90 protein-coding genes and 2 tRNA genes (2 of these 92 running past the window's edge) are annotated in these 115,343 nt (G+C 60.7%); 59 read left to right on the plus strand and 33 right to left on the minus strand.

Features of this window, described 5'->3' with window-relative positions; all coding sequences use genetic code 11:
• The 3 genes in view from cmoA to J2887_RS07410 are tightly spaced (at most 28 nt apart) and all read right to left on the minus strand, a layout consistent with a single transcriptional unit that may run on beyond the window.
• Window positions 1-162: the 5' portion of a carboxy-S-adenosyl-L-methionine synthase CmoA gene (gene cmoA / locus J2887_RS07400; RefSeq protein WP_227175343.1), read on the minus strand. Its footprint begins 594 nt before the window's first position; 162 of the gene's 756 nt are visible here — the first part of the coding sequence; its start codon is at window positions 160-162; its stop codon lies off the left edge, out of view.
• Window positions 155-517, minus strand: a complete 363-nt coding sequence (locus tag J2887_RS07405; RefSeq protein WP_227175344.1) for a kinase — start codon at window positions 515-517, stop codon at window positions 155-157. The genes cmoA and J2887_RS07405 overlap by 8 nt, the downstream gene beginning before the upstream one ends.
• Window positions 518-545: 28 nt before the next feature.
• The gene (locus J2887_RS07410) at window positions 546-1,547 is read right to left on the minus strand and encodes a serine/threonine protein kinase (RefSeq protein ID WP_227175345.1); all 1,002 of its coding nucleotides are present in this window, start codon (window positions 1,545-1,547) and stop codon (window positions 546-548) included.
• A gap of 194 nt (window positions 1,548-1,741) precedes the next feature.
• Here J2887_RS07410 and J2887_RS07415 point away from each other — a divergent pair, with 194 nt between their 5' ends.
• Window positions 1,742-2,887 carry an NAD(P)/FAD-dependent oxidoreductase gene (locus tag J2887_RS07415; protein ID WP_416381897.1) on the plus strand — a complete coding sequence of 382 codons (1,146 nt, stop codon included), beginning with the start codon at window positions 1,742-1,744 and terminating at the stop codon, window positions 2,885-2,887.
• A 44-nt stretch (window positions 2,888-2,931) separates the two neighbouring features.
• Here the strand turns inward: J2887_RS07415 and J2887_RS07420 are convergent, their stop codons facing one another.
• On the minus strand, window positions 2,932-3,669 hold the full coding sequence (locus J2887_RS07420) for a ComF family protein (RefSeq protein WP_227175347.1): 738 nt from the start codon (window positions 3,667-3,669) through the stop codon (window positions 2,932-2,934).
• 50 nt (window positions 3,670-3,719) lie between these two features.
• On the opposite strand from J2887_RS07420, the gene bioB reads away from it, so the two are divergent.
• The 12 genes from bioB (at window position 3,720) to J2887_RS07480 (ending at window position 18,422) form a co-directional block, all read left to right on the plus strand.
• Window positions 3,720-4,778: a biotin synthase BioB gene (gene bioB / locus J2887_RS07425; protein ID WP_227175348.1), complete on the plus strand. Its 1,059-nt coding sequence runs from the start codon at window positions 3,720-3,722 to the stop codon at window positions 4,776-4,778.
• Between the two features lie 10 nt (window positions 4,779-4,788).
• Window positions 4,789-5,949, plus strand: a complete 1,161-nt coding sequence (gene bioF / locus J2887_RS07430) for an 8-amino-7-oxononanoate synthase (RefSeq protein WP_227175349.1) — start codon at window positions 4,789-4,791, stop codon at window positions 5,947-5,949.
• A 1-nt stretch (window position 5,950) separates the two neighbouring features.
• The gene (locus J2887_RS07435; RefSeq protein WP_227175350.1) at window positions 5,951-6,706 is read left to right on the plus strand and encodes an alpha/beta fold hydrolase; all 756 of its coding nucleotides are present in this window, start codon (window positions 5,951-5,953) and stop codon (window positions 6,704-6,706) included.
• Entirely contained in the window at window positions 6,703-7,506 is an 804-nt protein-coding gene (gene bioC / locus J2887_RS07440) for a malonyl-ACP O-methyltransferase BioC (protein ID WP_227175351.1), read from the plus strand. The genes J2887_RS07435 and bioC overlap by 4 nt, the downstream gene beginning before the upstream one ends.
• A gap of 96 nt (window positions 7,507-7,602) precedes the next feature.
• On the plus strand, window positions 7,603-8,313 hold the full coding sequence (gene bioD / locus J2887_RS07445; protein WP_227175352.1) for a dethiobiotin synthase: 711 nt from the start codon (window positions 7,603-7,605) through the stop codon (window positions 8,311-8,313).
• A gap of 61 nt (window positions 8,314-8,374) precedes the next feature.
• Window positions 8,375-8,620 carry a flagellar basal body rod C-terminal domain-containing protein gene (locus J2887_RS07450; RefSeq protein ID WP_227175353.1) on the plus strand — a complete coding sequence of 82 codons (246 nt, stop codon included), beginning with the start codon at window positions 8,375-8,377 and terminating at the stop codon, window positions 8,618-8,620.
• A gap of 103 nt (window positions 8,621-8,723) precedes the next feature.
• Window positions 8,724-9,278, plus strand: a complete 555-nt coding sequence (locus J2887_RS07455; protein ID WP_324197256.1) for a putative metalloprotease CJM1_0395 family protein — start codon at window positions 8,724-8,726, stop codon at window positions 9,276-9,278.
• Window positions 9,279-9,508: 230 nt separating this feature from the next.
• The gene (locus J2887_RS07460) at window positions 9,509-11,308 is read left to right on the plus strand and encodes an acyl-CoA dehydrogenase C-terminal domain-containing protein (protein WP_227175354.1); all 1,800 of its coding nucleotides are present in this window, start codon (window positions 9,509-9,511) and stop codon (window positions 11,306-11,308) included.
• A 203-nt stretch (window positions 11,309-11,511) separates the two neighbouring features.
• Complete coding sequence (locus tag J2887_RS07465) at window positions 11,512-13,302, plus strand: acyl-CoA dehydrogenase C-terminal domain-containing protein (RefSeq protein WP_227175355.1); 1,791 nt, start codon at window positions 11,512-11,514, stop codon at window positions 13,300-13,302.
• A 142-nt stretch (window positions 13,303-13,444) separates the two neighbouring features.
• Window positions 13,445-14,914, plus strand: a complete 1,470-nt coding sequence (locus J2887_RS07470) for an IS1182 family transposase (protein ID WP_227175356.1) — start codon at window positions 13,445-13,447, stop codon at window positions 14,912-14,914.
• A gap of 328 nt (window positions 14,915-15,242) precedes the next feature.
• Window positions 15,243-16,874 (plus strand): methyl-accepting chemotaxis protein, encoded by a 1,632-nt coding sequence (locus J2887_RS07475; RefSeq protein WP_227175357.1) that lies wholly within the window; start codon window positions 15,243-15,245, stop codon window positions 16,872-16,874.
• Between the two features lie 294 nt (window positions 16,875-17,168).
• Window positions 17,169-18,422, plus strand: coding sequence for an ABC transporter substrate-binding protein (locus J2887_RS07480; RefSeq protein WP_227175358.1), 1,254 nt, complete (start codon window positions 17,169-17,171; stop codon window positions 18,420-18,422).
• 69 nt (window positions 18,423-18,491) lie between these two features.
• On the opposite strand, the gene J2887_RS07485 is transcribed toward J2887_RS07480, so the two are convergent.
• The 3 genes from J2887_RS07485 to J2887_RS07495 all read right to left on the minus strand — a co-directional run bounded on the left by J2887_RS07485 (window position 18,492) and on the right by J2887_RS07495 (window position 21,253).
• Window positions 18,492-19,475, minus strand: coding sequence for a c-type cytochrome (locus J2887_RS07485; protein WP_227175359.1), 984 nt, complete (start codon window positions 19,473-19,475; stop codon window positions 18,492-18,494).
• Window positions 19,472-20,143: a c-type cytochrome gene (locus J2887_RS07490; protein WP_227175360.1), complete on the minus strand. Its 672-nt coding sequence runs from the start codon at window positions 20,141-20,143 to the stop codon at window positions 19,472-19,474. Before J2887_RS07490 ends, J2887_RS07485 begins: the two co-directional genes overlap by 4 nt.
• Window positions 20,144-20,341: 198 nt before the next feature.
• Entirely contained in the window at window positions 20,342-21,253 is a 912-nt protein-coding gene (locus J2887_RS07495) for a helix-turn-helix domain-containing protein (protein WP_227175361.1), read from the minus strand.
• A 325-nt stretch (window positions 21,254-21,578) separates the two neighbouring features.
• Between J2887_RS07495 and J2887_RS07500 the strand changes: the two genes are divergently transcribed.
• Genes J2887_RS07500 through eat form a run of 3 tightly spaced genes read left to right on the plus strand, consistent with a single transcriptional unit; the run spans window position 21,579 to window position 25,273 of the window.
• A complete protein-coding gene (locus tag J2887_RS07500) occupies window positions 21,579-22,991 on the plus strand; it encodes an ethanolamine ammonia-lyase subunit EutB (protein ID WP_227175362.1) in 1,413 nt (470 codons plus the stop codon).
• Entirely contained in the window at window positions 22,984-23,820 is an 837-nt protein-coding gene (gene eutC / locus J2887_RS07505) for an ethanolamine ammonia-lyase subunit EutC (RefSeq protein ID WP_227175363.1), read from the plus strand. Before J2887_RS07500 ends, eutC begins: the two co-directional genes overlap by 8 nt.
• A gap of 19 nt (window positions 23,821-23,839) precedes the next feature.
• Complete coding sequence (eat, locus tag J2887_RS07510) at window positions 23,840-25,273, plus strand: ethanolamine permease (RefSeq protein WP_227175364.1); 1,434 nt, start codon at window positions 23,840-23,842, stop codon at window positions 25,271-25,273.
• Between the two features lie 71 nt (window positions 25,274-25,344).
• On the opposite strand, the gene J2887_RS07515 is transcribed toward eat, so the two are convergent.
• From J2887_RS07515 to J2887_RS07535, 5 genes are all read right to left on the minus strand, one after another.
• Window positions 25,345-27,885 (minus strand): ankyrin repeat domain-containing protein, encoded by a 2,541-nt coding sequence (locus J2887_RS07515; RefSeq protein ID WP_227175365.1) that lies wholly within the window; start codon window positions 27,883-27,885, stop codon window positions 25,345-25,347.
• Between the two features lie 159 nt (window positions 27,886-28,044).
• Window positions 28,045-29,850, minus strand: coding sequence for a class I poly(R)-hydroxyalkanoic acid synthase (gene phaC / locus J2887_RS07520; RefSeq protein ID WP_227175366.1), 1,806 nt, complete (start codon window positions 29,848-29,850; stop codon window positions 28,045-28,047).
• Window positions 29,851-29,954: 104 nt separating this feature from the next.
• Entirely contained in the window at window positions 29,955-30,347 is a 393-nt protein-coding gene (locus tag J2887_RS07525; protein WP_227175367.1) for a phasin family protein, read from the minus strand.
• 81 nt (window positions 30,348-30,428) lie between these two features.
• Window positions 30,429-31,187, minus strand: a complete 759-nt coding sequence (gene phbB / locus J2887_RS07530) for an acetoacetyl-CoA reductase (RefSeq protein WP_227175368.1) — start codon at window positions 31,185-31,187, stop codon at window positions 30,429-30,431.
• A 63-nt stretch (window positions 31,188-31,250) separates the two neighbouring features.
• Window positions 31,251-32,579 carry an acetyl-CoA hydrolase/transferase family protein gene (locus tag J2887_RS07535; protein ID WP_227175369.1) on the minus strand — a complete coding sequence of 443 codons (1,329 nt, stop codon included), beginning with the start codon at window positions 32,577-32,579 and terminating at the stop codon, window positions 31,251-31,253.
• A 283-nt stretch (window positions 32,580-32,862) separates the two neighbouring features.
• On the opposite strand from J2887_RS07535, the gene J2887_RS07540 reads away from it, so the two are divergent.
• Window positions 32,863-34,257: an SLC13 family permease gene (locus tag J2887_RS07540; RefSeq protein WP_227175370.1), complete on the plus strand. Its 1,395-nt coding sequence runs from the start codon at window positions 32,863-32,865 to the stop codon at window positions 34,255-34,257.
• Between the two features lie 17 nt (window positions 34,258-34,274).
• Window positions 34,275-35,150 carry a LysR family transcriptional regulator gene (locus J2887_RS07545; RefSeq protein WP_227175371.1) on the plus strand — a complete coding sequence of 292 codons (876 nt, stop codon included), beginning with the start codon at window positions 34,275-34,277 and terminating at the stop codon, window positions 35,148-35,150.
• Between the two features lie 43 nt (window positions 35,151-35,193).
• Here the strand turns inward: J2887_RS07545 and J2887_RS07550 are convergent, their stop codons facing one another.
• Window positions 35,194-36,159: an AraC family transcriptional regulator gene (locus J2887_RS07550; RefSeq protein WP_227175372.1), complete on the minus strand. Its 966-nt coding sequence runs from the start codon at window positions 36,157-36,159 to the stop codon at window positions 35,194-35,196.
• A gap of 298 nt (window positions 36,160-36,457) precedes the next feature.
• Between J2887_RS07550 and J2887_RS07555 the strand changes: the two genes are divergently transcribed.
• The 5 genes from J2887_RS07555 to J2887_RS07575 are packed head-to-tail and all read left to right on the plus strand — an operon-like array spanning window position 36,458 to window position 44,316.
• Complete coding sequence (locus tag J2887_RS07555; protein ID WP_227175373.1) at window positions 36,458-39,232, plus strand: class I SAM-dependent DNA methyltransferase; 2,775 nt, start codon at window positions 36,458-36,460, stop codon at window positions 39,230-39,232.
• On the plus strand, window positions 39,229-40,020 hold the full coding sequence (locus J2887_RS07560; RefSeq protein ID WP_222534591.1) for a hypothetical protein: 792 nt from the start codon (window positions 39,229-39,231) through the stop codon (window positions 40,018-40,020). Before J2887_RS07555 ends, J2887_RS07560 begins: the two co-directional genes overlap by 4 nt.
• Complete coding sequence (locus J2887_RS07565) at window positions 40,017-41,033, plus strand: virulence RhuM family protein (RefSeq protein ID WP_227175374.1); 1,017 nt, start codon at window positions 40,017-40,019, stop codon at window positions 41,031-41,033. The genes J2887_RS07560 and J2887_RS07565 overlap by 4 nt, the downstream gene beginning before the upstream one ends.
• A gap of 30 nt (window positions 41,034-41,063) precedes the next feature.
• Entirely contained in the window at window positions 41,064-43,154 is a 2,091-nt protein-coding gene (locus tag J2887_RS07570; RefSeq protein WP_227175375.1) for a DEAD/DEAH box helicase, read from the plus strand.
• Window positions 43,144-44,316 carry a GIY-YIG nuclease family protein gene (locus J2887_RS07575; protein ID WP_227175376.1) on the plus strand — a complete coding sequence of 391 codons (1,173 nt, stop codon included), beginning with the start codon at window positions 43,144-43,146 and terminating at the stop codon, window positions 44,314-44,316. The genes J2887_RS07570 and J2887_RS07575 overlap by 11 nt, the downstream gene beginning before the upstream one ends.
• Window positions 44,317-44,526: 210 nt before the next feature.
• Here J2887_RS07575 and J2887_RS07580 read toward each other — a convergent pair.
• Window positions 44,527-44,603 (minus strand) — tRNA-Pro (locus tag J2887_RS07580).
• A 648-nt stretch (window positions 44,604-45,251) separates the two neighbouring features.
• Here J2887_RS07580 and J2887_RS07585 point away from each other — a divergent pair.
• The 3 genes from J2887_RS07585 (at window position 45,252) to J2887_RS07595 (ending at window position 47,646) form a co-directional block, all read left to right on the plus strand.
• Window positions 45,252-46,841, plus strand: a complete 1,590-nt coding sequence (locus J2887_RS07585) for a BCCT family transporter (RefSeq protein ID WP_227175377.1) — start codon at window positions 45,252-45,254, stop codon at window positions 46,839-46,841.
• 177 nt (window positions 46,842-47,018) lie between these two features.
• Window positions 47,019-47,390, plus strand: a complete 372-nt coding sequence (locus tag J2887_RS07590) for a hypothetical protein (protein WP_227175378.1) — start codon at window positions 47,019-47,021, stop codon at window positions 47,388-47,390.
• Window positions 47,383-47,646, plus strand: a complete 264-nt coding sequence (locus J2887_RS07595; RefSeq protein WP_227175379.1) for a hypothetical protein — start codon at window positions 47,383-47,385, stop codon at window positions 47,644-47,646. Before J2887_RS07590 ends, J2887_RS07595 begins: the two co-directional genes overlap by 8 nt.
• Before the next feature lie 28 nt (window positions 47,647-47,674).
• On the opposite strand, the gene J2887_RS07600 is transcribed toward J2887_RS07595, so the two are convergent.
• The 4 genes from J2887_RS07600 to J2887_RS07615 all read right to left on the minus strand — a co-directional run bounded on the left by J2887_RS07600 (window position 47,675) and on the right by J2887_RS07615 (window position 51,508).
• Window positions 47,675-48,634, minus strand: coding sequence for an alpha-L-glutamate ligase-like protein (locus tag J2887_RS07600; RefSeq protein ID WP_227175380.1), 960 nt, complete (start codon window positions 48,632-48,634; stop codon window positions 47,675-47,677).
• Entirely contained in the window at window positions 48,631-50,145 is a 1,515-nt protein-coding gene (locus J2887_RS07605; protein WP_227175381.1) for an inactive transglutaminase family protein, read from the minus strand. The genes J2887_RS07600 and J2887_RS07605 overlap by 4 nt, the downstream gene beginning before the upstream one ends.
• The gene (locus J2887_RS07610; RefSeq protein ID WP_227175382.1) at window positions 50,142-50,948 is read right to left on the minus strand and encodes an ATP-dependent zinc protease; all 807 of its coding nucleotides are present in this window, start codon (window positions 50,946-50,948) and stop codon (window positions 50,142-50,144) included. Before J2887_RS07610 ends, J2887_RS07605 begins: the two co-directional genes overlap by 4 nt.
• Window positions 50,949-51,151: 203 nt before the next feature.
• Complete coding sequence (locus J2887_RS07615) at window positions 51,152-51,508, minus strand: hypothetical protein (RefSeq protein ID WP_227175383.1); 357 nt, start codon at window positions 51,506-51,508, stop codon at window positions 51,152-51,154.
• Between the two features lie 299 nt (window positions 51,509-51,807).
• Between J2887_RS07615 and rmuC the strand changes: the two genes are divergently transcribed.
• Both rmuC and J2887_RS07625 read left to right on the plus strand, forming a co-directional pair.
• Entirely contained in the window at window positions 51,808-53,421 is a 1,614-nt protein-coding gene (gene rmuC, locus J2887_RS07620; RefSeq protein WP_416381898.1) for a DNA recombination protein RmuC, read from the plus strand.
• Between the two features lie 27 nt (window positions 53,422-53,448).
• The gene (locus tag J2887_RS07625; RefSeq protein WP_227175384.1) at window positions 53,449-54,315 is read left to right on the plus strand and encodes a hypothetical protein; all 867 of its coding nucleotides are present in this window, start codon (window positions 53,449-53,451) and stop codon (window positions 54,313-54,315) included.
• Here the strand turns inward: J2887_RS07625 and J2887_RS07630 are convergent.
• Window positions 54,290-55,327: an AraC family transcriptional regulator gene (locus J2887_RS07630; RefSeq protein WP_227175385.1), complete on the minus strand. Its 1,038-nt coding sequence runs from the start codon at window positions 55,325-55,327 to the stop codon at window positions 54,290-54,292. The genes J2887_RS07625 and J2887_RS07630 overlap by 26 nt on opposite strands.
• Before the next feature lie 225 nt (window positions 55,328-55,552).
• Here J2887_RS07630 and J2887_RS07635 point away from each other — a divergent pair, with 225 nt between their 5' ends.
• Both J2887_RS07635 and J2887_RS07640 read left to right on the plus strand, forming a co-directional pair.
• Entirely contained in the window at window positions 55,553-56,704 is a 1,152-nt protein-coding gene (locus tag J2887_RS07635; RefSeq protein WP_227175386.1) for a CaiB/BaiF CoA transferase family protein, read from the plus strand.
• 130 nt (window positions 56,705-56,834) lie between these two features.
• Entirely contained in the window at window positions 56,835-59,468 is a 2,634-nt protein-coding gene (locus J2887_RS07640) for a penicillin acylase family protein (RefSeq protein WP_227175387.1), read from the plus strand.
• Between the two features lie 281 nt (window positions 59,469-59,749).
• On the opposite strand, the gene J2887_RS07645 is transcribed toward J2887_RS07640, so the two are convergent.
• Together J2887_RS07645 and J2887_RS07650 are read right to left on the minus strand one after the other, a co-directional pair.
• The gene (locus tag J2887_RS07645; protein ID WP_227175388.1) at window positions 59,750-62,584 is read right to left on the minus strand and encodes a hypothetical protein; all 2,835 of its coding nucleotides are present in this window, start codon (window positions 62,582-62,584) and stop codon (window positions 59,750-59,752) included.
• 311 nt (window positions 62,585-62,895) lie between these two features.
• Window positions 62,896-63,669 (minus strand): enoyl-CoA hydratase, encoded by a 774-nt coding sequence (locus tag J2887_RS07650; protein ID WP_227175389.1) that lies wholly within the window; start codon window positions 63,667-63,669, stop codon window positions 62,896-62,898.
• Between the two features lie 299 nt (window positions 63,670-63,968).
• On the opposite strand from J2887_RS07650, the gene J2887_RS07655 reads away from it, so the two are divergent.
• Window positions 63,969-65,483, plus strand: coding sequence for a fumarate hydratase (locus J2887_RS07655; protein ID WP_227175390.1), 1,515 nt, complete (start codon window positions 63,969-63,971; stop codon window positions 65,481-65,483).
• 196 nt (window positions 65,484-65,679) lie between these two features.
• The gene (locus J2887_RS07660) at window positions 65,680-67,239 is read left to right on the plus strand and encodes a methyl-accepting chemotaxis protein (protein WP_227176072.1); all 1,560 of its coding nucleotides are present in this window, start codon (window positions 65,680-65,682) and stop codon (window positions 67,237-67,239) included.
• A 17-nt stretch (window positions 67,240-67,256) separates the two neighbouring features.
• Here J2887_RS07660 and J2887_RS07665 read toward each other — a convergent pair whose 3' ends face one another.
• Window positions 67,257-68,711 carry a protein adenylyltransferase SelO gene (locus J2887_RS07665; protein ID WP_227175391.1) on the minus strand — a complete coding sequence of 485 codons (1,455 nt, stop codon included), beginning with the start codon at window positions 68,709-68,711 and terminating at the stop codon, window positions 67,257-67,259.
• 243 nt (window positions 68,712-68,954) lie between these two features.
• On the opposite strand from J2887_RS07665, the gene J2887_RS07670 reads away from it, so the two are divergent.
• From J2887_RS07670 to J2887_RS07705, 8 genes are all read left to right on the plus strand, one after another.
• Window positions 68,955-69,758, plus strand: coding sequence for an HAD-IIB family hydrolase (locus J2887_RS07670; protein ID WP_227175392.1), 804 nt, complete (start codon window positions 68,955-68,957; stop codon window positions 69,756-69,758).
• Window positions 69,759-69,809: 51 nt separating this feature from the next.
• Window positions 69,810-71,051: a glycosyl transferase gene (locus J2887_RS07675; protein WP_227175393.1), complete on the plus strand. Its 1,242-nt coding sequence runs from the start codon at window positions 69,810-69,812 to the stop codon at window positions 71,049-71,051.
• Window positions 71,052-71,076: 25 nt separating this feature from the next.
• Complete coding sequence (locus tag J2887_RS07680; protein WP_227175394.1) at window positions 71,077-72,810, plus strand: alpha-amylase family glycosyl hydrolase; 1,734 nt, start codon at window positions 71,077-71,079, stop codon at window positions 72,808-72,810.
• 14 nt (window positions 72,811-72,824) lie between these two features.
• Window positions 72,825-74,000, plus strand: a complete 1,176-nt coding sequence (locus J2887_RS07685) for a tRNA-queuosine alpha-mannosyltransferase domain-containing protein (protein ID WP_227175395.1) — start codon at window positions 72,825-72,827, stop codon at window positions 73,998-74,000.
• An 85-nt stretch (window positions 74,001-74,085) separates the two neighbouring features.
• Window positions 74,086-74,526 carry a lactoylglutathione lyase gene (gene gloA / locus J2887_RS07690; protein WP_227175396.1) on the plus strand — a complete coding sequence of 147 codons (441 nt, stop codon included), beginning with the start codon at window positions 74,086-74,088 and terminating at the stop codon, window positions 74,524-74,526.
• 89 nt (window positions 74,527-74,615) lie between these two features.
• Entirely contained in the window at window positions 74,616-76,019 is a 1,404-nt protein-coding gene (locus tag J2887_RS07695) for a mannose-1-phosphate guanylyltransferase/mannose-6-phosphate isomerase (RefSeq protein ID WP_227175397.1), read from the plus strand.
• An 80-nt stretch (window positions 76,020-76,099) separates the two neighbouring features.
• Complete coding sequence (locus tag J2887_RS07700) at window positions 76,100-77,545, plus strand: hypothetical protein (protein WP_227175398.1); 1,446 nt, start codon at window positions 76,100-76,102, stop codon at window positions 77,543-77,545.
• 11 nt (window positions 77,546-77,556) lie between these two features.
• Entirely contained in the window at window positions 77,557-77,934 is a 378-nt protein-coding gene (locus J2887_RS07705) for a hypothetical protein (RefSeq protein WP_227175399.1), read from the plus strand.
• A 49-nt stretch (window positions 77,935-77,983) separates the two neighbouring features.
• Here J2887_RS07705 and J2887_RS21760 read toward each other — a convergent pair whose 3' ends face one another.
• Window positions 77,984-78,547: a cold-shock protein gene (locus tag J2887_RS21760; RefSeq protein WP_282450525.1), complete on the minus strand. Its 564-nt coding sequence runs from the start codon at window positions 78,545-78,547 to the stop codon at window positions 77,984-77,986.
• Window positions 78,548-78,752: 205 nt separating this feature from the next.
• On the opposite strand from J2887_RS21760, the gene J2887_RS07715 reads away from it, so the two are divergent.
• Complete coding sequence (locus J2887_RS07715; RefSeq protein WP_227175400.1) at window positions 78,753-78,971, plus strand: SlyX family protein; 219 nt, start codon at window positions 78,753-78,755, stop codon at window positions 78,969-78,971.
• 33 nt (window positions 78,972-79,004) lie between these two features.
• Here the strand turns inward: J2887_RS07715 and dapE are convergent, their stop codons facing one another.
• The 6 genes from dapE to map all read right to left on the minus strand — a co-directional run bounded on the left by dapE (window position 79,005) and on the right by map (window position 86,350).
• Window positions 79,005-80,135 (minus strand): succinyl-diaminopimelate desuccinylase, encoded by a 1,131-nt coding sequence (gene dapE / locus J2887_RS07720; RefSeq protein ID WP_227175401.1) that lies wholly within the window; start codon window positions 80,133-80,135, stop codon window positions 79,005-79,007.
• A gap of 80 nt (window positions 80,136-80,215) precedes the next feature.
• Window positions 80,216-81,244, minus strand: a complete 1,029-nt coding sequence (gene dapD / locus J2887_RS07725) for a 2,3,4,5-tetrahydropyridine-2,6-dicarboxylate N-succinyltransferase (RefSeq protein ID WP_227175402.1) — start codon at window positions 81,242-81,244, stop codon at window positions 80,216-80,218.
• Between the two features lie 78 nt (window positions 81,245-81,322).
• Entirely contained in the window at window positions 81,323-81,667 is a 345-nt protein-coding gene (locus J2887_RS07730; protein WP_227175403.1) for an ArsC family reductase, read from the minus strand.
• A 67-nt stretch (window positions 81,668-81,734) separates the two neighbouring features.
• The gene (gene dapC / locus J2887_RS07735; protein ID WP_227175404.1) at window positions 81,735-82,934 is read right to left on the minus strand and encodes a succinyldiaminopimelate transaminase; all 1,200 of its coding nucleotides are present in this window, start codon (window positions 82,932-82,934) and stop codon (window positions 81,735-81,737) included.
• The gene (locus J2887_RS07740; RefSeq protein ID WP_227175405.1) at window positions 82,931-85,579 is read right to left on the minus strand and encodes a [protein-PII] uridylyltransferase; all 2,649 of its coding nucleotides are present in this window, start codon (window positions 85,577-85,579) and stop codon (window positions 82,931-82,933) included. Before J2887_RS07740 ends, dapC begins: the two co-directional genes overlap by 4 nt.
• The gene (map, locus tag J2887_RS07745; RefSeq protein WP_227175406.1) at window positions 85,580-86,350 is read right to left on the minus strand and encodes a type I methionyl aminopeptidase; all 771 of its coding nucleotides are present in this window, start codon (window positions 86,348-86,350) and stop codon (window positions 85,580-85,582) included.
• A 265-nt stretch (window positions 86,351-86,615) separates the two neighbouring features.
• On the opposite strand from map, the gene rpsB reads away from it, so the two are divergent.
• The 18 genes from rpsB to J2887_RS07835 all read left to right on the plus strand — a co-directional run bounded on the left by rpsB (window position 86,616) and on the right by J2887_RS07835 (window position 108,877).
• A complete protein-coding gene (gene rpsB, locus J2887_RS07750) occupies window positions 86,616-87,365 on the plus strand; it encodes a 30S ribosomal protein S2 (RefSeq protein ID WP_227175407.1) in 750 nt (249 codons plus the stop codon).
• Between the two features lie 230 nt (window positions 87,366-87,595).
• On the plus strand, window positions 87,596-88,465 hold the full coding sequence (tsf, locus tag J2887_RS07755) for a translation elongation factor Ts (protein WP_227175408.1): 870 nt from the start codon (window positions 87,596-87,598) through the stop codon (window positions 88,463-88,465).
• Window positions 88,466-88,697: 232 nt separating this feature from the next.
• On the plus strand, window positions 88,698-89,426 hold the full coding sequence (pyrH, locus tag J2887_RS07760; RefSeq protein WP_227175409.1) for a UMP kinase: 729 nt from the start codon (window positions 88,698-88,700) through the stop codon (window positions 89,424-89,426).
• 51 nt (window positions 89,427-89,477) lie between these two features.
• Complete coding sequence (gene frr, locus J2887_RS07765) at window positions 89,478-90,035, plus strand: ribosome recycling factor (RefSeq protein WP_228752845.1); 558 nt, start codon at window positions 89,478-89,480, stop codon at window positions 90,033-90,035.
• Window positions 90,036-90,105: 70 nt separating this feature from the next.
• The gene (gene uppS, locus J2887_RS07770) at window positions 90,106-90,888 is read left to right on the plus strand and encodes a polyprenyl diphosphate synthase (protein WP_227175410.1); all 783 of its coding nucleotides are present in this window, start codon (window positions 90,106-90,108) and stop codon (window positions 90,886-90,888) included.
• 12 nt (window positions 90,889-90,900) lie between these two features.
• Window positions 90,901-91,737, plus strand: coding sequence for a phosphatidate cytidylyltransferase (locus tag J2887_RS07775; protein ID WP_227175411.1), 837 nt, complete (start codon window positions 90,901-90,903; stop codon window positions 91,735-91,737).
• Window positions 91,737-92,900, plus strand: coding sequence for a 1-deoxy-D-xylulose-5-phosphate reductoisomerase (gene ispC / locus J2887_RS07780; RefSeq protein WP_227176075.1), 1,164 nt, complete (start codon window positions 91,737-91,739; stop codon window positions 92,898-92,900). The genes J2887_RS07775 and ispC overlap by 1 nt, the downstream gene beginning before the upstream one ends.
• A gap of 39 nt (window positions 92,901-92,939) precedes the next feature.
• On the plus strand, window positions 92,940-94,289 hold the full coding sequence (gene rseP / locus J2887_RS07785) for an RIP metalloprotease RseP (protein WP_227176076.1): 1,350 nt from the start codon (window positions 92,940-92,942) through the stop codon (window positions 94,287-94,289).
• A 43-nt stretch (window positions 94,290-94,332) separates the two neighbouring features.
• Window positions 94,333-96,651, plus strand: coding sequence for an outer membrane protein assembly factor BamA (bamA, locus tag J2887_RS07790; RefSeq protein ID WP_227175412.1), 2,319 nt, complete (start codon window positions 94,333-94,335; stop codon window positions 96,649-96,651).
• 51 nt (window positions 96,652-96,702) lie between these two features.
• Window positions 96,703-97,200 (plus strand): OmpH family outer membrane protein, encoded by a 498-nt coding sequence (locus J2887_RS07795; RefSeq protein WP_227175413.1) that lies wholly within the window; start codon window positions 96,703-96,705, stop codon window positions 97,198-97,200.
• A 68-nt stretch (window positions 97,201-97,268) separates the two neighbouring features.
• Window positions 97,269-98,294 (plus strand): UDP-3-O-(3-hydroxymyristoyl)glucosamine N-acyltransferase, encoded by a 1,026-nt coding sequence (gene lpxD / locus J2887_RS07800; protein WP_227175414.1) that lies wholly within the window; start codon window positions 97,269-97,271, stop codon window positions 98,292-98,294.
• An 11-nt stretch (window positions 98,295-98,305) separates the two neighbouring features.
• A complete protein-coding gene (gene fabZ / locus J2887_RS07805; RefSeq protein ID WP_227175415.1) occupies window positions 98,306-98,743 on the plus strand; it encodes a 3-hydroxyacyl-ACP dehydratase FabZ in 438 nt (145 codons plus the stop codon).
• A complete protein-coding gene (lpxA, locus tag J2887_RS07810; protein ID WP_227175416.1) occupies window positions 98,743-99,534 on the plus strand; it encodes an acyl-ACP--UDP-N-acetylglucosamine O-acyltransferase in 792 nt (263 codons plus the stop codon). The genes fabZ and lpxA overlap by 1 nt, the downstream gene beginning before the upstream one ends.
• An 11-nt stretch (window positions 99,535-99,545) precedes the next feature.
• Window positions 99,546-100,724: a lipid-A-disaccharide synthase gene (lpxB, locus tag J2887_RS07815; protein ID WP_227175417.1), complete on the plus strand. Its 1,179-nt coding sequence runs from the start codon at window positions 99,546-99,548 to the stop codon at window positions 100,722-100,724.
• On the plus strand, window positions 100,724-101,419 hold the full coding sequence (gene rnhB / locus J2887_RS07820) for a ribonuclease HII (RefSeq protein ID WP_227175418.1): 696 nt from the start codon (window positions 100,724-100,726) through the stop codon (window positions 101,417-101,419). The genes lpxB and rnhB overlap by 1 nt, the downstream gene beginning before the upstream one ends.
• Before the next feature lie 68 nt (window positions 101,420-101,487).
• Window positions 101,488-101,564: transfer RNA gene (locus J2887_RS07825), tRNA-Met, on the plus strand.
• Between the two features lie 105 nt (window positions 101,565-101,669).
• On the plus strand, window positions 101,670-103,139 hold the full coding sequence (locus J2887_RS07830; RefSeq protein WP_227175419.1) for an IS1182 family transposase: 1,470 nt from the start codon (window positions 101,670-101,672) through the stop codon (window positions 103,137-103,139).
• Between the two features lie 470 nt (window positions 103,140-103,609).
• A complete protein-coding gene (locus J2887_RS07835; RefSeq protein ID WP_227175420.1) occupies window positions 103,610-108,877 on the plus strand; it encodes a DUF4011 domain-containing protein in 5,268 nt (1,755 codons plus the stop codon).
• Window positions 108,878-108,923: 46 nt separating this feature from the next.
• On the opposite strand, the gene J2887_RS07840 is transcribed toward J2887_RS07835, so the two are convergent.
• The 4 genes in view from J2887_RS07840 to J2887_RS07855 are tightly spaced (at most 6 nt apart) and all read right to left on the minus strand, a layout consistent with a single transcriptional unit that may run on beyond the window.
• Window positions 108,924-110,066, minus strand: a complete 1,143-nt coding sequence (locus J2887_RS07840) for a Wadjet anti-phage system protein JetD domain-containing protein (RefSeq protein ID WP_227175421.1) — start codon at window positions 110,064-110,066, stop codon at window positions 108,924-108,926.
• Complete coding sequence (locus tag J2887_RS07845; RefSeq protein ID WP_227175422.1) at window positions 110,050-113,373, minus strand: ATP-binding protein; 3,324 nt, start codon at window positions 113,371-113,373, stop codon at window positions 110,050-110,052. The genes J2887_RS07840 and J2887_RS07845 overlap by 17 nt, the downstream gene beginning before the upstream one ends.
• Window positions 113,370-114,107: a DUF4194 domain-containing protein gene (locus J2887_RS07850; RefSeq protein ID WP_227175423.1), complete on the minus strand. Its 738-nt coding sequence runs from the start codon at window positions 114,105-114,107 to the stop codon at window positions 113,370-113,372. Before J2887_RS07850 ends, J2887_RS07845 begins: the two co-directional genes overlap by 4 nt.
• Window positions 114,108-114,113: 6 nt before the next feature.
• Window positions 114,114-115,343: the 3' portion of a DUF3375 domain-containing protein gene (locus J2887_RS07855; protein WP_227175424.1), read on the minus strand. The gene runs 267 nt beyond the window's last position; only the last 1,230 of its 1,497 coding nucleotides appear in the window; its start codon lies off the right edge, out of view; the stop codon is at window positions 114,114-114,116.

The following is a 115,343-nucleotide window of genomic DNA, read 5'->3' on the forward strand; positions in this document are numbered from 1 at the left end:
CACCTCAATCATCGGAATGATCGTGGTGTAGCCGGGCACCGAGCGGCGAATCATGTCGGGAAATACCCGCGCCACCGAGGCATCAAAACGGAAATCGCTGCGGGGTTGGGCCTGGGCAAACAGCCGGTCGGTTTCCTGCATTGGCGGTGTGGTCTTACTCATGATTGGGGGCGGCCTCCGGTGTGGTCGGGGCAATCTGGGTATGGATGGCGCCGCAGCGCACGCCCCGGTTCTTGTAGTCCACCAGTATGGCGCGGAATGACGGGTCGACATCCGAGGCGATGGCCAGGTAATCCTGAATGCACACTGCATGCAGTTCCGATGGCTTGTAGGACATGCGGTAGTCGTTGTCCGGAGCCAGGTGGATCGCCTTGAATTCGCCCACCGGGGCATCGCCCTTATTCTCGGAGTGGGCGATTCGCCCGGTCGACTCCAGGGCGACCACGGTGCCGATAATGGTGATGACAAAAACAGCGATCAGACTGCGAACGGAATAGCGGGCCTCGTTCTGGCTCATGGTGTCTCCTGGTTGAGCAATGGAAGTATCAGTACTGACCGGGCAGGCTCAATGGCGGCCCCTGGAGGGCTGCGAGCTGCTCCCGGAGGGCAAGGATCTGGTCAGACCAGTAGCGGGGCTGCTGGAACCAGGGGAAGAAACGGGGAAACGCCGGGTCGTCCCAGCGCTTGGCAAGCCAGGCGCTGTGGGCAATCTGGCGATAGCAGCGCAGTGGTTCAATCAGCAGTCGCTCACGGCGATTGAAGTCGCGGAACATCTCGTAGCCTTCCAGCAGCTCGGCAAACTGGTTGCCACGCTCGTGGTCCTCGCCGTTGAGCAGCAGCCACAGATCCTGGATTGCCGGGCCGGTGCGGCAGTCATCCAGATCCACCAGCAGGATCTGCTCGTCCCGCACCAGCAGGTTGCCGGCATGGCAGTCACCGTGCAGTCGCAGTGTCGCCACCTCCCCGGCGTCGTCGATCAGGCGGGCGCACTGATCGATCAGGTCGGGAATCAGACTGTCCCAGGCCGGGCGCAGGTCCCGGGGTATCCAGTCGCCGTCGGCGAGAAAGCGGCTGTATTCGCTGATGCCGGCCAGCAGATCAAGACGCTGGCGATATTCAAATGGCCGCTGGGCGCCCACATTGTGGAGCCGGCCCAGCCATTGGCCCAATCGGTAGAGGGTGTCGGGGGTGCTGGTATCCGGCGCCTGACCGCCCCGCTGCGGGAACAGGGCGAAGCGGAAATCGCCGTGGCGTGCCAGGGTGTGGCCGCCGGGCATGGTCAAAGGGGCGACCAGGGGAATGTCCGCGGCCACCAGTTCTGCACTGAACTGATGTTCCTCCAGAATCTGCGCTTCACTCCAGCGACCGGGGCGGTAGAACTTGGCGATCAGTGACGGGCCATCTTCAATCCCGATCTGGTAGACCCGGTTCTCGTAGCTGTTGAGGGCAAAAAGCCGACCGTTGACCACAAATCCTTCTGCTTCCACCGCGTCGAGGATCTGGTCGGGGGTCAGGTCATCGTAGGGATGGGGGCTGTTGTTGGTCATGGCACTTCCTGGGCTGACGGATGGACTTGGCCGCCGCTACTGCTGCGTTGGCAGCCTTGCTGAGGCTGACAGTCGCACCGGGGCAAAGTTCATCCGAGGTTCGGTCGGGCGCCAGTATAGCGGGTTCCGGCTGTGCAGACGATGCCGGTGTGGTGCTCTTCCGGGTGTCGGCGGCCTCTGCAATACTGCAGGTCATGGTAAGTGGTGTTGAGTCAGAGGAGCAGCGGGTGGCAGAAACAGAACAGCTGGTGGTGGATACGGTGGTGATCGGCGCCGGTGTGGTTGGCCTGGCGGTCGCCCGGTCATTGGCCCTGAGAGGGCAGTCGGTGTGGTTGTTGGAGGCGGGCGCGCACTTTGGTGAGGGCATTTCATCCCGCAACAGCGAGGTGATTCACGCCGGCATCTACTATCCCACCGGATCACTCAAGGCGCAGTTGTGTGTCCGAGGTCGAGAGCAGTTGTACGCCTATTGCCGCCAGCGCTCGGTGTCCCATCTGCGTTGTGGCAAGTGGATTGTGGCGGTGTCGGACGGTCAGGCTGATCAGCTTGAGGGCATCCAGCGTCAGGCTGCGAATAACGGCGTGCCGCTTACCTGGCGGGACGGTGCCGACCTTGCGGATTCGCTTCCGGACGTTGCCGCCGCTGCCGCACTGTTTTCACCGGAAACCGGCATTGTCGACTGCCACCAGTTGATGCTGGCGCTGCTTGGGGATCTGGAGGCGGCTGGCGGTACGCTGGTGTATCGCACCCCGGTATTGTCGGCGCAAAGCGGTCCTGAGGGCCATCGGTTACAGCTCGGTGGCGAACTGCCGTGTCAGTTGGTGACCAAGCGGGTGGTGAATGCGGCGGGGCTGTCGGCGATCCCGCTGGCGCGGCAATGGGCGGGCTTCCCGTCGCACTGCTGCCCGCAGGCCCATTACGCTCGCGGTGTCTATTTCAGCTACAGCGGCCGTCATCGCTTCGAGCAGTTGATTTATCCGGTGCCGGAGCCTGGCGGCCTGGGCGTACACCTGACGCTGGATCTGGCCGGGCAGGCCCGCTTTGGGCCGGATGTGGAATGGATCAACGAGCCTGATTACATCGTTGATCCGGCCCGGGCTGCGGCCTTTGCCGAGGGCATCCGTCAGTGGTGGCCGGGGCTGGATGCCAGTCGCCTGCAGCCTGCCTACGCCGGGGTCCGGCCAAAACTGCGAGGCCCGGGGGAGGGCAACGCTGACTTTCTGATCCAGGATCAGCGCGAGCATGGTGTGCCAGGCCTGGTGCACCTGTTCGGGATCGAATCACCGGGACTGACCGCCTGCCTTGCCATTGCTGATGAGGTGGCAGAACGGCTGGTTTGATCCGAGTAGGTTCAATCAGAGCCTGTTAATCTGGAATTCGACGCTCAGCCCAGCGGCGTCCGGGCCAATGCCCAGACCTGAATATCGCTGGCTCCGGCGCGACTCAGTGCCCTGGCCATGGCACGGGCGGTGGCGCCGGTGGTCATGACGTCGTCAACAATCGCCACCCGGTCAGGCACGGGCCCGAGGACCTGGAAAGCGGTACCAAGGTTGCGCAGTCGCTGTCGACGTTGCAGGCCGGCCTGGGGCTGTTGCGGGCCCACGCGACGCACGGTGCTGGCAGACCAGGGCAGGTCCAGGTGACGGCCCAGCTGCTCGGCAATGTCCTCCGCCTGGTTGAACCCTCTTCGCCGCTGTCGCCAGGGGCGCATGGGCGTCGGGATCAGCAGTTGAGGCAGCTCACCGGATGGCATCAGACTGACACGAAACTGCGCCAGCCAGGCCTGAACAAGTGGGTGTCCCAGGCTGGGCTGGCGGCGGTACTTGTAGCCGCTGATCAGCTGGTCAACCGGAAAGCCGTAAAGCCAGGGAGCGATGGTGTGCCGGAAGTGGGGCGGCCGGGCCTGGCAGTCACCGCACAGGGCGGCTGCCGGAGTGCTGGCTGGCAGGGGCAGGGCGCAGCAACGACAGGGCGTGCGGTTAACCGGCAGGGCGTCGAAACAGGCCTGACACAGACCGGTTGGTGCCGGGGCCAGACAGGCAACACAGAGGTTGCCGGCATCCAATACCCGGTTAACCAATGGTGGAAAGTGGGTTGACAGCGCTCTAAGTCCCTTTATCATTTGTGGTCTCCGTCAACCATGGAATCCAACAAAGTTAACAGGACCTGACCATGACCGCCACAGCCCTCCGTCACGACTGGACCATCAAGGAAGCCCGCGCCCTGCTGGAGCTGCCGTTCAACGATCTGATGTTCCGTGCCCAGGCGGTCCATCGCCAGTATTTTGATCCCAACGAAGTGCAGGTCAGTACCCTGCTGTCGATCAAGACCGGGGCCTGTCCCGAAGATTGCAAATACTGCCCCCAGAGCGGCCACTACAACACCGGTCTGGAAAAGGAAAAGCTGCTGGAGATCGAGCGGGTGGTGGCTGAGGCCAAGGCCGCGAAAGACAAGGGCGCTTCCCGTTTCTGTATGGGCGCAGCCTGGCGCAGCCCGGCCAAGAAGGACATGCCCTACGTGCTGGACATGGTGCGTCAGGTCAAATCCCTTGGTCTGGAAACCTGCATGACCCTGGGGATGTTGCGGGAAGACCAGGCCCTTGAACTGGCCGATGCCGGTCTTGACTACTACAACCACAACCTCGACACCTCCGAGAAGTACTACAACCACATCATCACCACCCGTACCTACCAGGATCGCCTCGATACCCTGGACAACGTTCGCCGCGCCGGAATGAAAGTCTGCTGCGGTGGCATCATGGGGATGGGGGAAGATCTGGACGATCGCGCCGGTCTATTGGTGCAGTTGGCCAACCTGCCGCATCATCCGGAAAGTGTGCCGGTGAACATGCTGGTGAAAGTCGAGGGGACCCCTCTGGACAACGTTGACGACCTCGATCCGTTCGATTTCGTCCGCACCATCGCCGTGGCCCGCATCATGATGCCGGAATCCCACGTGCGGCTGTCTGCGGGCCGGGAGAATATGAATGACCAGATGCAGGCCCTGTGCTTCCTGGCAGGCGCCAACTCCATCTTCTATGGCGAGAAGCTGCTGACCACCAACAACCCGGAAGCGGACCACGACCGTGAGCTGTTCCAGCGCCTTGGCATCCGGCCGGAACAGCGGGAACAGGCCCACACTGAGGAAGAGCAGGTTGAGGCGCTCAGCGAGGCAGTAGAGTACGAGCGTACCCGTCACATGTTCTACGACGCCACCCGGGAATCTGCCTGAGGCTGGTCCATTGCGGGATTTCGCAGCAGAACTGAACGCCCGGCATGAAGCCGGGCTCAACCGGACCCGGCGCCTGGTTCGTGGTCCGCAACAGCCTTCGCTGACAGCCGATGACACGTCGCTGCTGGCATTCTGCAGCAATGACTACCTTGGTCTTGCCAGCCACCCCGAGGTTTGCGCGGCGCTGACTACGGCAGTGTCGGACGCTGGCGTTGGTGGCGCGGCGTCTCACCTGATCTGTGGTCATCACGACTACCACCACCAACTGGAGCAGCGCCTGGCCGACCTGACCGGGCGAAGTGCTGCGCTGTTCTTCTCCACCGGCTATATGGCCAATCTGGGTGTGATTTCTGCCCTGGTGGGCCGGGGCGACACGGTGTTCTCGGACCGCCTCAATCACGCCTCCATTATCGATGGCTGCCTGCTGAGCCGGGCGCGAATCCAGCGCTATCCCCACAACGACATGGATCACCTGGCGGACCGACTTGCGGCCACCTCCGGCCACAAACTGGTGGTGACCGACGGGGTCTTCAGCATGGATGGAGACATGGCGCCCCTGCGGGAACTGGCGGCCCTGTGCCGCGAACACGACGCCCTGCTGCTGGTGGATGACGCCCATGGCCTCGGTGTGCTGGGGGAGCGAGGCGCCGGGTCGCTGGAACACCTGGGTCTGTCTGAACAGGAAGTGCCTTTGCTGATCGGCACGCTGGGCAAGGCAGTAGGCACCAGCGGGGCTTTCGTCGCCGGCTCCCAGCTGCTGATCGATTACCTGGTGCAGAAAGCCCGCACCTACATTTACACCACCGCCATGCCGCCGGCAGTGGCAAAAGCCACCTGTGCCGCCCTGGATCTGGTGGAGCAGGGCCTGGCCCGTCGCCGGCACCTGGTGCACCTGATTCGCCGATTCCGCGAAGAAACCCAGGCTCTCGGCTACCAGCTGATGCCTTCCGCAACGCCAATCCAGCCGATCATGGTGGGCGACAACTGGACCGCGCTGGAACTCAGCCGGCAGTTGGAGGATCGGGGACTGCTGGTGACCGCCATTCGTCCGCCCACGGTGCCGGAAGGCCAGGCACGGTTACGGGTCACCCTGAGCGCTGCCCACACCGATGCCGATCTCGACCGCCTGCTGACGGCACTGGCGGACTGCCGGCCAGTGCCGGAGGCCTGACATGGCAGGGCACGGTAATCTGCCAATTCGGGTGATCGGAGGCTGGGGCGTGGATGCTGCCATGCTGGCGACACTGATCCATGACTGGCCGGGCCCGGTGACCCAACTAGACCTCGCTGGTGATCTATTGGCCAACCTGTCTCCTGATGCCAGCGGCGTTGAGTCCGCTGCCCGGCGGCTGTTGGCACGTTATCCTGAACCATCCCTCTGGCTGGGCTGGTCCCTGGGCGGGCAGATTGCCATGGCCGCCGCAGGCCAGGCCCCGGACACGGTGTGTGGCGTCGTTACCCTGGGGGGCTTTCCCCGCTTCGTGCAATCCGGGCACTGCTCGCCGGGGATGGCGGCAGCGACCTTCGAGGCGTTTTTGCGTCAGTTTGACGACGACAGCCACCGTTGCTGGCAACGGTTTCTGGCGCTGATGGCGAGTGATGGCCAGGGGCGTTCGGATCGACGGGCATTGCGGCGCTGGCTGCAGGCCGGTCCACCCCAGAGCGATGACGACCTGGCCCTGACCCTGGGCTGGCTCGCCGACAGTGATCAAACTCTGTTGTGGCAGAACCTGACCACGCCCGCGCTTCACCTGTGGGGAACACAGGATCAGGTGGTATCCGCCACCATGGCCGACCAGCTGTTGGCTGCGAACAGCCGTGCTCTGCTCATTGAGGGCATGGATCATTGGCCTCGGGACGAGGCGGGGCAGGTCTGCCGGCAACACCTCCTTACGTTCGCTCACTCCCTTCAGGAGACTGTGCAATGACACTGATTGACCGCCACCGTCCGGAAATCGCCAGCAAGCACGTCGTGGCGCGGGATTTCGGGGCTGCCTCCGACTCCTATGACTGCGCTGCCAGACTGCAACGGCACATGGGCGAGCGTCTGCTGGCGCAACTGCCGCGGACGCTGTCGGCCAGCAAGGTGCTGGACCTTGGCTGTGGCACCGGACAGTTTGTGCCGGCTCTGAGCGAGCGCTACCCCCAGGCGCGGGTCACCGGCGTTGATCTGTCGGCGGCCATGGTGGCCCATGCCCGTCGCCAGCGGGCGGGGGGCTATCAGTGGCTGGTGGCCGATGCCGAGCGGCTGCCCCTGGCCTCCGGCAGTGTCGATGCGGTGTTTTCCAACCTGATGATCCAGTGGTGCACCGATCCCCGGCCGGTACTGGCGGAATGCCTGCGGGTGCTGCGTCCCGGTGGCGTACTGGTCTGCTCCACGCTGGTGCAGGGTACCCTGAGGGAACTGGCGGCCGCCTGGCAACAGGTGGACCCGGGAGTGGACCACGTCAATCGCTTTGAAGCCTGGCCGGCGTTGCTGGAACAGGTGATGGCGGTCGCCCCGCAGGCGGCGGTGGAGCAGGAGACCGTGACATTGCCCTACGAATCCCCCATGCAGTTGCTGGCGGAGCTCAAATCCCTGGGAGCCCAGTACAAAGGGGATGCCCGCCGCAAGACCGTGACCGCTCCGGGGCGGTTGCGGCGTCTGGCACAGCAGTATCCCCGTCGCGATGGGGAGGTGCTGGCGAGCTATGAGGCCGCCTATATTACTTACCGGCGGCCGGACTGACGGCAGCGATCAGCCCGATTCGGTGCAGCTCTTTCTTCACTGATCAGGACCCCTTTCCACTGACCAGGATTACAGTCTACTGAACAGGAAACCACCATGGCCAAACAGACTTTCTTCGTGACCGGGACCGATACCGGTGTTGGTAAAACCCTGGTGTCAGCAGCGATTCTCCATGCTGCTCGTAACCTCGGTCTGCGTACCCTGGCGATGAAGCCCATCGCGTCCGGCTGTGAGCAGACGCCGGATGGGCTGCGCAACGAAGACGCGCTGATGTTGATGGACGCCATGACCGAAACCCTCAGCTACGATCAGGTCAATCCTCTGGCCATGGAGCCGGCCATTGCGCCTCACGTGGCAGCGGCGATGGCGCAGCGCCGGCTCAGCGCCGAGCGTCTGGTGGGGTTCTGCCGGGGACTGCAGATGCAGCCTGCGGACCTGATGCTGATCGAGGGGGCTGGTGGCTGGCGGGTTCCGCTGAACGAGCGGGAAACCTACGCCCGGGTTCCGCAGCTGCTGGAGCTACCGGTTATCCTGGTGGTGCCGTTGCAGCTGGGGTGCATCAACCATGCCCTGCTGAGCGCCGAAGCGATTCGTGCCGATGGTTTGCCGCTGGCGGGCTGGGTGGCGAACCGGCCGCAGGAGACTCCGATGAGCTGTGAGCAGGATACCCTGGAGTACCTGCAGGCCCAGCTGCCGGCACCCTGCCTGGGTGTACTGCCCTGGCAACCGCAGCCGGACCCGGTAGTGCTGGCAGAGTCTTTGGGATTGCAGGCAATCCTGGGGCGGGGTGAACGATCATTTGATTGAAAATTGAACAGGGGTGTGGCTTAATGAAAACAATCTGAAGGTCAATCAGGTGGTCGTCGATATGATCAACAACACGCTAGCGATCGGTATCCAGGGTGTCCAGGAAGGTATTCAGGGCATGGACAACGCCGCCCGCAGGATTGCCCGCGGCGGCACCGATGGTCCTCAGGGCAGTGCGTCCGGCAACGGCGACCTGCTCGAGCCTATCGTTGATCTCAAGCTCTATCAGCGCAGCGTTGAAGCCTCCGCGCAGGTGGTCAAGACCGCTGACGAAACTCTGGGCACCTTGCTGGACATCAACGCCTGAGCGTTGATCGCGGTTCACATCCATGATTTCAGGTGCCTTGCCTTCCTCTCCCGTCGTCAGTCCCTTTCAGGGGACCAGTGCTCCCCCGCGCCCTCAGGCCGAGATGGGAGAGCGTGGTGAGGCACGGCCTACCGAACGATCCGAGCAGGCCAGCCGTAGCGCTCAGGCTGACACCCAGCTGACCGAAGCCGAACTCAAGGAACTCACCAAGCTCAAGGCCCGGGACCGCGAGGTGCGTGCCCACGAGACTGCCCACCAGTCCGTTGGCGGGCAATACGCCGGCGCACCCAGCTACACCTACCAGCGTGGGCCCGATGGCGCCCAGTACGCCGTGGGTGGGGAAGTCTCCATTGATATCGCCCCGGTAGAGGGCGACCCCCAGGCCACCATCGACAAGATGCGTATTGTCCGCGCCGCTGCCCTGGCGCCAGCGGAGCCGTCCAGTCAGGATCGGACGGTGGCGGCGGAGGCGACCCAGATTCTGCTGCAGGCCCAGGTCGAGCAGTCCCGCGAATCCCGGGAGTCATCCGATGATGAAGCGGCGAACGAAGTCGCGGACCGTCAGGGCGATGCTGCTGCCGACACCTACCGTTCCATTTCTCGCTCCACCGCTGCCGATCAACCGACCGATCTCGCTGGTTTTCAGGCAACTGCCTGATATTCCGAATAATAATTTTCAGTATTGGATGAGTCCGAGCGGGCCTGTTGCTGCCTGCGCGGGATAAATTTGCGATCACACGCTTGACAATTCCGCACCTACAAACGTATGTTTCAAACACTTGTTTAATTGATGCCTGAGTCCGGTTGGCGAAGGTGTCCGAGCAATCCTGATGGCAGTGTGCTGCGTCGAGAACCTGCGCAGCAAGAACCGATAACGAGGTGGATTCCATGCCTGAATACAAAGCGCCCCTGCGTGAGATCAAGTTCATCATGAATGAGCTGCTGGACAGCGAGCAGCATTACGCCAGTCTGGAGGGAGGCGAAGACGCGACTCCGGATATGGTCGACGCCATCATCCAGGAAGGCGCGAAGTTCGCAGAGCAGGTTCTGTCTCCGCTGAATGCGGTTGGCGACCAGGAAGGCTGTAAGCTGGCTGACGATGTCGTCAAGACGCCGACCGGCTTCAAAGAAGCTTACCAGCAGTACGTCGAAGGTGGCTGGCCGTCCATGACCGCCGATCCCACCTATGGCGGCCAGGGCCTGCCGCACTCCATCGGGCTGGTCATCAGCGAGATGGTTGGTACCTCCAACTGGTCCTGGGGCATGTACCCGGGGCTGAGCCACGGCGCCACCAACACCGTTGAAGCCCACGGCACCGAAGAGCAGAAGCAGACTTACCTCACCAAACTGATCAGCGGTGAGTGGACAGGTACCATGTGTCTGACCGAGCCACACTGTGGTTCTGACCTGGGTATCCTGCGCTCCAAGGCCGAGCCGAATGCGGATGGCTCTTACAACATCTCCGGCACCAAGATCTTTATCTCTGCCGGTGAGCACGACATGGCCGAGAACATCGTCCACATCGTTCTGGCACGCCTGCCGGGCGCACCGGAAGGCACCAAGGGCATTTCCCTGTTCATCGTGCCCAAGTTCCTGCCTAACGAAGACGGCTCCGTTGGCGAGCGCAACGCGGTTTCCTGTGGCTCTCTGGAGCACAAGATGGGTATCCACGGCAACGCCACCTGCGTTATGAACTTCGATGGTGCCAAAGGCTGGCTGATTGGTCCTGAGAACCGCGGTCTGAACTGCATGTTCACCTTTATGAACACCGCCCGTATCGGTACTGCCATCCAGGGTCTGGGTGCCGCCGAGCTTGGTTTCCAGGGCTCACTGGCTTACGCCAAAGACCGTCTGGCCATGCGTTCCCTGAGCGGTCCGAAGAACCCGGAAGGTCCGGCCGACCCGATCATCGTTCACCCGGACGTGCGTCGCATGCTGATGACCCAGAAAGTGGTCGCAGAAGGCGCCCGCGCCTTGATCTATCTGACTGGCCAGCAGGTCGACAAGACCCACAGTGCCAAGTCCGAAGAAGAGCGTAAGGCTGCCGACGAAGCCCTGAGCTTCCTGACGCCGATCGCCAAGGCGTTCCTGACCGAGATTGGTTACGAGTCCGCCAACCTGGGCATGCAGGTCTTCGGTGGTCACGGCTTCATCTCCGAGTGGGGCATGGAACAGAACGTTCGTGACGCCCGCATTGGCATGATCTACGAAGGCACTACCGGCATCCAGGCGCTCGACCTGCTGGGTCGTAAGGTGCTGATGAGCCAGGGTGAGTCGCTGAAGTCCTTCACCAAGCAGGTGCATATCTTCTGCAAGGAAAACGCTGACAACGAGCAGCTGAAGGAATTCCTCGAGCCGCTGGCTGCGATCAACAAGGAATGGGGCGAGTTGACCATGAAGGTTGGTATGACCGCCATGAAAAACCGTGACGAAGTAGGTGCGGCGTCAGTCGACTACCTGATGTACTCCGGCTACGCCGTCTTCGCCTACCTGTGGGCGCGCATGGCCAAGGTGGCGCTGGACGCCATGGCCGAAGGCACCACCGAAGAAGCGTTCTACAACGCCAAGGTGCTGAGTGCACGCTTCTACTTCAAGCGTCTGCTGCCGCGGACCAAAGGCCACGCTGAAATGATGCTGGCCGGTGCCGACAGCCTGATGGATATGCCGGAAGAATCCTTCGCCTTCTAAGGCGCGGGTGATTCGACACCGGAAAAGCCCGCTTCGTGCAAGCGGGCTTTTTTATGGGTCCCGACAGCAGTTGTGAGACCGGGCCCAAAATTGGGTAGAATAGCTCCCTACAAAAACATCAACAGTAACGGGCACACACCTGCCGGTGCATTTTTACCCTTCGCACCGTTTACCTTTAGTGTTTGAATTCTGGAGAGAAATAGATGGCTGACTATCAGGCGCCCCTGCGTGACATGCGATTCGTCCTCAACGAGGTTTTCGAGGCTCCGGCCCTTTGGAGTTCGCTGCCCAAGCTGGCGGAGAACGTTGATCCCGACACCGCCGATGCAATCCTGGAAGAAGCCGGCAAGATCACCAGCGGCGTATTGGCACCGCTCAACCGCGAAGCCGATGAGCAGGGCTGTAAATGGAACGAAGGGGAAGTAACCTCCCCGGAAGGCTTCAAGGAAGCCTACCAGACCATCGTGGAAGGTGGCTGGAACGGCCTCGGCGGCAACCCGGAGTTCGGTGGCATGGGCATGCCCAAGATGCTGGTGGCCCAGTTCGAGGAAATGATGCAGGGTGCCAACATGTCCTTCGGACTGGCGCCGATGCTGACGGCGGGCGCCTGCCTGGCGCTGAATGCCCACGGCAGCCAGGAACTGAAAGAGAAGTACCTGCCTAACATGTACTCCGGCGTCTGGTCCGGCGCCATGGACCTGACCGAGCCTCATGCCGGTACCGACCTGGGGATTATCCGCTCCAAGGCCGAGCCCAACAGCGATGGCTCCTACAATGTAACCGGCACCAAGATCTTCATCACTTGGGGCGAGCACGACATGGCGGAGAACATCATCCACCTGGTGCTGGCGAAGCTGCCGGACGCGCCGGCCGGTCCCAAGGGCATCTCCCTGTTCCTGGTGCCGAAGTTCCTGGTCAACGACGACGGTTCCCTGGGCGAGCGCAACAGCTTCAGCTGTGGCTCCATTGAGAAGAAGATGGGCATCAAGGCCTCGGCCACCTGCGTGATGAACTTTGACGGTGCCAAGGGCTGGCTGGTTGGCGAGCCTAACAAGGGCCTGGCGGCGATGTTCACCATGATGAACTACGAGCGGCTGGGTGTTGGCATCCAGGGCATCGGCGCTGCCGAGGCGTCCCTGCAGAGTGCCCGTGAGTACGCTCTGGACCGCATTCAGAGCCGGGCTCCTACCGGTGCCCAGGAAAAGGACAAGGCTGCCGACCCGATCATCGTGCATCCCGACGTGCGCCGTATGCTGATGACCATGAAAGGCTACGTCGAAGGCGGACGTGCCTTCTCCACCTACGTGGCCCAGTGGCTCGACATTGCCAAGTACGCTGAAGACGACGACCAGCGCAAGCATGCCGAAGGCATGGTGGCGTTGCTGACGCCGGTGGCCAAGGCGTTCCTGACCGACCGTGGTCTGGACACCTGTATCCTTGGTCAGCAGGTCTTCGGTGGTCACGGCTTCATCCGTGAGTGGGGCCAGGAGCAACTGGTGCGGGACTGCCGTATCACCCAGATCTACGAAGGCACCAACGGCATCCAGGCCCTCGACCTGATGGGCCGTAAGGTCGTGGGCAGCCAGGGCAAACTGTTTGAGCTGTTTGCGGCTGACGTCGCCAAGTTCGTTCAAAACAACAACGATGATGCCGCCCTGCGGCCTTACCTGGAGTCCCTGTCGGCGGCGCTGGAGCGGCTCTCGGACGTCACCGAGGCGGTGATCGCCCAGGCGGCAGAGAACCCCAACGCCATCGGTGCGGCCTCTGTGGACTACCTGGACCTGTTCGGTCTCACCGCGGTGGCTTACATGTGGGCGAAGATGGTGAAAGTCGCAGCGCCGAAGGCTGAGGGCGACACTTCCGGTTTCTACACCGGTAAGCTGAAGTCCGCGCGGTTCTACTTTGACCGCCTGCTGCCGAAGACTGTGTCACTGGCCGAAGGCATTCGCAGTGGCAGCGACTCCATGATGGCACCGACCGCAGACGAGATCTGATCGCGGTCAGCTCAGGCTGACACCATCGTGTGGTACACAAAAGGCGGGTGACGACAGTCCCCGCCTCAGACTGCTGACAAACCCTCGCCATGGTAGCGGGGGGTTGTTGTAATTGGGCCAGCGACTTTCCAGAGGCTGCCCCATGCTCAAAGAGCCCTCCCCACAACAACACGAACTCGAGATGGTCTGTCTCGAGTCCCTGGTTCCTGAAACCCATCTGCTTCGCTCAATCGATCACGCCATTGATTTCGAGTTCATTCGTGAGCGTGTACGGCACCTGTATTGCGCAAACAACGGCCGCCCGGCCCTTGATCCGGTGGTGTTGTTCAAGATGCTGTTTCTGGGCTACCTGTTCGGTATCCGCAGTGAGCGGCAGCTGGTGCGGGAGATTCAGGTCAATGTGGCCTACCGCTGGTTCCTGCGTTTCAACCTGACCGACAAGGTGCCAGATGCCTCCACGCTGAGCCAGAACCGCCGTCGTCGCTTTCATGACAGCCACATCTATCAGGAGATCTTCGATGAGATCGTGCTTCAGGCCATGAGGTACGGCCTGGTTGGTGGCGAAGTGCTCTACACCGACAGCACCCACCTCAAGGCCAACGCCAACAAGAACAAGTACGACCTGGCACAGGCGGAAGTGAAGGTGGTGGATTACCTGGAGAGTTTGGAGCAGGCGATCGAGAGCGACCGCAAGGCTCATGGCAAGCAGCCGCTGAAAACGAAGCTGTCCGAGCAGCCGCCCAAAATGAAGGACACCAAGGTGAGTCGTACCGACTCGGACAGCGGTTACATGGTGCGGGAAGGGAAACCCAAGGGCTTCTTCTATCTGGACCACCGGACGGTGGATGGGCGTCATGCCATCATCACAGACAGTTACGCGACCCCGGCCAATCTCCATGACAGCCGGCCTTACCTCGATCGGTTGGACCGCCAGCGAGAACGCTTCGGTTTTGACGTCTGGGGTGTGGGGTTGGATGCGGGGTACTACACGGCGGGTCTCTGCAAGGGCCTGGAAGACCGGGGCATCTATGGCGTGATGGGCTACCGACGCCCCAACAAGCCCAAGGGCTATCTCCCCAAGCGCGCCTTCACCTATGACCCGGAAACCAATACCTATCGCTGCCCCGAGGGACAGTTGCTGATCTACGCCACCACCAACCGGCAGGGCTACCGGGAGTACAAGTCCAACCCGGTTCACTGCAAAGACTGCCCGCTACTTGGTCAGTGCACGCGCAGCGCTAACCACGTCAAGGTGCTCACCCGCCACGTTTGGCAGGACAGCAAAGAACGAGTCGACCAAAACCGGTTAACGCCTTGGGGCAAGGCGCTATACAAACGACGGCAAGAGACGGTGGAGCGCTCGTTCGCGGATGCCAAGCAGTTGCATGGCCATCGCTATGCTCGATTGCGAGGGCTGTCAAAGGTCCGCGAGCAATGTCTGTTGGCTGCGACTGCCCAGAATATGAAGAAGATCGCGCAGCTCCTGGCGCGTATTTTGGGGCTGAAATCGCTTGCAGCACTGGTCTTACAGGCGTCTATCCTGGCATGGACTCAAAAACGGGTTGATAGGAAGTATCGACGAGGAAGGCTGACTCAAGCGACCGTCGGCTGAAAACAGAACCACCAAATGCAACAAACCCCGGAAAACCGGGGTTTGTCAGCAGTCTGAGGCGGGTGACGACAGTCCCCGCCTTTTTCTTTGCGTTACTTCCCCTTCCTGTTTCAGACCTTTTTGGCTCGGCCGCGCAAGGTTTTGCAATATCTGACATTTGCCTGCCCTTGACCTGATCTATATCAGGTTGAAAATTGACGCATATCTATAAAGTTTTTCGTCATAACGCCGTCTATGTTTAGTAGGTCGCCCAAAAAAACGATGAGAGGCGAGCTCTTACAATAATCACCACGCCGCCCGGAACCGGCGGACAGGCTAATGGGTCACCATGAAAAAACACTATTCCATCCGTTTTCTCCTGCTTGCCGCCCTGGCGGTGGCGTTCTCCCTGGTACTGGTCTTCACGGTGCTGTACAGCGCCCAGGCCCAGCGTGCCCACCTGGAGGATTACACCCATCGCTACGTCGACGGCCTGGCCAAGTCCTACTTTGATGCCCTCAACACCATGATGGTGACCGGCACCATTGGTAACCGGGCAATGTTGCGGGAGAAGGCCATGGCCTCGGAGGACGTGCTGGACGTGCGGGTGATCCGCAGTGATCAGCTTAACGCCATGTACGGGGCCGGCACCAAGGCTGAGCAACAGCGCGGAGAGCTGGGCGAACGGGCGCTGGCCGGAGAGCGGGTGGAAGAGTACTCCAGCAACGATCAGGGCCGGATCTACACCCTGATCGAACCGGTGATCGCCCGGGAGAACTACCAGGGTGTGAACTGCCTGGGCTGCCACCAGGCCCAGGACGGCGATGTCCTGGGGGCGATCCGGGTGGACTACTCGCTGGCCGAAAGTGATGCCCGACTGAACCAGCAACTGCTCACCAGTGGCAGCATTCAGGTGTTGATTTTCGTGGGCGCCTTCGCCCTGACCACGCTGGTGCTGGGGCGTTTGGTGTTCTCCCGGTTGCGTCGGTTGCGGGACCGGATGGACGAGATTTCCTCCAACTCCGATCTCACCATCGAACTGGACGTTACCCGCAACGATGAGATTGGCCTGGTGTCACAGTCCTTCAACCGCATGATGACCCGCATTCGTGACAGTATGCACACGGTGCTGGACAACGCCCGTCAGGTGGAAGAAGCGGCCCGCAGTATTGCGGAGAAATCCGACACCACCGAGCGGGAGGTGCTGGCGCAGAAAGACAACACCGACCAGGTTGCCAGTGCCACCACCGAGATGGCGGCGTCCGCGGTACAGGTGCGGGAAAATGCCATCAACACCGCCCGCAAGTCGTCAGACACCGCTGAATCTGCCAACACTGGCGAACGTCTGGCCCGTACCGCGGTGGAAGGCATACAGGCTCTGAACGGCGAAGTGCAGGCCGGCGCCCAGCGTATTGAGGAGCTGGATGAGCGCACCAGCCGCATGAACGATATGTTGGAAGTGATATCCACCATTGCCGACCAGACCAACCTGCTGGCCCTCAACGCCGCTATTGAGGCCGCCCGGGCCGGTGAACAGGGCCGTGGCTTCTCGGTGGTGGCGGAAGAGGTGCGGGCCCTGGCGTCTCGGACCCAGGACTCCACCGGCGACATTCGCGCCACCATCGACAGCCTCAAGGGCGAAGTGGTCGACTGCGTTGCCACCATGCGTCACGCCTCGGAGATGGCAGGACATCAGGTCGATGCAATTCTCAAGGTGGAAGCGGAGCTGCAGAGTATTGCTGCGGCGGTGCGGGAGATCACCGATCTCAACCAGGAGATGGAGAGTGCCGCCAATGAGCAAAGTGAGGTGTCGGAGTCCATCAACCACAATGTGATCGAAATCAGCCGTTCTGCCGAGCAGACCTCGTACGACGCCCAGCAAACTGCGCAGATTGCCGGAAACCTGTTAACCATGGCGGAAACCCTGCGTCAGACCATTGCCCAGTTCCGGCTTAGCCAATCCACTGACCAGTCGGATTGACCTTAACAGACACGCACAAAGGCCCAAATTCACCAGCCTTTGTGCGTTTGTTAGCCTTCTTACATATGGTAACAATAATTACCATGCCTACCTTGTTGGTTTGATTGATTATATGTGCCCTCAAGGAGCCTAGGCTCCTTAAACTGAGACTATTCGGTCCCACAACAAATCCAAGAAATGGTACCGGTCTCCAACAGGCTCTCTGGACGATGTCAGGGGTGCAGGAGCGCCCACCGCGTCAGGAAGGTTCTAGCGGCACAAGACCGGTACAGGCTAATAAGGAGAATTCAGCCTATGAACCGGACACGCCTGTTGTTCCTGGGAGCTGTGCTGTTGCTCAGCAGCTTCCAGTTGATGGCGGACAGTATCAAGTTAGGCCTCAACTACCCCCAAACCGGCCGCTATAAAGATCAGGGATTGCAGCAGCGGTTGGGCGCTTTCCTGGCGGTTGAGGAGATCAACAACACCGGCGGCATCATGGGCCGTCCTGTCGAACTGATTATTCGCAACACCACCGGTGACCCCGAGCGGGGCGCAGCCAATACCGCCGAACTGATTGACGACGAAGGCGTCGACATGGTGTTTGGTGGCTCCTCCAGCGCGGTGACCATCGCATCCGGTAAGGTGGCCCGTGATCGCGGTCGACTCTACTTCGGTGCCCAGACCTCCTCCAATGCCACCACCGGAAGCGAAGGGCATACTCACATGTTCCGGGAGTATCCCAACGCCTGGATGACCGCCAGCGCCCTTGGCAAGTACCTGAAGGCCAACTTCGCCAACGACGAGTACTTCTACCTCACCGCAGACTACATCTGGGGCTGGTCCACCGAAGAGTCCGTGCGCCGGTTCACGAATACGGAGAACGTTCAGGATCATGGCCGCGCACTGACGCCTTTCCCCGATGCCTTCATCAGTGACTTCAGCGCGGCACTTGAGCAGGCGGCAGCCAGTGATGCCACGGTGCTGGTGCTGGTGCTGTTTGGCGACGACATGGTTCGGGCACTGCGCCTGGTTCATGAAATGGGATTGAAGGAGCGGATGCAGATTGTGGTCCCCAACATCACCCTGGGGATGGCAAAGAAAGTGGGAGCCACCATCATGGAAGGCGTCATTGCCACCACGCCGTGGGAGTGGATGATTCCTTACCAGTTCGACTTTGCCCGCGGCCAGGCCTTCGTCGAATCCTTCAGCAATCAGTTCGACCTGCGTCCGTCGTCAACCGCAGCGACCGCCTACAGCATTGTCTATCAGTACAAGGATGCGGTGGAACGTGCCGGTACCACCCGCACCGACGCCCTGATCCGGGAACTGGAGGGGCACAGCTACAGCCTGCTCAAGGATACCCAGCAGTGGCGTGACTTTGATCACCAGAACCTGCAGACCGTTTACGTGGTGCGCAGCAAACCCCGGGAACAGGTGGTGGTTGATGACATGCGCAGCGACTTCTTCGAAGTGGTGGACTCGATCGGCGGGCTGGAAGCGGCGCAGACACTGGAACAGTGGCAGCAGGAGCGCCGCGCCGCCAACAAGCCGCTGACCCTGCAATAGGCCCGGCGGCTCATGGCTCAACTGCGGTAAAAAACCGGTGACTGCCCCGATTGGGGCAGTCCGGCGGTCTCACTCGAAAGTACGTGGCCGCAGGTTGTCGGGTTTCAGGAAGGGTTTGTGGCCGGTGTTGTAATGGTCTCCCAGTAACTGGCCATTCACCTCGGTGCCATAGTTGGTGTGTTGGTGGAAGTTGTAGAACTGCTCCCGGGTTTCACGGACATCGCCGGTATAGCGTGGGTCCTGTGGGCGTTCCTGGGAGTTGATGTAGTTGGCCACCTGCCAGGCGTCGTCGTCTGACAGTGAGCCGGGCTTGCCCAGTGGCATGTTGTTCTTGATGAACGACGCCGCAGTGAAGATACGGGTCATCCCCGCGCCCCAGTTGTAGGAATCGTCTCCCCACAGTGGTGGAAACACCACCTGGCCATCCTTGTGCTGGCCCTGGCCATCGTCGCCATGACACACCGCGCACTGTTGTTCATACACCTCACGGCCACGCCCATAGTCCAGTTCCGGACGTTCCCGACCCAGATGGCTGAACCCCCGGCCGGCAATGTTGCGTTCGTACACCGGTGCGGAGCGGGCAAGCCATTGGTGATAGGCCACCATGGCCAGCATGTCGTCGCTGCCATAGGCTGGCGGCTGGCCGTTCATGGAATAGGCGAAGCAGCCAGCGATGCGTTCCTCCACCGAGTTGACGTGCCGGTTCTTGCCACGGAAGTCCGGCAGGGTGGTGACCGCCGGCCAGACCGGTCCGGACCAGTTCATTCGGCCCTCGCCCATGTGGCAGGACTTGCAGGTCATGTCGTTGAAGACGTACTCGCCGCGGAACTGCTGGGTGTTGAGGAACATGTCCCGGCCCTTGAGGATCACCTCCCGCAGCTCCGGATGCAGACTCTCATCGGCCATCAGGTCTTCGACGGTGGGAGCCTGGTGGACGTACTTGCCTTCCTCGTAGGTGGGCAGGTTGACCGGAACCTCGGTCTGTGCGGCCAGTGGCGTTGTCAAACTCAGCACCATGGCGGTGACAGCGCTGGTGTAGCGCAGACTGTTCATGGTTTGATCTCCCCGTCGTCGCTGGCGTTGAGGCGACCTAGGTACGCCGCCACCGCTTCGATCTGCTGATCGTTCAGTCGGGTAGCGACGGCCGCCATCAACTGGTTGGGGTCGTTATGGCGCTGACCGCTCTGCAAGGCTTTCAGTTGCTGACTGAGATAGTTGGGGCTCTGCCCCGCCAGCGCCGGGAAGCTGGCGCCGACGCCGCGATTGCCGGGGCCATGGCAGGTGGCGCAGGGGGGAATGTAGCTGTCCCAGTCACCGTTGTTGGCAAGCGTCTCACCCAGTGCCAGCAGCTCGTCACTGACGGTACCGGTGACGGTAACCGAGCGACTGGGCAGGCCGGCGTAGTAGGCTGCGAGGTCGCGGATCTGTGCTTCGCTGAAGCTGTCCACATTGGGTTGCATGATCGGGCTGACGCGGGCACCGGAACGGTAGTCCAGCATCTGTTTGGTCAGGTAGTCGGCGTCCAGACCCGCCAGGCGGGGGAAACCGCCGGCGTCGTTGCCCTCGCCATTGGCACCGTGGCAGGCCAGGCAGGGGGCGCCGCTGCCGTCGCCCTGGCTGGCCCATTGCTGGCCCCTGGCTGCATCTCCATGGGCCAGGGCCGGGCTGCAAGCCAGCGCCGACAGGGCACCTGCCAACAGCAGGTGTGTCGAATATCGCATGGTGGTCCTCTCTATCCGTTTTCTGTTTTTGTAACTTGCAGGAATAACTATATTCCTTGTTGTGATGGTTGCAATGGACGCTTGAGGTCCTCAATCACTTTGCAGTGAGGCGGCCTTTGGTACGGGTAAAACCGGGCCGGGGAGCGGTGCAGAGGATAGGTGCGGGGAGAGCAGCGGGGGCGCGGTGCCCCCGATGCGTCAGGCGGGGATCGCGCGGTTGCGAAGGGTGGTTGACGGAGTCTCGCCGAACAGCTGCTTGTAGTCGGCGGCGAACTGGCTCAGGTGATAGAAGCCCTGGCTGGCAGCGGCGTCGGAGACGGTGGTGGTATCCGGGGCGGTTAACCGCCGCTTTACCCGGTTCAGCCGGGTGACCCGCAGGAACTGCACCGGGCTGATGCCGAGAATGCTCTCAAAACTGTATTGCAGGGTACGACGGCTGACGCAGGCGACCTTGCACAGTTCGGTAACCGTCAGTGGCCCTTCGTCATGGCTGTCCATATAGGCCTTGATGGTGTCCACCACGGTACGGCGATGACGATAGCTGGGCGCCACCGACGGTGTTGGCGTGTCCTGGGCCAGAACCTCCAGCAGCGCGGTCAGCAGCAGATCCCGGTGGATACGGCCACTGAATTGACTGGTGTCGGCGCAGGACAGGCGACGAATCAGATAGCTCAGCTGCTGCCGGGTGTTGTGGGGCAGGGTCAGCCGGGGCTGGTGCTCGAGGATGGCCGGCGATAGCGCGATGCCCTGGGCTTCGGCCACGGCCTGGAGCGCCTGCCTCGGTACCACCAGCCCGAGGATTTCCTGTTCGGGCGGTGTTACCAGCTCAAACAGGGTGTCTCCTGGGCGGCAGAACAGATCGTTCCGGCCCAGAGCCTGGCCATTGATGCGGCATTCCGCGTGTTGGCTGGGGATACCGATCCACAGACTGTCGGACCAGACCTGGCATTGCTGGCGCAGTGCCTGGCTGGTGCTTTCCCGATACACCTGGAGGTCGCCCAGGTGCAGTTCGTCAATCCGGCCGTGAAAGTGGCCGGGGCTGATCTGGTCGTATTCCTGATGCCATCGACTGAGGTACCTGGCCTGTCTGTGGGCATCCTGGCTTAACATTGTGCACCGCCTTGGTGCGCACTGGTTGTTGTTGTAGTGCACCGCTGGCTCCCTGTGGTTGGAGATCTCTACCAGCTTGGATGCGGATGGTGTTTTTCGCCACTCTTTGCCTGGACCCTCGCTGACAACCGCGTCGTCTGGCCCCGTGCCTGAATCTGCGGCTGGAGCGGCGCCCAGGCACGAGTCCATTGATGAAGCCATGCGGCCGGCCATTGCCCTCGGGTTTGCCAAAATTCGATAACTCCTGCGTGCTGTCGTCATTACAGTGAATTGACTGAGCAAGATCCATTCCCGCTGCGGCGGGCGCGATGTCACAGGAGTTCCGATGAGCAGTCGCTATGTCTACACGCTGGGGCCCCGAACCTGGCGTTTTCGCAACCTGGCGGAGTTGATGGCCAAGGCGACGCCGGCGCGGTCCGGAGATCGCCTGGCCGGTGTGATTGCCGATTCCGCCGAAGAGCGCGTGGTCGCTCAGATGTGTCTGGCGGAGGTACCGCTGAAGCGGTTCCTGTCTGAAGCGCTGATTCCCTACGAAGACGATGAAGTCACCCGGTTGATCCTCGATCGCCACGACCCCCTGGCGTTCCAGGCCGTCGAACACCTGACCGTGGGTGACTTCCGCAACTGGCTGTTGAGTGACCTAGCCTCCAGCGAGGCGCTGACCCGTCTGCGACCGGGGTTGACCCCGGAGATGGTGGCGGCCGTCAGCAAACTGATGCGCAACCAGGACCTGATCCTGGTCGCCCGCAAGTGCCGGGTTGAAACCGCCTTCCGTAATACCATCGGTCGCCCCGGTCATCTCTCGACCCGGCTCCAGCCCAACCATCCCACCGACGATGAAACCGGCATCGCCGCCAGCATTCTCGACGGTCTGCTGTATGGCAATGGCGATGCGGTCATCGGCATCAACCCGGCCACCGACAACGTGGCTCAGGCGATCAAGCTGATGCGGCTGATGGACGAGGTGATCCAGCAATACGACATCCCCACCCAGTCCTGCGTACTGACCCATGTCACCAACACCCTGGAAGCGGTGGAGCAGGGCGCACCGGTGGATCTGGTGTTTCAGTCCATTGGCGGTACCCAGGCCACTAACGAAAGTTTCGGCTTCAGCCTGGCCACCCTGAAAGAGGCCCAGGACGCGGCCCTGTCCCTGGGGCGGGGGACCGTCGGCGAGAACGTGATGTATTTCGAAACCGGGCAGGGCAGCTCGCTGTCCGCCAATGCCCACCATGGTCTGGATCAGCAGACCTGCGAGACCCGGGCCTACGCGGTGGCGCGGGAGTTCAGCCCACTGCTGGTGAACACCGTGGTGGGCTTCATCGGGCCGGAGTACCTGTTTGATGGCAAGGAGATTATCCGGGCCGGGCTGGAGGACCACTTCTGCGCCAAGCTGCTGGGCGTACCCATGGGCTGCGACATCTGTTACACCAACCACGCCGAGGCGGACCAGAACGATATGGACAACCTGCTGACGCTGCTGGGCGTGGCCGGGTGTACCTTCATCATGGGCATTCCGGGCTCGGACGACATCATGCTCAATTATCAGACCACCTCTTTCCACGATGCCCTCTACGCCCGCCGGGCCCTGGATCTGCGTCCGGCGCCGGAGTTTGAACACTGGCTCGAGCGCATGGGGATATTCGAGGATGTCCGGCGCCATGAGCCCAGTGCGGCGATACCACCGATGTTCGGCCGCCGCCTCGCGGCGCTGGACGGGGAGGTGCGCCGTGGCTGATCAACATCCCTCCCCGGTGGTCACCAATCCCTGGCATCACCTGCGCCGTTACACCGACGCCCGCATCGGCCTGGGCCGCGCCGGGATCAGCCTGCCAACCCAGCAACTGCTGGAGTTCCAGCTGGCCCACGCACGGGCCCGGGACGCCGTCCACCTGCCACTGGACATTGACCGCCTGACCGGCGACCTGGCGTCGCTGCCCGGCCTGACCGAACCCGGCGAACCGGTGCTGCTGCACAGCCAGGCTGCGGACCGATTCCAGTACCTGCAGCGGCCAGATCTGGGACGGCGTCTGGATGATGCATCGCGGGAGCGGCTGGCGGAGCAGGTCAGCGGCAACGGAGCCGACCTGGCGCTGGTGGTGGTGGACGGGCTGTCCTCGTCCGCGATCCAGGCCAATGTGGCGCCATTCCTTGCCTGCTTTCTCGATGCTTTGGGCCAGACCGAACCGGACTGGCGCTTGGCGCCGCTGACGGTGGTGCAGCAGGGACGGGTTGCCATTGGCGACGACATCGGCCAGTTGCTGTCGGCGCGGGCGGTGGTGGTGCTGATCGGCGAACGCCCCGGCCTGAGCTCCCCGGACAGCGTCGGGATCTACCTGACCTGGAATCCGAAACCCGGGCTGACGGACGCCAGCCGCAATTGCATCTCCAATGTGCGGCCGGCGGGGCTCAGCTTCGACCAGGCCAGCGAACGACTGATCTACCTGCTGCGGGAAGCCCATCGTCTGGGCCTGTCCGGCGTCGGCCTCAAGGATCGTACCGGCGAGGTTGTGATCGACTCTTCCACCAACAACAAGAACTTCCTGACCAACGACGGCCAATCATAACGACTTGTGGAGTGACTGCATGACAAACACGGTTGATAACGACTACCTGGCCAAGCGCCAGCTCAAGAAGGGCACCGCCGGCTGGATACTGCTGGCTGGTCTGGGGGTGTCCTATGTGATTTCCGGCGACTTTGCCGGCTGGAACTTCGGTATTGGCGAGGCCGGCTGGGGCGGTTTTGCCGTTGCCATGGCGTTGATGGCAACGATGTATTTTGCCCTGGTGTTGGCGCTGGCTGAGATGTCGGCGGCGATTCCGGCCGCTGGCGGGGGCTACAGCTTTGCCCGCCACGCCATGGGACCGGCCGGGGGTTACCTCACCGGACTGGCGGTGCTCATCGAGTATGCTCTGGCGCCCGCCGCCATCGTGATCTTCATTGGCGCAGCGGTGGAAGAATTGCTTGGCATCAACGGCCCCTGGGTCTACGCCCTGTTCTACGCCGTCTTTGTCGGCATTCACCTGGCGGGCGTGGGCGAGGCGCTCAAGGTCATGATGGTGATCAGCGGGCTGGCGGTGTTTGCCATCCTGGCCACCGCGGTGGCGTTGGTGGGAGATTTCGACTCCGCCAACCTGTTCGACATTGCGCCATCGGCCGCGGCCGGTGCCAGTGAAATCCTGCCATTCGGCTGGTACGGGGTCTGGGCGGCGCTGCCCTTCGCCATGTGGTTGTTCCTGGCGGTGGAAGGTGTGCCACTGGCGGCGGAGGAAGCCAAGGACCCGGCGCGGGATATGCCCCGGGGCATCATCGGCGCCATGGTGTTCCTGCTGGGCACCGCACTGCTGGTGGTGATCCTGCTGGCCGGCGCGGCCGGTGCTGAAATGATTGGTGCCAGTGGGGTGCCCCTGGTGGATGCCCTCAAGGCCACGGGTAGCGGCTCTCTGGCCACGGTGATCAATGTGCTGGGGCTGGCCGGTCTGATCGCGTCGTTCTTCTCCATCATCTACGGTTACAGCCGACTGGTGTTCGCGCTGTCCCGGGCGGGCTACCTGCCACGCCTCCTGTCCCTGACCAGTGAGCGCAAGGCTCCGGTGTGGGCGTTGGTGGTTCCGGGGATCTTCGGGTTCCTGGTGTCGCTGAGCGGTGAGGGGGATCTGATCCTGGGTATGGCGGTGGTGGGGGCGACCCTGTCCTACGCGCTGATGGCGCTCAGCCACATCCTGCTGCGGTTGCGGCAGCCGGACCTGGCGCGGCCGTACCGGACACCGGGTGGAGTCTTCACCTCCGGTCTGGCCCTGGTGCTGTCGCTGGTGGCGATGACCGGGGTCTACGCCTTTGACCCCCGGGCCTTCAACTACACCCTGGTGCTGTTTGTGGTTGGCGCGCTGTACTACGCCCTTTACGGTCGTCACCAGCGGGTGGCCGGCACTGCCGAAGAGGAGCTGGCGCTGGTGCTCGATGCTGAGCACAGCCTTGATGACGACATCCTTGCCGATGCGCGAACCGCAGGCGCCTAGCGCCGACCGCGCTTAACGTCTGACGGTTCTGCCAAGCCGCCCCACGGGGCGGCTTTGTCGTTTGTCACCGGCTACCGTTGGGCGACGGGTTGCTGCTCCCGAAGCAGTGCCAGACAGTCCTCGGCACCCACCCGCACCGCTTCGTTAGCGGCGGTGCTGCCGGCATTGTTGGTGATGCCGGTGTTGGCTCCCTGTTCGAGCAGGGCGGCGACCAGTTTGGGGCGGGTGTTGCGGACGGCGAGGATAAGCGCGGTATTGCCATCGACATTGCGACTGTCGGGATCGGCGCCGGCAGCCACCAGGTTTCTGATCAGGTCCGGGTCCTTTTGATGTTCGCGGTACCATTCCAGAGCCACCCTGGCAATCAGATGGAGGCTGGTATCACCGGTCGCGGTGACCTTCGCGTCGGGGTCCGCGTCGTGATCCAGCAATATGGCGGCGGGTTCATGGCGGCCATTGAGAACCGCGTAGAGCAGCGGGGTCCAGCCGGCCCTGGTGGGAATGTTGGGGTCGGCACCGGCTGCCAGCAGGGTCCGGGTCGCACCGGCATGGTGGGTGGCCAGAAAGAGCGGGGTTTTGCCTTCATGGTCCTGGGCATCGATATCGAGGCCCGCGTCGATCAACGGTTGTATGAGGTCGGCGTGGTGGGTGAAGGCAGCAATGTGGAGCGCGGTTCGGCCACTGCTCTCGTCGGGGGCCAGATTGACCCCGGCCGCCAGCAGTTTCTGGACGGATTCGCGTTTGCCGCGAGACGTTGCCCGTCCCAGCAGCGAGCCGACGTCAATCATAGTCGCGTTGGGGTTGGCATCCGCTTCAAGCAGCTGATCGCGTACCTCTGGAAAGTCATTCATCACCGCCATGAACAGGGGGGACAAGCCGTTGTCCGCCGGCAGGTTGGGATCGGCCCCGGCCTCGATCAGCAATCGTGTGATGCGTGCTGGTGCCGACCTGTCGTCAGGTTCCTTGTTGGTGACGGCTTGCTGGAGAACGCTGCGGCCAAGGTCGTCTCGCTGGTTGGCATCGGCGCCCACGGCCAGCAGTTTCTCCACTGAGGTCACCTGGCCGTAGTAGGCGGCAAGGCCCAGTGGTGCCCAGCCATTATTGTCGCCAACGCCGGGATCGGCCCCGGCGGCCAGCAGGACGTCGCGCAGACTCGCCCGCTCATTGATGATCGCCAGGGCCAGTGGCGTGAAGCCATCGCTGTTGCGCGGGTTCAGGTTGGCACCTGCCTGAATCAGTTGTTGCGCCAACAGACGGTCGTACTTCCGATTGCCGTGCTCCAGGGTGTTGGTGGTGTAGTGCAACGGTGTCCAGCCGTTCTCGAATGTGGTCTCGAGGTTTGCCCCGGCCTCAATCAGGGCGATGGCGGCAGCCTCCCGGCCCCAGAACACCGCCTCATGGAGGGGCGTCCAGTTATCGTGCGTGCCGATGTCCGGATTGGCCCCCGCGGCGAGTAACTGCTCTCTCACGTGTGGCCGGTCATTGGCAATCGACCAGTACAGCGGGGTGGTGCCTTTGTGGTTGCGGATGTCCAGGCTAGCGCCTGCAGCAATCAGCCGTCGGGCCAGTTCGGGGTCATTTTCAAGGCCGCTCAGGCAGCTGGTATCGGCGGTCAGGTGAAGTGCCGTTGCGCCGTCATCGGTCTGCAGGTCCGGAGTGCTGCCGGCGGCCAGTAGTGCCTGTGTCGTGGCCAGGTCCCCCCTGTCGACTGCCGTCATTAGCGGTGTCCAGAGCCGGTCAGTTGCGATGTCGGGATTGGCGCCGGCCGCCAGTAGCTGGTCCCGCAAGTGTGGCCGGTCGAGCCGGATGGCATTGTGCAACGGAGTTCGGCCCTGGTCATCGCGGAGGTCCGGGTTAGCGCCGGCGGTCAGAAGCGCGTCGACAACCCGGGGGCGATCGTTGAGCACTGCGAGCTGCAGGGGGGTGATGCCGGAGGGGGCATTGGCATCGAGCTTGGCGCCGGCCTGAACCAGCAGCTGGATCAGCGCTAGGTCGGAAGCGCGCTGACCGCTCGATTCCGGGCTCGCTGTCAGGTGCAGGGGGGTAAGCCCTTTGGCGCTTGCGTCGTTGACGCCGACACCACCTGCAATCAGCAACCGGGCATTGGCGAGGCTGCCGAAACGAATCGCCTGCATCAGCGGAGTCAACTTGTCATCGCCGAAGCGGGTCTGCGGACTGGCACCATGAGCCAGCAGCACCTGAAGGTGGTCCTGGAAACCATAGCCGGCGGCCAGGCTGCTGAGCAGGGTGTGGCCCTGTTCATCGATGGGAACGTCGATGTAGAAGCGCTGCTGCGCCAGGTACTGGTCCAGTTCACCGGCCTTCAGCTGTCGCTGGCTGATCTGGCGGAGCAGGGCGATTGCGGTGGTTGAACTCTCCGCCAGCAGGCGCTCTGCCAGTGCCCGGGCATCGCTTCCCGGTGGTGACTGCAGACCCCGAACCAGCGGGGTACGGCCGTTGTCTGTGACCTGGTAGGGGGTGGTTTCCAGGGCAGCAACCAGGTCGGGCACGGGCTCGATTGTTGGCGTGGCAGCGGGGGTTGGCGGTTGCTGGGCGCAACCGACCAGAGTCGCCAGGGTGACGGCGAGGGTCAGGGGCCGGTAGGCAATCACTGTGAAAATCCTTTTCCAGTGTGGGTGGTTTGATCGCTGGCATGCTACCGCAAGTTGCAGCCAGGGCCCAGAGGGGCGTCCGGCCGGCCCATGGCCTCAATCTATGAGCTATCTATGAGCTATTTATGAGGTCAGGGAGGTCATGGGCCGGCGTCTGGATCAGACCAGTCGCTTCTGGACGTAGTGCCCGGGGGCGTCCTCAACGACCTCCAGTTCCCTGTCACCGGGCAGCCGCGGTGCCACGTCCTCGCCCTGGAAGCGGCTGACCCAGGATTGCCAGTGGGGCCACCAGGAGCCCTGGTGATGCTCGCTGCCTTCGAACCAGTCCTCGGCGGTTTCGGCCTCGTCGCCGTTTTCATCGTTGTTGACGTTGTTGATGTTGTTGACATAGTAACCGTACTTGCCCGGTTCCGGCGGGTTGATGATGCCGGCAATGTGGCCGGACTGTCCCAGTACGAAGTGTTTCTCGCCGCTGAACAGGCGGTAACCGGCGTAAGTGGATTTCCACAGGGCGATGTGGTCCTGCTGGGCGGACACGAACATCGACGGGGTGTCGACGCTGGCCAGGTCGATGGGGGTGCCGGCGATGGTGAGGGCATTGGGCTCACGCAGGCGGTTGTTGATGTACATTTCCCGCAGGTAGTACTTGTACATGGTGGCCGGCAGGTTGGTGGAGTCCGAGTTCCAGTACAGCAGATCAAACGGCAGCGGTGGCTCGCCCTTGAGGTAGTTGTTGACGAAGTAGGACCAGATCAGGTTGTTCTCCTTCAGCGAGGAGAAGCTCAGGGCAATGAAGCGGCCGTCGTAGTAGCCGATCTTGTCGATGTAATTCTCCAGGGCCTGCACTACCCGCTGGTTGAGGTAGACCCCGATCTCGCCCGGATCACTGAAATCCAGCAGGGTGGCGAAGAACGTGGAGGATTTCACCCGGTCGTCACCGGCTTTCTTCAGATGGGCGAGCGTCGTGGCCAGCAGGGTGCCGCCAACGCAGTAGCCGATGGTGTTGAGCTGACGCTCACCGGTGGCTTTCTCCACCGCGTCCATGGCTTCCAGCACGCCTTCCTGAACATAGTCCTCAAAACTGGTGTCGCGGTAGGACTCGTCCGGGTTCACCCAGGAAATCATGAACACCGTGTGGCCCTGGGCCACCAGCCAGCGCACCAGCGAGTTCTTCTGCGCCAGGTCCATGATGTAGTACTTGTTGATGAACGGTGGCACCACCAGCAACGGCGTCTTGTGAACGGTGTCGGTGCTTGGCTGGTACTGGATCAACTGGAACAGGCGGTTCTGGTACACCACTTTGCCCGGCGTGGTGGCAATGTTTTCGCCGACCCTGAAGGCGCTCTCGTCGGTCATTGAAACGTTGAGCAACTGACGGCTGCGGATGATGTCGCGGTAAAAGTTCTCCAGCCCCTGTACCACACTCAGACCCCAGGTCTGGCGGCATTTGCGTACCGCTTCCGGGTTGGTGATGAAGAAGTTGGTGGGGGCGAGGGCGTTGACGAACTGACGCACCAGGAAGGTGAGCTGGCGGCGGTTGGCGTCGCTGAGACCGTCGAGATCGTCCGTCAGCTTGTCGAGGTACTCGGCGTTGATCAGATAGCTCTGGGCGATGGCGTAATAGAAGGGATTGCGCTGCCAGGCCTCGTCATCGAAGCGGTGGTCGCTGCGCTGGGGCGCAACCACCGGGTCTGTGGGCTGGCGCAGTGCGGTCAGCGCCACGTTCTGGGTGAGCTGCCAGTATTTCATCGCCAGATCGGCGTTGTCCTGCATGAGTTTTGACGGATCGATGATGGCCTCGCGAAAGGCGGAGGAGAGGCTGCTGCTGACATCCTGAACAAAGGAGCTGTCCGGGGTGGAGAGTTTGGCCGGGTTGAGGGTACGGGCGACCGTATCCTGGGACAGTTTCAGCAGGGCGGAGGCATGACGAACGTAGTCTTTCGCGAACTTGGTCAGGGATTCCATCGGGGACCTCTGGGGCAGGAGCGTAGAAATGCCACCGGAGAAACCCGGTGGCGGTTGGCCGTATTGCGGACCGACTCGTTGCGGACCGACTCGTTGCGGACCGACTAGCTGGCAGGCGTTGCCGCTTTCTTCTGGGCAGTCTTGGCGGGCGCCTCCGGCTTGGCCTCGGCGCTGTCGTCGGCGTTGCTGGCGGCGGATTCCTGGAACAGCTGGCTGGCTTCGTTGCGGAAATCCTCGGCCACTTTGCTGAATTGCTGGAAGTCCTCGGACACCCGGTTGACCAGCTGGTTGAAACGCTCGGGCTGGCTCTCAACGAAGCCTTTGACGCCATCGACGTCACGAATCGAGGCCGCCGCCCGGGTCTGCTCCTCAATCAGCCCCAGGTAGCCCTTCAGGCTTGCCATCTGGGCTTCAACAACGCCTTCGCAGGTGTCCATCATCAGCTTGTTGACGCGGGTCATCGGTTCGGAGGAAAACTTGAATGAGTCAGTGAACATCGCTTGCTACCTTTTCGGTTGGGTTCGTCATGCATGCGCCTGTACACAGCAACAGGCTCGGTCGTTACCGGCGGTGTCTGCTCAGTGCATGAACATGCCGCCGTTGATGGAAAGATCGGCTCCGGTGATGAAAGACGATTGCTCGTCCGCCAGGAACGTCACCAGCCGGGCAATTTCCTCCGGTTGACCGAAGCGGCCAACGGGGATCTGCGCTTTGATCTGCTCGCGGATCTTCTCGTCGATGGCCCGCACCATGTCGGTTTCCACATAGCCGGGGGACACCGTGTTCACGGTAATGCCCTTGCGTGCGGTCTCCTGGGCCAGCGCCTTGGTGAAACCGTGGATGCCCGCTTTGGCGGCGGAATAGTTGACCTGGCCAAACTGCCCCTTCTGGGCATTGATGGAGGAAATGTTGATGATGCGGCCATAGCCCTGGGCAAGCAGGGTGTCGAGGAAACAGCGGGTGACCTGGAAGACACCGTCCAGGTTGGTGTGGATGACGTCGTGCCAGCTCTCCAGCGGCATCTTCTTCATCACCGCATCGCGGGTGATACCGGCGTTGTTCACCAGCACATCGAGGCGACCGTAGCGTTCCAGCAGTTCGCTGGCCGCGTGCTCGCAACTGTCGGCGTCGGCGATGTCCATTTTCACCAGGTCGATCTCCAGACCGTCACCCGCCATGCGTGCCTGCCAGTCGCGGGCGTCCGGTTCCCGCTCCTCGTTGCGATAGGTGGTCACCACCTGATAACCATCGGTCGCCAGCGCGCGGCAGATGGCCTCGCCAATGCCCCGGGTGCCACCGGTGACCAATGCAATGCGTGAGTTGTTGTGTGTTGTCATTGCTGTACCCCCTGTGTGTACAAGAATTGAACTAGAAACCGGCTGGTTGTTTTTTGTCCTGGATCAAAGCAGGCCCATTGAGATGGCCTCGTTTTCCAGGCTTTGCCGAAATTCCGGTGCCGCCAGGTTGATCAGTGCCCGGGCCCGCTGGGGAATCGACAGTCCCTTTAAATTGATGCAGCCGTGTTCGGTCACCACAAAATGCACGTCGTTGCGTGGATCGGTCACAGTGCCCCCGCGCAAACGCGGCACCACCCGGCTGAGCCGGCCGGACTGGGCGGTCGAACGCAGAGCGACAAAGGAGCGGCCGTTGCGGGCGGAGTAGGCGCCGCGCACAAAGTCCAGCTGGCCGCCGGCGCCGGAGAAGGGGCGATCACCGAGCTGTTCGGAATTGATCTGGCCGGTGAGGTCGATCTCCAGCGCGGAGTTGATGGAGACCATGTTGTCGTTGAGGCGGATGATGTCCGGGTTATTCACCCAGGATGCCGGATAACCGACGATGGCGGGGTTGTCGTCGAGGAAGTCGTAAAGCGCCCGGTCTCCCAGGGCAAAGGTGAACACGTGCTTGTGTTGCATCCAGGTCTTGCGGCGACCGTTCATGACGCCGGACTGGATCAACGGCATCATCGCCGGTGAGAACAGTTCGCTGTGCAGGCCCAGATCGCGGTGATTGGCCAGCTTGGCGAGCACCGCGTTGGGGACACCGCCAACCCCGATCTGGAGGGTGTCGCCATCGTCAATACGCTCGACGATCCGGTCGGCGATGCGCAGGTCCACGTCGGTCGGCGGGTTCGGGGTGGCCTCCACCAGCGGATGGTCGTGCTCCACAATATGGTCGATCTCGGAGATGTGGACCGAGCATTCTCCGAACGTCCGTGGCATCTGGCGATTCACCTCCACCACCACCTTGCGGGCCTTGCGGATGACCGACGCGCCGTAATCGGCGTTGGTGCCAAGGCTGAAGTAACCATGGCGGTCCATTGGCGACACCGTCACGAAGAAGCAGTCCGGTTCGATGTGCTCGGTCAGCAGTCGCCCAACCTGATGCAGCATGGCGGGAACGAATTCCACCCAGTTGGGGGAGGCGGACTGGGCCATGGCGTCCCGGTCTGCCGGGCTCAGGAACAGCGGTCTTGGGGTGAGCCGGTCAGCGAGCTCCGGTATCAGCAGGCTGCGGCGCAAGGCGTCGGTTCCGTGCAGGTAATAGAGCGCGAGGGGCCCGATCAGCCGATCCTTGAGGGCATCGGCGGCAGCCGCCATCAGGGCGGGCGGTTGGGCCGCGCTCATGCCCAGAATCAGGTTGCGACAGTCTGCAATCTGCAGCACGGCGTCGGCTGGCGTCAGCAGCCGTTGGTGGTAGAGCGCCTTTAACTCCGGGTTCCAAACATCCATTTGCCACCGGTTCCTTAAGGGTCCAAGTCTGGCCTAATCTGCCTGAGGGTTATGACCGTGTGGTGACCAATTTATGACCAGTGGTGTCTTGGATATCAGCCATTGGTCGAGTACTGACCGCCGATTGCCGCCGCCCTCACGAACCCTGATACCAGACCTCAGATCTTACGATTGGACCGTTTCAGCACGGTTTGCCATTGTCGTTCTCCAATGACTCAGGCGGGAGATCGGCGCATCTCCCGGGTGTATTGATAGCCGGTATGGTCCGGTTTGGGAGAGTGCGATGGTGGGGGTGTTAACGAAGTACTGGCCGGGGCAGCATGGCCAGGTGATGCTGATAATCCTGACGGCGGTGGTCCTGTGGGGCCTGGGCCATCAGTACCTGGCCTGGGATGTGGCCGTGGTGGCAGGCCTGACGGTGTTCTGCATCGGCAGCTGGGCCACCGGTGCGATACCCGACTATTGGGCCGCGTTGGTGTTCATGCTGCTGGCGGTGCTGACCCAGGTGGCGCCAACGGAGGCGGTGTTTGCCGGTTTCCGCTCGTCCACGTTCTGGCTGCTGTTCAGTGGCATGGTGATCGGCGCCGCGCTGAACTACACCGGCCTGGGCAAACGCCTGGCGTCGCTGCTCGCCCGCTGTATGGGGCAGAGCTATGGATCGGTGCTGGCGGCGACGCTGGGGTTCGGCATCGCGCTGTGCTTCGTGATGCCGTCGTCGATGGGACGGATGGTGCTGTTGATGCCGCTGGTGCTGGCGCTGGCGGACCACCTGGGGTACGAGCCAGGTAGCAATGGCCATACCGGGATGTCGCTGGCGGCGCTGGTGGCGGTGTTCTTTCCCGGCTTTACGATCCTGCCGGCCAATGTCCCCAACATGATTCTTTCCGGCATGTCGGAAACCCTCTACGGCGCCGAACTTGCCTACCTGGACTACCTGGTGTTGCACCTGCCGGTGCTGGGCCTGCTGAAAGCACTGGCGGCCCTGTTGCTGATCCTGTGGTGGTTCCCGGCCGATCCTCCGCGGCAGCGGGCCGACTCGATGGTGACGGAGCCCCTGAGCCGGCAGGGGCGGCACATGGCCGTGGTGATGGTGGTCTGCCTGGCGCTGTGGATGAGTGATGGCTGGCACCACATTGCGCCTGGCTGGATTGGCTTGGGAGTGGCACTGTACTGCCTGTTTCCGGGCGTCGGGCTGGTCGGCAAGGATACCCTGAACCAGAAAGTGCAGTACGGCGCGCTGTTCTTCGTGGCGGCGATCATCGGGCTGGGCGCGGTGATGGCAGAAGTGGGTGTCGGGCAACTGGTGATGGATGCCATCGCCGACCATGTGCCACTGAACAGCGATCAGCCGGTGGCCAACGTGGCGCTGCTGGCCCTGGTATCCTCCCTGGTTGGCATGGTCACCAATCTGCCGGGCATTCCGCTGATACTGACGCCGATCAGCCAGGAACTGGCCAGCACCAGCGGGCTGGCGCTGGCGACCGTACTGATGACCCAGGTGTTGGCCTTCTCCAGTGTGCTGCTGCCTTATCAGGCGCCACCATTGCTGGCCGCGGTGCAGATGGGGTATGTATCTCTGGCGGTGCTGAGTCGGTTGTGTCTGGCGCTGTTTGCGATCACCGTGGTGATTCTGCTGCCGCTGGATCTGGTTTGGTGGTATCTATTGGGCAGGCTCTGAACGGCGAGGCATGACACTTGGAAATACATCAATTGCGAACCCTGGTGGTGGTGGCCAGGGAGGGAAGCATCACCCGGGCGTCGGAGCAGCTGTTTCTCAGCCAGCCGGCCGTCAGTGCTCACATCAAGGCGATTGAGGACAGCCTCGGCGTGCCCATCTTCGCCCGGACACCCCGCGGTATGGAAATCACCCCGGCCGGCGAGCGTCTGTTGCAGCGGGCCCATGAAGTGATGGCGGCCCACCAGACGTTGATGTCCGAGGCCAGCCGGATTCGGGGCCAGTTGATCGGGCAGCTGCGCCTCGGGGCCAGTGGTGACACCAACACCAGCCGGGTTGGCGAGCTGGTAAAAAGCGTGACGGAGCACTTTCCGGAGCTCGACGTTTCCCTGAGGTACTCCACCCAGGTTCAGCAGGACATTCGCCATGGCCTGTTGGATGCGGGCTTCTACAATGAGACCGGCAACCGGGAGCCCGGGTTCTCCGCCCTGGAGGTGGAAGACTTTTCCATCTATCTGGTGGCATCGTCGGGGCTGCTTGAGAAGCCGGAGGTGCTGGACTGGAAAGCACTGGAAGCCTTCACCTGGGTGCTGCCGGACGCCAGAACCTGCTGCGGCCGAACAGCCGAGGCGTTGTTTGAAGCGCACGGCATCCGGCCCAGAAAGATCATCAGTGTGGATCGTGAACGCCACACCCGTGCCCTGATCGCCAGCGGAGTGGGGATTGGCCTGCTCCACGGCGAGTCCACCCGGCTGGGTCAGCAGGCCGGCGAACTGGATCTGCTTTGTCCCGCCACCGAGTCCGCAAAGGTCCTGTTCACCTGGCTGGCCAGTCGTGATCAGGACCCGTTGGTCGCAGCCGTGGTGAGTCTGCTGCGGTCGCAGTTATTGGCGTAGGCTCATCAGTGTCCGGTTCGGTCGGCCAGACGGAGCACTGGTGCTAGTCGGCACCGGTAGTTGCTCGCCGTAGGGTTCTGGCCGGGGTCTCACCAAAGCGGGCGCGGTAGGCGCGGGAAAAATTACTGACGTGGTTGTAGCCGACCATGCCCGCAACGTCTTTCACGGCCAGCTCGCCACTTGCCAGCCAACGGTTGGCGGCCACCATCCTCTCGTTGCGAACATACTCGGCACAGCTTTGCTGGAATTTCTGGCGAAAGAGTTGATCCAGGCGGTTTTCGGACATGCCGGCCCGGTCTGCCAGGCTGGCAATGGATAGCGGGCTGTCCAGATGGCTTTCGATGTGCGTGATGACATCCGCCAGGGCCTGGGCTTCCCAGACGATGATGCGGTCGTCTGTACTCACCTCGTCGCAGAAAAGCTCAATGATCTCCGCCAGAAAAAGATTGGCAATGCCCTCCAGTTTTAACAGTCGGGCGCTGCCCCGTGCATGCTGGTCGAAGAGGTTGCCCCCCAGTTGTCGCAGGCGCTTGCTGGGTGAGAACGATTGGCCGAGCTGAAAATCACCAAAGTCTTTGTCACCGAACAGGGCGAGCCGTTCAGGCAGCTCGCCGCCAAACCGGGTCTTCAGGGGCGTCTGTGTCGATGCCACGCCGACATGGCGGATGAGCTGACCCTTGAAAAGGTTAAAAAGGCTGCCGGACGGGTCCACACGCATCAGCAGGGCGGAATCGGGTGTCAGGGTAAATGTCTTGCCGTTAGGGTAGGACAGCTCCGAGTGTCCCTGCAGGTGCATGGCCGACCCCAGCCAGGGTTCACTGAAGCTGTTCTGGACCTGCACCGAGCAATCCTCCAGGGCCTCGTACTCCATGCGGTAGAGCACCAGACCGCTGGCAAACTCCAGACGCTCCATGCGACCGCGAATTCCGGGCAGATCAATCGCCTGCCCCCCATTCATGTCAGCCCGAACCGTGGGCGTGTCCTTACCGTTCTTAGAATTGTTTTTCATGGTGCAATGTTACCTGAATTGCTCGGCTTGATCGGGTGTTGGTGAAAAGGATCAGACTCTGAAAGAGGAAATAGGTGCCCTGATTTTTCACCTGATGCGTCCGATCTCCAAGCTTGACTGATGAGTGACAGGGCTCTCTGATATGGAGAAAGGGCGGTTTCAAAGTCTAAGCGCAACATTGAGGGGGGTACTGAGTTGTCGCTGGCTCGGCATGCAAGGCAGCCAGCTGATAGAATTGGCCCGCTCAGTAATCTTCGCAACCCTTAGAATCAAATGACACCAAAGCAGTGTGGTTTCCATGAACGCAGTAGAAATCGAAGAAGCAATATCTGAACTCGCCCTTGAAGCTTTCGATAGGGAAGAATTCCCCTTCGCCTTTCTGCGCGCCTTTGGTAACAAAGAAACCACCATCAAGCGGCTGAGGGCTGGTACTACCAACAAGTCCGACCTTGGCGGAGTCTTGCAGACTAACAACGTCCACATCGCAGTTGCTGAAAACGGGCAGGTCACTCAAAAGCTGGTAGAGCTCAGGGAGAGCCCCGCGACTGCCCGGGCTAAAGCGCGATTTATCCTCTCTACGGATGGCGTTGATTTTGAAGCTGAAGATCTGGAAACGGGTGAAACGGTTGCCTGTGAGTACCAGCAGTTCCCTGATCATTTCGGGTTTTTCCTGCCGCTGGCGGGCATTTCTACTGTTAAGCAGCTACGGGACAGCTCGTTTGATATACGGGCCACCAGCCGCCTGAACCGCCTTTATGTTGAACTGCTGAAAGATAACCCGGATTGGGGCGGCAGTGAGCAGCGCCATGAAATGAACCACTTTATGGCCAGGTTGATTTTCTGCTTCTTTGCTGAAGACACCGATATTTTTGCTGGTGAAAGCCTGTTTACTGACACCGTAGAGCAGATGAGCGCCCGGGATTCCTCCAACACTCATGAGGTGATCAGCCAGGTCTTCCGGGCGATGAACACCCGGGCGGCTGATCGGGAGACTGAAAAGCTGCCACGATGGACAGGGCGTTTTCCCTATGTGAACGGCGGCTTGTTTTCCGGCAGTGTTCAAGTACCAAAATTCAGTAAGATCGCCCGCTCCTACCTTCTACATATTGGTAACCTGGATTGGACTCAGATAAATCCGGACATCTTCGGCTCAATGATTCAGGCTGTTGCCGATGATGAGGAGAGGGGCTCGCTGGGGATGCATTACACCAGCGTCCCCAACATCCTTAAAGTTCTAAACCCGCTGTTCCTGGATGATCTTCGGGAGAAGTTGGATGAGGCTGGTGATAGCCCTCGCAAGCTGCTTAATCTCCGCAACCGAATGGCTCGGATTCGGGTGTTTGATCCGGCCTGCGGCTCAGGGAATTTCTTGGTAATTGCCTATAAGCAGATGCGAGAGATCGAAAATGAGATCAATGAGCGGCGGGGTGAACCTGGGCGGAAGAGCGATATTCCGCTTACGAATTTTCGAGGCATCGAGCTCCGAGATTTCTCCGCAGAGATCGCGAGGCTTGCACTGATTATTGCAGAGTACCAGTGCAATGTCGTGTATCGAGGGCAAAAGGAAGCTCTTCAAGAGTTTTTGCCACTCGATGCTGAAAACTGGATCACTTGCGGCAATGCACTGAGGTTGGACTGGCTAACAATTTGTCCTCCTACAGGTACTGGCGTGAGGTTTAATGCGGATGATTTGTTTGGGACTCCTTTGGATCAATCTGAAATTGATTTTCAGAACGAGGGTGGAGAGACCTATATATGCGGAAACCCTCCATATCTAGGCTCGACTTGGCAAAGTAAGAGTCAAAAGCAGGAAATAAAGGAGATCGTTAACGGAAGAGTAGGCTCTACAGGATTTCTTGATTATGTTGCCGGTTGGTTTTTAAAAGCTGCGGATTGGATGTCACTATGTGGAGGAAAAGCAGCATTTGTATCAACTAATTCTATATGTCAGGGACAAATGGTTCCTCTTCTCTGGCCGCCGATTTTTGAAAAAGGCTTGGAGATAGACTTTGCTCATACTTCATTCCAATGGTCGAACTTAGCTAGTCGAAATGCAGGTGTGACTGTAGTCATTGTTGGCATCTCTCCAGTTTCCAATCGGTCCAAGGCATTGTTTGAAAGCTCGCGCGATGGAGCGGTCTCTGTGCGTTTTGGAGACGCTATCTCGCCATATTTGACGCTTGGTTCGGTGACCATTGTTAATAAAACTCGCACACCAATTTCTGATGTTGCGCCCATGGAGTTTGGTAATAAGCCGAGTGATGGCGGCAACTTACTCTTGGATGAATATGAACTTAAAAAGCTCGAATTCGATGAGTTCACCAAGGCCAAATTTATACGGAAGATCTACGGGTCTTCAGATTTCATAAACGGTAGACACAGATATTGCGTTTGGATTGAGGACCGGCATCTTGAAGAGGCAATGTCAATCCCCGAACTGGCTGAACGAATAGAAAGGGTGCGTGCCCTTAGACTTGCAAGTCGGGATAAGGGAGCCAACGCTCTTGCCAAAAGGGCCCACCAGCTAAAGCTAATGAGGATTGGTGGGAGGCATACGATTGTGGTCCCCTCGGTTTCTTCAGAGAGGCGGCCTTACCTGCCAGTAGGCGTAATCGATAATAAGGCTACTCTGACAAACCTTGCATTTGGGCTCTACGACGCTCCTCTTTGGAATATGGCTTTGATCGCCTCGCGCATGCATTTGGTCTGGATCGGTTCGGTGTGTGGAAAAATGAAAACAGATTTCAGATATTCCAATACCATGGGGTGGAATACTTTTCCAATCCCCAGGCTCACGGAGAAGAACAAGTCTGACTTAACTCAATGTGCAGAGAATATTTTGCTTGCTCGGGAGGGGCATTTTCCGGCAGCTATTGCGGATCTTTACCGCCCGGAAGCAATGCCTGCGGACTTGAGGCAAGCCCACGAACAGAATGATGAGGTTCTAGAGCGCATTTACATCGGCCGGCGCTTTAAAAACGATACCGAGCGACTGGAAAAGCTGTTCGAGCTCTACACAAAAATGACAGCCTTTTCTTCCTCGAAGAACAAGACAAAGCAGAGAGCATCATGACGGGAAGATACTCGCTTTTTCAAATGTGGGAACCTTTCCGGCGGTCGCTAATTGCCAATCATCGTTTCTACGTCGAACAGTCCAGAAAGCGCTTGCTATCACAGTTCTCTGATATTGAGGCCGAGGCGAACCAAGCGGCTGAGAAATGGCTTGAGGACAACGATCATCGTTTCAATCCAGATTTTCATTTGCCTGGAGACTTTGAAGAGCAGGCATTTGATGCTGGCCTGGAGTTCTATGAGTTGTTGAAAGGTATGGAGACTCGCACTCGACTGAGTGTAGTTGCGGGTATGTACCATGAGTGGGATAAGCAGCTTCACCAGTGGATGGTGGACCAGATGAGGGGATGGTGCTCGGGGACGAAATTCGAAAAAGCTGTATGGAAAGCAACGCTTACCAATTTTGCTGAGTTGGTCGAGCCTCTAGGCTGGGATATCCGAAGCAAGCCCTACTATATCCACCTGGATGCCTGTCGGCTGGTTGTTAATGTCTATAAGCATGGAAATGGTGACTCCTTAACACAGCTCAAGCAGAAGTATCCTGAATACCTACTTGACTCTATTTGTGGCAGGACCGCCCCACTATTTTTTGACGGCCTAAGCCATAAAGATCTTTCGGTCAGTGATGATCAGTTTCAAGCGTTCTCAGATGCAATTGAATCATTCTGGCGGGATGTTCCGGCAGACCTTTGGGATCATGATCATGCCGTCATGCCAGCCTGGCTCAGTAAGGCTCTCGGGCTCAACGGCAATGCCCCCAGAAAGAAACAAGGAAGCTCCAGTCCATGAGTGAACTAATTCTTTACACTTCAGACGACGGCCAAACCCAACTCCACCTGCGAGCAGAGAATGGCAGCGTCTGGCTTACCCAGCTCGAAACAGCGGAGCTCTTCCAAACCACAAAGCAAAATGTGTCACTTCATGCCAAGAACATCTTCGAAGACGGTGAATTAACTCCGGAGGCAACTGTCAAGGAATCCTTGACAGTTCGAACCGAGGGGAGCCGTCAGGTTCAACGCAAAATAGCTCATTACAACCTGGATCTGATCCTAGCTATTGGCTACCGCGTGCGCTCTCCGAGAGGCGTTCAGTTCCGCCAGTGGGCAAGTACCCATCTGAAAGAATTCTTGCTGAAAGGCTTCGTAATGGACGACGAACGCCTGAAGAACCCAGGCGGCTGGGATTACTTCGATGAACTGCTCGAACGTATCCGCGAGATTCGGGCATCGGAGAAGCGCTTCTACCAGAAGGTGCGTGATCTCTTTGCGCTCAGTTCGGATTACCGGGTTCGGGAGCGGGAAACCTCGATTTTCTTTGCCGAGGTTCAGAACAAGCTGATTTACGCCGTAACCGGTTACACAGCTGCTGAGCTGGTGTTGAAGCGTTCAGACCCGGATCAGCCGAACATGGCGCTGACCAGCTGGACAGGTTCCCGGGTGCGCAAGAAGGATGTGCTCACGGCGAAAAACTACCTGACCGCCGATGAAATGGACAGCCTCAATCGGCTGGTGGTGATCTTCCTTGAGCAGGCGGAGCTGCGGGTGAAAAATCAGAAAGAGCTCACGTTGGATTTCTGGCGGAACAACGTAGACCGAATGTTGGCGTTCAACGATCACCCGATTCTGCAAGGGGCGGGCTCTGTAAGTCACGACAGGATGGAGAAGATCGCTCACCAGCGTTATGACGAGTTCGACCAGAAGCGTAAGGCCAACGAAGCAAGGTTGGCTGACGAGGAAGACCTCAAGGAGCTTGAGCAGCTCGAGGATCAGGTAAAGCGCCAGACCCACACGCCAGATAAATAACCAGACTGGGATTAAAACAGGAAGTACCCAATGACTAAAACCGTTCCGTCCGTATCAGTCTCTTATGCCCGCAACGGTAGCTCTACCAAATCCAATGAGCTGGGTATGCGGCCAATGCAAGAGCGTGCCTTTGAGCGGCGCGGAGAGCAGTATCTGCTGATTAAATCGCCACCTGCATCCGGCAAGAGCCGAGCATTAATGTTCATAGCTCTGGATAAGCTGCACAACCAGAGTCTGAAGCAAGCGATCATCGTAGTACCGGAGAAATCCATCGGTTCCAGCTTTGCCGATGAACCCTTGAGTGATTTTGGCTTTTGGGCAGACTGGCATGTGGAGCCGAAGTGGAACCTGTGCAATGCACCGGGCTCTGATAATGGTGGCAAGGTGAAGTCGGTAGGTGCCTTTTTGGCCAGTGACGATAGGGTGCTGGTGTGTACCCATGCCACATTCCGTTTTGCGGTGGATCAATTGGGTATCGAGGCGTTTGATGATCGACTGATTGCCGTGGATGAATTCCACCACGTTTCCGCTAATCCAGATAACAGGCTGGGGTCGCAGCTGGGGCAGTTCATAGCCAGGGATAAAGTCCACATTGTTGCCATGACAGGCTCGTACTTCCGGGGTGACGCGGAGGCAGTTCTGGCTCCCACCGATGAATCCCGCTTTGATACGGTGACCTACACCTACTATGAACAGTTGAACGGTTACGAGTATCTGAAACAGCTTGATATTGGCTATTTCTTTTATTCTGGCTCCTATGCGGACAGCATTCTGGAGGTCTTGGACCCGAACGAGAAGACGATCGTCCACATACCGAATGTAAACTCCCGTGAGAGCACCAAAGACAAGATCCGGGAAGTTGAGCACATAATTGAGGAACTGGGCGACTGGCAGGGTACTGATCCTGAAACCGGGTTTCAGTTAGTCAAAACCTCGAGTGGCAAAGTGCTGCGTATAGCGGACCTGGTCGATGACGATGCCTCCAAGCGTGACCGAGTATCTGCTGCGCTGAAAGATTCTGCCCAGAAGAATAACCGTGATCATGTAGACATCATCATTGCTCTGGGTATGGCCAAAGAAGGCTTTGACTGGATTTGGTGTGAGCACGCTTTAACCGTGGGTTACCGCTCGAGCCTGACTGAGATTGTGCAAATCATTGGCCGTTCTACCCGGGATGCACCAGGCAAAACCCGCGCACGTTTTACAAATCTCATTGCAGAGCCGGACGCCTCAGAGCAGGCAGTAACGGAGGCGGTAAACGACACGCTTAAGGCCATAGCGGCCAGTTTGCTGATGGAGCAGGTACTGGCTCCTCGCTTCGAGTTCAAGCCTAAAGCAACGGCCATCGGTCCGGTTGAGGGCTATGACTACGGTGAGGACGGCTACGATCCCAATAAGTGCAACGTAGGGATCAACGAAGAGTCTGGTCAGTTCCAGATAGAGATAAAGGGCTTGGCCGAGCCAAAGAGCGAAGAGGCGTCCCGAATCTGCACGGAAGACTTGAACGAGGTGATCGCAAGTTTCGTTCAGGACAAGAGCACGATTGAGCGGGGTTTGTTCGATGAGGAGATGATCCCGGAAGAGCTTACCCAGGTCAGCATGGGCAAGATCATTAAAGACCGGTATCCGGAACTCGATGAACACGATCAAGAGGCTGTGCGACAGCATGCTATTGCTGCGTTGAATATGACCCAGCAAGCCAAGCAGGCGCTACTTGAAACCGTTGGTGGCAACGAAGGTGAAGGAGCAGGGGGCGGTGGTGAGTCGAGCACCAAGCCGAATACCGCACTGATAGCGGGTGTACGGAAGTTCGCTATGGACGTGACCGAGTTGGATATCGACCTGATCGACCGGATTAACCCATTCAGTGAAGCCTATGCCATTCTGGCCAAGACCATGAGTGAGGACAGTCTTAAACAGATTGCTTCTATCATCTCGGCCAAACGCACAACCCTGTCTCCGGACGAGGCAAAAGAGCTGGCGATCCGCGCGGTGAAATTTAAGCGAGAGCGAGGCCGCCCGCCCTCCAATACCTCTCAGGATGCTTGGGAGAGGCGAATGGCCGAGGGTGCTGCTGCGTTCATGAGATATCGAGAAGAGGGCCGTTACGATGGATCTTGATGAGCTCAGTGCAGAGTTACAGGACTTTGCCCAACCAAAGAAAGAAAAAAGCCGCAGTGCCCGGGAAGAGCGGATCATCGCAGGCTTTGAAGAGATCCAGCGATTTGTCGAAGAGCATGGTCGCATTCCACGGCATGGCGAAGATAATGACATCTTCGAACGCCTGTACGCCGTGCGGCTCGACCGGATTCGTTCGCTGGAGGAGTGTCGTGATCTAGTGGCTGACCTCGATTATCAGAGGCTGTTGGACGGTAAGGCAGCTGTTCAGAATGAGATTGCCGAAGAAATGGATGATGAGGAACTGCTGGCAGAGCTTAGCGATATGGCGCCAGCCGGCGAACTTACCGAGTTGCGCCACGTTCGTTCTACCGCAGAGAAACGGGCGGTAGAAGATATTGCCAATCGTACTAAGTGCGAGGACTTTGACCTGTTCAGGCCTTTGTTCCAACAGGTGGAGGCAGAACTTAAAGCCGGGATTCGTGAAACCCGTCGATTCGGACAAGATGCCAGTATCGAACAGGGCAATTTCTTCATCCTAAACGGCCAAATGGTTTACGTTGCAGAAGTGGGTGAGGTGTTCAAGGCGCCTAATGGTGACAACGATGCCAGGTTGCGGGTGATTTACTCGAATGAAACAGAAAGCGACATCCTGCTCCGGTCCTTGCAGCGCGCCCTATACAAAGATGAAACCGGTCGCCGGATTACCGAGCATGATGCAGGGCCCTTGTTCCGGGATACTTGGGATGACGATGATGTAGAAAGCGGGACCATCTACGTGCTTCGGAGCAAGTCACAGAATCCCTTCGTAGCCGAGCACCGGGAGCTGATCCATAAGATCGGAGTAACCGGTGGGAAGGTGGAAGCACGCATCGCCAACGCCGAGCATGATGCCACCTATCTGTTGGCAGAGGTGGAAATCGTGGCCACATACAAACTGGCCGGAATTAACCGAACCAAACTGGAAGCGTTGCTTCATCGCATCTTTGCGCCTGCCCAGTTGGATCTGGAGATTAAAGACCGATTTGGTCACCCTGTTAAGCCCAGGGAATGGTTCCTGGTACCGCTGACGGTGGTTGATGAAGCGGTTAACAGAATTCGAGACGGATCTATTACTCGGGTGGATTATGATCCGGAGTCCGCCAGACTTGTTGAGAATAATTGATGTCAGAGGCGCCTAATGATCTGTAAGGGCCTTGGCCAGTAACCTCTTCCCCCGATGATGCGCGGCACGTCGCTCCGCTGTCTCATCGGGGGAGAGAGGCGATCAGGCCAGGGGGCGGGGCAGGGTTTTGCATAAGTTTTGCTTTTATTTTGTTTGGCCCAAAAACGAAAAAGGCAGTCACCCGTAAGTGACTGCCTTTCTTGAGGTATTTGGTCGGGACGGCAGGATTTGAACCTGCGACCACCTGCACCCCATACAGGTGCGCTACCAGGCTGCGCTACGCCCCGAGACGCTTCCAGACTCTGAGCAGAAAGCCAAGCTTTCTGTGAGCTGGTGCCAGGAAGTTTTTGACAACTCCCAATGGCTTAGCGGGAGCGAATACTACACTAGCCATTTTGAAAAAGAAACAGGTTTTGTAGCAATTGATGCGGCAATCGGCCGATGGCCGGCCTGGTGGTTAACATGTCGCCAGAAAGACCCGCCAAAAAACGGGGTTAATCATTAGTGGTGTAATCAGTCTGCCATGGGTGAGCGCCTACTCTGGCTCTCCCTGGAGTCCTTTTCTGGTTCGATTGCCGTTTTTCTCTGTTCAATATTCGATCGTTTTGTCCCCGTTGAGTAAGGGTTTTAGCGCTTCGGGCTCAGCGCAGGAAATTGAACTACGCTTAGAACTAAGGGATAGCGCGTATGGAGCCTTTTGATATTTTGACGTCAAAAGAATAAAATCCGCCGCGTTACAACTTTGTAAATCATGGACTCGCCGGAGTCCCTGAATTACTCCTGGATCGCCTCTGCCGCGCAGGGCGTCTGCCATCGGGTTTGAGCGGGAGGCTCCGCACCCGGACCAGTCGGCGTTTTGCTGGCTGGTTGAGACGCTTCAGGAGTTGTTTATGGGCTCCCAAGTCGACACAAACACGAAATAGGAGACTCCATTCGTGGGAGACGTAGTCAAAGACGAGTACCAAACCGACTACGTGGTAGGTCAGGACAACATCAATCCTTTGGGTCTTGACCTCCACGCACCGGTTTTCCCGATCGCAGCCGTTCTGGTTGTGCTGTTCGTGGTGGGCACCCTGATCTTCCCGGCCGAATCCAAGGAATTGCTGGATGGCGCCAAGTGGGGGGCCATCAATACCTTCGACTGGTTCTTTCTGATCAGTGCGAACATCTTTGTTGTGGTCTGTCTGGCCCTGATCTTCATGCCGGTGGGTAAGATCCGCCTGGGCGGTCAGGATGCCAAGCCGGAATTCTCGACCATGTCGTGGTTTGCCATGCTGTTTGCTGCAGGTATGGGCATTGGTTTGATGTTCTGGGCTGTTGCCGAGCCGGTGGCCTATTACACCGACTGGTACGGCACGCCGCTGGGTGCAGAGGCCAACAGCGAAGAGGGTGCGCGGATGGCCATGGGTGCCACCATGTACCACTGGGGTCTGCATCCCTGGGCGATCTACGCGATCGTGGCGTTGTCACTGGCGTTCTTTGCCTTTAACAAGGGCATGCCGCTGACGATCCGCTCCGCGTTCTTCCCGCTGCTGCGTGATCGCGTCTGGGGCTGGCCGGGTCACCTGATTGATATCCTGGCTGTGCTGGCCACCATTTTCGGCCTGGCCACGTCTCTGGGCTTCGGTGCTCAACAGGCGGCCTCCGGTATGGATTACCTGTTCGGTATCTCCAGCGGTATCGGCGTGCAGATGACCATCATTACCGGGGTAACACTGGTGGCGCTGCTGTCGGTGCTGCGTGGCCTGGACGGTGGTGTGAAGGTGCTCAGTAACATCAACATGGGCCTGGCAGCCTTGTTGCTGTTCTTCATCATCTTCGCCGGTCCGACCATGACCATCATCGAGACGCTGTGGGTGACGTCGTCCACGTATGTGGCGAACATCATGCCGCTGAGTAATCCGTTCGGTCGTGAAGATGAGACCTGGTTCCATGGCTGGACCGTATTCTACTGGGCCTGGTGGATTTCCTGGTCACCGTTCGTTGGCATGTTCATCGCCCGGGTGTCCAAGGGTCGTACCGTTCGCGAATTCGTGACCGCGGTGCTGATCATCCCGACGGTGATTACTGTGTTCTGGATGAGTGCCTTCGGTGGCAGCGCCCTGGATCAGATCCAGAACGGTATCGGTTCGCTGGCAGCCAACGGCCTGACGGAAGTGCCGCTGGCCATGTTCCAGATGCTGGAGAACCTGCCGCTGACCGCGATCACCTCCTTCATCGGTATTGTGCTGGTACTGGTGTTCTTCGTGACCTCGTCTGACTCCGGTTCGCTGGTCATCGACAGCATCACCGCTGGCGGCAAGACCGACGCACCGACGGCCCAGCGCGTGTTTTGGGTCATCATGGAAGGTGCCATTGCAGCGGCTCTGATCTTCGGCGGCGGTGCAGATGCCCTCGGGGCTATCCAGGCAACCGCCATTACCGCAGGCCTGCCGTTTACGCTGATCCTCCTGGCGATGACCTGGGGGCTGCTGAAAGGGCTGACGCACGAGCGCAAGCTGCTGGCCTCACAAGGCAAGCTGTAAGCGACCCGAGCTAAAAAAACCCGGACATTGTCCGGGTTTTTTCATGCCCAGAGAACTGCCGGTTTCAATTTTTCGGTCTGGCTAGCAGTCCTAAGGGGAGGGCGGCAGTCGTAGGCAGGCCTCGGCGAATGCCTCCGTGTCGCCGAGGTTCGCTGCGATCAGGTCGTCGGTGGCACCGTGCACGCCGGAATAGATCAGCAGCGCCACGATGCGGGGCTGCGGATGGTGTCGCAGTTCGTTGCAACGCTGTGTGTGTCGGCCCTGTTCGGGCGGCTTAATCGATCGCTGCCACTGCAAGGGCTGATGGTCGCCGGTTATGCGCTGTTGGCGCTGGGGTTGCTGCTGTTGACCCAGGTGTCGGTGCATACGCCTTACTGGATTGTGGGCTCGTGCTTTGCCCTGCTGGGGTGTGGGGCGGGTCTGGCGGTGCCGGCAACGAGCATCGTGATCATGGGTATGGCGCCTGCTGAGCAGGCGGGGGCGGCGTCGGCTACTACGCCAGACCGGGATGATCGTTGGCATTGCGCTGCTTGGCACCCTGATGACTGAGCGGGCAGTCTCGCTGTTCACTCAGGCAGCTGAGGCTCTGGGGCTGACTGGCGCCGGTGAGATGGCGCGGGACGCCGTTGCCCGGCAGGTGGTGCCCGATGCTCCAGTTGCCCTGGAGAGCGTGCTGAGGGCAGCTATGGCCGGTGGCTTCCAGTTGGCCATGGCAGTGGCTGGGCTGGCGTGCGTGACGGCCATGGTATTGGTGATCTGGTCGCCGGCCAGGGCCGCCGACGACCCGGCGGAGGTGTTGTCCTGAGACCGGTCTGCCTGCAGGCTCTGCGGTCTCACGCCTGTTGGACAGGCTGGGCGAAAGTCTCCATGGCAAAGGCGACCCGGCCTTCGGGTGTAAAGTGCGGTCGCTTCAGGCGCTCCACGGCTTTCAGGCGGGTCAGCAGGCCGCGACCGTTGGCCATCTGGATGGCGAGGCCCGGGCGGGCATTGAGTTCCAGCAATAGCGGCCCTTTCTGGGCATCCACCACCAAGTCGACCCCCATGTAGCCAAGGTTGGTGGCCTCGTAACAGCGGGACGCCATCAACAGCATCTGTTGCCAGTCTTCGATGGCGATGTTGGCGAGATTGAGGCCGGTGTCCGGGTGCAGGTGGATGGCCTTGTTGAACTGCACCGCATTGAGGCTGTGGCCGGTGCCGATATCCAGGCCGACGCCGACCGCGCCCTGGTGGAGGTTGGCTTTGCCATCGGAATCCCGGGTGGCTAAGCGCAGCATCGCCATCACCGGGTAGCCCTGGAACACCACGATGCGGATGTCCGGCACGCCCTGAAAGGAGTAGTCCGCCAGACTGGCGGACGGCTGCACCAGGTCTTCGACAATCGCCACATCCGGGGTGCCCCCAAGAGAGTAGAGCCCGGCGAGGATGTTGGACAGGTGCCGCTCCAGCGTGGCCAGGGTGACCTTGGCGCCGGAGGCCTTGACGTACTGATCGCCGTCGCGCCGGGTGATCACGGTAATACCCTTGCCGCCGGACCCCTTGGCTGGCTTGATGGCAAAGCCGTCCAGCTCATCCACCAGTTCCCGGAAATGGGAGATCTCATGTTGCTGGCGTACGACCTGCAGCAGCTGGGGGGTGCTCACGTCGTACTCGGTGGCAATCAGCTTGGTCTTGAGCTTGTTGTCCACCAGCGGGTAGGAGGCGCGGTCGTTGTAGCGCCCAATGTAGTCCACGTTGCGCCGGTTCATGCTGAGCATGCCGGCGCGTTGCAGGCGAAACGGTGAGATCCAGCTCATGGCTCATAGGCCTTCATGGGATGGAAGCGCCTGAGTTCGCTGAGTTTGTAGCCGGTGTACTGTCCCAGCAGCAGGATCAGGCCCAATACCACCAGGTGCAGTTCCGGGAAATTGAAGGTGAGATGGCTTGCCAGCGGTGCGCTCATGGCCAGGTAGGCCACCACCGCAACGAACAGCGAGCCGAAGCCCTGGATCAGAACTTCCCGTGCGCCTTCTTCCTCCCAGAGGATGGACATCCGCTCGATGGTCCAGGCCAGGATGATCATCGGGAAGAAGGTCACCGTCATGCCGGTGTTGAAGCCCATCTGGTAGCCCACGATGCTGATCCCGGTGGTGATGAAGATCACCAGGATGATCAGCGCCGATATTCGCGATACCAGCAGCAGGTTGAGGGCGGACAGATAGCCCCGCATCAGCAGGCCGAGGCACACCACCGCTATGAACGCGATCAGCCCCGGCACGAGGGAGGTCTGCACAAAGGCGACGGCGATCAGGACCGGCATGAAGGTGCCCGAGGTGCGGATGCCGATGACAATCCGCATAAACGCGACCACCAGGGCGCCAATGGGCAGCAACAGCAACATCCGAAACATGCTCTGTTCTTCGATGGGCAGCTGGTAGAGGCTGAGGAAGCCGAGACCGTTGTCGTTTGCCTCGACCCTGGCCAGTTGCAGGGCGGGCACGGTCTGGCGCAGCATCGAGAAGGTGACCTGGGAGTCGCTGCCGCCCATCACGTCCAGCAGGGAGACCGCTGTCTGGCGCCACAGCACTATGTGTTCAGGCAGGCCCTGGGCGCCGGTGTAGGGGTTGAACGTCAGCCAGCGTTCGCCATTGTAGATCTGCAGGAACGGCTTGAGGGTCTGGCGCCGGCGGGCATCCTCCAGTTGCAGACCGTCGGCGATGCGGGCGGGAATGCCGGCGTGATTGAGCATGCGCTCAAGCAGGCTGACGTAATTGGTACCAGAGGTGAGCAGGGTGGTGTTCTGCTCCGGCGTCTCTGGCTGCATCAGCTTGATCAGCTCGCGGGTGAGACTCTCCGGGTTGGACGACTTGCTGCGGGCCTGTTGCAGTACTTCCCGGACCGCCGTGGCCTGGGGCTCTTCCCAGAACACCGGTTTGGCCACAGGTGCCGGCCCGCCGGGGGTGTCATCGCCAACGGTGTCGGGGATCAGTTGGGCCTTGAAGTAGAGCGTCTGTGGCCCTTCGGCGAAGCGTTTGGACCATTCGGCCCGGCGATTGCCGTCATGCTCAACGATTGAGAAACCGTAGCCGGGAGACGCGGCCTGTTCCGACAGCAGCAGGAAACCGGGGGGCTGGTCCGGAATGTTCAGGCTCGCCAGCACGGGTTCCTGCTGGGCCTGGAAATCAACTCGGGCTTCCACCAGCCAAACCGGACGCTGTTCGCCGGGAAGCCACGGAATGCCCAACTCCACATGACGCAAAACCGCCAGAGCAAGTCCGGCGGTGATCAGTACAAACAGGGCAAAGTAAAAGGGCGCGCGGGAGGTCAAGACGGGTCATCCTCGCCATTGGTCAGGGATGTCGGCAGTTCGGTGGCGAATTCCTTGCCCACGTCGATCAGCATAACGTCGCGAAGGATGTTACGGCCGATCAGCACGGTGTGGCTCATGTGTTCACGGTTGGACAGGGTGAACTCCGCCTTTTGGCGATGATTGCCGATGGCAAACTGCAGCTCCACCACCGGGCGGCGTTCGTAATCCTCCTCATTGGACTGGATGATTCGAACGTTCCGGGCGATCTCCCGCTCGAGCGTGTACAGCTCGCCGTCCTGCTCCGGGTTTGGAATGTCGAAGCGTACCCAGTTCTGGCCATCGCGTTCGAAACGCTGGATATTGCGGGCGTCTACTGATGACGTTTCGGCACCGCTGTCGATGCGAGCGGTGAAGGTGAACTGGGGGCCGATCAACAGAAATTTCTCACGCTCACCCACCACAAGCTTGCCGGCCAGTCGGTTGGTATAACCCTCTCGCTCGGCGGTTACCGCAGACTGGTCCGGATGGCAGGCGGCGGGCTTGGGCGGCGGCGGACACACCGGTGGCTTGACCCGTTCGTCGATGGCGGCAAGCACGGTGTCGGTCGCCAGGCGGTTCTGGCGAAGCAGGGTGTCGTGTTGCTGGGCGGAAGACATCAGCAGCGTCTGCAAACCGATCTTTTGCGCTTGCAGGGTGGTGTCCAGGTCCCGGATATCGTTGTTGGACACCAAGTAATAGCGATCGTTGGCGCAACCTGCCAGTGTCATGGCGGCCAGCAGACAGGCCACCGATGCCTTGCCCGGGAAAATGCGAGCGTCCATTCAAAACCTCTGAATTCGCAGCTGGCCGATGTGTCTGGGCTCGATCCCGCTGTCGTCATGCATGCGTGGGCCGGATAGCCATTTTTCGGGGCTCCGGTCGTTTGCCGCGGAGTATACCTCAGCTACGGAGCCTGTTGTTTTACGGATGGTTAAGGTGAAAGCCGCATCGATTTGGGTCACCGTTGCCGGCGCAAATCGGGGCGTCAGCGATCGTCGTCACGGTCGTTGCGGACCAGAAAGTGGTCGTCGCCCAGAATGTCGCCAGACCGGAGATAATCCTGGATCACCGGCGAGCAGTTGAGGTAGAACAGCAACAACTCCCGTTGCACGTCCTGATCCTGGATTCGGGCCGCGTAACGTATCAGCTGACGAATGGCGTCATCGCCCTGTGGTTCCTGGTCCAGGTTATAGCGGTCCTTCAGCAGCCTGGTGAGCCGGTCGAGGTGGAACTCGCCGGTGTGCGTCAGGTGTGGCAGTAACCGTACCTTGGTTGCCTTGTCAGAATGCTTGGCCGACAGGGCTGGGTGTCCCAGTGTCTTGCGCCAGAGTTCTTTGAGCATCCCCGATCCCGTTGTCCTGATGTGTCGACGTCTCGTCAATCCATGACGAAAAGCCTATTTCAATGTCTAGCCCATACTGTAGGCAGCGTCCAACCCGGCGCGGATCAAGTCAACCGCTTTCCCGTTCAAGTCGTTGAATCTGCGACCTGTGCCCTGAGGTAGTCAGACGAAGCGCACAGTTCCCGGGAATTGTCCCCTGCTAGAAAGGGATACGTTAGACTGTCGCGATAGGATCTTCCTCGCCGGAGTCCCCTTGGTTTGTTTTCTGTTCAGTGAAGAGGTTTGTGCAAGTGTCTGAAATGTTGCAGTCGTTCCTGGCATCCCCGGGCTGGGTCTGGTCCACTCTGGCGATCCTGGCGGGGCTGTCATTGCTATTGGCCGTCACCGCGCTGCGACAGAAAAAAGCATTGGCAGCGCTGAGCCGGGAGTATGACCAATACCGGCAGCAGGTCACCGAGCTTGAGCATGCCCTGGCGCTGGAACGCCAGCGTGAGGAACAGCTGGAAGTCCGCTGTGACGCCCTGGCTGACGACTGTGAACAGCAACGTCAGACACTCGATCAGGCCCGCCGCCAGGCGATGGCCCTGGAGAACCGTCTGGCGGCGGCGGATGCTGAAAGCCGGGCAGCCGGCGATCGCCTGACGCAGCTGCTGCAAGAGCGTGATGAGCAGGCCCGGCGGCTGGAGCAGACCGGTCGCGATCTCCAGGACGCGCGGGTGCAGTTGCGTGAGAATGAGGTGGTCATTGAGCGCGAGCGACGTGCGGCCCAGGAGAAGCTGGAACTGCTGGAGCGGAACCGGGATGCCCTCAAGCAGGAATTCGAGAACCTGGCCAATCGCATCTTCGAGCAGAAGAATGAGCGTTTCAGTGAGCAGACCCGCAGTAACCTCGACACCCTGCTGAACCCCTTCCGGGACCAGCTACAGGATTTCCGCAAGCGGGTGGAAGACGTTTACACCACCGAAACCAAGGATCGCCAGGCGTTGCGGAGCGAGATCAAGTCGCTGCAGGAGCTGAACCGCCAGATTACCGAGGAAGCGGCCAACCTGACCCGGGCCCTCAAGGGCGACAAGAAAATTCAGGGCAACTGGGGGGAGCTGATCCTTGAGCGGGTGCTGGAGCGTTCCGGTCTGCGCAAGGGCATAGAGTACGAGACCCAGGGCAGCTACCGGGATGAGCATGGCAACCTGTTGCGTCCGGACGTCATCGTACATTTGCCGGACAGCCGCAACCTGGTGGTGGATTCCAAGGTCTCGCTGGTGGCCTATCAGCAATGGATCAGTGAGGACGAGGATGAGCCCCGGGCCGCCGCACTCAAAGCCCACTGTGAGGCGGTGCGGAACCACATTCGCGGCCTCAGTGAGAAGGATTACAGCCAGCTCAACGGCCTGCATTCCCCCGACTTTGTGCTGCTGTTCATGCCTATTGAACCGGCGTTTGTGGCGGCCTTCCAGGAGGACGAAAACCTCTTTGCCGAGGCCTTTGAGCGCAAGATTATTGTGGTGACCCCGACCACCCTGTTGGCGACACTGCGCACCATTGAGAACATCTGGCGCTATGAGCGGCAAAGCCAGAACGCGCGGCGGATTGCGGACCGCGCCAGCTCGGTTTACGACAAGCTGCGGGTGTTTGTGGAATCGATGGAAAAGCTCGGCACCCAGTTGCAGACGGTTCAGGGCACCTATGATGGCGCCATGAACACGCTGACCCGGGGGCGCGGCAATCTGGTGTCCCAGGCCACCCGTTTTGTTGATCTTGGGGTTCGTGTTAAAAAAGAGTTACCGAAATCCATTCTTGACCAGGCGGAACTGGCCACGGACGAGGAGGATGGCACAGGGACGGAGCTGGCTGGACAGCCTGCCGTTGACGACGGCGACGGGGCAGTGACCTCGGCGGCGATCAGTGAGAAGTGATTTCAGGAATTCAGTGAGGAACGCGGTATGGCAGCAATTCAATCAATCGCACGGGTTTTCTTCCGTCCGGCCCGGGTGGTGATGGCGGTAGCCGCCATGACAGCGGCGTCCGGCGTCCAGGCGCTGGCACCGGAGCATGAAGTGCGGCGGCTGATGCTGGCCACTGAGGCTGCGGTGGCGGACGAACGTTGGGGCGACGCTGGCGAGTATCTCAATCGGCTGCAGGTGCTTCAGGCTAACAAGCCGCCGGCTTACATGTTCTATCGCGGCCAGGTGATGCTGGAAGGTGGCCATTTCAACGAGGCTCGCTCCGCGCTGGAGCAGTATGTGTCGTCCGCCGGGAATGACGGTGCCTACTACGACAAGGCCCTGGAGATGATCACCCGTATCGAACGCCAGCAGCGCAGCAATGGTAACGGTGTCAACGGTCAGCCTGCGGATGGCGAGCCGGTGGCAGTGATTGAGCCGGCCGCTGAAGAAACGGTGGACTCCCTGCGCAAGCTGTATCTTGCCGATTCGGACACCGGCGCCCTGGCGATGCATCTGAACAGTCTGCTGGCGCTGAATGGCTGGCGGGACGATCACCGCATCGTGCGTGCGGACCGGCCGGCGGATATCGAGTACCGGGTATCGGTGGGCGATGGCCAGATCCGCATCCAGGAGTCCCGTCTGGCCGACGCGGGAGACCGTCGTCAGGTGTCCACTGAGGTGTTGCCCGTCTATGGCGTCAGCCCGCTGGTACGCTGGGACTGCGAGCCACTGAACAAAGCCTGCTGGATCTATGATCCAAGGGACGGCGCGCGTCTGATGCAACTGGGCACCGATCGGGATCACGCCCGCAGCGCCGCCCAGACCCTGGGACGGTTGATCAGGACGATGCAGAATCCGGCTTGAGGCCGGCGTCCCGTTCACCTTCCCGATAGGCACCGGGGGTTACCCCGGTCCATTTCTTGAACGCCCGATGAAAGGTCGACGGTTCGGTGAACCCGACCCGGTGGGCGATGTCGTTGATGGGCAGGTCTTCCCGGCTTAGCAGGTAGATCGCCAGGTCCCGCCGCAACAGATCCTTGATCTCCTGAAACGACGTGTTCTCCTGCTTGAGCCGTCGCCGCAGGGTCTGCGGGCTGGTGTGCAGCTCTGCGGCAATCCACTCGAAGTCCGGTAACGGTTGCGACAGATCGCGGCCAATCAGCGCCCGGATCTGGCCGGTATAGGTGTTGCTCTCATCCGGTCGCGACAGCAGGTCCGCAGGGGAGGTCTTGAGGAACTGGTGCATCTCGGGCCGGTCGCGGATCACCGGTGCCGCCAGAAAGCGCGCGTCAAAGCTGAGGCTGATGTCGGCTGCCTCGAACGCCAGCGGGCAATGAAAGATGTGCCGGTACTCGTCGCCATGGGGCGGTCGCGGGTAGTCGAAGGTTGCGCCGGTCAGTTCCACTGGCTGGCCGATCAGCCAGCTCCCCAGCCGATGCCAGATGACCAGCAGGCTTTCCCGCAGGAAACAGGTTGGATCGTCAATATCCCCCTCAATCACCGCCACCAGCCGTGCCTGGTCTCCGGTCTGTTCCAGCCGCATACAGATGGTGGGGTCAAACAGCCTGGAGAACTGGTACGCCCGTTCGAATACCTCACCCAGGGTCGGGCTGTCGATCACCAGTGCGCACATGGTGGCGAAGGTGCCGGGCCGGCAGCGCCGTGACCCCATGCCCATGAACTCGTCGGCCATCTCTCCCCAGATAACCTGCATCAGCCGGCTGTACTGCTGGCTGTTGACCCGGGCTTTCTCGATGCGGAGCAGCTCCGGGGCAATGCCTGCCCGGCGCAGCATGGCGTCGGTATCGTAGCCCTGCCTCCGGGCTCCACTCAGGGCGGCCTCAACAAAATGTCGGGAGACGGTCAACTCAGTCATGATGGGGTTCCCTGCGGGTCCGGCCGGGCGTCGGCCGATGTCCGTAACGCGTTGGTTGGTCGGCGATCATCTTAAGTGGGCAGGCGATCATTGCAAGTGTTGTGGCAACGCCCATGCTCATCATGCTGGTAGAAATGGCCAATTGGAATGATGCAAGCGGCGGTTGGCCTGAGCGGGAAATCCCGGCAGCATCACCAACAGACAGGACAACAACAAGGAGATGCCATGACCGGTCCACTGAATCATCTGAAAGTGCTGGATTTCAGTACCCTGCTGCCAGGGCCCTACGCCACCATGATGCTTGCCGATATGGGGGCCGATGTACTTCGGGTGGAAGCTCCGGACCGGCTCGATCTGACCCGGGTGATGCCTCCTCATGATGGGGGTGTCAGCACCGCTCACACCTACCTTAACCGGGGCAAGCGTTCGGTGGGGCTGAACCTGAAAGCACCGGGCAGCGTGGAGCGCATCAAGGCCCTGGTGGCGGATTACGACATTGTGGTGGAGCAGTTCCGGCCAGGGGTGATGGACCGGTTGGGACTCGGCTATGAGGCACTGAAAGCGGTCAACCCGAAGCTGATCTACTGCGCCATTACCGGCTATGGCCAGACCGGTCCCTACCGCGATCGCGCCGGCCATGACATCAACTACCTCGCCCTCGCCGGCGTCAGCAGCCACAGCGGGCGTCAGGACGCCGGACCGCCGCCGCTGGGTATCCAGGTTGCCGATGTGGCCGGCGGTTCCCACCACGCCGTGATGGGGATTCTGGCGGCGGTGGTGCACCGCCAGCAGACCGGCGAAGGCCAGTTCATCGACATCAGCATGACCGACGCCGCCTTTGCCCTTAACGCCATGGCCGGAGCGGCCAGCCTCGCTGGCGGTGCTGAACAGCGGCCAGAGGGCGGTCTGCTCAATGGAGGCAGCTTCTACGACTACTATCGTACTGCGGATGACCGCTGGATCTCGGTGGGCAGTCTGGAGCCGCAGTTCTGCGCCCGTCTGTGCGAGGTGATTGGCCAGCCCGAGCTGAAGAGCCTGGGGCTGAGCCAAAACCCGACACATCAACAGCAGCTCAAATCCGCACTGCGGGAGGCGTTTTCCGGTCGGTCTCTGGCTGAGTGGGAACAGATCTTTGCGGACCAGGACGCCTGCGTGGAGCCGGTCCTGACCATCTCGGAGGCGGCTGAGCATCCGCAGCTTCAGGCCCGGGGTATGGTGATCGATGTGGCCCGGCCGGACGGTGGTGTCCAACGGCAGTTGGGGCATCCGATCAAGTTCAGCGCAACGCCTTGTCAGAGCCGTTATATCGGACGCACCCTGGGGGCGGACAACCCGTCGGTGTGGCCGTCGGAGGGTGATGATTCAGGGGCTGGCTGATCAAGGTGTAGTCAGACGTGACAATGGGTTTCGACTCTGTGGTGGCTTTTGGTACATTGCAATGACACGGCCCTGGTTTCCCGAATAGGAGAACCGGGGCCGTGTCCACAATAACGATAAGGAAACCATCATGAAGTACAAATATAAAACCACCCAGGACGGTCGCCAGCGTCCCACGGTCCGCCTGTTGGCTGCGGCCATTGGCACGGTCATGCTGGCAGGTTGTTTTGATGGCGACAGCGACTCTTCCGGAGACAAGAGCACGGTCGACAAGGGCCCGCTGCTTCCGTCCAACGGCCAGTACCAGGCTGATATTCGTCGAACTACCAATGGGGTACCACACATCCGCGCCAATGACCTGGCGTCCGCCGCATTTGGACATGGCTATGTCCAGGCGCAGGATAACGTCTGTTTGCTGGCTGAGGCGGTCGTCAAGGCCCGCAGTGAGCGTGCCAAGTACTTCGGCCCCGGCCCGGACAACATCAATATCATCAATGATTTCAGCTTCAAGGCCCAGAAGATCCTCAGTGGCGCTGAAGCGGAGTACCCAACGCTGAGCGATGAGAGCAAGGCGATGGTGGAGGGCTTTACCGCCGGCTACAACAAGTACGTCAGCGATACCGATCCTTCCGACCTGCCGGCCGAGTGTCGCGACCAGCCCTGGGTGAAAGAGATCGCGCCAACCGACCTGCTCGCCCATTACCGCATCGTTGGCCAGTACGCCAGTGGTGCGCTGTTCTCCACCGGCGCCGTGTTCCTCGCGATTCCCGGTGAAGATCCGGCTGCAGCACAGCCGACCCCGGTCATGGCCGCCAAGAGCGATACGGCGTTGCCGGATGTCTCTGCCAGCGCCCGGGCTCTGGCGTCATCCCGAGACAATTATCAGGAAACCGGTCTCGCCAGTAACGCCTGGGGTGTCGGTGGCGATCTGACCGAGCAGGGGCGCGGCGCGCTGCTGGCCAACCCGCATTTCCCTTACACCGGCCATCGCCGGCTGTATCAGGTGCAGATGACGGTGCCTGACTACTTGCACATCAACGGTGCCGGACTGCTCGGTACGGCGCTACCGCTGATCAACTTCAACGATCGCCTGGCCTGGTCCCACACGGTGTCCACCAGCCGTCGTTTCACCATGTACGAGCTGACGCTCAAGCCGGGTGACAACCTCACCTACATCAAGGACGGTGAAGAGAAACCGATCACCTCCGAGACCTTCCAGATTGAAGTCAACACCGGTGGTCCCAACCCGGTGACGGTTGAGCGTACCTTCTACTTCTCCGAGTACGGCCCGATGCTGTCTGCCAACGCGGTCACCAGTGGCGGCCTGCCGAAGTGGGGGGAAGCCGGCACCGCGTACACCTACCGCGATGCCAACGAGAACACCAGTGGCCTGCTGGATACCTGGCTGGGCATGAGCCGTGCCAACAACCTGAACGAGTTTCAGGACGTGTTCCGCAACTGTGGCACCACGTTGTGGGTGAACTCGACCTACGCCGATGCTGACGGTAACGCGTTCTACATCGACAGCAGCTCTGCACCGCATCTCTCTGAAGAGGCGTTGGGCGTCATCGAGTTCAAGCGTGGGCTGAGTCCTGAGTACAATCAACTGTTCGATGCTGGCCTGACCCTGCTGGATGGCAGCACCTCACGGGATGACTGGGTCGAGGGCGAATGCGCCGGCCTGACCCCGTATGAGAAGAAGCCCAAGCTGGTCCGCAGTGACTGGGTCCAGAACTCCAACAGCAGTTACTGGTCCACCAACCCGGCTGCCTTCCTGACGGGTTATTCGCCGCTGTATGGCGCCGAGGAAGCGGAGATCAACCCGCGTACCCGTCTGGGCATCAAGATGCTGCAGAACCCTGCTGATCCGGGCTTCCCGGACGCGCCGGCGCCCGCCGGGCAGGACGGCAAGTTCAGTGCCCAGGAGCTGATCAGCGTGATCTGGAACAACCGGGCCTGGTATGCCGAGGCATTCCTGCCGGAACTGCGGGAACGGTGCACCATGATCGGTGCCACGCCGGTCAACGGTGTTGACCTGACGCCCTGGTGCGGACCGTTGCAGACCTGGGATGGTCTGTATGACCTGGACAGCGTCGGTGCCCATATCTTCCGGGTGTTCATTGGTAACTATCGCAATCAGTTTGACGCCGATCTGACCGTGGCCTTCGATCCGGCCAATCCGGTGTACACGCCGGCAGGCCCTTCTGCTGCCGGTAAAGGCACGGCCAACGACGCGATGTTGCAGGCACTGGCCACTGGGGTGCAGGCACTTGAGGCTCAGGGTATAGCGCCCGACGCCCAACTGGGCGCGGTGCAGTACTATCGTCCTTCCGGTGATGTGCCTCCGGGTGGCACACCGGTGTTCCAGTCCCAGCCGATTCCCTGGCATGGTGGCGACGGTAATGTGGACGGTGCCTTCAATGCCATTGGTGTGGTCACCGACAACGTGGCGGAAGATACCATCTTCCCACGCATTGCCCCGTCGACCATTGCCAATACCGCAGGTCTGTCAGACGGCACCGGCGGCGTGGATGGCTGGCTGATTGCCCGTGGCACCAGTTGGCACTTTGGTCTGGAGTTCACCGATAATGGCCCGCAGGCCTACGGTCTGGTGAGCTACTCCCAGTCGTCTGATCGTATGTCGGAGTTCTTCACTGATCAGGCTGAGCGGTATTCCAACAAGGATTTCCGCAAGCTGTATCTGGATGAATCCGAGATCGAGGCCAATGTGATCAGCCGCATGGAGGTCAGCGGCACCCGCTGATGGCTATTGCCGGCCCCTACCGGGCCGGCTTCCCAAATAACCCCGTGGTGGTCATGGCGACCCCTCGGGGTTTTTTGTGTCCGGAGATCGGAGGCTGAGGTTTCCTGCTGTGGAGGAGACTGCTGAGGAGGTTGCTGGTCACTGAGCAGGGCGCGAAGATTGTGCCTGTGCCTGTGCCTGTGCCTGTGCCTGTGCCAGGGAGGGGAGGGGGATTTTCTTCAGGTACAAAAAAGCCCCCGCGTGGCGGGGGCTTGATTGGTCAACCTTTGGATTGGCCCGGGTTAGGGGGTAAAGGTCGCATGGGCACCGAACACCATGTTGGCGAAGGCCGAGGCCGGCTCACCGGAAACCGGTGTGGCGTGGCTCAGCGGATCACCGCCTTCACTGGCCGGGAAGTTCGCCTGCGTCATAGCGTTGTACATGACGTCTGCGACGCCATCCACGTACATCATGCTCAGCGGGCGGCTACCTGCCAGAGGCGCGTTGAAGCTGTTCACGGTCACCGATACCGGTAGTCCGCTCTGAGAGCCTGGTACGGTCGCTGACAGCGACGGAATGCCCCAGACAGCTTCATCAGCAGCGTTCGGAATCACTGTGTCACCCTCAACCTCAAACTGAGTGTAGGCCGGGGTGGAGGCTGCCAGGTTGTCGACAAAGTTGATCGGGTCCGCGGTGTCGATGGTGGCCTGGAACACGTTCAGGAAGGCTTCCAGGCTGGCATCGCCCTGGGCCAGGCCGTTTTGGCCCAGGCCCGCGAGGATGCGCGGTGCGAAGGAGCGGGAGTTCTCCAGCAGACGAACCACACCGCCGCCAGGCGTCAGCATGGTGACGGCGTCGATGTTGTTGTAGCTGGATGGTACCGGGCCGCCGCTGGTGACAACCGCCGGCAGCTGATCGGTGTTAACCGCTGACACGAACGGCGCACCCGTGATGGTACCCAGGGAGTGGCCGACGAAGTTGAAGCGGGCATTGCTCAGGTCAGCACCACCCAGTGGCCCCAGATCCAGGTCGGCCAGGCTGACCCGCAGGTTCATCTGATCGACGGCGCTCTGGCGCATGTTGTCCCGGGTGTTGGTGAAATTCAGCAGGTTGATGAACATGCTGCCGGAATCACCGGTGCCGGCGTCATAGTCGATGGCAGCCAGTGAGCCAGGCTGTGGGGCAAAGAAGCCGAAGTGGCGTTCGTTGCCGGTCATCGGTGCCAGGCCCGGAACGGTGCTGCCGGCGTTGGCGACGGTGTTCTCCAGGGACAGGGCGCTACCCAGAGCCGTCTGGGCGTCAGCACCGGCGTTGCCGGCCAGCACGGATTGCAGCGCGGCGTTGATCTGGGCCTGATCGGTCGGATCGGTGATGCCCAGGGCCGGAGCGGGCGCTCCGCCAGCTTCCAGCTGTGCCTGGATCTGCAGCAGCACGCCAACCTTGAAGGTGCCGGCGATCAGGGCGGCGCGGGTTTCGGCGTCGTTGCTGATGGCCGGATTGGCGGCAGCGGCCTTGGTCAGCAGCTTGCCGGCCAGCGCATCCTGCTCTTCGGCGGTGAAGGCAGTAACACCGTGTACCGGTTGATCAATGGCAACCACGGTGTAGCCAAGAGTCGCCATGGCGGTGCCGAAGCTCAGGGCCGCACTACGGTCGGTGGTGATGCCGTGTTGGTACATCACCACGCCCTTGGTGGCGTTGCTCTGCGGGTAAATGATCAGCACCGGAACGTCAACGTCAGCCGTTTTCTTGGGGAATGGGAAGACGTAGTTGACGGATGTGGTGCGGGTCGGATCGGCGTGCGGGATCTGCAGACCGATATCCTTGAACTGGTCGTTCAGGCCGGCGGCAATGACGTTGTCGGCCTTCCAGGAGTCCGCCAGGATGTCCTGGCCGGAGGTGCCCAGGTAGTACGGCAGGGAAACCGTGCCCTGAACCGCCAGTACGTCAGGTGCGGTGCCACCACCGGCTTCCACCTGTGCCTTGAAGGAGCTGTAAACGGAACCGGCAACGGCCGACACCATGGCGACTGGTTGCGGGGTGCCGAGATTGAAATCGCTGGCGTCGCGGTTGTCCGGCGTCGGTGTTGGCAGGATGCCGGCAATCTGGGAAGCAATGCCCGGCGCAATACAGTTGATTGCGGTCTCGCCACTCAGGCCCTGACAGCCCTGGGGTGGAGGTACGTCAAAGGCCGGTGCCAGAGCGGCCTTGATGCCATCGCTCGGGAACGCGTTCAGGGCGCCGTTGACGGCAGCGGAAACCTGATCGAAGCCCTGGGCGCCGCCAGCAACCGCAGCCTTGGCGGCAGATACCTTGACGAAGGTCAGCAGCTGGTCGGCAAACCAGGCGCCCGGCTCGGCAATGTACTGCAGCACTTTTTCGTCGTTGGAAGTGGTGAAGCTGTAACTGATGGCAATGTCGTCAGCGGTCAGCGGGATTTGGGCTGCGGCAAAGAAACCTTGCGCCGTTGCTTCCCACAGGCCATTGATCAGCGCCTTGACCGGTGCCAGTGCCGGGTTGCCCAGAGCGCCGTCAGGGTCGGTCAGGCTGGTGTAGCTCGGCGAGGAGACGATCGGGTCGCCGTTGATGTCGGTAACGCCCTTGGTCACCACCGCAACGTAACGTTTGCGTGGGTTCAGCGGTTTCAGCGGCAGGATGCGGATTGCGGACGTACCGCTCAGGGTTTCCACATCGGCGCGGGCAGTCGCCAGCCCGGCCACGGTAGGTGGCTCCTGATTACTCAGACCCTGGACCGGGTCGCCACTGGCATAGGCCAGCTCAACCAGGAACACGGTCTGGCCGTAAACGACGGTACTGGGGTCCAGCTGACCGTTGAACTGAATCACGGCCGGGGCGACGGTGGAAGCGCCGGACAGCTCGTTCAGCGCGGTGGTGACCGGCGGCGTGGTGTCGCCAACGCCAAAGGTTCCATCCCCCTGCTCGGAATCAAAGAGGAGGTCGTTCGGCACCGGCAGTTCACTGGTCAGCGGATTGAAAATTGGCCAGGTCTTACCTGCAAAGTCGGGGTTCTCAATTGGGTAGTCCGGATTGGCGTTCTTTCCGGTTGTTCCGTCGCTGAAACAGCCGGTCAACCCAACGGAAGATGCCACGGCAAGACTGAGTAAGGTTTTCTTGAACATGGGTGGAACCTTTTCCTGTTGTTGTGTCGTTATAGGTGGCGACTGGCGGGGCCGGCTGTGTTGCTCATCCGGTAAGCCCGTTGCCAGTGGCCTTGTTTGTCTGAAGTACTAATCAGCAAGTTACGCCACTTTATAATTTATCAGCCTGACTATATCGAAACTGGGTGGATACTGTTGATCGCTCTAAAGTGTGATTCTGTCCTTTCCGGGGGAGGGCTCCCTGTCACTCTGGCGACTGCCCTGGGGCAACTTCAAAGAAAGTAGTTGCTTGTCAGGTATTTGTCGAGCCGGAGGTGGGGTGACCGGTCGGCTCAACTGAATCGGCTGAAGTCCGGCTGGCGCTTCTCCATAAAGGCCCGGAACGCCTCGGCGGCTTCTGGCGAACACAGCCGTTCGCTGAACAGATTGCCTTCGGTTTTAAGGGTGTTTTCAACGGCCTGGTGTTGTGGCCGATTCAACAGTGCCTTGGTGGCGCGGATGGCTTCCGGAGCCTTGCTGGCCAGCGCCTGGCAGGTGGCGATGGCCCGGACTTCGGTGTCTTGCGCCGAACAGATGCCATTGATCAGTCCCAACTGATCGGCCCGCTCGGCGTTGAACGCATCTCCCAGCATCAGCAGTTCGGATGCTCGCACCCGGCCCAGCCAGGCAGGTAACAGCAGACTGGACGCGCCCTCCGGGCACAGCCCCAGGTTGACGAACGGCATCTGGAAACGGGCATTGTCGCCCGCGTAGACAAAATCGCAATGCAGCAGCATGGTGGTGCCAATCCCGACGGCCGGTCCGTTAACCGCCGCCACGATGGGCTTGGACGCATTGGCGAGCAACATCAGGAAGCGTCCCACCGGGGTTTGTTCAAACTCCCCGGGCATACCGGCAGCAAACTCCGCCAGATCATTACCCGCGGTGAAGCAGTCGGACTGACCGGTGAACAGCAGGCAGCGCAGTGCCGGCTCGTCTTCCAGTCTTTGCAGGGCATCGCCGAGGGCGCTGTACATGGTGTGGGTGAGGGCGTTGCGGCGCTCAGGGCGATTGATGCGTACGACCAGAACCTGGCCCTGTTGCTCAGTAAGAATGGTATCGGTCACCGTGGTCTCCGGTTGTTGTAATTAGCTTGATTGTTGTTTTTCGGTGCTTGCACCTACAGATCCAGATTCAGATCCGTGGAAGGTGGCACGGTCTGATTTAACCGTAATTGTCAGAGCGGTGCAAAGTAGATAGCTCGCTAACAGTGGTTCGCCGATGGTCGACGGGTGGGCTGCTGTATAAACGTCGGGGCGGCTGGTAAACTTGTCGTCCGTTTTCCGACAACCGGCTCCGGCCCACCGCTGGGCTGGGCCCGGTTGCCTCTCGCCATAACCAGAATGTTCAACCTGATGAGACGCCTATGACGACCGTAATCCGCCAGGACGACCTGATCGAGAGCGTAGCGGACGCGCTACAGTACATCTCCTATTACCATCCCAAAGACTTCATCCAGGCTGTGCACGAGGCCTACCAGAAAGAAGAGTCCCAGGCGGCAAAAGATGCCATGGCGCAGATTCTGATCAACTCGCGCATGTGTGCCATGGGCCACCGGCCGATCTGTCAGGACACCGGTATCGTGACGGTTTTTGTCAATGTTGGTATGGATGTGCAGTGGGAATGTGACATGCCGCTGGACGATGTGATCAACGAAGGCGTCCGCCAGGCCTACACCCATCCGGATAACGTGCTGCGGGCGTCCGTGCTGGCAGATCCTGACGGCGCTCGCGCCAACACCAAGGACAACACCCCCGCCATCATCCACTACAAGCTGGTGCCGGGTGACAAGGTGGAGGTTCATGTTGCCGCCAAGGGCGGTGGTTCCGAGGCCAAGTCCAAGTTCGCGATGCTGAACCCGTCCGACTCGGTAGTGGACTGGGTGCTGAAAATGGTACCGCAGATGGGCGCCGGCTGGTGTCCGCCGGGTATGCTGGGTATTGGTATCGGCGGCACTGCCGAGAAGGCGATGGAGCTGGCCAAGGAAGCCCTGCTGGACCCGATCGACATTCACGACCTGAAGGAACGTGGGGCGTCCAACCGTTCCGAAGAGCTGCGTCTGGAGCTGTTTGAAAAGGTCAACGACCTGGGCATCGGTGCCCAGGGCCTTGGTGGCCTGACCACCGTTCTGGACGTGAAGGTGAAGGACTATCCCACCCACGCCGCCAACAAGCCGGTGGCGATCATCCCGAACTGCGCGGCCACCCGCCACGCTCACTTCGTACTGGATGGCACCGGTCCGTCGCTGCAGACGCCCCCGAGCCTGGAAGACTGGCCGGAAATCACCTGGGAAGTGGGGGACAACGTCCGCCGCGTCAACCTGGACACGGTTACACCGGAAGACGTCAAAGAATGGCAGCCGGGTGAAACCGTACTGCTGTCCGGCAAGATGCTCACCGGACGCGACGCTGCCCACAAGAAGATGGTGGACATGATTTCCAACGGTGAAGAGCTGCCGGTGGACCTGAAAGGCCGCTTCATCTATTACGTCGGCCCGGTCGACCCGGTGCGTGAAGAAGTCGTTGGCCCAGCCGGCCCGACCACTGCGACACGTATGGACAAGTTCACCCACACCATGCTCGAGAAGACCGGCCTGACTGGCATGATCGGCAAGGCCGAGCGTGGCCAGGTAGCCATCGACGCTATCAAGGAATTCGGCGCGGTTTACCTGATGGCCGTGGGCGGCTCCGCGTATCTGGTGTCCAAAGCGATCAAGAACGCCGAAGTGGTGGCCTTCCCTGAGCTGGGCATGGAAGCGATCTACGAGTTCGAAGTGGAAGACATGCCGGTAACGGTCGCGGTGGATTCCAAGGGAACCTCCGTGCACCAGACTGGTCCTGTCGAGTGGCAAGAGAAGATTATCGCTGCCAAGGCGGTTTGATCATTCATTGCTGATTGCCCTGCCTCCTTTTGGGAGGTAGGGCAATACCTGTTGCCGGGCTCTTTCCCTCCTGTTGCTTCCTCCCCGTGTAATTCCCCCGTCCGTACAACCCGCAGCCAGGATCGGTTGTTAATTGAACAATCGGTCAATATCATGCCCTCGTGAAATCACGGCGAGGCCATCTGTTTTGAAGAAAGTGATACTGATTGTGGTGTGTGTGATGTTTGCCATTGCGGCCATCGCGAGCATCTCCGCAACTTCCTACATCTCCCATCAGGAAATCGACCAGATCATCCTGAAGAAGTCCCGGGCCCAGGCTGAGCAGTTGGCTGAGCATGCACGCTATATACTGGAGAACTCGTCCCAGCCAGAGGCGGATCTGCAGACCTTTGTGCAGTCATTGAAGCGTCGGGATGACATCAGCTACGCGGTAGTGATTGATCGCAACATCACCGCCATCGCCCACAGTGATACCGCCAAGCTGGGCAAGACCTACGACGACAGCTACACCATTGCCGGCGCCGGCGAGGGGCAGGCCCAGCACTCGAAATGGTACGCCGACATCCAGGACGTCTGGGTTTACGACATCATGATGCCGATTCATGTCGATGGTGCGCTGTTTGGCTCCTTCGACGTCGGTATTCCGATTACCGAGGTCAGTGACGCGGCAAAGGGCATCGCCATGGCGCAACTGGCGGCCATTGTGGCGATCTTCGCGCTGTGTGCTGGCGTGCTGCTGTGGGTGCTGGGACGCCTGTTCAAGCCGTTGACGACGTTGCAGCGGGCGCTTGCTGACATCTCGCGGGGGGATGGCGATCTTACTGTCCGGCTGCCGGTGAAGGGCACCGATGAGATTGCGGAGATCTCCGCCGCCTTCAACACCTTTGTGGGCAAGATTGACGACATCGTGGCGCAGGTTGTGCAGACCGGCCGCGGCCTGGCGGATGCGGCCACCGAACTCCAGCAGCAATCGCAGGAGGCCCTTGCCCGTGGTCAGGCGCAGAGCGATCAGACCCTACAGGTGGTCACCTCAATGAACGAGATGAGCGCCACCATCAATGAGATCTCCCGCAATGCCGCAGGCGCGGCTGAGGCGGCGGAAGGTGCCAATAGCGAGACCCAGGCAGGTCACCGAACGCTGCAGGGTGCGGCTTCAACCATTGAGCGACTGTCCGGCGAAATGACCGCGATGTCTTCAGTGATCGCGGTACTGGCGGACCGGACCCAGTCCATTGGCTCGATTCTGGATGTCATCCGCGGTATCTCCGATCAGACCAACCTGCTGGCCCTGAACGCGGCGATTGAAGCTGCGCGTGCTGGCGACGCGGGTCGGGGATTTGCGGTGGTGGCTGACGAGGTTCGTGAGCTGGCCAAGAAATCGGCGCAGTCCACCGATGAAATCCAGACCATGATCGACCAACTGAGGCAGGAAGCCCGGGATGCGGTGGTGGCCATGGAGAGCAGTCAGTCACTGACGGACGAGGGCACTGCAGCCACCCGGCAGGCCCTGCAGGTGCTGGAAGCGATTGCGACGCGGGTGGTGTCCATCGTGGACATGAACACTCAGGTTGCTACGGCGACCGAGGAGCAGTCGAGTGTGGCGAATGAGGTCAACCAGAATATGGAGACCGTCAATCAGGCCATTCAGGAAGGGCTGGACGCCAGCCACCGACTGGAACTGTCCAGCCAGCAACTGACTACCCTGGCCCAGACCCTGGACCACCACGTCGGTGCGTTCAAGGTATCTGCAAGCTGACCGGACGGGGCACTGGCTCAGGATGAACAGCTGATGTTCAGGTGCTTGCCCCAATCCGGGGGAAGCGCCGCGTAGGCTTCGTTTTCCGGTTGTTCATCATAGGGCCGCCTGAGCACGTCGAGTAGCTGCTGCATGGGCTCATAGTCACCATTCTGGGCCTCCTGGATCACCAGTTGGGCCAGGTAGTTGCGCAGGATGTACTTGGGGTTCACCGCGCACATGGCGGCTTCCCGCTCGGCGTCCGAGCGAGTCTCTTTTTTCAGGCGTGTCTGGTAGCGGGCCAGCCACTGGTCGGCGGCCTTGCGGTCGACAAACAGGTCCCGCACCGGAGCCTCGCCACGGGACGGCAGGGTGGACAGACCACGGAAGAAGCGGGTGTGGTCCACCTGATGCGACTGCAGCAGATTGAAGGTGTCCATGATCACTTCAATGTCGCTTTCTTCCGGTTGTGCCAGACCGAGCTTGTCGCGAAGGTTTGCCAGAAAGCTGTCGTTGTAGCTGGTTTCGTACTGGCGCAGGGCTCGTCTCAGATCGTCCTCATCCATCACCGGGGCCAGCGCCCGGGCGAGGTACTGGCAATTGACGAACCCGATCTGCGGCTGGCGATTGTAGGCGTAGCGGCCGCCCTGGTCGGAGTGGTTACAGATGTGGCCGGCGTCGAACTCGTCCAAGAACGCGTAGGGGCCGTAATCGAAGGTATCCCCGATAATCGACATATTGTCGCTGTTCATCACGCCGTGACAGAACCCCAGCGCCTGCCAGCGCGCGATCAGGCGGGCGGTGCGTGTTACCACTTCTTCCAGCCACAGCCGATACCGAGCCTCCTCAGGTTGGTGCAGCAAGTGGGGGAAATGAAGCGCAATGGTGTGATCCAGCAGTGACCGCACCGCCTCTTCGCCTTGGTGGTAGGCGGCGTATTCGAAATGCCCAAAACGCAGATGGCTCTGGGCAACCCGCATCAGGGTGGCGGCGGTTTCAATGGATTCCCGCTGTACCGGGTCACGGGCGCTGACCATGAACAGGGCGCGGGTGGTGGGAACGCCCAACCCCGCCATGGCTTCACTGCACAGGTACTCCCGGATGGTGGAGCGCAATACCGCGCGACCGTCGCCAAACCGGGAGTAGGGCGTCATCCCGGCCCCCTTGAGGTGCCAGTCCCAGCGCTGGCCGTCCGGGCCCCTTGTCTCCCAGAGCAGCAAGCCTCGGCCATCCCCCAGGTCCGGGTTGTACATGCCGAACTGGTGGCCGGTGTACTTCATCGCCACCGGGTCCATTCCTTCCAGCAGTTCCGTGCCCGCACCAATGCCGGTCCAGTCCTCCGGATTGCCGGTGTAAATCCCCATCTGTTCGGCCAGTTCATGGTTGAAGCACACCATGCGGGCGTCCGTCAGCGGCGTGGGCTGAACCCGTGTGTAGAACGAGGGGGGCAGTTCCTGATAGCGATGTTCGATCTGAAAAGCATCCGGGGCCATGGCGATGGCGTGTCTCCGCTGTTGGCTGGGAATGGAGGGGACGAGGCGTCCAGCCCGTCAGTGTCTCAGACCGTTCCCCGGCAAACAAATTCCCGCCACGCCTGCCCGCGTCATCGGTGGTACGAATTCTGCACAACCGAGCTTAGGAGGTGATGGCGGAGGCGGAGGCCCGCTGCCATGACTCACAACGGGGCGGTCCCTTGCACAGACTTGGACGACTGCACCAAAGGAGGGCGAAAGCCGATGACGCACACCCGACTTCTCTTGTTCAGTGACCTGGATGGCACCCTGCTGGATCACCACAGCTACGACTGGTCTCCGGCCAGGCCAGCGCTGGCTCGGTTACGGGCCGCCGGGGTGCCGTTGATCCTGAGCACCAGCAAGACCGCAGCGGAAGTGTCGGCGTTACGGAACCAACTGGCTGCGGACACGCCCTGCATTGTTGAGAACGGTGCCATGGTGCTGATCCCGGCCAACAGCGTGGGGCCCGGACCGGAGCGGGCGCATTGCTTTGCTGACGATCACCCCCGGCTGCTGACGGTGTTGGCCGATCTGCGATCGCTGGGCTACCGCTTCCGCAGCTTCTCGGACATGTCGAATGATGAACTGTCTGGGCTGACCGGGTTGTCGCCGCAAGCTGCTGCCATGGCGCGCCAGCGTGACGGCACAGAGCCGTTGTTGTGGCTGGGTTCAGACGGGGAACGGGAGCAGTTTCGCCTGGCGCTCCGGAAGCGTGGGTTGCGGCTGTTGGCGGGTGGGCGTTTTGACCACGTCATGGGCGACTTCGACAAGGCGGACGGTGTCCGCTACCTGGCTGAGCACTATCGCCGGGCCTGGCCCGAGGTGCATTGGGTAACGGTCGCGCTGGGGGATGGCCCCAATGACCAGGCCATGCTGGCGGCGGTGGATGTGCCGGTAATCATTCAGGGCGTGCGGTCAGATCAGTTGCAGCTGCCATCGGATCGCCACGTCATGCGTTCACTCAAGAAGGGGCCTGCGGGCTGGAACGAGTGTGTCCTGAACATTCTGATGGAATACGGCGTGTGATGCGGTTGCCTGCACGTTGAAAAACCACAAGCACCCCGACGGAGGTACGCCATGGGCGACTTTTATCAGAACGGTATCGTAACCACGCTCCACAACCTGTGTCGGCGACCGGTGGAGGAGCTGGAGGCGGAGTTGATGACCTTCAGCCAGTCCCGGCCCATGGCGCTGGTGCTGCCCTGCCTGTACTCGGAACTGGAAGGTCCGGCGCTGAAGCACATCGTGACAGAACTGGCGAAGGTGCCGTTCCTTGACCAGATCGTGATCGGGCTGGACCGGGCCAATGAGGAGCAGTATCGCCACGCCATGGCCTATTTTTTCGAGTTGCCCCAGCACGTTCGGGTGTTGTGGAACGACGGTCCGAGACTGCGGCAGGTGGACCTGCTGTTGCGGGAACAGGGGCTGGCCCCCACCGAGATGGGGAAAGGGCGCAACGTCTGGTACTGCTTCGGTTATGTGCTGGCCTGCAACCGGGCCAGATCGGTGGCGCTGCACGACTGCGACATCCTGACCTATTCCCGGGACCTGGTGGCGCGACTGATCTACCCGGTCGCCAACCCAAACTTCAACTACATGTTCTGTAAGGGCTACTACGCCCGGGTGGCGGACGGCAAGATGAACGGCCGGGTCAGCCGCCTGCTGGTCACGCCGCTGATCCGCGCGCTGAAGAAGGTGTGTGGCCCCAGCGATTTTCTCGATTACCTGGACAGTTATCGCTACCCGCTGGCAGGGGAGTTCTCGTTACGGACTGATGTGATCAATGACCTGCGCATCCCCAGCGACTGGGGGCTGGAAGTGGGCGTGCTGTCGGAGATGAAGCGCAATTACTCCACCAACCGCTTGTGTCAGGTGGACATTGCCGATGTCTACGACCACAAACACCAGGAGCTGTCGGAACATGACTCCAGCCGGGGCCTGTCGAAGATGAGCACCGACATCAGCAAGGCGGTGTTCCGCAAGCTGGCAACCAATGGCGAGATCTTCTCCCAGGAGAAGTTCCGCACCATCAAGGCGACCTACTATCGCATCGCCCTGGATTTTATTGAGACCTATCAGAACGACGCCGTCATCAATGGTCTGAGCCTGGACCGTCACAAGGAAGAAAAGGCGGTGGAGCTGTTTGCCCGCAACATCATGAAAGCCGGTGCCTACTTCCTGGAAAACCCGATGGATACGCCGTTCATCCCGAGCTGGAGCCGGGTCAAGAGCGCCTTGCCCGACATCATGGAAGCGCTGCACGACGCGGTGGAAGTCGATAACCGGGAATACCGGCCCGGGATTGTCGAGCCGTCGTGATAACCGTCGAAGGGGAGGGGAGCTGATGGCGCAGGATCTACGCAACCGACTGATGGGGATGCTGGAGCTGATCTATCCGGATCTGGACAGTGGTTTTTTGGCGGATCGGCTGATCACGACCATGGGGCTGGCGCCGGACAGTCCGGCGCCACCGGCCCACCAGAACAACTGGACGGAAGCCGACGTACTGCTGATTACCTACGCGGACACCGTTCAGGCCGAGGATGAAAAGCCATTGGCGACGCTGCGCCGGTTCCTGCGGGAGCAGTTGGCCGATACCGTGTCGGCGGTGCACATACTGCCGTTCTTTCCCTACAGTTCGGATGATGGCTTCGCGGTGATGGATTACCTGGCGGTCAACGAATCCCACGGCGACTGGCGTGACATCGAGGCCATTGGTCGTGAGTTTCGGTTGATGGCGGACCTGGTGATCAATCACATGTCGGCCCGCAGCCGCTGGTTTGAGAATTTCCGCCGGCGGCTGGACCCGGGCCGGGATTACTTTGTCGAGGCCGATCCGACCGCAGACGTCAGTCAGGTGGTGCGCCCCCGCACCTCGCCGCTGTTGAACCCGGTGCAGACGGACGACGGCGAGCGCCATGTCTGGTGCACTTTCAGTGAAGATCAGGTGGATCTGAACTTCCGCAACCCGGAGGTGCTGCTGGCGTTCGTTGGCATCATCCGCCACTACCTCGAGCGGGGCATTCTGTGGTTCCGGCTCGATGCGGTGGCGTTTCTGTGGAAGGAGGTGGGCACCCGCTGTATCCACCTCCAGCAGACCCACGAACTGATCAAGGTGCTGAGGCTGCTGATTGAGCACCACACGCCGACGGCGGTGGTGATCACTGAAACCAACGTGCCCAACCGGGAGAACCTGACCTACTTCGGCAACGCCAACGAAGCCCATGTCATCTACAACTTCTCGTTGCCGCCGTTGCTGATCCACACTCTGGTGACCGGCAACTGCCGCCACCTGAAAACCTGGCTGATGAGCATGCCCCCGGCCCAGCTGGGCACCACCTACCTTAATTTCATTGCCTCCCACGATGGCATCGGCATGAGACCCACTGACGGCCTGCTGAGCGATACCGAAAAGCAGCAACTGATCGCCACCATGGAGCGCTTCGGGGGCAAGGTGTCCTACCGCCAGGTGGCCGATGGCAGCCAGCAGGCCTACGAGATCAACATTGCGCTGTACGATGCCATGAAGGGCACCGTGGCGGGTGAGGGGGGCGATGCCTGGCAGTTGCAGCGTTTTCTCTGTGCCCACGCCATCATGCTGTCTCTGGAGGGCATTCCGGCGTTGTACATTCATAGCCTGGTGGGCACTGAGAACGACTATGCGCGGATGGAGCACACCGGCCGGCTGCGTTCCATCAACCGGGCGCAGTGGCCACTGGATCGGCTGCAGGAGGCTCTGGCGAATCCGCTCAGTCACCACAGCCAGGTGTTTGGCGAGCTGAAGCGGTTGATTGAAGTACGGCGTCGGCAGCCGGCGTTCCACCCCAATGCCACCCAGTTCACCCTGCATCTGGGGTTGCAGGTGTTTGGCTTCTGGCGCCAGAGTCTGCGGCGGGACCAGTCCATCTTCTGCATCTACAACGTCACCGACAGTGTGCGCCAGGTGGCACTCAGCGACATCAACCTGATCGGCACCGACCGCTGGCTGGACCTGATCTCGGGCCAGCGCATCGACGATCTGGGGGGCGAGATCACCCTCAAACCCTACCAGGCGGTCTGGCTGTCCAACCGGGAGTGATACCATAGCGCGTTATGCGCGATGATCCTCACTCTCACGACCCCGAGCCATACGGCTCCCACTCTCACGGCTCCTGCTCTGGCGGCCCGAAACGACCGCGGGCGTTGATCCTGTCGGCCTACGATGTGGGCAGCCACCGTCGCTGGCGGCAGCAGTTGGTGGCCTGCCAGCCCGCCTACGACTGGCAGGTGCTGACGCTGCCGCCGCGTTTCTTCCGCTGGCGTATCCGGGGCAATGCCCTGAGCTGGCTGCGGGAGCCAGCCCTGTCGCGATCCTGGGATCTGTTGGTGGTCACCTCGATGGTGGATCTGGCGACTCTCAAGGGGCTCCAGCCTCAGCTGGCGAGGGTGCCGACCCTGCTGTACATGCACGAGAACCAGTTTGCCTACCCGGAGTCCGCCGGCCAGCACCAGAGCATCGACCCGCAGCTGGTCAACCTGTACAGCGCCATCGCCGCCGATCGGGTGGCCTTCAACAGTGAGTGGAACCGGCAGAGCTTCCTCACTGCTGTCGACGCCCTGCTGCGTAAGCTGCCGGATGCGGTGCCGGCCGGCGTGGTGGACTCGATCCGGGCCAAATCCCTGGTCTTGCCGGTGCCGCTGGAGGACCGGCTGTTCGTGTCCCGCCAGCAGCCCCATAACCGTGATGAGCCCCATCTGCTGTGGAATCATCGTTGGGAGTACGACAAAGGCCCGGGGCGCCTGCTCGCTCTTTTACAACGGCTGGAGGCGCAGGGGCAGCGATTCCGGCTGAGTGTGGTTGGGGAGCGTTTCCGCAGTCAGCCGCCGGAGTTCGAGGCCATTCGCAGCCGCTTCGGGCATCGGCTGGAGCACTGGGGGTTCCTGGAGGATCGGGATGGCTACGACACCCTGCTCGCCCGTGCCGATGTGGTGGTGTCGACGGCGTTGCATGATTTCCAGGGCCTGGCGATGCTGGAGGCGATGGCCTCCGGGTGCCTGGCACTGGCGCCGGATCGGCTGGCCTATCCGGAATACGTACCGGAACACCAGCGTTACCCCAGCCACCCGACCGATGAGGGCGCCGAGGCGCGGGCAGCGGCCCATTGTCTCACCGCCCTGTTGGATGCCGACGCCTCGCCGGTGCAGCCCCGGCAATGGAGCCTGTCTCATCTGGGGCCCCGTTACCGGGAACTGTTGGCGGAGCTGGTGGTGCAGCAGGTCAGGGAATGAACCAGACGTCCCGGGATAGCCACAATTGCGCATTCAGCACCCCCGGGCCCGGTGTACACTGGCGGAAGAAACCAAGGAGTTCGTCATGCAATACCTGCACACCATGGTCCGGGTCCACGACCTGGACAAATCCCTGCACTTTTATTGTGACCTGCTGGGACTGACCGAAATCAGCCGCAAAGACAGCGACCGCGGCCGGTTCACCCTGGTGTTCCTGGCAGCCCCGGACGACGAAGCGCGGGCCCGGGAAGAGAAAGCGCCAACGCTGGAGCTGACCTACAACTGGGACCCGGAGGAGTACACCGGAGGCCGCAATTTCGGGCATTTGGCGTTCCGGGTGGATGACATCTATGCCCTGTGTGAGCACCTTCAGCGCCATGGCGTCACCATCAACCGCCCGCCCCGGGATGGCCACATGGCGTTTGTCCGCTCACCGGACGGCATTTCCATTGAACTGTTACAAAAGGGGGAGCCGCTGCCAGCGGCTGAACCCTGGGCCAGTATGGAGAACACCGGTAGCTGGTAGCCTGCGTCGCCGGTGCCTACATGGCCAAGCCTGGCCGGATTGCGTAGAATCCGGCCATCATTCCTTACTCTCATTGCCTGGAAACCAGTATGTTAGCAGTCATTCTCTCCGGCGGGTCTGGCACCCGCCTCTGGCCCCTGTCCCGGGAAGCATACCCCAAGCAGTTCCTGCCGGTTGTCACTGACGATACGCTGTTGGCCGAGACCATTCAGCGGGGTCTGCAGCTGGACGAAAACGCCCGCGTTATGGCGATTACCAATGAAGACCACCGTTTCGTGGTGGCTGCCCAGCTTCACGCCCAGGCCAGCCAGCGCACCGAGGGAATCATCCTGGAGCCGGTAGGGCGTAACACTGCACCGGCCATCGCCCTGGCGGCCCTGGCGGCGGGCGCGGAGTCTGATGAACTGCTGCTGGTGATGCCGTCTGACCAGGTGCTGAAAGACATGAAGGCGTTCCGTGACGCGGTCGACAAGGGCGCCGAAGCGGCGCGTGCCGGCAAGCTGGTGACCTTCGGCATTGTGCCGTCCTCGCCCCATACCGGCTATGGCTACATCAAAGCCGGCAAGGACCAGGGTGGCTACGCGGATGTGGCGGCGTTTGTGGAGAAACCCAACGAAGCGCGGGCACAGGAATACCTGGACGAAGGCGGCTACCTCTGGAACAGCGGCATGTTCCTGTTCCGGGCCGACCGCTACCTGGAGGAGCTGGCGGAACACCAGCCGGCGATGCTGGCAGCCTGCCGTCAGGCCTGGGACGGCAAAGAGGGCGATATGGACTTCATCCGGGTCGCCCGGGAAGCGTTCGAGGCCTGTCCTGACGATTCCATCGATTACGCGGTGATGGAAAAAACCCGAGACGCGGTGGTGGTGCCGCTGGACGCCGGCTGGTCAGACGTGGGCTCCTGGTCAGCGCTGTGGGAAATCCAGCCGCAGGATGAACATGGCAACGTCTGCCGCGGCGATGTCATCACCGAGGACGTTTCCGGCTCTTACATCCATTCCGAAAGCCGACTGATTGCGGCCCTCGGGGTGGACGACCACGTCATCGTGGAAACCGATGACGTGGTGCTGGTGGCGGATCGCTCCCGGGTCCAGGAAGTGAAAAAGCTGGTGGCCAAGGTCAAGGCCAGTGGCCGCCTGGAACACCGTTTCCACAAGAAAGTACACCGCCCATGGGGCACCTACGAAGGCGTTGCTCAGGGCGATCGTTTTCAGGTCAAGCGCATTACCGTTAACCCGGGGGCGTCGTTGTCCCTGCAGAAGCACCACCACCGCGCCGAGCATTGGGTAGTGGTCAAAGGCACCGCCAATGTCCACCGTGGTGAGGAGACCCTGCTGCTGACGGAAGACCAGTCCACGTACATTCCCCTGGGCGTGACCCATCGGCTCACCAACCCGGGTGTGATCCCCCTGGAGTTGATTGAAGTGCAGACCGGCAGCTATCTTGGGGAAGACGACATTGTCCGGTTCGAGGATACCTATAACCGGGTGTAACCGTGTCAGGACGATGCGGCTCGACAATCTTAGCGGTCGTTCCATTTTCCGGAACGGCCCAACGCAAAAAGGAGTTTGCGATGGAAGACTGGCAAGGATGCCTCACTCCCGTCTGCCAGCAGGCGCTTCAGGTCGCCCTGCGGCAGGTTCGCGGCCGTCATGGCTGCGCCATTACCGTGGAGGATTTCCTCCTGGCTTTGCTGGAAAGCGCCCCTGCACTGGTACGCTTTCTGCGGGCCCGCGGCGTTGACCAGGACGAACTGGTTCGCACCATCCAGTGTGAACAGCCCACCGTAACCTCACTGGCCGGCAACAGTCAGCTATCCACCCAATTGCAGTACTGGCTGGCTCTCACCCGGGAGCAGAGTCCCCGGCCCTGGCTGGACTGGCCCCAATTGCTGGAAACCCTCGCCGTGTCGGCCGAACGCTTGCAGGACAAAGCCTATGTGGCGGTGTTGGAGCAGGTTTCCCGGTGGCCGGATGGCTCCTCGGATACGGACTCTGCCGATAACTCCCCGGGTCACCCCTGTGGCGCCACGGTATTGATCACCGATCCGGACTGGCTTGCCCTGGCAGAGGATGTTCGGGTTGCCCTGATGATGTCGGACCGGGCTCTGGTGTGGGTCAGCGGCCCAGCTGGCATTGGTAAGAGTGCCTGGCTGGCCGGGCTGGCTCCGATTCCCGGTCGGCGTCTGGAGTGGCTGCAGTGGCAGGATGATGACAGCTCGACATGGCTGAGTGTGCCCGCGGAGACAGCGGTGGCGACAGCCGACTATGCCCGCTCCTCTGTATTGGTGCTGGATCAGCTCTCCCCGGGGGATCTGTGCGAACTGCTGGGCAGCAATGGGTCGGAACTGGCTCGCCGGCTGAGGGCGCACGCCGGGCCGATCCTGCTGGTCGGTCGCTGCAGGCCGGAGGCGTCGGGCGCCGCTCGGGCACTGGAGTGCCGGCTTGGACGCACACTGCAGCGTTTGCGGTTTCCCCTGCCCGGGCGGGGCCAGCTGATGGCGGTGGTGCATGCCCATCAGCCCTGCCTGGAGAAACGCTGGCAGGTCCGTATAGAGTCTGACGCCCTGGCTCGTGTGGTGGCCGCCTGGCCCGATCCGGTTGATACCCCGGGCAAGGCGCTGGCTATCCTGGAGCGAGCAGCGGTACGCAAGGCCCTGCGGCTTCGCCAGGGGCAGGGCAGCGAAGCCATCCGGCTGGCGGGCGAAGTTCAGTTGCTGCGTCAGCGACTGTTGATTGGTCTGGCCCGGCAACAGCCGGTGGCCGAGCTGGAACGGGTTCTACACCAGCTTTGCCTGCAACAGACGGCGGCGGAAGTGAGCTGGCAGGAGGAACTGCACGCCGGAGCCCTTGATGATCTTCGTCCGCAGGACGTTGAGCAGGAGCTGATGCGCCTGCCGTGGCCTGACGGAGCGGAATGCCTGGTCCCGGGTTGCAGCGTTGCCCGCCAGGCGTCACTATGCAGCCAGAACAATCGGCTGCCCGGTTCGCCAGAGTGGGCAGCGCAGAGCACAACTTAGGGAGACGGTGGGTGCAAGACCTTGAAATCTACATACGCGACCTGGAGCCAGGGCAACTCAGCCACTGGTTGCAGGCTCACTTTGATGAGCTTGAGCTGGATGACGCCAGTCTTGACCGGCCCATGTTGAGAGGGCAGGGCAAGGTCAACGCGCAGCCGGTGAGCATCAGCCTGTACCCTGGTGCGATGGGGCTACGTTACGCCTGTCTGGTGCTGGAAGGCAATGAGCTGCCGTGGGCAAGCGATCTGGATTGCGCCCGCAGCGCCTGGGAGGCTCTCCAGGTTGAAGTTCGTTGCAGCCCCGGCGGCTGGCAGGAAGGTGATCCGGTAGCGGATGAGAAATGGTGGCGGCTGGATCAGCGTGGTGAGCAGCTGGTGGCCTGGAACTGAGGGGATTGACGGTCAGTGGCCGCTGGGAGGCGACCACTGACCGACGGCCTTACTCTTCGAGGATAGAGACGTTGTCGGCCTGCAGGCCTTTATCCGCTTCCACCACATCGAAACGTACTGCCTGGCCCTGACGCAGGACGCGACGGCCACGCCCGCGAATGGCGCGGAAGTGCACAAACACTTCGTCACCGCTTTCACGCACGATAAAGCCGAAGCCTTTCTTGACGTTGAACCACTTCACGGTACCTTCTTCATCACCTTCCGGTCCCTCGTTGTCGTCATCATCATCGTCAGACGCCTGCGTGCGGGACTGAGGCGCGCTGCGACGCGCGGCCTGGGGCTGCTGACGGCTCTGGCGCTGAGGCTGCTTCTGGGAGAAGGTGATGGCAAGGAACCCGGCCAGGGCGAACAGTACCAGAGTCAGCACATAGGCGCCGATTCCCTGGGCACTACCCAGTACAAAGGTGGGTTTGCCGGCCAGTTCTGAGCTGCCGGTTTGGGACAGGATCTGGAACAGTTCCGGGGTAAAGGTCACCAGGGCGAACGCGAGAACGAACGGGGCCGGGATGGCGATCAGGATGGCCAGGAGGATCGCTTTGGCTGGACTACGCATTGGGGGATGTTTCTCCGTTATTCAAAATTTCAAACTCTAACCAACAAGGCCGGGAATCGCGTACACTTGGATAACCGACCGGTGAACAACAGCCGCTACCAGAAACCGGTGCCGGCTGACAAAAGCGCGATCATAACAGATATCAGCGGGTACTGGCCAAGCGGACGCTACATCGGAGAAGCCACAACAGAGGAGTCTCACTGCCATGACTGAGAAGTCCCTGGAAACCCGACTGGAAGAGCTGGAAACCCGACTGGCCTTTCAGGACGACGTCATCAATATCCTCAACGAGCAAGTAGCCCGACAGGAGCTGGAACTGCGGGAATTGTGGGACGCCAAACGCCACCTCCACAAGCAGATCAAGGAGATGGCGCCTTCCAACATCAAGCCGGAAGAGGAAGAGACGCCACCTCCCCATTACTGAGCTTGAGTGGTTGCTGATGGTGCCAGTGGCCCATCAGGCCAGCAATTGCACCAGAATCTGTTCGTAGATGTCGGACAGGGTGTCGAGATCCTCGGCCTTCACGCATTCATCCACTTTGTGGATGGTGGCGTTGATTGGTCCGAGTTCCACCACCTGGGCGCCGGTCGGAGCAATGAAGCGGCCATCGGAAGTGCCTCCGGAGGTCGACAGTTCCGTCTCGCGCCCGGTGACCTGGCGAATGGCGTCCTGGGTCGCACTGACCAGGGCGCCGCGATCCGTGAGGAAGGGGCGGCCACTGAGGTTCCATTCCAGGTCGTAGTTGAGCTTGTGATCGTCGAGTATCTCGGACACCCGCTCAGCCAGGGATTCGGCCGTGTTTTCGGTGCAGTAGCGGAAGTTGAAGTGCACCAGCAGTTCACCCGGAATGATGTTGCTCCCGGTTCCCGACTCGATTCTGGTGATCTGGAAGGTGGTGGGCGGGAAGAATTCGTTACCACTGTCCCAGTGCTGGGTGCTGAGCGCGGTCAGTGCCGGCGCGGCGGTATGCACCGGGTTCTCTGCCAGGTGCGGGTACGCCACGTGGCCCTGGACCCCGTGTACGGTGAGGTAGCCATGCAGTGAGCCGCGACGGCCGTTTTTGATCACGTCGCCGACCAGCTCGGTGCTGGAGGGCTCGCCAATCAGACACCAGTCGATCTTCTCGTTCCTTGCCTCCAGTGTTTCCACCACTTTAACGGTGCCGCCCTTGGCGGGGCCTTCCTCGTCGCTGGTAATCAGCAGTGCGATTGAACCGCGATGCTCAGGGTAGCGAGCCACGAAGCGCTCACAGGCAGTGACAAACGCCGCCAGGCTGCCCTTCATGTCTGCCGCGCCGCGGCCGTGCAGAAAGCCGTCGCGAAGGGTGGCGTCGAACGGCGGCAGCGCCCAGTTCTTCTCTGGGCCGGTGGGAACCACGTCGGTGTGGCCGGCAAAGGCCAGTACCGGGCCGTCCTGGCCCTTTCGAGCCCACAGGTTGTCGGTATCGCCAAAGCGCAGGGATTCTCCCTGGAACCCCAGGGCCGCGAGACGGGACATCATCAGTTCCTGGCAGCCGGCATCGTCTGGTGTGACGGAGCGGCGGCGAATCAGTTCCATGGCGAGTTCGATGGTGGGCGAGTTACTCATTGGGTGGCCTGTCTGTTTCGAGGTAGGGCGAGCCCGGTCCGCTGTCAGGGCAGGGACCGGGCGTGATCAGGGCGTAGCCCTCAGTTGTTGGCGTGAAGCTCTTCGTTGAGTTCGATCGCGGTCTTGTTGGTCTTGCACTCAACTGCGCCGGTCTGGCTGTTACGACGGAACAGCAGGTCCGGCTTGCCGGCAAGGTCGCGGGCTTTGACGACTTCCACCAGGTTGTTGTGGTCGTCCAGCAGCGCCACTTTGGAGCCGGATGTGATGTACAGGCCTGCTTCCACTGTGCAGCGATCACCCAGCGGGATGCCAATGCCGGCGTTGGCGCCGATCAGGCAGTTCTCGCCCACGGAGATGATGATGTTGCCGCCGCCGGACAGGGTGCCCATGGTGGAGCAGCCGCCGCCCAGATCGGAACCCTTGCCGATCAGCACGCCTGCGGAGATCCGGCCTTCGATCATGCTGGTGCCTTCGGTACCGGCGTTGAAGTTGATGAAGCCTTCATGCATGACCGTGGTGCCTTCACCGACGTAGGCGCCCAGACGTACGCGGGCGGTGTCAGCGATACGGACCCCGGCGGGAACCACGTAGTCGGTCATCTGCGGGAACTTGTCGACGGATTTCACTTCCAGCACGCGGCCTTCAAGGCGCGCCTGGAGTTGGCGATCCGGCAGTTCTTTCAGGTCGATCGCGCCTTCGTTGGTCCACGCCAGGTTGGGCAGCAGTCCAAAGATGCCATCCAGCTTGAGGCCGTGGGGCTTGGCCTGGCGGTGGGAGATGAGGTGCAGCTTGAGGTACACCTCCGGGGTGCTGCTGGCGGTGTCGTCGCTTTCCAGTACCGTGACCACGACCGGGCGCTGGCTGTCTGCGGCCTTGCGGGCCAGGTCGGCCTGGGCTGCGTCGCCAGCGTCGGCCAGAGCCTGGGCGAGGGCGTTGAGCTGGTCGGCATTGGCGGCGAGCGCCTGATTGCCGCTGTTGTAGCCCAGGGCTGAACGGGCGGCATCAACCAGCGCGTCGGCCGGGTTGAGTACCGGTTGCTGGTAGAACACTTCCAGCCACTCGTTGCTGGTGTTCTGGGTACCGATGCCGATTCCGAATGCGAAACTCATGGCGCTGAATTCTCCTTCAATCTGGGATTTTGTGTTCGGGTCGCGCTGACGTCCTGTGGCCGTGTCGACGGCCCGGGCTCAGGGCGTGAAAGTGTTGGCCCAGTCATCGGCCTTGAAGCCGACGTAGACCTTGCCGTCCTGCTCAACCACCGGGCGCTTGATGATCGATGGGTTGTCGAGCATGACGGTGTGGGCGGATTGGGCGTCGATGTTATCACGAACCTCTTCCGGCAGCTTGCGCCAGGTGGTTCCGCGCCGGTTCAGCAGCAGCTCCCAGCCTACGGCCTGCTCCCAGCGGCTGAGCAGTTCCGGGTTTAGACCGTCTTTCTTGAAGTCGTGAAACTGGTGGTCGATGCCCGCCTCATCCAGCCACTTGCGGGCTTTCTTGACGGTGTCGCAGTTCTTGATGCCGTAGAGTTTCATGAGTCCTGACTCGTTGCTTGCAAGGGTTGGTTCGAGAGTTGGGCTGGTACCTGGCCGACTACCGCCATTAGCGTTGGCGCAGATAGGTCGCTATGCGTTCGGCTGCCGTCACGCATTCGTCCAGCGGCGCGACCAGTGCCATACGCACCCGGTGTTCGCCCGGGTTGTAGCCGTCAATGGTGCGTGACAGATAGCGGCCGGGCAGAACGTGTACGTTCTGGGTTTGTGCCAGTTCGAGGGCGAAGGTTTCGTCGTCCACCGGCGTCCTGGGCCAGAGATAGAAGCCTGCGTCCGGGAAATCGACCTCCATTACCTGCCGCAGAATGGGCACCACCGCCTCAAATTTGGCCCGATAGGCAGCCCGGTTTTCCCGCACATGGGCTTCGTCCTGCCACGCCGCCACGCTGGCGAGCTGGTGCTGAACCGGCATCGCGCAGCCATGGTAGGTGCGATAGCGCAGGTATTCCTTGAGGATGCGGGCGTCACCGGCGACAAAGCCGGAGCGCAGTCCGGGCAGGTTGCTGCGTTTGGACAGACTGTGGAACACCACGCAGCGGGCGAAGTCGTCCCGGCCCAGGGCGGCGCAGGTCTGCAACAGGCCTTCCGGCGGCTGGGCTTCGTCAGGGTAGAGCTCCGAGTAGCACTCGTCGGAGGCGATGATGAAGTCGTGGCGGTCCGCCAGCTCAATCACCCGTGCCAGGGTACTGCGGGGAATGACGGCGCCACTGGGGTTGCCGGGGGAGCACAGGAACAGAATCTGGCAGTCGTCCCAGACGCTGGCCGGCACCTGATCGAAATCCGGGATGAAACCGTTACTCTCGTCGCAGGCGAGGTAGTGGGGGCTGGCGCCTGCCAGCAGTGCCGCGCCCTCGTAGATCTGGTAGAACGGATTGGGGCTCACCACTTTGGCGCCGGGCCGACTGCGGTCCACCACCGACTGAACCAGCGAGAAGATGCCTTCCCGGGTGCCATTGACCGGCACTACGTGAGCGTCCGCGGTCAGCGTGCCTGCGGTCAGCTGAAAGCGGCGGGTGGCCCACGCCGCGATGGCTTCGCGCAGTTCGTCCAGACCACGGGTTGTCGGGTAGTTGGCCAGTCGGTCCAGGTTGTCCGCGATCACCTGTTTGACGAATTCGGGGGCCGGATGCTTGGGCTCGCCGATGCCCAGGGCGATGGCCGGGAGGTGGTCGGGCAGTTCAATGCCGGCCTTTAGCTTGCTCAGTTTTTCAAAGGGGTAGGGGTGCAGTCGGGACAGGTTGGGGTTCATTGAGTCTGGTCCAGCATGTTGCAGAGGTCTTCCTGAAGGCGATGACACACGTTCGGGTCCTGGATTGGCTGGCCGTGTTCGTCGGTGACGAAGAACACGTCTTCCACCCGTTCGCCAAGGGTGGCAATTTTGGCGGTGGCCAGGCGTACCCGGTGTTCCAGCAGGACCTGGCCGATTCGGGCCAGCAGGCCGGGGCGGTCGGGGGTGACGACTTCCATCACCGTGCGCTGATTGTAGGTGTCGTTTGAGAACGTCACCTCCGTCGGGAAGGCGAAGTGCTTGAGTTGTCTCGGGGTGCGCCGGTGAATAATGTCCGGGTAGTCCTCCGGGTCATCCAGTTCCTCGATCAGGCGCTTGCGTACCCGCTCCTTGCGGGCCGGGTCGATCCCCAGTGGTTGGCCCTTGTCATCCAGCACGACGTAGGAGCTGATGGAGTAGGGGCTGTTGGTGCAGGTGGTGATGCGGGCATCGGCGATGTTGAGGTTGAGCTGCTCCAACACCGCCGTTGTGGCCGCAAACAGTGCAACCCGATCTTTCATGTAGATGGTGATCTGGGAATAGCCCTCACTGGGGCCGCCGCGGGTGTCGCGGATCAGCACCAGGGGGTCAGGGTGGTCGCCATGGCGGATGATGGCGGCCGTCTGCCAGGCAATGTCCACGGTGGAGTCCTGGAGGAAGTAGTCCTGGTCCAGGTTGTCCCAGATGCTGTCGATCTGCTCGTCACTGAAGCCCTGGGACAGCAGCATTTCCCGGGCTTCAGTGCGGGTGGCCCGGACCCACTCCTGGCGGTCCACCGGGTTGTCGTTGCCGCGGCTCAGAACCCGTTTCGCCTCAATGTACAGCTGCCTCAGCAGGGAGGCGCGCCAGGTGTTCCAGAGCGAGGGGTTGGTGGCGCTGATGTCGCAGACGGTGAGCACGTACAGGTAATCAAGGTGCACCTCGCTGGGCACGGACCGGGCGAAGCCCTGGATAATGTCAGGGTCGGAGATGTCCTTGCGCTGGGCTGTCATCGACATCAGCAGGTGGTTCTCAACCAGCCAGGCAATGAGCTGGGTATCGCGCTCGCTGAGGTGGTGGCGCTGACAGAATGCTTCGGCGTCGATCGCCCCCAGTTCGGAATGATCCCCGCCCCGGCCCTTGGCGACGTCGTGATAGAGCCCGGCAATGTAAAGGGTTTCCAGTTTCGGCAGTCGATGGATCAGGCGCGATGCCAGCGGGAACTCGGTGCGGGCGTCCGGGCCGGTCAGGCGCACCATGTTGCGGATCACCCGCAGGGTATGGGCGTCCACTGTGTAGATGTGGAACAGGTCGTGCTGCATCTGGCCGATGATCTGGCCAAATTCCGGCAGGTAGCGCCCCAGCACATTGTACTTTTTCATGTACGACAGGGTCTGATCCAGCGCATGGGGCGTTTTCAGCAGCTCCATGAAGAGGGTCGTTACCGCCAGGTCGCCGCGGAAGGCATCGTCAATAAGGTGCCGGTGGGCCCGCAGGGAACGAATGGTGGTGGCGCGGATGCCCTTGATCTCCGGATGCTGCGCCATCAACACGAAGATCTCCAGAATGGCGTAGGGCGCGTAGGCAAAGACCTGGTTGTTGATCGCTTCAATGTAACGGTTACGGACCTGGAAGCGTTTGTTCAGCGGCTGGATGGTTTCCTGGCCCTCGCTGGCGAGGATGGCCTCGTCGTAGTACTGAAGGATGACGTCGGCCAGCTCGGCCAGCGCCAGCACGGTGCGGTAGTAAGCCTGCATCATCGCTTCCACGCCCAGGCGACGGCCTTCGTCACGGTAACCCAGCAGGTGAGCCAGAGCTCGCTGGTGATCAAACAGCAGCCGGTTCTCGTTGCGATCGGCGATCAGTTGCAGGCCATAACGCAGTCGCCAGAGGAAGGTCTCGCCCTCGAGCAGAATCCGGTGTTCTTCTTCGGTCAGTATGCTGAAGCGAGTCAGATCGGCGATGCTCTGCAGGCCGAAATGCCGCTTGGTGATCCAGCCAATGGTCTGGATGTCCCGTAGCGCCCCGGGGGAGCCTTTGACGTTGGGCTCGAGGTTGTACTCAGTGTCGCCGTATTTGGTGTGGCGGGCCTGTTGCTCCTCCCGCTTGGCGATGAAGTACTCCCGGTCGGTCATGATGTCATCGGAGTAGATAGCATCGCTCAGGGTTGAGCGCAGTTCGTCCGGGCCGGCCACCGTCCGGGTTTCCAGCAGATTGGTGAGAATGGTGACGTCGTCGCGGGCGGCGTGCTTGCTTTCTTCCAGGCTGCGGACACTGTGGCCGATGTCCAGGCGCAGGTCCCAGAGCAGCGTGATGAAGGCACCGAGATCTTCCTGCCAGTCGTCCTCAACGCCGTTGCGGGTGAGAATCAGCAGATCGATATCAGAATGGGGGTGAAGCTCGCCGCGACCGTAACCGCCCACAGCGACCAGGGCAATGTCCGGGGAAGTGGCGAAAGGGTAGCGCGACCAGATGAGCTGGAGAACCCGGTCGATGGTGTTGGCGCGGGACTGCACCAGCTCCCGCACCCCGGCACCCTGGCGAAAGGCCTCGGCATCCGCGTTGTAGCGGGATTGCAGCAGTTCGCGGGCTGCCAGGACCGGGGACAGGTCCTCGCGGACTCGGGTTTCCAGCGCGGCCGTGTCCACCTAGAACGACTCTTCGGTTCGCTTGGTGAGTACTTCGCAGCCGTCGGCGGTCACCAGCAGGGTGTGTTCCCACTGGGCGGACAGTTTGTGGTCCTTGGTGACCACGGTCCAGCCGTCTGGCAGCAGCTTGGTCTGGTACTTGCCCTGGTTGATCATCGGCTCGATGGTGAAGGTCATGCCTTCCTGGAGTTCGAACCCGGTGCCTGGCTTGCCGTAATGCATGACCTGCGGCTCTTCATGGAACACCTTGCCAATACCGTGACCGCAGTAGTCCCGAACCACCGAATAACGATGCTTCTCGGCGTGACGCTGGATTACGTGGCCGATGTCCCCCAGGCGGGCGCCTGGCTTGACCAGTTCAATACCTTTATAGAGACATTCCTGGGTAATCTGGATCAGTCGCTCGGTGCCGGGCTTGGGCTTGCCCACAATGAACATCTTGCTGGTATCACCGTGGTACTCATCCTTAATGACGGTAACATCGATGTTCATAATGTCGCCGTCCTTGAGGATTTTCTTTTCCGACGGAATGCCGTGGCAGATCACGTGGTTGACCGACGTGCAGATCGACTTCGGAAACCCCTTGTAGTTCAGCGGAGCCGGAATCGCCTTCTGTACATTGACGATGTAATCGTGACAGATGCGGTCCAGTTCCTCGGTGGAAACGCCAGGCTTGATGTACTCGCCAATCATCTCCAGCACTTCGGCCGCCAGACGGCCGGCGACACGCATCTTCTCGATTTCTTCCGGGGTCTTGATCGTTACCTGCATTGGGCTTCCTGTTGATTTGGATCAAACCGGCATTTTAAGGGTGCGCAGTTCCGGGTACAAGGCAGTGGCCGCCTTCGCTGGTGCCTTAAAAGGTACGAAAGCAATGGCGCCGGGGTTTGCTTTTGTGGTATAAACGCGCCCGCCGGACATCAATCCGGTAAATTCGCACACGCGTCGACACGTTGTCCCAGGGTGCCCCCTTAACAGGTGGGGTTGGGGCAATCGGACGTGTGGAGGACTAACCCGAAGCTAAAAGGTATATATCATGGCTCAGGTAAATATGCGTGACCTGCTGAAAGCAGGTGCTCACTTTGGTCACCAGACCCGTTACTGGAACCCGAAAATGGGTAAGTACATCTTTGGTGCCCGTAACAAGATTCATATCATCAACCTGGAGCAGACTGTTCCTGCCATGAACGACGCGCTGAAGTTCGTTCAGCAGCTGGCAGAGAGCAAGAACAAGGTCCTGTTCGTTGGCACCAAGCGTGCTGCCGCCAAGATCGTTAAGGAAGAAGCCGAGCGCGCTGGCCAGCCGTTCGTAAACCACCGCTGGTTGGGTGGTATGCTGACCAACTACAAGACCATTCGTCAGTCCATCCGTCGCTACCGTGATCTGGAAGCCCAGAGCAAAGACGGTACTTTCGACAAGCTGACCAAGAAAGAAGCCCTCGAGCGTACCCGCGAGATGGACAAGCTGGAGCGCAGCATCGGCGGTATCAAGGACATGGGTGGCCTGCCGGACGCTCTGTTCGTGATCGACGTTGACCACGAGCGCATCGCGATCAAGGAAGCCAACAAGCTGGGCATCCCGGTCATCGGCGTAGTTGATACCAACAGCGATCCTGACGGCGTTGACTATGTCATCCCGGGCAACGACGACGCGATCCGTGCGATCCAGATCTACGTTAAGGCGGTTGCCGATACCTGTGTTGAAGGTACTCAGGCTGGCGCCGGCGCTGATGAGTTTGTAGAAGTCAGCGAAGACGCCGAAGGCGCAGCTCCGGCTGCCGAGTAAGACGCCTGGCGTCATGTGCTGATCATCTTTCGGCGCTTGAATGTGGGGGCTGAGGAGAGAAACCTCCGGTCCCCCTTTCTTCAGGTGCGAAAGGTACGGGCAAGACCCGACTCCACCCGAGTGGGAGGATCAGCGTTCTGAACAGCCGAGGCTGTTCAGGTTTTCCTGAATATCTGTACCGGCCCCATAAGGGACGGGACTCCAGATTCCTGACATTGAGAGGATTGAACATGGCTGCAATTACCGCTGCAATGGTCAAAGAACTGCGTGAGCGTACCGGTCTTGGCATGATGGAGTGCAAGAAGGCACTGGTAGAAGCTGACGGCAGTGTGGAAACCGCTATCGAAGAGCTGCGTAAGTCTTCCGGTCTGAAGGCCGCCAAAAAAGCTGGTCGTACCGCTGCTGAAGGCGTTGCCCTGATCAAGGTATCCGACGACAACACCGTCGCCTACGTCCTGGAAGTCAACTCCGAGACTGACTTTGTTGCCCGTGATGACAACTTCATGGCTTTCGCCAATGACGTTCTGGCCGTTGCGTTCGACAAAGGCGAGACTGACGTTGCCAAGCTGATGGAAGGCGAACTGGAAGAGAAGCGCCAGGGCCTGGTTCAGAAGATCGGCGAGAACATCACTGTTCGTCGTCTGCTGAAGGTTGAAGGTCCGGTTGTTGGTGGCTACGTCCACAGCAACAACAAGATCGCTTCCGTTGTTGCCATTTCTGCTGGTGACTCCGAAGTGGCTCGCGACGTTGCCATGCACGCCGCTGCGGTTAACCCGCGCGTTGGCAAGCCAGAAGACATGCCTGCTGAAGAGCTGGAAAAAGAGAAGGAAATCATCAAGGCCCAGCCGGATATGGAAGGCAAGCCTGATGAAATCGTTGAGAAGATGATGGGCGGCCGGATCAAGAAGTTCCTGAAAGAGAACAGCCTGGTCGAGCAGCCGTTCGTCAAGAACCCGGACCAGACCGTTGGTGAGCTGATCAAGGCTGCCGGTGGTGAGCTGGTTGGCTTCATTCGCCTGGAAGTTGGCGAAGGCATCGAGAAGGAAGAAGTGGACTTTGCTGCCGAGGTTGCTGCTGCAGCCGGTACCGGCAAGGCCTGATCCTGCTCCCAGGGCCCGGAATCAACGATTGTCGGGCCCGACAAAGACTGCCACGTTGGCTGGGGAAACCCGGCCCTCGTGGCGGGCTTGTATCTGAGATACCCCTTTTTTACCGCCGGATTGGCTGGAGAGGTATGTCAGATGCGAGTCCGGACAGTGATCGCGCCGGTCGACAGGCGTGGTCCTCCCGCAGCGTCGTCATCCTGCCAGCCAATGTATAGAGGGGATCATCATGCCTAAGTCTTCGAACAGCCAGCCACGGTACAAGCGAGTTCTGCTGAAACTCAGTGGTGAGGCGCTCATGGGTGAGCACGATTTCGGCATTGATCCGAAGGTGCTGGACCGAATGGCCCTGGAGATCGGCGCGTTGATCGGTATCGGGGTCCAGGTTGGCCTGGTGATCGGTGGTGGTAACCTGTTCCGCGGTGCCGCCCTGAACGCGGCGGGCATGGACCGGGTAACCGGTGACCACATGGGGATGCTGGCAACCGTCATGAACGCCCTGGCGATGCGGGATGCCCTGGAGCGCTCCAACATCCGTACACGGGTGATGTCGGCCATTCCGATGAGCGGCATCGTTGAGCATTACGACCGCCGTCGTGCGGTTCGCGATCTCAAGGATGGCGATGTTGTGATCTTCTGCGCCGGTACCGGCAACCCCTTCTTCACCACCGATTCCTCCGCCTGCCTGCGTGGCATCGAAATCGAAGCCGACGCCGTGCTCAAGGCCACCAAGGTGGATGGCATCTACTCCGCCGATCCGGTCAAGGATCCGTCAGCGGAGAAATACGACTATCTGACCTATGATCAGGTGTTGGACATGAAGCTGGAAGTCATGGACCTGACCGCAATCTGTCTGGCCCGTGATCACGGCATGCCGTTGCGGATCTTCGACATGAACCAGCCGGGCGTGTTGACCCGGATTGTCACCGGCGAGCCGGAAGGCACACTGGTCGACTGAGTCGGCGACAGACAACGTTTTTTTACCAGACACAGAATTGAGGATGCTGCAGTGATCAACGAAATCAAATCCGATGCCGAAACGCGCATGAAGAAGAGCCTGGAAGCTCTGGGTTCAGCATTCAACAAGATCCGCACCGGTCGCGCCCATCCGGCGATCCTGGATAGCGTGATGGTGAGCTATTACGGTCAGGATACCCCGCTGAAGCAGGTGGCCGCGGTTAACGTCGAAGACAACCGTACCCTGGTGGTGGCGCCCTGGGAGAAGAACCTGACGCCGACCATCGAGAAGGCCATCATGATGTCTGATCTGGGCCTGAACCCGTCCACCAACGGTGACGTGATTCGGGTACCGATGCCGATGCTGACCGAGGAAACCCGTCGCGAGATGGTCAAGCAGGCCAAGGCAGATGCCGAGCACGCCCGTGTCTCCATCCGCAACGCCCGCCGGGACGCCAACAATGACATCAAGGACCTGGTGAAGGAGAAAGAGATCTCCGAAGACGACCAGCGTCGCGGTGAGGAAGAGGTCCAGAAGCTGACCGACCGCTACGTAGCCGAGGTCGAGAAGATGCTCAAATCCAAGGAAGAGGACCTGATGGCGGTCTAGACCGTCACGGTTCGGCGTTCACCAACCACCGGCAGAGAGCCTTCCCAGGCGCTGCCGGTCAGGGGTTAGCATGACGGAAAAGGTATCCGCAGATATTCCGGTCTCGGCGGCGACGCGGCCCCGGCACGTGGCGATCATCATGGATGGCAACAACCGCTGGGCCAAGGCGCAGCGCCTGAAAGGGGTTGCCGGTCACAAGGCCGGGGTCAAGGCCGTCAAGTCGGTGGTGGAAACCTGCGCCCGGGAAGGGGTGGAAGTACTCACCCTGTTTGCGTTCTCAAGCGAGAACTGGCGTCGTCCGGAGGACGAGGTATCGGCATTGATGCGGTTGTTCCTGTTCGCGCTGGAACGGGAAGTCAAGAAATTGCACCGCAACAATATCCGGCTGCGGATCATTGGCGATCGTAGTGCCTTCAGCGCCGTGCTCCAGGAACATATGGCCCGTGCCGAAGAGTTGACCCGTCACAATACCCGCATGACGCTGGTGATTGCCGCCAACTACGGTGGCCACTGGGATATCACCCAGGCCACCCGCCAGGTGGCGGCAGACGTGGCGGCAGGGCGCCTGGCGCCGTCCGATATCACCGATGACCTGATTCAGCAGCACCTCTCCATCGGCGACCTGCCCATGCCGGATCTGATGATCCGTACGGCCGGTGAGCAGCGGATCAGCAACTTCCTGCTCTGGCACCTGGCCTATACCGAATTCTACTTCTCAGAGGTGTTCTGGCCGGATTTCCACGAAGCGGAGATGCGCGAGGCGTTGGAAGCCTACTCCCGTCGTCAGCGCCGGTTTGGCCAGACTGACGATCAGATTTCCGCCGCGTGCTCGCCCGACAATAACGACGAATAAGCGACCCGACTCGTGTTAAAGACCCGTATTATCACTGCCCTGATCCTGGCTCCCATTGCGATCGGGGGCATCTTCTTTCTACCGCCACTGGGCTTCGCCCTGTTTACCGGTCTGATCATTGCCATTGGTGCCTGGGAGTGGGCCAATATGGCAGGACTGACGTCCCAGGCCGCCCGTTTTGGCTATGCCGCAGTCGTTGCCGCCGTGTTGTACCTGTTGTACCAGCCCCTGGCCTGGGTGAACTGGGTGGCGCTGGTGTGGTGGGGAATCTGTCTGCTGTTGGTGCGCAGCTACCCCAAGGGCACGGATCGGTGGTCACCGGTGCCGGTGCGGGCGCTGATGGGCGTGCTGGTTCTGGTACCGGCCTGGGTTGGTTTGAACCAGCTGCGCAATGGCGACGTCGAGTTTGGCCGTCTGGACAACAACCTGCTGGTTATTCTCTACGTCTTCTGCATTGTCTGGGTCGCGGACATCGGTGCCTATTTTGCCGGTCGCGCCTTTGGCAAGGCCAAGCTGGCGCCCCGGGTCAGCCCCGGTAAATCCTGGGCTGGGGTATGGGGTGGCCTGGCTGCCGTTGCGGCGTTGGCGACATTGTGCAGTCTGGCAGCAGAGGCGACCCTGATGGAGGGCTCACTGCTGGTCATCGCCAGTTTGCTGACCGGGGCCATTTCGGTTCTCGGTGACCTGCTGGAGAGCATGCTCAAGCGCCATCGCGGTATCAAGGACAGCAGCCAACTGTTGCCCGGACATGGCGGCATCATGGACCGGATCGACAGTCTCACCGCCGCAATTCCGGTGTTTGCACTGTTGGTTGGGTTGTTGGGCTGGCTGCGGGCCGGGGTGGCATGATGCGCTCGGTGACGGTCCTGGGCGCCACCGGCTCCATTGGTCAGAGCACACTGGATGTCATCCGTCGCCACCCGCATCGGTTCCGCGTAGAGGCGCTGACGGCCAGTACCCGGGTCGACGAAATGGCTCTCCTGTGTCAGGAGTTTCAGCCTTCGGTTGCCGTGATGGCGGACGCCGCCGCAGCGGCCGAGTTGCAATCCCGTTTGTCCGGTACCGGCATCGAGGTGCTGACAGGGGAATCGGGGTTGTGTGCGGTCGCTGGTGATGCAGGCTGTGATACCGTTATGGCGGCCATTGTGGGGGCGGCCGGTCTGGCGCCCACCCTGGCAGCTGTCAAGGCCGGCAAGCGGGTTCTGCTGGCCAACAAGGAAGCACTGGTGATGTCCGGTCAGTTGTTCATGGACGCAGTGGCCCACTCTGGCGCCGAGCTGCTGCCGATCGACAGCGAGCACAATGCCATCTTCCAATGCTTGCCCGCAGGGCAGAGTCGGCAGTTGGATGCCGCCGGTGTCCGCCGAATTCTGCTGACCGCCTCCGGCGGCCCTTTCCGTACCTTCAGCGTCGAGCAACTCCAGGATGTTACCCCGGAGCAGGCCTGTGCCCATCCCAACTGGTCCATGGGGCAGAAAATCTCTGTCGATTCCGCCTCGCTGATGAACAAGGGGCTGGAGCTTATCGAAGCCTGCTGGCTGTTCAACACTGATCCCGGTAAGGTGGAGGTGCACGTCCATCCTGAAAGCATCATTCACTCCATGGTGGACTACGAGGATGGCTCCGTGCTGGCGCAGTTGGGTAGCCCCGACATGCGCACGCCTATCGCCAACGGCCTGGCGTGGCCGGAGCGGATTGAAGCCGGTGTGCCGCCTCTGGACCTGTTTGCCATTGGTCGTTTCAACTTTGAGCGCCCGGACCCGGACCGTTTTCCCTGTCTGCGACTCGCCGCCGAGGCGTTCTATGCCGGAGCGACGGCGCCAGCCATCCTGAACGCCGCCAACGAAGTGGCTGTTGATGCCTTTCTGAAGCGTAAGATTCGTTTTGTGGATATCCCGGCTATCATTGAGCGGACCCTGGCGCGGGTGGCGATTGAACCGGCAAGCAATTTTGAGGCAATCTTTGCCAAGGATGACGAAGCTCGAGTGGTGGCCCTTGAGCAGATCCGTTAATCTCTCAATAATTGAGAATGACTAGCAAATGACATTATGATGCAGCTATTGCAGACCATACTGGCATTGGTGCTGACCCTGGGAATCCTGGTCACCATCCACGAGTATGGCCATTTCTTGGTGGCCCGGCGCTGCGGGGTCAAGGTGTTGCGGTTTTCCGTTGGCTTCGGCAATCCGGTCTACTCCTGGTACGATCGCCACGGTACCGAGTTTGCGATCGCGCTGATTCCCCTGGGTGGCTACGTCAAGATGCTCGACGAGCGCGAAGGGCCCGTGCCGGAAGAACTCCGGGATCAGGCGTTTACCTCCAAATCGCCGGGTCAGCGTATTGCGATTGCCTCGGCTGGTCCTATCGCCAACTTCCTGTTCGCCATTGCTGCTTACTGGCTCCTCGGCGTGGTCGGATTCAATGCCCTGGCCCCGATTGTGGGGGAAGTGGAGCAGGATTCGGTCGCTGGACGACTTGGCCTGGAAAGTGGGATGGAAGTGACTGAGGTTGATGGCCGCCGGGTATCGTCCTGGCAGGACATCAACATGCGCCTGCTGGAGCGTGCAGGGGAGCATGGGTCAGTCTCGATGACGGTCATCGACGACGGCTTGTCCCGTCAGCTTCAGGCCTCCCTCAATGGCTGGCAGTTGGATGACGAAGCACCATTGCCTTTGAGTCAGTTTGGCGTATCGCCCTGGCGACCGGCGGTGCCGGCGGTGATTGATCAGGTGCTCGAAGACGGTCGTGCCGCCTTGGCCGGGCTGCGACCCGGTGATGAAGTAACGGCGGTGGACGGTGAGCCCGTGGCCGGCTGGTACGAACTGGTGAAGGTGATTCGGGGCGCGCCAGAGCAGGCCCTGGAGCTGTCAGTGCTGCGCGATGGGCAACTGATGCTGGTAGCCATTACGCCGGCGGAGCAGGTGCAGGATTCCGGAGAGAGCATCGGTTACGTTGGTGCAGGTGTGCAGCCGGTCGATTGGCCTGAGAGCATGCTCCGGGAGGTCGGTTACAATCCGCTGGCGGCGATTCCGTATGCGATTGAGCGCACCTGGGCCGATACCCGGCTGACGCTGGTGGCGATCAAGAAAATGGTTACCGGGCTGCTGTCTCCCAAAAATCTCAGTGGTCCGATTACCATTGCCCGGGTGGCGGAGCAGAGCGTCAGTTCCGGATTTGAGGATTTTATTCGTTTCCTGGCCTACCTGAGTGTCAGTCTCGGCGTGCTTAACCTGCTGCCGATTCCGGTACTCGATGGCGGCCATATCGTTTTCTATACCATTGAAGCCATTCGCCGTAAGCCGGTCTCGGAACAGGTTCAGGCGCTAGGATTACGAATTGGTATGGTAATGATTCTTTCATTGATGGTGTTTGCACTTTACAACGACCTGATGCGGTTGTGAGAATTGCCACCTTCTTACGCGCACCAACAGGCGAAGTTATTGAATGAGACGGTCTTTTTTCGGCGCAGTATTCGGCCTGGCAGTTACTTCCTTGGGTGGCCAGTCAGCCTTTGCTGACGAGTTCATCATTTCCGATATCGAAGTCGAGGGTCTGCAGCGGGTGTCCGCGGGCAGTGTGTTCTCGGCGTTCCCGATCGGTATCGGGGAGTCACTCTCCGACCGGGCACTGGCGGATGGCATCAAGACCCTGTTCAAGACCGGTCTGTTTACCGACATAGCCGCCAGCCGCGACGGCAACGTGCTGATTCTATCGGTACAGGAGCGGCCTTCGATCAGCTCTATCGATATCGAAGGCAACAAGAATATCGAGACCGAAATGCTGATGGACGCGCTGTCCAGTGCCGGTCTGCAGGAAGGCCAGGTCTTCCGGCGCGCGACCCTGGAGCGGCTGGAGCTTGAGATCCTGCGATCCTACGTGGCGCAGGGGCGTTACAACGCCCGGGTCAATGCCACTGGCGAGACCCTTCCGCGCAATCGGGTGGCCATTCGCCTGGAGATCAATGAAGGCGATGTGGCGGCGATCCAGCACATCAATCTGATCGGCAACAAGAGCTTCGACGACGAGCAACTGCTGGATCTGTTTGAACTGCAGACCAGTGGCGTCTGGGCGTCGCTGACCAGTGCCGACAAGTACGCCCGCGAGCGCCTCAGCGGTGATCTGGAAACCCTGCGTTCGTTCTACCTCGACCGTGGCTACATAGATTTCACGGTGGAATCCTCCCAGGTGTCGATCTCGCCGGACAAGAAAGAGGTGTTCATTGCCATTGCCATCAATGAAGGCCCCCAATACACCATCCGCGATATCCAGCTCCGGGGCGATCTGATCCTCGACGAAGAGACGCTCAAGAAACTGTTCGTTATCGAAAAGGGGGATGTGTTCTCCCGCGCCTCGATGACCACCACGTCGGATCTCATCACCCGGCGCCTGGGCACCGAGGGCTACGCCTTTGCCAACGTCAACGCCATTCCAGAGACGCACGACGACAACACCACGTCGGTGACCTTCTTCGTGGAGCCCGGCAACCGCGCTTACGTACGTCGTATCAATTTCCGCGGCAACGTCGCCACCCGGGACGATGTGCTGCGTCAGGAAATGACCCAGATGGAAGGTGGGGTGGCGTCAACCGACCGGATCGAGTTCTCCAAGACCCGGCTTGAACGTCTTGGTTTCTTCAAGACTGTGGACGTTGAGACGGTGCCCGTGCCGGGTACTGACGATCAGGTGGACGTCAATTATTCGGTGGAAGAGCAAACCACCGGGAGCCTGTCTGCTTCGGTGGGTTATTCCCAGACTTCCGGTGCCATCCTTGGTGCCAATATCTCGGAGAACAACTTCTTCGGCAGCGGTAAGCGGGTGTCCATCGGCGCCAACGTCAGCGATTCGATCAAGAGCGCCAACTTCTCCTACCTGGACCCTTACTTCACCGTGGATGGGGTCAGCCGTGGGTTTAGCCTGTTTGCCCGGGAAACCGACTTCGAAGACCAGGACATTTCCTCCTACCTGCTGGATGAGTATGGCGGCAAGCTGACTTTCGGCTACCCCACCGACAACATCACCCGGCTGAATTTCGGCCTGGGCTATACCCTGTCGAAGGTCCAGACCGGGAGGTTCACGTCGCTGGAAGTGGAGGATTTCATCGCCGAGGAAGGTGACCACTTCAACAACTACTACCTGTTCGGTTCCTGGCGGCGCAGCACTCTCAACCGGGGAATTCTGCCCACCGATGGCTACAGTCATACCCTGTCTGCGGACGTGGCGGTGCCGGGCAGCGACCTGACGTACTACAAGCTGCGCTACAAGGGCGACTTCTACCAGCCTCTTAACGACGCCCAGAGCTGGGTGCTGAGGGTGCGGTCCGAGGTTGGTTATGGGGATGGCTACGGCGATCGTACCGTGATGCCGTTCTATGAGCATTACTACGCGGGTGGTTACGGCTCCGTTCGCGGTTTCGAGGCAAACTCACTGGGGCCGCTGGCGACCAATAGTGAGAACGACGACTCTGATCCTGATCCCTTCGGTGGTAATCTCCTCACCGAGGGCAGCATTGAGCTGGTATTCCCGACGCCGTTTGCCGGCGATACCCGATCCATGCGGACGCTGTTTTTCATCGATGGCGGTCAGGTGTTTGATGCCGATCGCGGTTATGATCCGCGATTTGATGAAGTCCGGTTCTCGGCCGGCATCGGTTTCCAGTGGATCACGGCGGTGGGTCCGCTGGCGTTCAGTCTGGCCAAGCCATTAAACGACAAGGACGGGGATGACACCCAGGTGTTCCAGTTCTCGTTGGGCCAGAACTTCTAACCCAGCCAACTCGTGACCGGCTGGATCGATTCAACCATGAGGAGAGTGGACATGTTCAGAAAACCCGCAGTGGCTGCGCTACTGGCTCTGTTGATCGCCATGCCGGCCGCGGCCGATACCCGCATTGGCGTGGTGGACCTGCGCCAGGCGCTGTTTTCTTCCAACGATGCCCAGGCTTTCAGTGACAAACTGCAACAGGATTTTGCGGATGAGGAAGCCAATGTGCGCTCGGTTCAGGAAGAGGCCCGCCAGCTCAAGGAGCGTCTTGAGAAAGATGGCGCGATGATGAACGAGTCCGAGCGGAATTCCCTGGCCTCCGACTTCCAGGACAAGGTCCAGGAGTTCAATTTCCTCAAGCAGCGTCTGGACAACACCGTTGCCGGCCGTAAGCAGGCGTTTCTGGAGCAGGCTCGTCCGGAGGTGGACGCCGCAGTCAAGGAACTGCTGGAAGAGAACGATCTCGACCTGATTCTGCCCAGCGAAGCGGTGGTCTACGTGAAGCCGGAGATGAATCTGACCCAGCAGCTGCTCGAGAAGCTGAATCAATAACGTTTAGGCCGGTCTGGCAGTTCTCCGGGTCGGCAGACGGGACACTGGATGCTGGCACGGGAGCTGACATGACACAGAAAACCTACACCCTCGGTGAAATCGCCGCGGCACTGGGCGCTGAACTGCAGGGCGACCCCGATGTCCGCGTGGAAGGGCTGGCGACGCTTCAGGCTGCCGGCCCCGGCCAGCTGTCCTTCCTGGCCAACCCCGCCTACGCCCGATACCTGGCGGACACCCGGGCATCCGCCGTGATTGTGGCGCCGGCGATGGCTGAGAAAAGTGCGACCAATGTCCTGTTACTGGACAACCCCTATCTTGGGTATGCTCGCCTCAGCCATTGGTTTGATCCGGCCCCGGTAGCGCCGCCCGGAGTCCATCCCTCGGCGGTTGTGGACCCCACGGCCGTCATCCCCGACACTGCCTGCGTTGGCCCCCAAACCGTCATTGAGGCGGATGTGGAGCTCGGCGATGGCGTGGTGATTGGGGCAGGCTCGGTGATTGGCGCCCGCTGTCGTATCGGCGCTGGTTCGGTGCTGCGCCCGCGGGTGACCCTGGCCCACGATGTGGTAATGGGTGCCCGTTGCCACATCCTCAGTGGTGCCGTGCTGGGGTCGGATGGCTTCGGCTTCGCCAACGAGCGGGGTGTCTGGCACCGGATTGCGCAGATCGGGCGTGTGGTTCTGGGTGACGACGTCGAGGTTGGCGCCAACACCACCATCGATCGCGGCGCGCTGGACGATACTGTCATCGGAAATGGGGTAAAACTGGATAACCTGATCCAGATCGCCCATAACGTTTCTATTGGCGATCACACCGCCATGGCGGCAAAGGTGGGTGTGGCGGGCAGTACCCGTATCGGGCGGCACTGTGTGTTCGGCGGTGCCTCTGGCGTTGCCGGCCATCTCGAGATCGGCGACCAGGTCCAGCTTACCGGCATGACGCTGGTGACCGGCAACCTTTCCGATCCCGGAGTCTATTCTTCGGGGACCGGTGCGGAATCAAACCGGCAATGGCGAAAAAACGCGGTTCGCTTCCGACAGCTTGATGCGATGGCCAGAAAGCTGAAGGAACTGGAAAAGAAAATTGAGGGCTGAGGCCAATCCTGATGATGCACATTAAAGAGATCATGGAGTTCCTTCCACATCGCTATCCGTTCCTGCTGGTGGATCGCGTGCTTGAAGTCGAGAAGGGCAAATCGATCGTGGGTTACAAGAACGTCTCCATCAACGAGCCGTTCTTTACCGGGCACTTTCCCAACAATCCCATCATGCCCGGTGTTCTGATCGTCGAGGCGATGGCGCAACTGTCGGGAATTCTTGGTTTTGTGACCGTTGACAAAAAGCCATCTGACGGCGTGGTACACTACCTCGCTGGCTCCAGCAAGGTCCGCTTCAAGCGGCCGGTGGTGCCAGGGGATCAGTTGCGGATGGAGTCGCAGTTTATATCCGGTAAACATGGAATCTGGAAATTTGACTGCCGTGCGCTGGTTGATGGTGAAGTCGCCTGTGTCGCGGAGGTCATGACCGCTGAGAGAGACGTTTGATGGCGACAAATGATTGGTCGGGAGTACATCCTCAGGCGATTGTAGACCCTTCCGCGAAACTGGCTGACGGTGTCACCGTCGGCCCCTGGAGTTACATCGGCCCCGATGTGGAAATTGGTGAAGGTACCGAGGTGCTTTCGCACGTGGTTATCAAGGGGCCAACGAAGATCGGGCGTAACAACCGCATCTTCCAGTTCTCCAGTATTGGCGAGGAGTGTCAGGACAAGAAGTACGCCGGCGAGCCCACCACTCTGACCATCGGTGACAACAACGTTATTCGTGAGAACTGCACCATCCACCGCGGTACGGTCCAGGATCAGGGGCGTACCGAGATCGGCAGCGACAATCTGCTGATGGCGTATGTGCATGTGGCTCATGACTGTGTGGTTGGCAGCCATACCATCCTCGCCAACTGTGCCACCCTGGCCGGCCATGTCCGGGTTGGTGACTGGGCGATTCTCGGTGGCGGCACCATGGTTCACCAGTTCTGTCGCATTGGCCCCCATAGCATGAGTGCCGGCGGCAGTATCGTGCTCAAGGACATTCCCGCGTACGTCATGGCCAGTGGCCAGTCCGCCCAGCCCCATGGCCTGAATGCCGAGGGACTCAAGCGCCGTGGTTTCGACAAGGACGTGCTGACGGTCCTGAAGCGGGCGTACAAGGTGATCTACCGTCAGGGACTGACCACCGAACAGGCCCTGGAAGAACTGGAAAGCCAGTACAGCGATGTCGATGCTGTACACCCCCTGATTGAATCCCTGCGTGGTGCTCAGCGCGGCATCATCCGGTAGTGTCCTCCTCCATGCTCCCCCTGGCCCCGCGCGTTGACGGCAAGCGCCCGCTGACGTTTGGTATTGTTGCCGGCGAAGCCTCCGGCGACATTCTTGGGGCCGGGCTGATTCGGGCCCTGCGCGCCCGCTACCCCCAGGCCCGCTTTGTCGGCATTGGTGGCGATGAAATGGTGGCCGAAGGCTTCCATTCATTGCTGCCGATGGAGCGCCTGTCCGTTATGGGGCTGGTGGAAGTGCTGGGACGATTGCGGGAACTGTTCAGTATACGTGACCGGCTGCTGGACTATTTCCTCACCACGCCACCGGACGTGGTGATTGGTATCGACTCCCCGGATTTTACCCTTCGCATTGAGCGTCGCTGTCGCGATGCCGGTATTCCCACGGTTCACTATGTCAGCCCGTCGGTCTGGGCCTGGCGACAGAAGCGCATCTTCAAGATCGCCAAAGCGGTGGACCTGATGTTGACCCTGTTCCCATTTGAAGCGCGTTTCTACGAGGAACATCAGGTGCCAGTGGCCTTTGTTGGCCATCCACTGGCTGACCGGATTCCGCTGGAAACCGATACCCGGGGCGCCCGGGTGGCTTTGGGGCTGGACCCGGCGTTGCCGGTGCTGGCAATTCTGCCCGGCAGCCGCGGCGGTGAAGTGGAGCGCCTGGGCAACCTGTTCCTGTCGGCTGCGCATTGGCTGCAGCAGCAGCGGCGGGATATTCAACTGGTGATTCCCTGCGTCAATCGCGACCGCGAGCAGCAGGTGAGGGCATTGGTGGCGGCGCTGGACGTGCAGTTGCCGGTCACCATCGTGCGCGGTCGTTCCCGTGAGGTGATGGCGGCGGCGGATGTGGTGCTGCTGGCATCGGGCACAGCGACCCTGGAAGCCATGCTGCTGAAAAAACCGATGGTGGTGGGCTACCGCCTCAGCAACCTGAGCTACGCTCTGGTCTCGCGGTTGGTGAAGGTGCCGTACGTGGCTCTGCCCAATCTGCTGGCGCGGGAGCCCTTGGTGCCGGAGCTGTTGCAGGACGACGCCACACCGGAGGCCCTCGGTGCTGCCGTGCTGGAGCGGCTGGAAAACGATACCGAACGGGAGCGATTGACCACTGCGTTCACCGATCTGCATCACCAGCTCCGACGCTGCGCCGATGAACGGGCGGCATCGGCAATCGTGGAGCTTTTGGAGAATCGACGCTGATGGCCAGATCCAAACTGCCGCCGTTTGTCTGTAGCTACGCCGGAGAGCGTCTCGCCGGCGTCGACGAAGTCGGGCGCGGACCGCTGGCTGGGCCGGTGGTGACTGCCGCTGTGATTCTTGATCCGACCCGCCCGGTGCCTGGCCTGGCAGACTCGAAGAAGCTGACCGAGAAACGGCGTGAACTGCTGTTCGAGCAGATCCAGGAGCAGGCGCTGGCCTGGAGTGTGGGCCGCTGCGAAGTGGAGGAGATCGATCGCCTCAATATCTACCAGGCGACGATGCTGGCCATGGAGCGTGCCGTGGCGGGGTTGCCAATGGCTCCGGAATATGTACTGGTGGATGGCAATCGGTGTCCGCGCTGGTCCTGGCCATCAGAGCCGGTCGTCAAAGGCGATGGTCGGGTAGAGTGCATCAGCGCTGCCTCAATCATTGCCAAGGTGCTCCGGGACCGGGAGATGGTGGCTCTGGATGCCCAGTACCCGGGCTATGGGCTGGCCGGCCACAAGGGTTATCCGACCGCAGCTCACCTGCAGGCCCTGGAGGATCTGGGGGTAACACCGATCCATCGACGCTCATTCCGTCCTGTGCAATCGGCGCTGGAACGGGTGGGTGAGAACCGGACCGGCACCCAGCAGCAACCCGTAAAAAGCGAGTCGCTGGACTACCCAACCGATTTATTTCCAGAAAGCGTTTGACAGTCCCCCGGGTAATCCTTAATATACGCGCCACGTTGATCGGGACAGCCGGTTAACAACCAGTTTGATGCGGGGTGGAGCAGTCTGGTAGCTCGTCGGGCTCATAACCCGAAGGTCGTTGGTTCGAATCCAGCCCCCGCTACCAATACAGAAAAAAGCCGGTCTATGACCGGCCAGACTGCTGACAAACCCTCGCCATGGTAGCGGGGGTTTGTTGTAATTGGGCCAGCGACTTTCCAGAGGCTGCCCCATGCTCAAAGAGCCTTCCCCACAACAACACGAACTCGAGATGGTCTGTCTCGAGTCCCTGGTTCCTGAAACCCATCTGCTTCGCTTAATCGATCACGCCATTGATTTCGAGTTCATTCGTGAGCGTGTACGGCACCTGTATTGCGCGAACAACGGCCGCCCGGCCCTTGATCCGGTGGTGTTGTTCAAGATGCTGTTTCTGGGCTACCTGTTCGGTATCCGCAGTGAGCGGCAGCTGGTGCGGGAGATTCAGGTCAATGTGGCCTACCGCTGGTTCCTGCGTTTCAACCTGACCGACAAGGTGCCAGATGCCTCCACGCTGAGCCAGAACCGCCGTCGTCGCTTTCATGACAGCCACATCTATCAGGAGATCTTCGATGAGATCGTGCTTCAGGCCATGAGGTACGGCCTGGTTGGTGGCGAAGTGCTCTACACCGACAGCACCCACCTCAAGGCCAACGCCAACAAGAACAAGTACGACCTGGCACAGGCGGAAGTGAAGGTGGTGGATTACCTGGAGAGTCTGGAGCAGGCGATCGAGAGCGACCGCAAGGCTCATGGCAAGCAGCCGCTGAAAACGAAGCTGTCCGAGCAGCCGCCCAAAATGAAGGACACCAAGGTGAGTCGTACCGACTCGGACAGCGGTTACATGGTGCGGGAAGGGAAACCCAAGGGCTTCTTCTATCTGGACCACCGGACGGTGGATGGGCGTCATGCCATCATCACAGACAGTTACGCGACCCCGGCCAATCTCCATGACAGCCGGCCTTACCTCGATCGGTTGGACCGCCAGCGAGAACGCTTCGGTTTTGACGTCTGGGGTGTGGGGTTGGATGCGGGGTACTACACGGCGGGTCTCTGCAAGGGCCTGGAAGACCGGGGCATCTATGGCGTGATGGGCTACCGACGCCCCAACAAGCCCAAGGGCTATCTTCCCAAGCGCGCCTTCACCTATGACCCGGAAACCAATACCTATCGCTGCCCTGAGGGACAGTTACTGATCTATGCCACCACCAACCGGCAGGGCTACCGGGAGTACAAGTCCAACCCGGTTCACTGCAAAGACTGCCCGCTACTTGGTCAGTGCACGCGCAGCGCTAACCACGTCAAGGTGCTCACCCGCCACGTTTGGCAGGACTGCAAAGAACGAGTCGACCAAAACCGGTTAACGCCTTGGGGCAAGGCGCTGTACAAACGACGGCAAGAGACGGTGGAGCGCTCGTTCGCGGATGCCAAGCAGTTGCATGGCCATCGCTATGCTCGATTGCGAGGGCTGTCAAAGGTCCGCGAGCAATGTCTGTTGGCTGCGACTGCCCAGAATATGAAGAAGATCGCGCAGCTCCTGGCGCGTATTTTGGGGCTGAAATCGCTTGCAGCACTGGTCTTACAGGCATCAATCCTGGCATGGACTCAAAAACGGGTTGATAGGAAGTATCGACGAGGAAGGCTGACTCAAGCGACCGTCGGCTGAAAACAGAACCACCAAATGCAACAAACCCCGGAAAACCGGGGTTTGTCAGCAGTCTGGCCGGTCTATGACCGGCTTTTTTTGTTTTTTTGAGTCAGTGCTGTTATTCGTGCTGCGCCCTTTAAGATCGCTGATGATTCCACGTTTCCCTATTTGAAAGGCAGACCAGTCAAACTGGCCTGCCTTTTTTGTTTGCGCGAGAAAAACGTGAGCTGCCTTGCCGGTGCTTCTGATTGCATGGCCAGGGGGCCTCTCGGTGAAACGTTGTTGAAAGCCTTTCCGCTCCTCCGAAGCGATGTCACCGTTGGACGGGCGAGGACCGTAGCAAGTGAAATCGGTAGTAAGCTGTTAGCGTATTTGGGTGACGTATCAGCGCGTAACGTTGGAGCGCTACTGAAAATCTTGAGATGCTCTTGTTAATAGCCGATTGGCCTCCAATACAAATCGGCGCAATTCACTGTGAGGGAACGGATATGTCTGACAGGGACGCGTTAACACTGAAAATCCACACCACCCTAGTGGAAAAGATCAACTTCGCCTGCCACCAGAGCGCGTTTGCCGTGCTGCGGGAATTGCAGGTCGAGAATCTGGATGAAGCGCAGGATCTGTCGGACCTGACGGTGACGTTGGCGGCATCCCCGGCGTTTGTGAAAACCAAGACCTGGACAGTGGATCGGCTCGCGGCAGGTGGTCTGCTGGCCATGAAGGATCGGGATCTGGAGCTGGATGGCGGGTTCCTGCATGGGCTGACGGAATCCATGCGCGGCACGGTGACGATTCGGGTCAGCCAGGCAGAGCAGTGCCTGGCTGAGGTGGCGATTCCGGTGGAGTTGCTCGCCTGCAACGAGTGGGGCGGTGCGGCTTACATTCCGGAACTGCTGGCCGCCTTCTGCACCCCGAATGATCCGGCGGTGGACCGCTTGCTGGGGCAGGCCAGCCAGCTTCTGCGCTCGGCGGGCAAATCGGGCAGTATCAACGGCTACGATTCCGGCAGTCGTGAGCCGGTGTGGTTGATGGCGTCGGCCATTTATTCCGCCATCGTGAAAATGCAGGTGGGCTATGCGCTGCCGCCAGCCAGTTTCGAGAACAATGGCCAGAAGATTCGTGTGCCCAGCCAGATCGAGAGCGCGAAGGTGGCTACCTGCCTGGACACTACCCTGCTGTTTGCGGCGGCACTGGAACAGGCCCAACTGAACCCGCTGGTGATTTTGACCCGCGGCCACGCCCTGGTGGGGCTGTGGCTGGACAAGGAGGACCTTGCCAGCGTGGTGGTCGATGACGCAGAAACCCTGCGCCAGCGCATTCCGCTGAAAGAGCTGATCCTGATCGAGACCACCTGCCTGACCAGTCACCCTGCGCCGCCGTTCTCCCAGGCAGTAAAGGAGGGCAACAAGCAGGTGGCGCTGGACAAGGATGGCGAATTTGTCGCCGCCATCGACATCCGCCGGGCGCGGGCGCATCGCATCAACCCCATCAGCCTGACAACCGGGATCGCCGGGGGTGCCGGGGTTGCCGAAACCGGCGATGCGGCAGAGGGTATCGAACCCGGGCTGGAAGAGGCGCCAGTGGATCTGCCGTCGGCCACCGTGCATGTGGACGCGGATCTGCCGGACGATACGCCGGGCGGTCGCCTGGAGCGCTGGCAGCGCAAGCTGCTGGATTTGTCCGCGCGCAACCCGCTGTTGAATCAAAAACCCAGCAAAAGCAATCTGACGCTGGTGTGCGCTGACCCGGGGGCATTGGAAGACGTGCTGGCCGCTGGTGCACGGATATCCATTGCGCCATTCCCGCAGTTGAAGACCCAGGATCAGGACCAGGAGATCCATCGCCAGCGTACCGGCGAAGAGCTGAAAGAAGTGTATGCCCGTGATGCGCTGGCCAAGAAACAGGTGTTGGTGGAGCTGACTCAGGAGGAGCTGGACAAAAGGGCCGTGGAAATCTACCGCAAGGCCCAGACGTCACTGAAGGAAGGAGGCTCCAACACCCTGTTTCTGGCGGTGGGCTTTCTGCTGTGGAAGCCCAGGGACAAGGGCGATCGCCGCTACCGTGCGCCGCTGATCCTGTTGCCGGTTTCCCTGGAGCGCAAGTCGGTGCGCAGTGGCGTGAAGATGGTGGCCAATGACGATGAGCCCCGCTTCAACACCACCTTGCTGGAGCTGCTGAAGAAAGACTTCGGTATCGAGATCCATGGCCTCAGCGGCGCCTTGCCGGAAGACCAAAGCGGTGTGGACGTGGCCGGGATCTGGCACCGGGTGCGCCATGCCATCAAGGAGGTTCCGGGCTTTGAAGTCATCGAAGAAACGGTCCTGGGCCACTTCTCCTTCGCCAAGTACCTGATGTGGAAGGATCTCGTGGACCGCTCCGAGGCGCTGAAACAAAGCCCGGTGGTGCGTCATCTGCTGGATACGCCTCGCGAGGCTTACGAGAGCGACATTCGTTTTGTCGATCCCAAAGAGATTGACCGGGAATACACCCCGGCGGATCTGCTGACGCCGCTACCGGCGGATTCTTCCCAGATGGCGGCCATTGCCACGGCGGATCGGGGCAAAGACTTCGTCATCATCGGCCCGCCTGGCACCGGCAAGAGCCAGACCATCGGCAACCTGATCGCGCACATGCTGGGCAAGGACAAGAAAGTCCTGTTTGTGTCCGAGAAGACCGCCGCACTGGAGGTGGTGCATCGGCGCCTCAGGGACATTGGTCTGGGCCAGTTCTGCCTTGAGCTGCACTCCAACAAAGCTAAGAAAGCCGATGTGCTGGATCAACTGCGAAGTTCCTGGAACAGCGCCTCTGGGGCCGTGGTGGGTGACTGGAAGGCGGAGGCCGAACGGCTGAAGGCGGTGCGGGATCGACTGAACCGGGTGGTGAATGCGTTGCATCAACCCCACCGCAATGGTCTTACGCCGCACTATGCCATGGGCGTGAAGGTACGTGATGCCGATCTGGCCGCCAAGGTGAAGCTGAGTTGGCCGAACGCGGCCTATCACGATGAGGCGCAGCTGCAGAAGCTACGTGAAATGGCCGCATTGCTGGCGGTGCAGGCCGGGGCGGTCGGTGATCCGGTTGACCATCCCCTGGCGTTGGTCAGCAATTTTGACTGGCGGCCCCAGTGGGAAGACGAAGTGGTGGCAGCCGCCCGCAGCCTGAAAGCCAGCGGGGCAAGGCTCACGGAGGCACAGGCATCGCTGGAGCAGGCGTTGGGCATCAGCCCGGGCGTGGTGAACCTGCCCAAGCTGGCGGCCATGGCGGAGTGCGGCCAGGTATTGCTGGATGCTTACCGTCAGCATGCCTCTTTTGCGCTGGAGCCGGATGGCACGGATCGGCTGGAGGCCTTGGAAGAGGCCGTCGTTCAACTGAAAACCTACATCGAGACCCAGGCGAAGCTGAGCTGCCCCTATGAGGCCCTGGCCTGGCAAACCCTGGATGCCGCGGTGCTGGAACCGGCCTGGGCAGAAGCCAATGACACCTGGTGGCCCAAGAGCTGGTTTGCAAAGCGCAAGGTGGCCAAGCAAATGCGTGAGGGTGGCGCGCAGGGCGATCCGGACCCGACCAATGATATCCCGCTGTTAAAACAGCTGCGGGAGACCGGTGGCCAGATCGACCGTCTGGATGGCGTGCTGAAAGGCCTGCGGGAGTGGGACGCCTATCACTCAGACCCGGAGGCCATCGCCGCCCTGAAGACGCTGGGCTCTCGGGTGCGTGTTGCGGTGGGCAAGCTGGCGGACGACGCGCAGTCCCTGGTGGCGTTGCGCGGCACGATTCGCACGCTGCTTTATGATGCCAACGACCTGCTGGCACCGGATGCGCAAGTGGGGCGGACCATCAATGACTTCAGAGCGGCGTTCGAGACCTTCACGGTCCATAAGGAAACGTTTGAAGCACTGATCGGTGGCTCTCTGAACGGCCGATTGCCTGAGGGGCGGCCAGCCCTTGAGTCGATTGCCGCACAATGCCAGGAGATCGTGGATCACCATGTCGCCTTGCGCGACTGGTGCGCCTGGGTGCGGCGCCGCACTGAGGCGCTGGATCTCCAGCTCGGCCCGCTGGTGGACGCCATTGAGAATGGAACGGTACCCGCCGACCAGGTGGAAGCGGTTTTCGAGGCGGCGTACTGCCGTTGGTGGTCGTCGGCGGTGATCGGTGAGGATGAGGTACTGCGCACCTTCTCCTCGCCGGAACATGAAGCCGCCATTGAAAATTTCCGGGAGCTGGATACCCGGTTCAGTGATCTGACGGCGCAGTACATTGCCGCCAACCTGGCCGGTGAAATCCCGGATCAGGAAACCACCCGGAAGAAGTCGTCCTGGGGTGTGTTGGCCCACGAACTCCAGAAGAAAATGCGCCACAAGCCGGTTCGGGAACTGATGGAAACCATCCCGGACGTGATTACAACGCTGGCGCCGTGCCTGATGATGTCGCCGTTGTCGATTGCCCAGTTCCTCTCCGCCGGGCAGGCGCAGTTCGATGTGGTGATTTTTGATGAAGCCTCCCAGATCACCGTGTGGGATGCCGTGGGCTCGCTGGCCCGCGGCAAACAGGTGATTGTGGCCGGTGACCCGAAGCAGATGCCGCCCACCAATTTCTTTGGTCGCTCCGATGACGACCCGGATGGCGACATCGATGGAGAAGGGGATCTGGAGAGTATCCTCGATGAACTGATCGGGGCCAGTATCCCTCAGCGGGTGCTGAACCTGCATTACCGGTCCCGCCGGGAAAGCCTGATCGCCTTCTCCAACAGCCGCTATTACGACAGCTCCCTGATTACCTTCCCGGCGCCGGTGCATCCCGACAAGGGGGTGTCACTGGTGAAACCGGAAGGCTTCTATGCGCGCGGCAAGGCCCGTCATAACCAGGGCGAGGCCAAGGCCATCGTGGCGGAGATTGTGCGCCGTCTGACCTCTGATAACCCGGTGGTTCGCAGCCAGTCCATTGGCGTGGTCACGTTCAATACCGAGCAGCAGAGCTTGATCGAGGATCAGCTGGACAAGGCGCGAGCGGACGATCCTGGCATCGAGTGGGCGTTCTCCGAGGATGAGCTGGAGCCGGTGTTCGTCAAGAACCTGGAAACCGTGCAGGGGGATGAGCGTGACGTGATCCTGTTCAGCATCACCTATGGTCCCGATGAAACCGGTCACGTCACCATGAATTTCGGCCCGCTCAACCGCTCGGGTGGGGAGCGCCGGCTGAACGTCGCCATGACCCGCGCCCGTTCAGAAATGGTGGTGTTCTCCACCATGCCGCCGGAACGCATTGATCTGGCCCGCACCCAGGCTCGCGCCGTGGCAGATCTCAAAAACTTCCTGGAATACGCCGAACGTGGCGCCTCTGCGCTGGGAGCGGCTGTCCATGGTTCCATGGGCGATTTCGAATCCCCCTTTGAGGTCGCGGTGGCGAGAGGCCTGCAGGACCGGGGCTGGACGGTACATCCCCAGATCGGCGTCTCCGCCTACCGCATCGACATGGGCATAGTGCACCCGGACAAACCCGGCATCTATCTGGCCGGCATCGAGTGTGATGGCGCCATGTACCACAGCTCGGCCTATGCCCGTGAGCGGGACAAGATTCGCCAGGGTGTCCTGGAAGGCCTGGGCTGGACGCTGTTCAGGGTGTGGTCCACGGACTGGTGGAGCAACAGGGACAAGGCAATGGCAGCGCTGGATGCGGCGTTGTCTGAACGTTTGGCGCTCTGCCGTGCTGAAGGTTCGGCAGCCGCGGCGGGGCAGGAAGAGGTTGAGTCGTAAGCGTGGCTTGTGCGACCAGATATGGCCTTCCAGAGTGGACCTGCGATCAGGCGCTCCACCCCAGAACCGCCTGATGAACAAGCTCCACTGGCAGGAACTCCTGTTCCAGCCGGCCTCTTTCTGAATGTAGCAGCTGCTGGTAAAGCGCCGCCTCCTGGCAGTTCAACCCGGAAGGGGCTTCCGCCGAAGCCGGTTGGGGTTCTTCCACGGCGCTTTGCTGCCGATACCGTTCGAAGGTTGTCTGATCCATCAACAGCGGGGTGAGGTTCGGCAGGTAGTCGCGCGCGCGGCTCAGCATGGTCAGGCCCCAGGTATCCAGGTCGCCCCAGTAGGCAGTGGATTTCTGGCTGAGCCATGGTGCCTGCAGCCAGGAAAGATTCAGGCCGGAGCCGAGCACGGCGATGGTGTCTGCTATCGCCGGGAGCTGGTGCAGGCAACGCTCGTTCTCCACCAGCAGCAGACGCTGGCCGGGCAATGGGGCGGTTTGTAGCTCGTGGGCCCGCACGCGCATCTGGGCGAAGGGCAGCAGCGTGCCGCTGAGGTCTGCCACCAGCAACCAGTGATGGCCTTCGTCCTCCGCACCCAGAAAGGCCTCGAGTCCAGTATCACTGGCTTGGCCGTCGAACAGGATGTCCAGCATCTGAGTAATCAATTGGCGGTTGCGTTCAAAGAACTTACTGTCGATGCCGGCCAGAGCAAGGGCTCGGAGCGGTTTCCCCCTTGCGCAGCCGGGCTGTAGCTGCAACGCCACCTTGCCACAGAGGATGACGTCAGACGCCGGTTTATCCATGACCAGGCTACGGCGGCGTACGATCAATGAGTGAAATCGCGGGTCCAGCGCCGAGGCCAGATGGGCGAGCGTGTCGTACTCCCTTCTAACCTCATGATTGCCGGCGGCCTGCACCCACTGGCTGGGCGATTGCAGTACCCAGAACGCAGGCACATCGATGGCTTCGCTGGTGCTCTGGAAGCGGACAGGCTGCCACTCCACCAGTCCCACGGCGACTGCGCGCCAGTGTTGCAGATGCTGGCGAACCTGGCTGACCCGATCCCGTACCTCGGCAGCGCTGGGTTTACCGATGGCAATCCTCAGTGGCCAGGTTTCGGGGGAAAGTAGACGCCGCTCCCTCAGATCGGCTGATTGCCACTGCCGGGTGAGGCGGGCCGCGATGTCATCCGGAGATTTCATGAGCTTTCCGGGTCACTTTATCCGCGTGAGCCTTGAGTTCCTCCCAACTGAGCGAGGTCAGGGTGGCCTGCAGGTTCTTACGATGTACCAGAATGGCCGAGCGGGTGTGGGCTCGTAGCAGCCGCATTTCCTTGTTCGGGGTCACGAACAGGGGGTGCAGACCGAACTCGTTCAGGGCCGAGATGATGCGCCCCGCCACAGCATGGGAGCTCTTGGAGAAGGCTTCGTCAAGCACAATGGTGCCGAACAGGGGCTGAGTGGCACCGTCTGGGCACAGGGCATAGCTCAGGGATGCCGTGAGAATATAGCTGGCGATGATCTCCTTCTCGCCACCACTGCCGCCCTGGGAACCGGTGCGGGTCTCGATCACGGCGCTGGAGTCCCGATCCAGCACCGACACTTCAAACTGCAGCCGGTAACGGGGGTCCAGCAGGGCGCGGGCACCAACGGTGCGTTTGTTGTCCGCCGCATCCCGTAGCAAGGCCACCATGTTCTGCAAGGCCTTGAAATGACTCTCCCCCTGGTCGTCCTTGAGGGCATCGGCTCTGAGTTGACGCTGGGCCCGCTCGAGTGTTCTCAGGGATTCGTGGGTTACCCGGCGGGGTTCCAGGCGCAGGTATCGGCCAGGTTGAAAATCGACCCGGCGCAAGGTGGCGTTAAGGTCGGCAATCCGCTCCTCGATGATGGCCACCTGGTTCTGGATGTGAGCCAGCAGTTGGGTAACCCCCTGATCGGAGGATTGGTTAAGATAGCCGAGGAAGCGCTCCAGCTTCTGGGGCAGGGCCTCTTCTTCCAGTACCCGCAGCCGTTCCAGGTACTCCGGGATGTCCCGAATGTCGCTGCCAGTCTCCGCCAGGGCGCCGGTGTCGATGGTTTGGGCTTTTTCCATCAGTTGGGTCAGGCTGAGCTCGTACCCCTGGACCTGTTTGCCCAGCTTGCCGATGGTGTTATCCAACTGTTCCCGCTGATGCCGTTCCAGGGCGTCCAGGCGATCGTACTGATCGGCTGAAGGCTTCTTGAAATGCTGGTCTGCCAGAGTCTGTTGTGCGTCGCTCAGGCCATCGCCAAGGCGCTCCAGCAGGTCATGGCACCGTTGGGTTGCCTGGCGGCGTTTGTCCTCCAGGACGGCCAGGTCAGCCTGCTGTTTGCCCAGCTTCTTACGATGCCCCTCCAGTTGCTGATTGACGGCCTCGAATTCCCTCCGGGTGACTTCCACGTCTGAATCCGGTGCGGTCAGAGCGTCCAGCCGCTCCTGGAGTGACGCCAGTTCCTGCTGCGCGGTGGGGAGGTCGATGGTGCTGAACTCGATGTCGGCAAGCAGTTTGTAGAGGGTGATCTGATCGCGGGTCACCGTCAGCTTGGCACGGGCTTGGTTGAGCTGTGCTTCAACTGCCTCTGCTTCCTGGCGGGCGTCCGCCAGTTCGCTGTTGAGGGCGACCAGCCGGTCACGGTTGTTGAACCCGGTCATCCAGCCTTTATCGAGGCGCTGGTTGTCCCGTTTTTCAAAGTGCCCGCTCTTGCCGGACATCAGGCCCTGTCGGGTCATGCCGTGGGGGGTCTGGCGCAGCACTTCCGGTGAATCGACACAGTGCCGGTCGATGCTCGCCAGCAGCTGTTTCAGTGCTTCCCGGTGTGGGTGGTCCTTGAAGTTGAGCTTCCGGGTGAAGCCGTTCTCCATGAACTCCGCGGCGCCCTTGGGGATCTGGGCTTCCAGCAGCCGAACGTGCAGCTTGTTGTTGCGGCTATTGATCCAGTCAAGGGCAGATTGCATCGCCGCCGGCGGCACCAGCAACCGCAACCGATGACCGCCGATGGCCCTTTCGATGGCGCCCCGCCAGTCCTGTTCTTCGGCTTTGACTTCCACCAGTTCGGCGACGAAGGGCAGGCTGGCTTCTGCCAGGTTCAGGGCGTCGGCGAGCTCGGTCCGGAATTCCTGATAGCGACCGTCAATGTTGGAGTCGGGGCGGGCCTTGATGCGGTCGATTTCTGCGGTCAGTTCGGTCAGCGTTTCGCTGAGCCTGCCGTGGTGGATACGCAGGTCCAGCAGGGACTGGTCCTGGCTCTCCTCCGCGGCGGCAAGCTCTTTGAGACGTACCTCACCCTGTCGGTGGTTGGCGGCCAGGGTTTCCGGGGAAAGGGTGTCGTCCAGTTCGAGTTTCCGGGTCAGGGCCTGGTAATCCCGGGCGTGGCGCTGCCGCTCTTCCGCCCAGCGCTCTTGCTGGGCGATTTGTTCTTTCAACTGCTCAATACTGGCGCCGCCGGCCTTGAGGTAGATGTCCTTCAGGGTGTCCGCTTTGCTGGTCAGTTCCCTTTCGGTGGCAGCCAGTGTCTCGATGGCATGCCGGCCATCGTCAAGTTGTGTGTCCAGTTCCCGCGCGCGGTCGCTCCACAGGTCATAGCCGGTTTGGGCAAACCATATTGGAAGAGTGTCTTTCAGGGTCAGTTGCTGGCCCAGCGCTTGACGGGTGTTCTGGTGTTTTTGGTAGGTATCGGCAATGGGCAACAGCGACTGATGCTGTCTGCGGGCGGTTTCCAGTTCGCTGTGAATCGCCGCCAGGTCGTCGAACTCGCTGGCGACTTCCGCGGCCCGGTCGAACGCGGATTGGTCATCCAGCACCAGCTCTCGAAAGATCTCGTCGATGCTGTTGAGTTGTTTCAGGCCGGCGGCGCGATTGAGCAGAGTGAAGGCATTCTCACCCACTTCAAAGAAGCGTCGTACCTGAGCCAGGTAGGCTTTCTTGCTGTCGTTGGTCTGCAGTCCCGGGTATTGCTTGGTATGCTGTTTGAGCTCCCTCGCGCCACCTTCGTGGTGCAGTGCCAGCCAATCGTCCAGGCCTTGGTCGTCGCGTTCCGAAAACAGCCACAGGCGTTTGAGGTCACTGGCGGCCGAACTGCTGCCCTCAATCCAGAACAGGGCGGCAATGCGGATAGCCTTATCACCATTTGAGAAGCGGGCGCTGACGGCGGTAACCGTTTTGCCAGGGCGGGCGATGTGGCTGTTGTCGCCGCTGTTGTTGCCGGCCCCGGATACGCCGCGGATGTAGGAGATCAGGTCCCGGTCACTTTCGTGGCCGCCGGTGGAGGCCAGGTTGTAGCGGGGTTGGTGGGTTAACAGCGTCATCAGCGCATCCACCAGCGTGGTCTTTCCGCTGCCAGTTGGACCGATGATGGCAGTGCCTTTGGGATCAATCTCCGCACAGTGACGGCCACCAAAAGGCCCCCAGTTATAAAGATCCAGGTGGGTAAGAATGTAGGCTGTGGGCGGCAGCGATTCGGTTGCGAAGAGGTCGTTCTGGGACTGGCTCATACGTCATCTCCGTCCATGGTGTCAGACTGGCCTGCGACCTTGCGGAAATGGTGTAGCAGGTTCTGCAGGTTTTCCGGGTTGGCCAGGTGAGCAATGATAGGGCGGATGGTTATCTGATCGTTGGTATCAATATCCGAGACAATACCGTGGTTTCTCAGGGCATCCAGCAGGCTGCGTAGCCGTTTCTGGTCCCGGGCATCACTGCCGGTATCACCCAGATACAGTTGAAGTTGTGGTAATAATTCCTCCAGCTCCAGGGTGGCGTCACCCGCGCCCAGTCCGGCCTCCTGTTCGTGCGCTATAAAGTGCTGTCGGAGAATGGCGACCAGCAGGGACTGTTCCATGGTCAGGCGCTGGCGGCGTACCAGGGGGTGGGACCATTCGTCGGCATTGTCTTCGCCGTCCCGAAACAACTGCTCGGAGACCACCAGAAAAGCCAGACCGCGAACATCATCCACCTTTAGGCGCAGGTCGAAGGGTTCCAGAGTCCGATTGATGGCGGACGTCTGGGTAATGGCAATCTGGTACAGATTGGGCTTGCGATCAGCCTCTAACAGTCCGTATTTCAGCAGCTCCTGGGCGGTGGCCTTGAGATGGTTGGCGGTGTATTGCTCGGTCTCGGCGGAACCGGTTTCTGCTGTCGGGTGCTGGGCGGGTGCGGTTTCCGTGGGTGCGCTGTCACCGCTTTCCGGTTCATCGGCTGGACGGGTCAGGCGGTCAAAGTAGTCGGGCATGAGGTGTTACAGCTCCCAGTCTATGGATTCTGCGTCGTTGCGGGTCAGGGTCAGGTGCGGCAGACGAAATCGCAGTGTCTGACCGTTGCTGTCGGTGATGTCCACGGTTTCCTGATGGTCGGAAATCGTCACCTCTGCCTCTCTGGCCATGGCCAGCCAAAGGGCAATGGACTCAAGGTCATGGGTGGGCGGCAGGTGGCTGGCGATATCGCCAATGCTCATCGGGCGGTCGGTGACGGTTAACAGCTCCACGGTGTCTTGATAGAGCGCTTCTCGGTCGAGACCGTCAAAGGCCCGCCAGAATTCCTCGTCCACATCCTCCAGATTGGCGTTCTGCTCGGACAGTTCCAGGTCCTGACTCTGCTCTTCGGTGGCGGACTTGAACCTGAGGCGTTCCATCACGGGCAGGCCGGAAACCGCAACAGCGACCGGAGGCAGGGGCGTCTCGCTCTTGCGGACCTTGTGGCTGGACCAGTCGACGCTCAGGGCGGTGTTGAGTAGTCCATTGAGCAGCTCGCCTACCCGATGGTTTTCTGCGGCCAAGCCGGTTTTCAGAAACCCCTTCACGTCCTTCTCGCTGCGGGCGCGGGCCTTGATGATGGCAGCGGATTCCTGAATGAGGCGGATCACCAGCCAGCGAAGTTCGTCTTGCTGTTGCCGGGAGAGCGCATGCTGTGTGGCGGGGTGACGCAGAATGGTGCGCAGCCGGTGTTTCATGTTCTCCAGCTCGATGGAGCGGCTGAGCTGTTCATTGAAGTTGTGGAAGACCTTGCCCTCGGCGGTCTCCAGCAGGGTGTCGTGGCCATCCAGCAGCCGGTCGACAATGTCGCCCCGGTGATGCTGATCGCTGACGATGGATTGGCGCAGTTGCCGGTCAGCCTCCCGATACGAGTCTTCCACCCGCCGGAAATCCGCCCGCAGGCTGGTGGCCAGATTGTAGACCTCGCGGATGCCTTCGGCAGCCTCTGCGCCTTTGAGCACCTCAAAGTGGCCGGCCTCGACCGCTTTGAGTTCCGCCTCCAGATCCCGGATCTTGCGCCGGATATGGTCTGCTCGGCTCTGTGCATCGGGGTTCAGCCGGGTTTCCAGGCTCTCGATTTCCCGTTGCACGGTTGCCAGGCGGGAGGCGGTCGAGGTCATGATCTTTTCGTCGAGGCCTTCCACGAAGGTCAGAGCCTTTTGCAGGGCGTCGGTGGCCATAAGCCGGCCATCGCGCTCCACAATCAGCCCCTTGCG

This window comes from Marinobacter sp. CA1, assembly GCF_020546665.1.
GTDB classification, from domain to species: Bacteria; Pseudomonadota; Gammaproteobacteria; order Pseudomonadales; family Oleiphilaceae; genus Marinobacter; species Marinobacter xestospongiae.

Coding starts and splice junctions, on each gene's coding strand:
- phaC (WP_227175366.1), bottom strand. CDS start 29,850: ATGGAATCCCTGACCAAGTTCGCGAAAGACTACGTTCGTCATGCCTCC.
- rmuC (WP_416381898.1), top strand. CDS start 51,808: ATGTTGCAGTCGTTCCTGGCATCCCCGGGCTGGGTCTGGTCCACTCTG.
- bioC (WP_227175351.1), top strand. CDS start 6,703: ATGACACTGATTGACCGCCACCGTCCGGAAATCGCCAGCAAGCACGTC.
- J2887_RS07475 (WP_227175357.1), top strand. CDS start 15,243: ATGAAAAAACACTATTCCATCCGTTTTCTCCTGCTTGCCGCCCTGGCG.
- J2887_RS07845 (WP_227175422.1), bottom strand. CDS start 113,373: ATGAGCCAGTCCCAGAACGACCTCTTCGCAACCGAATCGCTGCCGCCC.
- dapD (WP_227175402.1), bottom strand. CDS start 81,244: ATGAGTTTCGCATTCGGAATCGGCATCGGTACCCAGAACACCAGCAAC.
- lpxD (WP_227175414.1), top strand. CDS start 97,269: ATGACACAGAAAACCTACACCCTCGGTGAAATCGCCGCGGCACTGGGC.
- J2887_RS21760 (WP_282450525.1), bottom strand. CDS start 78,547: ATGCGTAGTCCAGCCAAAGCGATCCTCCTGGCCATCCTGATCGCCATC.
- J2887_RS07600 (WP_227175380.1), bottom strand. CDS start 48,634: ATGAGCTGGATCTCACCGTTTCGCCTGCAACGCGCCGGCATGCTCAGC.
- J2887_RS07560 (WP_222534591.1), top strand. CDS start 39,229: ATGACGGGAAGATACTCGCTTTTTCAAATGTGGGAACCTTTCCGGCGG.
- eat (WP_227175364.1), top strand. CDS start 23,840: ATGACAAACACGGTTGATAACGACTACCTGGCCAAGCGCCAGCTCAAG.
- J2887_RS07700 (WP_227175398.1), top strand. CDS start 76,100: ATGGAAGACTGGCAAGGATGCCTCACTCCCGTCTGCCAGCAGGCGCTT.
- J2887_RS07730 (WP_227175403.1), bottom strand. CDS start 81,667: ATGAAACTCTACGGCATCAAGAACTGCGACACCGTCAAGAAAGCCCGC.
- fabZ (WP_227175415.1), top strand. CDS start 98,306: ATGATGCACATTAAAGAGATCATGGAGTTCCTTCCACATCGCTATCCG.
- J2887_RS07485 (WP_227175359.1), bottom strand. CDS start 19,475: ATGAACAGTCTGCGCTACACCAGCGCTGTCACCGCCATGGTGCTGAGT.
- J2887_RS07595 (WP_227175379.1), top strand. CDS start 47,383: ATGACTGAGCGGGCAGTCTCGCTGTTCACTCAGGCAGCTGAGGCTCTG.
- J2887_RS07465 (WP_227175355.1), top strand. CDS start 11,512: ATGGCTGACTATCAGGCGCCCCTGCGTGACATGCGATTCGTCCTCAAC.
- J2887_RS07460 (WP_227175354.1), top strand. CDS start 9,509: ATGCCTGAATACAAAGCGCCCCTGCGTGAGATCAAGTTCATCATGAAT.
- J2887_RS07830 (WP_227175419.1), top strand. CDS start 101,670: ATGCTCAAAGAGCCTTCCCCACAACAACACGAACTCGAGATGGTCTGT.
- J2887_RS07615 (WP_227175383.1), bottom strand. CDS start 51,508: ATGCTCAAAGAACTCTGGCGCAAGACACTGGGACACCCAGCCCTGTCG.
- bioD (WP_227175352.1), top strand. CDS start 7,603: ATGGCCAAACAGACTTTCTTCGTGACCGGGACCGATACCGGTGTTGGT.
- gloA (WP_227175396.1), top strand. CDS start 74,086: ATGCAATACCTGCACACCATGGTCCGGGTCCACGACCTGGACAAATCC.
- J2887_RS07420 (WP_227175347.1), bottom strand. CDS start 3,669: ATGATAAAGGGACTTAGAGCGCTGTCAACCCACTTTCCACCATTGGTT.
- J2887_RS07565 (WP_227175374.1), top strand. CDS start 40,017: ATGAGTGAACTAATTCTTTACACTTCAGACGACGGCCAAACCCAACTC.
- J2887_RS07415 (WP_416381897.1), top strand. CDS start 1,742: ATGGTAAGTGGTGTTGAGTCAGAGGAGCAGCGGGTGGCAGAAACAGAA.
- J2887_RS07570 (WP_227175375.1), top strand. CDS start 41,064: ATGACTAAAACCGTTCCGTCCGTATCAGTCTCTTATGCCCGCAACGGT.
- J2887_RS07405 (WP_227175344.1), bottom strand. CDS start 517: ATGAGCCAGAACGAGGCCCGCTATTCCGTTCGCAGTCTGATCGCTGTT.
- J2887_RS07625 (WP_227175384.1), top strand. CDS start 53,449: ATGGCAGCAATTCAATCAATCGCACGGGTTTTCTTCCGTCCGGCCCGG.
- J2887_RS07695 (WP_227175397.1), top strand. CDS start 74,616: ATGTTAGCAGTCATTCTCTCCGGCGGGTCTGGCACCCGCCTCTGGCCC.
- ispC (WP_227176075.1), top strand. CDS start 91,737: ATGCGCTCGGTGACGGTCCTGGGCGCCACCGGCTCCATTGGTCAGAGC.
- rseP (WP_227176076.1), top strand. CDS start 92,940: ATGCAGCTATTGCAGACCATACTGGCATTGGTGCTGACCCTGGGAATC.
- J2887_RS07850 (WP_227175423.1), bottom strand. CDS start 114,107: ATGCCCGACTACTTTGACCGCCTGACCCGTCCAGCCGATGAACCGGAA.
- J2887_RS07525 (WP_227175367.1), bottom strand. CDS start 30,347: ATGTTCACTGACTCATTCAAGTTTTCCTCCGAACCGATGACCCGCGTC.
- bamA (WP_227175412.1), top strand. CDS start 94,333: ATGAGACGGTCTTTTTTCGGCGCAGTATTCGGCCTGGCAGTTACTTCC.
- J2887_RS07630 (WP_227175385.1), bottom strand. CDS start 55,327: ATGACTGAGTTGACCGTCTCCCGACATTTTGTTGAGGCCGCCCTGAGT.
- J2887_RS07495 (WP_227175361.1), bottom strand. CDS start 21,253: ATGTTAAGCCAGGATGCCCACAGACAGGCCAGGTACCTCAGTCGATGG.
- pyrH (WP_227175409.1), top strand. CDS start 88,698: ATGCCTAAGTCTTCGAACAGCCAGCCACGGTACAAGCGAGTTCTGCTG.
- J2887_RS07540 (WP_227175370.1), top strand. CDS start 32,863: ATGGTGGGGGTGTTAACGAAGTACTGGCCGGGGCAGCATGGCCAGGTG.
- bioB (WP_227175348.1), top strand. CDS start 3,720: ATGACCGCCACAGCCCTCCGTCACGACTGGACCATCAAGGAAGCCCGC.
- J2887_RS07550 (WP_227175372.1), bottom strand. CDS start 36,159: ATGAAAAACAATTCTAAGAACGGTAAGGACACGCCCACGGTTCGGGCT.
- J2887_RS07665 (WP_227175391.1), bottom strand. CDS start 68,711: ATGGCCCCGGATGCTTTTCAGATCGAACATCGCTATCAGGAACTGCCC.
- J2887_RS07840 (WP_227175421.1), bottom strand. CDS start 110,066: ATGAAATCTCCGGATGACATCGCGGCCCGCCTCACCCGGCAGTGGCAA.
- J2887_RS07680 (WP_227175394.1), top strand. CDS start 71,077: ATGGCGCAGGATCTACGCAACCGACTGATGGGGATGCTGGAGCTGATC.
- rpsB (WP_227175407.1), top strand. CDS start 86,616: ATGGCTCAGGTAAATATGCGTGACCTGCTGAAAGCAGGTGCTCACTTT.
- J2887_RS07500 (WP_227175362.1), top strand. CDS start 21,579: ATGAGCAGTCGCTATGTCTACACGCTGGGGCCCCGAACCTGGCGTTTT.
- J2887_RS07635 (WP_227175386.1), top strand. CDS start 55,553: ATGACCGGTCCACTGAATCATCTGAAAGTGCTGGATTTCAGTACCCTG.
- J2887_RS07535 (WP_227175369.1), bottom strand. CDS start 32,579: ATGGATGTTTGGAACCCGGAGTTAAAGGCGCTCTACCACCAACGGCTG.
- lpxB (WP_227175417.1), top strand. CDS start 99,546: ATGCTCCCCCTGGCCCCGCGCGTTGACGGCAAGCGCCCGCTGACGTTT.
- map (WP_227175406.1), bottom strand. CDS start 86,350: ATGCAGGTAACGATCAAGACCCCGGAAGAAATCGAGAAGATGCGTGTC.
- lpxA (WP_227175416.1), top strand. CDS start 98,743: ATGGCGACAAATGATTGGTCGGGAGTACATCCTCAGGCGATTGTAGAC.
- rnhB (WP_227175418.1), top strand. CDS start 100,724: ATGGCCAGATCCAAACTGCCGCCGTTTGTCTGTAGCTACGCCGGAGAG.
- J2887_RS07795 (WP_227175413.1), top strand. CDS start 96,703: ATGTTCAGAAAACCCGCAGTGGCTGCGCTACTGGCTCTGTTGATCGCC.
- J2887_RS07670 (WP_227175392.1), top strand. CDS start 68,955: ATGACGCACACCCGACTTCTCTTGTTCAGTGACCTGGATGGCACCCTG.
- J2887_RS07410 (WP_227175345.1), bottom strand. CDS start 1,547: ATGACCAACAACAGCCCCCATCCCTACGATGACCTGACCCCCGACCAG.
- J2887_RS07640 (WP_227175387.1), top strand. CDS start 56,835: ATGAAGTACAAATATAAAACCACCCAGGACGGTCGCCAGCGTCCCACG.
- uppS (WP_227175410.1), top strand. CDS start 90,106: ATGACGGAAAAGGTATCCGCAGATATTCCGGTCTCGGCGGCGACGCGG.
- J2887_RS07675 (WP_227175393.1), top strand. CDS start 69,810: ATGGGCGACTTTTATCAGAACGGTATCGTAACCACGCTCCACAACCTG.
- phbB (WP_227175368.1), bottom strand. CDS start 31,187: ATGACAACACACAACAACTCACGCATTGCATTGGTCACCGGTGGCACC.
- J2887_RS07835 (WP_227175420.1), top strand. CDS start 103,610: ATGTCTGACAGGGACGCGTTAACACTGAAAATCCACACCACCCTAGTG.
- tsf (WP_227175408.1), top strand. CDS start 87,596: ATGGCTGCAATTACCGCTGCAATGGTCAAAGAACTGCGTGAGCGTACC.
- J2887_RS07715 (WP_227175400.1), top strand. CDS start 78,753: ATGACTGAGAAGTCCCTGGAAACCCGACTGGAAGAGCTGGAAACCCGA.
- J2887_RS07685 (WP_227175395.1), top strand. CDS start 72,825: ATGCGCGATGATCCTCACTCTCACGACCCCGAGCCATACGGCTCCCAC.
- dapC (WP_227175404.1), bottom strand. CDS start 82,934: ATGAACCCCAACCTGTCCCGACTGCACCCCTACCCCTTTGAAAAACTG.
- dapE (WP_227175401.1), bottom strand. CDS start 80,135: ATGAGTAACTCGCCCACCATCGAACTCGCCATGGAACTGATTCGCCGC.
- J2887_RS07455 (WP_324197256.1), top strand. CDS start 8,724: ATGGGAGAGCGTGGTGAGGCACGGCCTACCGAACGATCCGAGCAGGCC.
- J2887_RS07435 (WP_227175350.1), top strand. CDS start 5,951: ATGGCAGGGCACGGTAATCTGCCAATTCGGGTGATCGGAGGCTGGGGC.
- J2887_RS07480 (WP_227175358.1), top strand. CDS start 17,169: ATGAACCGGACACGCCTGTTGTTCCTGGGAGCTGTGCTGTTGCTCAGC.
- J2887_RS07575 (WP_227175376.1), top strand. CDS start 43,144: ATGGATCTTGATGAGCTCAGTGCAGAGTTACAGGACTTTGCCCAACCA.
- J2887_RS07470 (WP_227175356.1), top strand. CDS start 13,445: ATGCTCAAAGAGCCCTCCCCACAACAACACGAACTCGAGATGGTCTGT.
- J2887_RS07645 (WP_227175388.1), bottom strand. CDS start 62,584: ATGTTCAAGAAAACCTTACTCAGTCTTGCCGTGGCATCTTCCGTTGGG.
- J2887_RS07655 (WP_227175390.1), top strand. CDS start 63,969: ATGACGACCGTAATCCGCCAGGACGACCTGATCGAGAGCGTAGCGGAC.
- J2887_RS07490 (WP_227175360.1), bottom strand. CDS start 20,143: ATGCGATATTCGACACACCTGCTGTTGGCAGGTGCCCTGTCGGCGCTG.
- J2887_RS07450 (WP_227175353.1), top strand. CDS start 8,375: ATGATCAACAACACGCTAGCGATCGGTATCCAGGGTGTCCAGGAAGGT.
- J2887_RS07610 (WP_227175382.1), bottom strand. CDS start 50,948: ATGGACGCTCGCATTTTCCCGGGCAAGGCATCGGTGGCCTGTCTGCTG.
- J2887_RS07555 (WP_227175373.1), top strand. CDS start 36,458: ATGAACGCAGTAGAAATCGAAGAAGCAATATCTGAACTCGCCCTTGAA.